Raw genomic sequence first — 113,299 nt, 5'->3', positions numbered from 1 at the left:
CATACAGACAAGACACAGTTCTGCGATCAGTGCCACAATTACGTGGGCATCCAGCCGGAGTGCTGGGATTGTCACTACACCCCAAGCATTGAAAAGCCAAAGTACACAGGTGTGAATGAACTGAGCAAATACTTCTCCTAATTTTTCTTTTTGTAAAGCTCTTTTCTTCTTGCTTCAAGCAGGTCTTCTTTCACCCCCGCCATTTCCGCTGCAGACAAGACTTCTACCCCCACCTGCCTGCCGAATTCAAAAACTTCGACCATTCGTTCCCTCCAGCGAAGGTCCCTTGTCAGGTGATGGTCGAGAACAAGTTTCCTCACACTGCTTCTCTCGATCAGGGTTTTCAGATTCTCCACACTGCTATGAAATGACTTTTGCGAAAAACGGTATCCGAGCATGTAGGTCATGGGACCGTCAACTATGACGGTTTCAGCATTTTTCTCAAGCATGAAATCAAGCTGCTCCTCTCTGTTGGGCCCCTCAACATCGGACGAGAAGAGAAAACTCTCCCTGCCATCATCAACATACACCTCGACAACAAATCCGAGCCTGCTGTCCGCTCCATGAAATACCGGCTTTGAGAACTCCAAAAGAGTTTCACCAACTGAGTAGTTTTTCCCGTCACAAAATTCTACCTCTACATCCAGATTTTTGAGCTGCTCAAGGAAGTATGCCGCCCTTCCCATCTGGCTTCTGTTTATCTTTTCCTTCGGATGTTTGATGAGAAGTTTTTTACCGTTGAGAACCTCAACATCATTCGGATCGTGATGATCGTAGTGGTAGTGTGTGATCACCACCAGGTCGCTTTCTGCCAGAAATCTCCTGATCTCATCCCATTTCTGATTCATTCTCTCAATTTCAACCCTGTGTGGTGGCAGGCTGTACCTTTTTGGAGCGAGACTGACACCCGGATCGATGAGGACTGTCACATCTGATGTTCTGACAAACGTGGCCATGCTCCTGACGCCCATCGAGTCGTAAGCTACAGGCACAACCTCCATAAACCAAGTTTTAGAGAAACAATAAAAAACTTAGCGCCAAATATCTCTGTGATCAGAGCAGAACTGCATGCACATTCAACCATCAGTGACGGGAGAGACAGTGTGAAAAAGTTACTCTCAGTAGCGGTATCGAAGAAAATAGATCTGATCTCAATAACCGACCATGATACCGTTCAGGGATCTCTTGAAGCGATGGATATTGTTGAAGAGGAGCATCTGCCAGTAAAAGTTCTACCAGGATGTGAGGTAACGTCCTCTTCCGGTCACGTTCTCGCCTACGGAATTTTAAACGACATTGATCCAAAGATGAGCATGGAAGAAACATGCAAAGCTGTCAGAGAAGCTGGAGGTGTCTGTTTTCTTGCCCACCCATTTGACTTCATCAGGGGAGGCAGTATCAGAACCGGTGATTTCAGAGTGGTGGATGGCGTGGAGAGCTTCAATGCAAAGAGTTACTTCAACTTTATTGCGAAAAGATACGCAAGAAAGTTCTCAAAACCCGAGATTGCCGGCAGCGATGCACACTCAGCCAGATCCGTTGGTTTGGCCATTACACTGTTACCCCAAAATGTGGATGCGCTGAAAGGATTATTTCTCGCAAAATACGATGGAAAGAGAGTATCTATCAGGGAGAGATTAGCCTTTCTGCTATTTCAACTAAATCGACGACTTTGATTTTACCGCCGAGCTTTTCTGCCGATTTGGAGAGGTGGTATTCGCAAAACGGACAGCACGTTATCAGGTAGTCAGCTCCCGTTTCCATCGCTTCTAAAACTCTCTGTCTTCCGATTTCAAATGATACTTCTCCAAACTGACTTCTCAGACCGCCTCCAGCCCCGCAGCATAGAGACCTTTCCCTGTTTCTCTCCATCTCCACGAAGTCCACACCCAGCTTTCTGATAACATTCCTAGGCTCTTCATACATTCCCATATGCCTTCCCAGATGACACGGATCATGGTACGTGCCCTTGATCCCGATCTTCTTGAAGTTCCCCTCCTTATTCAGAATTGAAACCGTATGAACAACTTCAATATTAAACTCGTAACCCTTCTTTTCAGCTATCTTCGGATAGTCCAGAGAAATTGTCCTGTAACATCCTGGACAGGAGGTTATGATCCTCTCTATCCCATTTTTCTCCCAGTACCGGTAATTTTTTTCAAACAGTTTTTCCACAATATCTCTCTGCCCGGTTCTCAAAAAAGGTGACCCGCAGCAGTATTCGTTTTTTCCAGCAACAGTGAATTCAATTCCAAGCTTGTTAAGGGCATTTGCCGTTGATTTTGCAAGGTTTTGCAGTCTGAAACTCGCTGTGCATCCAGCGAAGTAAAGTGTTTTTGCAGGCCTTACCTCGAATTCAACCCATTCTCCTCTTCTCTCCTGGTCGCCGCTGTATGGGTTGAAGTTCCTGTACGTTATTTCCTTCAGCTTTCGGTGAACGGATAGTGGAGCATATCCCTGCTGGGTAAGGAGATATCTCAGATCCTCCCAGAAGTCGATCAGTGGGAGGTCAACAGGACATACTTCTTCACATAGACCGCAGACCGAACATTTGAAAATATCCTTAACGATTCTCGAATCCAGACTGATGTTCCCGTTCAGAAAATCGAGAGCAACCTGTATCTTGCCTCTCGGCGAAACAGATTCCCATCCCACTATTCTGTAAGTCGGGCAAACACTGCAGTACCCGCATTTACTGCATTTTAATGCGATTTCTCTGATGTTCATAATATCAACTCCGCGACCCTGATCAATCTTGAAAATGAATTGGCCTGTATGGCCTTTCCGGGATTCAGCAGATTATGCGGGTCGATACGTTTCTTGTATTCCCTGACTTCATCATCAGCGAGTCCCTTATGGGGGAAAAGCAGTCCCGATGCATAAGTTCTTCCCCCATACCTTTCTGCAACCTTGATGAACTTCAAGGCTTTTAAAGCAGCGCTGTAATATCCTTCAACGGGAACAATTCCGAGAACAACCGCCTCATTTCTGGTAAATATTACCTTAACAGGGATTCTACCGGCTTGTTCAATAAAGTCAGCAACGGAATCATAGGGAAGAACCGCCTCTGTGAAAATTATCTCGCTCTTCCTTGCAGCCCTGAATAGATCGAACCTGCTCTCCCACATCTTACTGCCAAGGTATCCGTCTCCCTCCTGGATCGGATCTCCCTCGTAGGACAGAAGCAGAACATCATCCTCGCTGCAGCCCAGCATCCTGCCGAGTTCGGAGTTGATGAAGGTCGCATGATAGGCTCCATCCAGAAGTTCCAGAGTTTTTTCAAAATTTGTCTTCACCGCAACGCTTCTTATCTCAAAATTTTTTCTCAGACTCAGACAGGCACGAACTATAAGACCGGTAGATCCGAAAAGACCCACAAAGTTTTTCAGCTCATTTTTCCGAACCTTCCTGATTCCCTCAAAGTCTGCGACTTCAAGCCACTCTAAATTCTCCAGTATACCGCCGTACTTTAAGCTACCAATACCATATCCACCCTGTGCTATCCAGCCACCTATCGTGGAGGATGGAGCACTTGAAGGATAGACTCTCAGCGCCAGACCGACCTTGTTGAGTTCTTTCTCAACATCAAGCCATACTGCTCCGCTTTCGACCACGGCACGATTGTTTTCAATCTCCAGCTTATTCATTCTGGTAAAATCCACCACAATGCACTGTTTTAAGACAGTAGCTCCACCATACGCAGATGTTGCCGCTCCCCTGGGTACAATGGGAATTTTATGCTTCCTGGCGAAATCTAAAACCGATACGACCTCCTTTTCACTTTCCGGCTGAACAACGCATACGGGAATTTTAACTAATCTCTTCAGGACTGGCGGAATCTTCAATAAATCCTGAGAGTAAAGTTTTCTCTGGACAGGATGAAGGTCAAATCTTTTAATAGAATGTGATAATTCCATTTTTAATGAATCCATAATGGGCGTAGGCCTACAACCTAAAAAATTTTGTGAAAATGATTTATAGTTTATAATAAGCTCTGAGGATCCCTTTCGTCTGACCCAAAATTTATATTCCGCCGAGGCAAAGGGAAAACGATGAAGATTAACCTTGAGGATCTAAAATTTGGCACGGAGCTGATAAAGAGGGGTTTCGCCAAAATGCAGAAAGGTGGAGTCATAATGGATGTAACCAACGCTGAACAGGCGATCATTGCTGAAGAGGCAGGAGCAGTAGCAGTTATGGCCCTGCACAAAGTCCCTGCAGATATAAGATCTGCCGGTGGGGTTGCCAGAATGGCCGATCCCAAAAAAATACAGGAGATTATCGATGCTGTAACAATACCCGTTATGGCCAAATGCAGAATAGGTCATGTTGCCGAGGCCAGGGCTCTTGAGGCGCTCGGAGTTGATATGATAGACGAAAGCGAGGTACTCACACCTGCTGATGTTTTCTTCCACATTGACAAAAGAAAATTTGTCGTGCCTTTTGTCTGTGGAGCCAGAAGCCTCGGTGAAGCAGTAAGGAGAATCTGGGAAGGGGCTGCAATGATCAGAACGAAGGGCGAGGCCGGTACTGGAAACGTTGTTGAAGCCGTTAAGCACATGAGATTGATAAACAGGGCTATTGATGAATTGCAGAGAATTCCTGAAGAGAGGATATACGATATTGCAGTTAAATACGCCTCGAGATATGCTGAACTCTCAACAAGAGTTAAGGACGAAATGGGTCTCGGCAATGTTGGAGGCAGGGACGTGGTTTTTGAAGAATACACTCTTGACGAAATTACTGAGGGGATTTATGAAGTACTTATCGACGTCAGGGATCTGGGCAGGCTCCCGGTTGTGAACTTTGCTGCCGGTGGTGTTGCAACACCCGCTGATGCAGCGTTGATGATGCAGCTTGGTGCGGATGGCGTCTTTGTAGGTTCGGGAATTTTCAAATCTTCCAATCCACCAGAATACGCCAGGGCAATTGTTGAAGCCGTTCAGCATTATGACGAGCCAGAGGTGCTGGTAGAAGTCTCGAAAGGATTGGGCGAGGCAATGAGAGGACTTGATGTTTTCAAGCTAAGTGAGGAGGAAAGACTGCAGACTAGAGGTCTATGAGGGTTGCTGTTGTCGGTGTTCAGGGGGACGTTGAGGAGCACGTTCTGATTACCAGAAAAGCCCTGAAAAATCTCGGGATTGAGGGTGAAGTGGTCGCCACGAGAAAAAAGGGTGTTGTGGGGAAGAGCGATGCGGTAATAATCCCCGGTGGAGAGAGCACAACGATCAGCAAGCTTATTTTTTCCGATGGCATAGCTGATGAAATCCTGAAACTGGCCGAGAGCGGTAAGCCGGTGATGGGTACATGTGCTGGCCTAATTCTGCTCTCAAAATACGGTGATGAACAGGTTGAAAAGACAGGAACCAAGCTTCTGGAATTGATGGACGTGGGTGTTAAGAGAAACGCATTCGGAAGACAGAGAGAGAGCTTTCAAGTAACCCTCAGTTTGAAGTACATAGGCGACTTTGAAGCGGTGTTCATCAGGGCTCCTGCCATTACGGAGGTGGGCAAGGACGTTGAAGTTCTTGGAACCTTCCAGAACTACATCGTCGCAGCAAAACAGGAAAATGTACTTGGCCTTGCTTTTCATCCCGAGCTGACAAATGACACCAGAATCCACGAGTATTTCCTGAAACTCAATGAACACTAAGGTTCACGCCCTTCTGGCCCTTACAATGTTCATATGGGCAGGATCCTTTGTTTTCATTAAAATAGGTCTGAGAGAACTGGATCCATACAATCTGGCCTTTTATCGATTTCTCATCGCCTCACCTGTAATTTTTCTATGGGTATGGCTGCGCAGAGGTCTCGCTTCGGTAAACAGGAGAGACCTTGTATTCATCTCAATTCTCGCCCTATCCGGTGTTTCTCTGCTGTATGCCTTTCAGTTCCTGGCATTAAAGTACACCACGGCTACAAATGCCTCCATCCTCATCAACACCTCAGCAATATTCGTTGCCGTGTGGGGATTTGTTAATGAGGGTGCGAATGCCCGCAGAATTCTTGGTGTGACGATATCTTTTGCAGGCGTCGTTCTGCTGGTTTCAAGAGGGACGGCAGACTTTTTCACCTCAAAAACCTTTTTCGGAGATGCACTGATGATTGTCGATGGTCTTCTATGGGCGGTGTACACAGTTCTCGGGGCCAGGATGCTTGTGAGATACAATCACGAAATCCTGACAGCCTATACTTTTGCACTGGGTACCGTATACCTCATTCCCTTTGCACTGTGGAATGGTTTTGCCAACCCCTTTAACTTGCATGCTGAAACGGTGGTTTCAATCCTCTATCTGTCCATCCTCTGCTCCGTTTTCGCCTACGTTGTCTGGTATTACGCCCTCTCAAATTCCGACTCAACGAGCGTTGCAGTTTATGTGTATCTTGTCCCGCTTTTTACGGCAGTTTTTGCCTTTTTTGCCCTTAACGAAACTCCTGATATTTTCACAGCTATAGGCGGTACGATAACGATCGTCGGTGTTTACATAACCGTTTCTGCCAGTTCCTGAGGAAAGGCAATCTGCTGTCTTCTCAGGATCTTCAGTTAAAGCTGTACGTTTTACGGGCCGGCATCAATAGTTTTATAAATCCTCAGCTTTAGGAGTTGTCACATGGAGTTCAGAGTTGTAATTTCGGATCCTAAAACCGGTAAAGCTTATCAGAAGGTCATCGAAGGAGCTAACGCCAACAGACTCCTGGGGAAGCAAATAGGTGATGTGATAAGCGGGACAATTGTCGAACTTCCTCCGGACTACGAACTTAAGATTACGGGTGGTACGGATAAAGACGGATTTCCAATGAGGCCAGATCTGCCCGGAACAGCCAGGAGGAGGCTGCTTTTAAAAGGAGGCGTCGGATACAGGCCCAAAGAAAAAGGCATGAGGAAAAGGAAAGGAGTGAGAGGCAAGGTAATCTCGAAGGACATACTCCAGGTGAATACCGTAGTGGTTAAGCACGGCAAGGTTCCGCTGGAAGAGATCTTCAAGCAGAAAGAAGAGTGAAATGGGAGTTCTGGAGGACAAAAAAAGAGCAAGGATTTTTTATAAATATTTCTCTAAGATCTACGATCTTGTTAACCCCATTTTCTATTCCGATGAGATGAGGAGAAAAGTTGTGGACATGGCCGAGATTTCCAGAGAAGATTTCGTTCTCGAAGTGGGCTGCGGAACGGGATTTACAACCGCAGAAATTGTAGACAGGGTGGGTCAGGAGAATGTTGTTGCGGTCGACCTTACACCGGAACAGATGATGAAGGCTGTTGCAAGGTTCAGTGACGCCAACTTCATTCTGGGGGATGCTGAAAATCTACCCTTTAAAGATGATACCTTTGATGCCGCAATTTCTGCCGGAAGCATAGAGTACTGGCCCAACCCGCAGAAAGGCATAGAGGAAATGGCCAGAGTGACGAAGAGTGGTGGCAGGATCGTGATCCTTGCTCCAAGAAAGCCGGACAACCTGCTGGTTAGAAAATTTGCAGAGAGTATAATGCTCTTTCCCTCGACCCAGCAGTGCGTTTCCTGGTTTATGAGTGCGGGTCTGGATGATGTGCGGTATGTTGAGATGGGGCCTTACAGGTTCTGGAGCAAACTGGTTGTGATAGTAAGCGGCATGGTACCGTGAAGGTTTTTTAACAGGCCTGTGAGTTGAAATCCATGGACCGGGTTCTGTACATTGGACCGGTTGTCCTGGATGAACCGGAAGAGTTCTCACTACCGGAATTTGCCAGACAGGTTGTGGCGCTTGAAGCAGAGAGACTGTACTACTCAAACGGCCGAATTTATTTTGTGGAATACGAAACCGTCCACGGTATAATTGACGAAAAACTTGTTGTCGTTGAGCTGATAAGTTACACGTCCTTTACCACCGTTGATGAGTACAGGAGCTGGATCGTGTATTACGGAAACGATGACAATGCCGAGTATGTGGATAAAATCAGAGATCTCAGGGGAGACATGACGATAATTCCGGTTTTGAGAACAAGAGACCGCTTCATAAGAAAAATTGAGGAAATGATTGAAAGGGGGCAGTTCAGAAGTTTTGTTGAATGAAATCTGCAACAGCCCTGGCCAGAATATCGAACTTTCCGAAATAAAAGTGATCTGTGTCGATTTTCAGAATTTGTTTTGGTGGTGACGCCTCCTCATACAGCCTCACCCCCTCGTTCAGACTCACAAACTGATCTTTGGTGGCAATAACGAACAGTTTGGGACTTCTGGCATCGGAGAAAGTTATTGAATTGATTGACGGAATGGGTGAAATGTACACTGCGGAGTCGCAGTAGTCAGCAACGTTTGAGGCAACAACACTGCCGAATGAGTATCCCACCACTCCTATCAAGTTGTGTCTATCTTTCAGATATGAAATACACTTTTTGGCATCCTCTATTTCCCCGATACCGCTTCTGAAGGGCTGTCCATAATCAAACCTCAGCACAGAAATGCCCCTCCTGATGAGTTCAGAAGCGATTCGATCGAGGCGTATGTCGAACCTGTCACCGCCCATCAACGGATGAGGAGGACATAGAATTGCCGCATTGTCTCCTCTCGGGTTGTAGGTTGCACGGATCGAACCGATTACTATCTCAGCCATTTTTTCTCCCCCTTATACTGTCAATTGCCTCCCCGGCAGAATCACCAACCCTGCCGCCTTCTCCCACCAGCTCTTCAAGATATTTAATATCATCCTCATTACCAATTATTCCGAGCATCATCGCTGCATCTTCTCGCATCCTTTCATCTTCATGGGTAAGCAGTTTGGTAATTTCTTCCTTTGCAGCCTTGGTTATCTCCGGATTTTCCTCATGGAGAGACTCTATTGCAGCCATTGCTCCCAGCCTCACCATGAACTCCCTGTGTCCAACAAGCTCGCCAAGCTCTCTGCCAATGTTCCTGCTCATGGCAAGTCTTTTTACATCCTCGATATCACCGTTCATGAGCTTCTCAACAATGTAGTCTCTGTAATCACCATCGATGGCCGCTTTAATCCATTTCTCCACTTCATTTTTACCCATAGCCCCCACAAACCTCATGCTGTTTATTATGGCGGTCGGAACACTCATTACCTCATATTTTTCGGCCAGCCCGGAGAAGAGGGATGCGTCAATGATGTGATGCTCTATTCCGTACTTGGCTGTGAGACCATTTACAGCATCGACGGTTGCCCTGCAGTTCGGACAGAATTTGGAAACAAAGGTAATGACATGCACCTCCACATCAGGTTTTGTCTCGTTCTCGGACACGAATCTGATTGCGAATAAAAAAGATTGTAACTCTGAATGTTCGGGAATGGCATGAAAGTATATGTTCGACCTGTTGAGCTTTATTGCAGGAAGTCCAAGACACGGCTCAGGTTCCTTGACGAACTCACAGGAGATGTTGAGCTTTCTCACAAACTCAAGCATTTCCTTACTTTGAAATACTTTAACACTCTTTTCCGGCATCATTCACACCACGATGGCGGGTTATAAGGGTTTTTGCAAGACCAAAAGACTTATGCCTCAGTTTGTGAGAGTAAGAATGGATGGGTATAAGCAGTCCTGCACTATGGACGGAGTTCTTTGAAAGGTACTACAGAGAGGAAATCAACAGGCTTGCCTACAAATTAAAATCGGGAGGCGATGGAAGGTCCCTGTATATCAATTTCGTAAAAGATCTCGCCATATTCCAGGAAGGCAAGCTTGGCGAGGAATTAATCGAAAGACCTGACGAGGTTCTGCTTCATGCTGAAAAGGGTTTGGTTAATGTTACGAACATCTACGGTGTCTCTCTGGAAGGGTGCAAACCCAGATTTTATGCCCTCCCAACTGCAAGAAAAATCCTGATTAGAGATCTCAGGGCGGAGCACATTGGGAAGTTTCTCGCAATTGAGGGCATAGTGAGAAAGGTTACAGAAGTCAGACCAAGAATTGTTCAGGCTGCGTTCGCCTGTCTTAACTGCGGAAGCATAAACATAGTTCCTCAGGAAGACTCCCAGCTCAGACAGCCCTTTGAGTGCAGCAAATGCAGCACCAAGAAGCTGATCTTCCTTCCCGACCAGAGTGTTTCTGTGGACAGTCAGAGACTGAAGGTTCAGGAATACCCCGAAAATCTGAGAGGGGGTGAGCAACCGCAGACAATCGACGTAATTCTTGAGGGCGATCTGGCCGGGACGGTAAATCCGGGTGACAGAGTCGTGATTAATGGGATAGTCAGAGCCAAGCCCCGTGGAGTTGGCCAGAGAAAGATGACCCACATGGATCTTTACATAGAGGGTAACTCCGTCGAGATCCTCCACCAGGAGTACGAGGAATTCGAGATTACAGATAAAGACAGGGAGATGATAATGCAACTGGCAATGAGTGAAGACATCTACGAAAGGATAATAAGATCGATTGCTCCATCAATCTACGGCCACGAAGATGTCAAGCTTGCAATTGCCCTTCAGCTTTTTGGTGGGGTTCCGAAAAAGCTTCCCGATGGTACTGAAATCAGGGGTGATATCCACATTCTTCTTGTTGGTGACCCGGGTGTGGCCAAATCGCAGCTTCTGAGATACGTCCACAGAATCGCCCCGAGAAGTGTATACACCACCGGAAAGGGGACGACGACGGCGGGTTTAACTGCAACGGCTGTCAGGGATGAGGTTGATGGAAGATGGACACTTGAGGCAGGGGCCCTTGTTCTGGCAGATAAGGGCGTGGCCCTTGTTGATGAGATCGACAAGATGAGGAAGGAAGATACATCCGCCCTTCACGAAGCTCTTGAGCAGCAGACGATAAGCATAGCAAAGGCCGGGATAAACGCAATTCTAAAAGCCAGATGCGCTCTGCTCGGTGCAGCAAATCCAAAGTACGGAAGATTTGAAAAATACACACCTGTTGCAGAGCAGATTGACATGTCACCAACTTTACTTTCAAGATTTGACCTCATTTTCGTACTGACCGACGAACCAGATGAGGAGAGGGACAGAAGGCTCGTTGATCATATCCTGCACTCCCACCAGCTTGGAGAGATGCTGGAAAGAGTAAAGAACGTCTCCGCTGAGTATGATGAAGACTACATAAAGGCCAGGGCTGTGAGGATTGTCCCCGAAATAGACCCTGAACTGCTGAGAAAGTATATTGCGTATGCCAGAAAAACAGTATATCCCGTTCTAACAGATGAGGCAAAGAAGAAAATAGAGGAGTTTTATCTCTCTCTGCGAGCCAGTGCAAAGGACAATTCACCTGTTCCAATCACAGCGAGGCAGCTTGAAAGCATAGTAAGACTTGCCGAAGCTTCTGCGAGGATAAGACTCAGTGACAGAGTAGAAGAAGAGGATGTTGAGAGGGTTCTGGAAGTGATGAAGAGAAGTCTGATGCAAATAGCTGTTGATCCCGAAACAGGCAAGATTGACATTGATTTTGCCATCAGCGGAACATCGAAAACGCAGAGAGACAGAATCATGGTGATAAAGAAGATAATTGAGAATCTTGAAGAGAGTCATGAAAACGGAGTCCCGGAAGAGGAGATACTCAGAGAAGCGGAAATGGAGGGTATTGAAAGGAGTAAAGCGAAGGAGATACTTTCAAAGTTGAAACAGCATGGAGAAGTGTATACCCCCAGATACGGACATTACAAACTGGTAAGTAGAGTTTAATGAGTTAGGGTTATATAATAAAAGGTCTTTAAGATGGAACGATGAAACTGATGAAAACAGGAATACTCCCCTTCGATACACAGCTTGGTGGTGGAATACCATCCGGAAGTGTTGTGTTAATACTCGAGGAGCCGGGAGCCGGTGCTGATGTGTTCTCCTATCACTTTGCAGTTGAAGGGGCACTTCACGGGGAAAATGTGTTCTATCTGGCAACAGACGATGCGTACGAGGAGATAAAGGAATATGTAAACCTCTACTTTGATCTCGACGAGGCGGTGTGGGAGAACATTACACTTTTCAGTCTCACTTCTGCATACAACAGGGAAAGTGAGAAGGATGCAAAGGACTACCTCAAAAAGACGATGTACGACCCGATCGGCGGGTTAAAAACAATCCTCAGCCATGAGGAATTTGAAAGAGTCATAATAAACAACCTGACCTACTTCCTTGCAAACTATCCGATCGAGGATGTGATATCGCTGATAGAGGTTCTGTCCAAGTACGCAAAGAGAAACGAATCTGTTTTTCTTCTGCTCATGACGAAAGGTATGTTCGACTCAAGAATAGAGACCACGATCAAGCACTATGCGGATGGTGTAATCGAGCTAACCCTCAGGGAGGTAGAAAACGAGGTGCAGAGAAGGCTAAAGGTTATAAAATTCAAGGGAATACTGGTTCCAAAGGCAATTTTGAGATACGAACTGACGGACAAGGGGATAAAGATGGAGTCTGTGATGAGAGTGCTCTGACCATGAGGGTAACATTCGGCGAACTCATCGTTGACGATCTTTCCAGCTTTAATGTTGACTTCGCAGCATTTGTGAACAGCAGATATGTGGTTTCGCTTGAAGTACTTGAATTTGCAGCAAAAAAGGCTATTGGAAACTGGGAAAGAGGAAAAAGAATATCCAGATCGCTGCCGATTGAAATCCTGCTCTACTATGCATCAACGAGACAGATCAAAGATGCTCTGAAGATAGGCATTCATGAGGGGAAAAACAGGGTTGGAGCGGTGATTCTCGATGACAGAAGAGTTGCAGAGTTGAGATTCAGAGAGCTGAAGTTCAATCCAGAGTACGATTTCAAGGCAGTAAAGGAATTTTACGGAATAACTGATGAGGAGATGGAGATAGCTGGGGTGGAAAAATTACCGCTCCTTGTTAGAGAAAGAATCGCCCTGTTCTCGGCTTTTGAGGAAGTGGTTAAATGATCGGGACTGCATACGCCGCCGGAACAGTACTGAACGCTCTGGCAACCGGAAAGGGGTCTGCATTTGGAATTGAGATCAAAACAACCGTAAAACTCAAACCTGAGGAGGACAAAGAAATTTCAATTACCCTTAATGGCAGGAAGATAAAGAGTTTTGTGGCCGAGAGAATTCTGAGAGCCGAAAATATTGGTGGAGAGGTTGTGGTTAAATCTGAAATCCCCGGTGGGAGTGGTCTCGGAAGCAGCAGCGCATTCGTCAACGCCCTTTTGATTGCATTATACAAGTTCAGGGATTTTGAAATCAATGCCCACGAAATACTGAAAACCAATGCCAGAGTATCGCTTGAAACTGGTATAAGCTATACCGGAGCTTTTGATGATGCCGCAGCGTCTCTACTCGGAGGTTTCGTTGTTTCAGACAACATCGGGATGAAGTTATACCGTTGGGACAGGCCAAAGTTTCATGCTGCAGTTCTGATCCCGGAATTCACAAGAGGAAAAGTAAACTGGAGAGAAATCAGGAAAAACTCGGCTGAGGTTCAACCAGCGTTTGAGTATGCTCTGGATGGAAACTACTGCAGAGCAATGAGGAAGAACACTGAGTATTACTGCAGAATGATTGGATATCCCCTTGAAATTGCGGAAGCCGGATGGAAAGTGAATGTTTGCTGTGGCCTCTCCGGAAACGGTCCTGCTTACGTTGCGTTCGGCAGTAAAAGCGAGATGAAGTCGATAGCAGAGGTATGGAGGCCTTACGGGAAAGTTATTGTCAGAAAAGTACCGGATTCACCGTCGGAAGACGTACAGGTGCCAGAGTCCCTGTTTAAAGATCCCTGATCATTCTAATCCATTTTCCCCATTCTCCCGCCTCCCTGAACCCGTGGCTGGAATAAAATCTTCGCGCTCTGTAGTTCGTTCTTCCGGCCCAAAGTTCGGCTATTCTTCTACCTCTGCTCTTCGAGTATTCAATGGCTCTGCCGAGCAGAACGGATCCTATACCCCTGCACCTCCATTCCGGAAGTATGAACAGCTCGTGGATTTCTCCAACCTTCTGCCTCTCAAAAACACTGATCCAATTGGTGTCACAAGCCACAAACCCCACCACCTCACCATCCACCTCAGCAACCATGAACCCATCCCTGTCTCTGGAGAACAACCATTTAAAGTAGTTCCTTATCTCCCTCCTTCTGGTATATGCGTACTCCTCAAGACCCTCGTAGGCTTTTGTGTAAACCTCGACGAAGCTGCTGATGTCATCTCTTTCAACCGTCCTGACGATCACAAAACATATTTTTAAACTGGGCTTTTAAGAACTACGATATGCTGCTCAAGAAGCTCGTCGAAATCGAGTCGCCCACGGGCCATGAAGGAGAACTGAGAAATTTTGTGATGAACTACCTTGAAGAGGTCGGTTATGAAGTTGCTGAAGGCGATTACTTCATTTCCACAAAAACCAAATCTGACCTGATTGTGGCAACTCACCTGGATACAGTTGCCGTAAAGGCCCCGTTCAGTCAGGATGGTGTATACGCATACGGTACCGGAGTTTGCGATGCAAAGGCCAGTATCGCTGCTATTCTTGAAGCTGCGGAGAAAGGAGTCGATTTTACAGTCGCATTTTTCTGCGATGAAGAAGAGGGGGGTAGGGGTTCAAATGAATTTGTCGAAACGTGGAAGCATGGCAGAATGGCAATTGTCATGGAACCAACCGATCTCAAAATAGCTTCAAAACATTACGGCAGCTTCGATTTAAGAGTTAACGTCAGGGGTAAACCATGTCATGCCTCGTATCCGGATCTGGGTTTGAATGCAATTGAGAGAGCTTTTGAGGTAATAAACGAGCTGAAAAAACGTTTTAAGGCCACACCTCTTAAAATAGAGGGAGGAAGTGAGGATTATATCATCCCACACTACTGCAGGATCAAGTTCGACGTTCTGGTAGAACCGGAAATGAGGATTGAAGATGCACTGAAAGGAATTGAATTTCTCGGAAGGTATGGGGAATACGAGGTTACCTATGCTTATGATGGATATATAAGTGGCAACGTTGTCTCACTTCTCGAAGAGGCCATGAAGGCTGCCGGAATTAACCCTGAACACACGGAAATGCCTTCCTGGACTGATGCTTTAAACCTGAAGGACAGATACGACGTTGTTGTATGGGGTCCAGGGGAACTGCAGCGCTGCCACACCGCAATAGAGAGGGTAAGGCTTGAAGACGTTGCGAGGTCCAGGGATGTGCTGTTAAAACTTAACGAAATATTTAAATAAGTTAATCGGTGATTACAAATATGAGCATAGGTCAGGTACTTAGTCCGATTCTACCCTTTTCGCTGATAGCAATTCTCGCTGCATTGCTGTTCATACTCTTTCTGCTGCTGTTCCGATTTGTGCTCGGAGGGTTGAACAGAAGGGAGATCCGAAGAGCCATGGCGATTACAGTGGTGTGTTTCTACTTTGGAAGCATTGCCAGTGCGATTTCAGGAGTTGTAACGTTGACGGATGAGTTTCTATCGCTGATCGACGGGCTGAACAAGGCGTTCATAGTCGTGGTGTCCTTCTACTTTGGATCTAGGACCGTGGAAAAGTACCTGGAAATGAAATACCCTACAGAATCTGCTGGAGAACATCGCCGTAAAGAAGATGAAGGAAAAGAATGATTACCGGATGCTGTATAATGTAAACTTTCAGTGAATTTTTTCCGAGAGTGGAAATTAGAGGAATTTCCGGAAACTTTCCTTCAGGCTTAATGTGGCTGCCTGCAAACATCCCAAGAAGAAATATCCCAAACCACGGGAGGAAGGGATAATAATCAAGTGTGGAGAAACCGTAGGGCATCAAACCCAGCCAGACCAGAACTCCAGTCTGAAGTCTTAGCTGATTGAAATAAATGCCTGCCAGAAAAAGAGAGAGACCGGCAAAAAGCTGCATTCTGGGATACTTTAGAAAAAGATATCCTGCAACTGTGGCTGTTGCGAAAAAGTGGATGATCCCATAGACGACATAGCTGCCGGGAACGCCCACATACGTCACCAGGGTTATGAAAGCGGCAAGAGCTGCAAGTTTCAGGGCCTTTTTTCCAACCCTCTTAAAATCCGGCCGGATGATTGAAAGTGTGTAGCCAGAGATGAAGATGAACATACCACCGATAAACCTGGGGAAGTAGTACCAGAAAATGCCGTTAAGTTCAATTTTGCCGAAGTAGGATGCGTCGAAAAAAAAGTGAAATACGAGCATCAGTACTACTGCAAGACCTCTGGCAAAATCAATTTCACTGTACCTCATCTGAAGTATCTCAAATCTTCGTCGCTCTTCCACTGCTGCACTGCCATTTCCTGCATTTCCTTGATCTGAGCAATTATTTTCTCCATTTCTTTTGCCCTCTCATCCAGCGCCTCTACCGATACCTTCAGGTCAAGCATTTTCGTCAGCACCTCCAGAACAACTTTGGCACTCTTGGGGTCAACCATATAACCGGATGTAACACCCATAAGACATGCGGCCTCGATACCCTCCAGTTGAGAAACACCGAGTAAAAGTCCTGAGGCACCAATTATACCCCCACCTGGTTCACCCGGCTCGAATTTAACTCCAAAGCTTTTAAGTTCTTCCACAATATCCTCAGAGTTTGCAGCACCAATCACATAGGGTTCTTCAACAAGCTTACCGACACCATAACCGCCAAGAGTGTATATTCTTACAGCCCCAAACTTTTTAGCAATGTCAATATATGCATTGACGAGCTCGAAATGCCCCTCACTGCTTATGCTTTGAAAATCTCCAACAAGTATTAGCAGATCTCTGCCATTACCGTTTGACTTCCATGCATAAACCTCGTTCTTGGGCATTCTTATGGTGCCATCCTCCAGCACCATTACTTGCGGTGGAAAGTGGTGAGAGTAGATCTCAACCACTTTTTCTGCCCTGAGTTCGTTTACTAGGTGGTCTGCGACAAGCTTTCCAACATGACCAATACCGGGCAACCCCTCTATAAACACTGGACTTTCAAGCCCGATCTCATCCGGATCTTTCAAGAACCTTACATCAACTTTTTTTAACATGCATTCACCTCCTGAAAACGAAAAAGCCCTTCTCCCTTCTGAGCCTCCTCCGATATTTCCCGTAGGGATCTTCGATTGAGAACCTCGGTGGGATCGGCATGTAAGTCTGAGCCCCGCACTTAGGACAGGTCTCTTTCAGCGTATAACGCCTGCAGTTTGGACATTTTCTCATTGAAACTTTCATGCAGCCTCCCTTATGAAGTTACCCTCTCCACCGAGTTTTTTAATTTCCTTGAGAACGTTATTCATGGCCTTCTTCAATGCATTTTCAGCCGCTTTATACTCATCAGCCTCAACTATGATTCTGTACTTTGGCGCTCCGATGTATTCGATCTTTATACCTATCCCGGACTTTGCCACCTTCATCGCCTGAAGAAGAGCTTTCTTAATCCTCTCAACTCCATCAGGTGCCATGCTTTTCAGCTCAAAGTATCCCCTTACCTTAACTCTCTTTGGTTTAATGTTTTCTCTTGCAATCTCTGCCATTTCTCTGGCAAACTCCTCTCCAACCACAGGAGTTAAGACCTCGTATCCCTCGTAGGCTGCATCCTCAAATGCCGAGTAAACGGAATCATACTCTTTGAGAAGCTTTTTTCCAATCTTTTCAAGTTCGCCAAAATCACGGTTAAGCCTTTCGCCGATTATTTCCAGCCACTTAAAAGCCTTCATCTCGTTTTTCCATTGCTGCAACTTCTCCCTTTTTTGTCTCTCATTCACGTCCTTAATTGAAAGGTCTATATGCCCCCTCTTTGGATTGATGTCGAGAACCTTGCAGATTACTTTCTGCCCCTTCTTAACGTGCTCCCTGATATCCTTTATCCATCCCGAAGCAACCTCGCTGATATGGACCATCCCCTCTCTACCCTCATACTCATCGAGAGATACAAAAGCGCCGAAGTCGAGAACTCTCTTAACAGTGCCGATAACGATCTCACCTTTAGAAGGATAACCGCTTCTCCTAATTATCAACCTCTTTTCTTTCATCCTTCAACCCTTTTCCTTCAGTGAATTTAAATATTATCACCACGGAAGGTTGGTTGCTGAAAAAACAGGTCCGTCACTGCAAACTCTCAAACCACCCTCAACCACACATGAGCCGCAAACTCCTATTGCACATCTCATGAACCTCTCAAGCGAGAACTCCGACTTTTCAAGAACGCTTTTTGCTTTGAGAAGTGTGAAAGCTGCCCTCATCATCTGTTCACTTCCGCAAACATAAATTCTGGAATAACTTGCAAGATCCTCTCTTTTCATAGCATCGATTACGGTTCCTTTAATGCCTGTACTCCCATCTTCAGTTGTTACAACAACATTTTCGAATTCATCAAGCCAGATCAAATCCTCGGCTGTCCTCACACCGTATATCACCTTAACATCCGCCTGACAGTTTTTCAGATAGTTGTAGAGATAGCGAAGTGGTGCTATTCCTATTCCACCTGCAATCAGCAGAGCGTTATCCGAAGGTGTGAAGGTGGTGCCAAATGCCCCCCTTATTCCAACCCTCCTACCCTCCTGAGAGTTGACCAGCTCTCTGGTCGTGTCGCCAACAGCTTTGACGGTAACTGTATTCTGAGAAGACAGGCTAAGCGGTATTTCCTCACATCCCGGTAGGTTGATCATTACAAACTGGCCCGGATAGGAGGGAATATTTATGTCAAGATACAATGTTGCAACACTGGAGCTGTGTCTCTCCACTCTCACAATTCTGCCCGAGTACACACACTTTTATAGCCTTCAAAGCTTTAAAAATTCTATGGGAGTTTTAAATTTTATCACAGAAGTTCATTATACACAAATACAACCCAGTTGCAATTTTTTTACCATTGCATGTAGTTTATGGTGCAGATCTTACTACCCGTATGAAATAATCCGTAAAATTTAAATACAATGTGTTTCAATGTATCATAATGATCTCAGATCTGCCCGAAAATATTCGCAAAACCGCCCTGATCCTTCTAAAACTGGGTGAGGCCACAGCGGAAGACATCGCAAGGATAACAGGGAGAAAAAGGTCCACCGAAAGCTACTATCTCAATCTTATGGCAGACATGAATCTCGTCAAAAAAAAGAAGGTGGGAAGAAAGATTTACTTCATATTTAACGGCAAGGACTGAGTTGACCAGACTCACTTTTTTGGAATTGCACTCTCGATCCAGCGGATTCTGCAAAGCTAAACACCAAAACCCGGATTGCAAAACCTGCTTTTCAATCTTCTACCGCTTCTTATTGTCGCCAATATATGTAAAGTACTAATTTTATTTATAAAATATAAAAAAATAATATAAATAATTAGAACTATTTGAAATTTTAAAAATTAAATTATTTTGAAAAAATATCTTTTAATTTCTTATTAACAACCAAAAATCAAATAATACAGAAGAATATATTAATATATATTCTTAATTAATACAGCAACTAATTTTTCCAAAAATTATGGAACAAATATTTTTAGGAGTGCCGAAAATCAAAGATTTTGGCAATTCGACTGTTACAAAAATTATGTGAATAATGCTCTTTGCATGCATTCAAGGGGGGGTATGTGCGTAAATTAGGGTACATCGTGAATTTGTCATGAATTGTATACTGGTTTGTTACAAAATATGTGGAATAATTGCTTGTACTTAACTTTATTATTTATTAAAAATTAATTTAAATTAAATTTTTTTCTAAAAAAAGAAATTAAAAATAAAGTATACTACAAGATAGACTAACAAACATTTAAAATTTTAATATTAACATACTATAAATTAATACTTAAAATAAATTAAATCAAAAAAATTAAAATAGCTGGTTAATTAAAACAAAGTACTTATTAACAGAGGGGCATAGTGATATTGTGGTAGGAAACGACGTGTTCGAAACCAGCGATTCTGATTATTCAGCCAGAGATATCGAGGTGCTTGACGACCTCGATGCAGTGAGAAAGAGGCCGGGGATGTACATTGGCGGTACAGGAGTTAGGGGACTTCACCACCTGCTGTGGGAGGTTGTCGACAACAGCATCGATGAGGCCCTTGCAGGGTTCTGCGACACAATAAAAGTGACCCTTCACAAAGACGGTTCAGCAAGCGTAGAGGATAACGGACGCGGCATTCCAACTGAAATGCACGAATTAGGTAAATCGGCACTTGAAATTGTTATGACAAAGCTCCATGCGGGAGGAAAGTTCTCAAAAAAAGTTTACAGGGTTTCTGGTGGATTGCACGGTGTAGGTGTGTCGGTGGTAAACGCCCTTTCGGAGTGGCTGGAAGTGACTGTCCGGAGAAACGGGAAAGTATTCTATCAGCGATACGAGAGGGGACGGCCTGCAACTGAGCTGAAGATAATAGGTGAAACAGAAGAGAGTGGCACAACCATTAGATTTAAACCAGATGACGAGATATTCGAGACCACAGAATTCAAATACGAGATCGTATCTCAGAGGCTAAAGGAGCTGGCATATCTCAACAAGGGTCTCAAAATCATACTCGAAGATGAGAGGGTGAGTAAAAGAAAAATCTTTCACTTTGAGGATGGAATTGTCGGCCTGGTGAAATCACTGAACAGGAATTATAAAACCCTCCACGAGCCAATATACATAGAGGATACGAAGAACGGGATATCTCTTGAAGTGGCTATCCAGTTTACGGATTCCGAGATCGAAAATATTCACGCTTTTGCAAACAACATAAACACCTCAGAAGGCGGTTCTCACGTCATCGGATTCAGAGCTGGATTGACAAGAGCTGTTAACGAGTACGGAAGAAAAAACATCAGGAAGTTTGAGCCGGTAACGGGTTCAGACGTCAGGGAGGGGTTAACAGCAGTAATAAGCGTCAAGGTTCCCGAACCTCAGTTTGAAGGACAGACGAAAACCAAACTAACCAACAGCGATGTCAAAACGGCCGTTGAATCGTCCGTGTACACCGGAGTATTGAGATGGCTCGAGGAAAACCCTTCCAGGTCAGAACTTCTGATCAACAAGTTTATTTTGGCCAAAAAGGCGAGAGAAGCTGCAAAGAAGGCTAGAGAGCTTGTTAAGAAAAGAAACGATTTAGCAGCGACACTTCCCGGAAAGCTTGCGGATTGTTCGTCCAAAAACCCGGATGAACGAGAACTATTCATTGTTGAAGGGGAATCGGCAGGTGGGTCAGCAAAACAGGCAAGAGACAGGAGATTTCAGGCAATTCTTCCAATCAAAGGTAAGATAATCAATGTTGAAAAAGCCGGCATGGCAAGGATTTTGAAAAACGAGGAGATAAAGGCGATAATATCGGCCATAGGTGCAGGCATGGGGAAGGATTTCGATATAACCAAAACAAGATACAAACGAATTATTATAATGACTGATGCAGATGTTGATGGAGCACATATAAGAACCCTTCTGCTTACATTCTTCTACCGCTACATGAAGCCTCTGATAGAGAGCGGTTATCTCTACATAGCTCAACCTCCTCTGTATATGATAAAAAAGGGAAAGAAACAGTACTACGCATATTCGGAAGATGAGCTCGGCAGAACGCTGGAACGGCTTGGCAACGCAGAAGTACAGAGATATAAGGGTCTGGGGGAAATGAATCCCAGTCAATTATGGGAAACGACGATGAATCCGGAAAACAGAATTCTGATTCAGGTTACGCTTGAAGATGCGAGAAGAGCTGATGAACTGTTTAGAATTTTGATGGGGGATGATGTTGAGGGAAGAAGGAACTTTATAATGGAGCACTCGAAGGAGGTCAAAAATCTTGATATTTGAGAAATACAAAAGGCAGATTGAAGTTTTCGGGATTGATGGGCAGGAGAGGCTGCAAAATGCCAGAGTTCTTGTAATAGGGGCTGGTGGGCTTGGAAGCCCTGTCATAGCCTATCTTGCCGCCGCAGGTGTTGGCAGGCTCGGAATTGTTGATGGGGATACCGTCGAGCTGTCCAACCTTCAGAGGCAGATAATTCATGCGGGAAATCTGAATGAAAATAAAGCAGAATCTGCAGCAATGTTTGTCGAAAAACTCAATCCTGATGTTGTAGTTGATGTTTACCCATACTGGATACATCCCAGAAACGCTCTCAGGCTAATCAAGTCTTACGACGTGATCGTTGGATGTCCTGACAGCTTCAAAATCAGATACATAATAAACGATGCCTCAATGCTCCTGAAAAAACCCTTCGTGCATTCGGCGGTTTACGGATGGGAGGGGGAGCTCTCAGTTTTCACCGGAAATCCATGCTACAGGTGTTACCTGCCAGAATCTCCAGAAACAGGTGGTACTGCAATAGTTGGAGCAACAGCAGGCGTATTTGGGGCGATGCAGGCGTCTGAGGTGATAAAGCTCATAACACGCAATGGCAGCCTCACCAGTGGGAGAGTCCTGAGAGGTGATCTGAGTACCATGGAGTTCTTTTCCTTTACCATCCCCGCCAACAACAACTGCCCGGTTTGCAGCGGAAAGCTCAATGGTATGTTCGAGGAAAATTACACCGGGAGGTGTGAAATTAAAAGATTTGTGTAAATTATTCCAATTAAAAATGAATTTTATGGGGCGAAACTTATATATTCAAACATAAAGTAGTAATGTGGTATGACCACGATCAAATTCCTTGGTGGATGCAGAGAAGTTGGAAGATCGGCTGTAATGATAGATGGTATTGTACTCGATTACGGTGTAAAGCCGTCCGATCCTCCTGAATTTCCTCTGGACGGTTTATCTCCAAGAGCTGTGGTTATCTCTCACGGCCACCTTGATCATGTTGGGGTGGCACCAAATCTCATGTATTATGATCCCGATGTTATTCTGACTCCTCCGTCTCACGACCTGTCTATGATACTTTTGAAGGACTCAATGAACATCATGCAACCACCACCATTCACCAAGAGGGAGCTGAGGCAGTTCGAGAGCAATTTGAGAGAACTGGAGTACGAAGATCCAATTGAATTTGATAACTACGAAATAGAGTTCTTTAACGCAGGACACATACCGGGCAGTGCAAGCGTCCACATGCGAGGCGATATAGATATTCTGTATTCCGGCGACATAAAACTGGAGGAAACGAGACTTCTTGAGGGGGCAGATACGGAGTATCCCCACACGGATATTTTGATTGTGGAAAGCACGTACTTTGGAACGGAACATCCAGACAGAAGAGAACTTGAGAGGGCGTTTGTCGAGAGTGTTGTGGACACAATTGACAGGGGTGGCCATGCGATAATACCGGCCTTCGCCGTTGGAAGAACCCAGGAAGTGCTCATGATTCTGTCGAAGCACGGAATCACACCATACGTTGACGGAATGGGCAAGGAAGTTGCGCGTATAATCCAGAAGTATCCGGACTTTATCAAAAGTCCCAAGGAACTGAAGAAGGCTATGAAGAACTCCATTCCGGTAGAGTGGAAGCGGAGAGAAATCGTTCTTGAGGAGCCTTCTGCCGTGGTTACGACTGCTGGAATGCTCAACGGTGGACCTGCAATGTTCTACATTTCAAAACTCTACAATGATGAGAAGTCGAAGATAATACTGACTGGCTACCAGGTTGAGGGGACGAATGGAGACATGGCACTGAAACATGGAATGATCAATCTCGGAACACGGACGGTTAAACTGAAGATGGGGATTGAGCAGTACGACTTTTCAGCCCACGCTGATGACAGGCAGCTAAAGGAGTACGTGAGAAGAGTTGTTAAAAAGGGCGCCGATATAGTGTTCACAATTCACGGTGAGGAAACCGAAGCTTTCGCAGAGTGGATCAGAGAAAATCTGGGCGTTGACGCATATGCTCCCAAAAACGGAGATATCTACGTTATATAAATAATTATTTTTCAAAATAGATTTTTCCGGGCGCTGTATTTTTAAACAGATTTTTCCCAACTCCACCTGTGAAGATTCTGGTCCTTTCTGATATACACTCCTCATTCAGCAACTTAAAAAATATCCTTGATGCTGCCAGCTACGATACCGTGTTTATAGCGGGGGACATTACACAGTTCAAAAGAGAGGATGTTTTTCAGGCAGATGCCATAATTTCCAAATTCACCGACGAATGCTATGCTGTCCACGGAAACTGCGATTACGAGGATATTCTCGAATATGATCTGGATGCAATAAGGTTCATTCACGGAAAAAGCGTAAAGGTTGATAACTTTACTCTCCACGGTCTTGGGGGCTCGGGGATCACACCTTTCGGCACACCATCCGAGTACACAGAAGAGGAAATGAGAAGTTTTATACAGAGCTTTCAATTTGGTGATCGCAACATCCTTCTTTCCCACTGTCCACCAAAGGGCATTCTGGACACAACGCGTTCCGGAATTAACGCAGGTTGCAGGGTGATAAGGGAGAACATTGGATTGTTTGATGTTGCATTCTGCGGACACATCCATGAGTGCCACGGAATCATCAACAGCGTGATCACAGCCGTAAACCCGGGACCGGTAATGTGGGGCAGATTTGCTATTTTTAACGCAGAAAGTATGGAAGCTGAGCTCAACAGGATTTGAAATACTTTACCAGACCGTTCTCAACATCTCTCTCAACCAGTCCCTCCTTTTGAAGGTACTCGAGATGAGCAATCGTCTCACCGACAGCAAACCACTTCTGGACAACATGCACCTCTTCCCAGTCTGTGTAAACCAGGTCCCATGTTATGCTGGGTGCGATTTCCCAGGCAGTTTTGGGCCTATCCAGAGCAGCAAGGGTTTCGACAAGTCTTGCTCTGTGATGTCTCCTGATTTCATCGATCCTCTTTCTGAGATCGTACCAGAGCCTTCTGTGACCGGGAAGTACCAGATTTACATCCAGATTGTAAACCTTTTCCAGACTTTCAAGATAACTTCCGAGTGAGTTGTCCAGAAAAGGCCACCACGTGATATTGGGCGTTATGTCAATTAGAACGTGATCACCTGAGAAAAACAGCTTACCCTCTTCATCATAAAGGCACATATGAGCCGGAGAGTGACCAGGAGTTTCTATGCATTTCAGCAAGTAACCACCCACATCTATTTCATCTCCATCAACAACCTCTGAGAACTCAATCTTCTCCATCGACGTGTACCTTATCCCCGGATGAAGCCTCAGCATCTTTTTTGCTTCTCTCTCCGGAAAACCGTTTGCAATGTAGGTTTCCAGAATGGTTTCCCAGTACCCGGACGGATCGTCAAGCATCTTTCTGACTATTTCGGATTCAGTTTTACTGAAGAACACCTCCCCACCAACCTCACCCGCAAGACCGATATGGTCAGCGTGGAGATGTGTGATGAACACGGAAAGTTTAGAAAAATCAATTTGCAGGCTCCTTAATGCCGTATATAACGCCTCACGACACTCCTTTCTATTCATTCCAGTATCCACTAACAGAAATCCATCAAATCTCCCTATCAGATACGAATTTGTATATTTGAGGGGATTTCGCGGCAGTGGAATCTCGATTCTGTAAATCCCATCAGCAATTTTTTCGATCATCAACATTTGTTCTCCCGGTGAATTATAAGGGTGATGGCTGCAATTGAATCAAAGGAAATGGAGAAAGGGCGAAAGTGAACAAAGATTTTATATACTATCTTGCATTGATAATTGAAAAAGTATTGGGGGATGCTCATGAAATCCATCGTGGAAGAAGCTCTTGCGAGAGCTGAGAGGGAGAAGAAAGAGAGAATTGAAGGTAGAGGAGTTGAAGATGTTGAAGATGAAATACTGCAAACACTGCACGAACTGAGAACCATTATCAAAGTAATTGGAGTGGGCGGTGCTGGTTGCAACACCATTACGAGGATGTACGAGGAGGGAATTGAAGGTGCTGAGATGATTGCTTTGAATACAGACGTTCAGCACCTTTACTACACCAAAGCCAACAAGAGGATCCTGATTGGAAAAAGGAGGACGAGGGGTCTTGGGGCAGGGAGTCTTCCTCAGGTTGGTGAGGAGGCTGCGAGAGAGAGCGAGGATGAAATCAAAAAGCTTGTCGAAGGCTCGGATATGGTTTTTGTAACATGCGGTCTCGGTGGCGGGACCGGAACGGGGGCAGCTCCTGTTGTCGCCGAGGCTGCTCAGGAAGCGGGAGCACTGACCATCGCCGTGGTCACATTTCCTTTTTCGGCTGAGGGTGCAATAAGAAGGGCGAATGCTGAGGCAGGACTTGAAAGATTGCGGGAGGTGGCCGATACCGTCATTGTCATACCCAACGACAGATTGCTTGAGGTTGTCCCAAACTATCCAATGCAGCTTGCCTTCAAGGTTGCGGATGAAATCCTCATGAGGGCTGTGAAAGGCATAACTGAGCTGATAACCAAACCGGCACTCATCAATCTCGACTTCGCAGATGTCAGGACAGTTATGGAAAAGGGTGGAGTTGCGATGATCGGTCTTGGTGAAGCCAGCGGAGAGGACAAGGCTGCTGAGTCCGTTAGAAAAGCGCTTAAGAGTCCACTTCTGGATGTCGACATCTCTGGGGCAAAGGCGGCTTTAGTCAACGTTACCGGAGGGCCGGATATGACCATCGAAGAAGCGGAAAGCGTGATTGAAGAGATATACAGCAAGGTCGATCCAGATGCCAGGATAATCTGGGGTGCAATGATAGACCCAGAACTAGAGAATACGATGAGGACGCTGATTATAGTCACAGGAGTTAAAAGTCCGCAGATTCTGGGGCGAAAAGGCTATCCCGTGACGAGGAAATACGGTATTGACTTTGTGAGATAAGCTTAAAAAACCGACCTATAAAGAGTAGATTCATGCAGTCTAGTGAAATTCAGAATAAACTCAGGGAGTACTATAACGTACTGAAAATGGCAAGAAAGCCAGACTGGGAGGAATTCTCAACAACGGCAAAGGTAGCCATAGTAGTGATGATTATAGTTGGATTTATCGGGTTTGCGATATATATTCTTATGGAGATTCTTCCGGGTGCCCTGAAATGAGCAGATATTTCGCGGTTAAAACTACAGCGAATCAGGAAAGGGTGGTCGCAAATTTGATGGAAATAGCGGCAAAAAAGCACAACCTTGCCGTTTACTCAATTCTCGCCCCGAAAGAGCTTAAAGGGTACATTATAGTAGAAGTTGAGAATCCTGACGATCTGCTGAAAGCCATACGGGGTCTGCCACATGTCAAGGGTGTGGTGAAGGGTGAGGTCAAATTTGAGGAAATAGAGCACTTCCTGACACCCAAGAAAGCGGCAGAGCAGATAAGGGAGGGTGACACTGTTGAAGTCATATCAGGTCCATTCAAGGGCGAGCTCGCAATAGTCAAGAGAGTTGATGAGGCAAAAAATGAAATAACGGTTGAACTTCTTGAGGCTGTCGTGCCGATTCCGGTAACGGTCAAGGCAGACCATGTTAGAGTGATAGACAAAAAAGAGGAGGTGTAATAAATGGTGCAGGTGGTTGAGGTTCTGGTACCGGGAGGTCAGGCTTCTCCGGGCCCACCCCTGGGTCCGGCTATTGGTCCTCTCGGACTTAACGTTAAGCAGGTAGTAGACAGGATAAATGAGGCCACGAAAGATTATGAGGGGCTCAACGTTCCAGTGAAAATAATTGTCCACGACGACAGGTCCTTTGACATAGAGGTTGGTATTCCGCCGGTCTCGGCTCTTGTAAAAAGGGAGCTGGGGATCGAGAAGGGGGCCACAAATCCTGGCAGAGAGTTCGTTGGAGACTTAACAATGGAACAGCTTATAAAAATAGCGAGGATCAAGAAGGAAGAATCGCTCTCCTACACACTCAAGGAGGTCGTAAAAGAGGTCCTGGGAACATGCAACTCAATGGGGATAACCGTTGAAGGCAAGACTCCAAAGGAGATAACGAAGGAGATTGAAGAGGGAAAGATCGAGATTCCTGAAGAGTAGCTAGCTGATATCGCCGCAAGAGCAGAACAATTCATTCAGGGCTGAGAAAAGGTCTTCGTATCCTGTTTTTTTAATATTTGAGATTTTAATGGGTCGATAGGGTATGGTTGTGTACTCTACAAACCCAACAACCTTCTCGAGTAGCTCTGCAAGCACACCCTCTTTTGAGTACACATCCTCAATCAGGCCCTCCACGTCAACATCTCTGATATCTACTTTGGTAAAGGCTGTAATCGTTGGCAGTGACAGGCGAAGGGAAACTATTACATTCTGAAGAATTGCAGATATCAGGCTTTCTGCATCTCCAAGAAGCGTTATGTCCATGAGAAATACTGCCGCACTGAATCTTCCAGAAAGTTTCTCAACGAATTCTCTACCCTCGGCAGAATAAAGAAAAAGCTCCATCTGTCCCGGAGTGTCGTAAAGAACATAGTCACCTTTCACCTTAAGGCTGCCGGCAAACCTCACCCCGAGCTCAATGGACTTGAGCAGGGCACCGTTTATGCCAAGACCATATTCTCTCATAACCTCCTCAGTTCTGATGTATTTCCTGATGTCAGCACTTGCGGTATAAATTGCCTCGCTCGCCGGATCAATATTGACACACCTGACATCGTACCCTTTTTCTGTGAGAAAATCAGAAAAGCATCTAACAAACGTGCTCTTTCCACTACCTGCGCTACCTATAACAAAGATCTCCATGCTCACCTCCTGAATATTGCAAACAACGCTCCCACGAGGAATGCAAGCGTTACGGTAAACATGGTTCTGAACAGGTCAGTGTAGGACTCCATAACAGTCAAATTTCGGGTCAGGTTTTTTACCTTTCCCTCAAGCTTTGCATTCTCCTGCTCAAGATGCGCTATTGTTTCGTTCTTTGACTTCATCAGGCTCTCGAGGCTAGTTACAACTCTGGTGCAGTTCTCTGACAGCATCTTGTATTTCGCCAGTTCACTTTCAAGACGCTTATTCTCTCCCACATACCCCTTTATTCTATCATAAAGTTCCATATTGATGCTGTTGAGAGTTTCGACAAGACTTTTATAGTAGCTGAGCTTATTATCCAGACCCGAGATCTCCTTTTTAAGATTCATGATCTCCGCATCCAAGGATTTGAGGGACTCCCTTGGATTTGGATCCTCCTCAACCTTAAGAGCTATCTGCTGTTCCCTCCCACCTTTCTCCTTTACAGAAATATAGTAAGTTCCGAGGCACGAATGTGTTATCTTTATCCCGTAGTCTCCAGCCGACAGATTTTCATGGCTGGTTAGAGTTTCCTCAATATACATGCAATCATCCATTACAACCTCTGCAGGCTGGTCAAGGGTGAGATTGACCACATCACCCTGCACTGCTGTGGTTGCAGAGATTAAAGCCAGCAATATTACGATCAACTTTTCACCCCCTCAAAGGCATTCTGTACGGTCAACCATAGTTTGGAAAAATCCTCAAGAGAGATAAACTTACCGTGGACATATACAAAAGCGTTCCCCCTTTTTACCGCATACCTGTAATCACTACCGGCAATCAGAAGTATTTCGTCACTTCTCGATACCTCAAGAGCTGTTCTCATCTCATCAACCTCATATTCATCAACATCCACAACCTCATGCAAGTCTTCAGTGATCACAGCTACCTTTACCAGGTATCTCTCAGCAAGATGCCTGGCCAGATTTTCCAGGGTTACATGTACACCTCTCTTCTTTACTCTGAATCCCTTCCTCTCGAGAAACTTGTCTGTCACCACAAATCCGGCAATTACACTCACGACCGCAAGAAGTATCTGCCAGCTGATACCGATCACCTATGTATATGTTAGCAGGAGATTATTTTTAGTTTTTGATTGGATCCCGAAGTATCACATTGCTCTATCCCAGTATAATTTTAGTACTATCCCATCCGAGCACTATTCATATCATTTTAAAGAGAGAGGCAGGATAACTGGACTGTACCTCAAAAAGAACGGCACATAAAAAACCCTGAAAACAATATCCTAGTGTTTGAGAAAAGATAAACAAAATTAATAAAAAATTCAGTACATTTCTACGAATGGTTCCTCGACATCCACCATCGCATTCACAATAAGCTCCACAAGCCCACCGTAGTAAATTCCGCACTTCTCCGTGACGTTGTAATGGGTTAAAATATCTCTGATCGCTCCCTTGCAGTTACTGCATGGTGCGCAGACATATTTCTGTACGTCCGGCTCAATGTGATCCTGGAAGGCATCGAGAATCTGCTTTAGTTTCATCCTGCTGGCAACCTTGGCCCTGAACTCCGGGAAGTTCATCGAGTTCATTATGGCAAAACCACTACCACCACCGCAGCAGTAGTTGTACACACCATTGGGGTGCATTTCTCTGAACTGAGGACATATTTCGTTGAGTATTCTGCGCTGAGGTTCTACTATACCCATCAGCCTTACAACGTTGCATGGATCATGCAGCGTGACAGGGAAATTGTTCTTCTCGGGGTCAAGATTGAGTTTCTTCTTCCTCACTATATCCCACAACAATGGCAAACAGCTTTCTCTTGGGATGTTGTACTCATCGACAAAGATCCTGTCTGCTATAACCGTGATAGCCTTATGTGCATGTCCGCACTCTCCAACCACAATCCTGTTGACATCAAGCTTGTGGGCGATCTCTGCATGTTTTAACGCTATTCTGGAAAGCTGCACATCATCGTACCACACACCATAGTTAACCGCATCATACCCAACCATATCACTGCTCAGTGTCCAGTCAAGCCCAGCTTCTTCGAAGATTATTGCAAAGGCGGCCACATTTTCAGGCCAGCTAAGATACTCTCCAGCGTTGTGGATTAACAGTATATCCGCCCCCTTCTCGTCAACAGGTATCTTAATCTTCTTTCCAGTTCTTTCCTCGATGTCCTCCTCAATGAACTCGATTATGTCAGAAAATCCCTCAGGCGTCAGACCTGTGGATGAGCCCTTTTCCAGATGCTGAACTGTACCGGATTTGTGCAGAGCGGTGGGGGCTATGCCCAGCTCCTGACTGAAGAGCTTCCTTATCTCTCTGGTTATCAGTCCGTTATCAACACCTATGGGGCATGTCTGTGTGCACCTTCTGCAGATCGTGCATCTGTATGAGAGCTCTGCCAGTCTGGTTATTGTTTTTGCATTGACTTTCTTTGACCTCTTCTTACCACCCTTCGTCTCCTTAATTATTTTCCTCAGGATCTCCGATCTAAAATTTGGATTGTATATCTCCTTTCTTCCGCTGGCAATGTAAATCGGACATGCCTCACTGCAGGTCTGACAGCGAGCACAGTATTCAAGAGACAGGAGCAATGGCTGCAGAAATGTCCAATTGCTCTCCTTGTCGAGCAGCTTTCTCAAACCCGATAGAAACTTGTTTACCAGTTCTTCCTCTTCCTCTTTCGTCTGTGGTTTCCACGGCACATCTATGGCTATGTAGCCGTCAAGCTCCGTTACGTATTTTTCGCCCCACTCCGGGTTTGGCTCGGTCAGGTCCGGTTCCCCAGAGAAGGGCAGGTGCGATAGCTCGTTCTGTCTTATTCTTACCAATTGTTTGTCAATTTCTGAAAAGTCTTCGAATGAGATAAAATTAAAAATATAGTCGACCATCAGCCTGTACCTCGTTATCTCTTCCTCCTCCTTTCTTCTATAGCCTTTATCTGCAATATAGGCTCGATCGTTGTTGCTTCCTCTGCCCAGGTTAAGTCCTCCCTTATATGTGGAGCTGACCACTTTACCTTATAACTGAGTACCTCTTTTATCTTTTCTCTGAGAGGAGACATTCCTATGTTCGGGTGATCCTCCCACAGAATTTGATGGTACGTGAAGTATTTGGCAACGTAGTGTGACATTTTTGTGGTCGGGATATAGGCAACGAGGACGGACAGAAGAGCAGTATGTAACGTAACCGCAGCAGGCAATTCTGTATTCAGGGGAGTAAACGTGACCAACGATGCTGCAAAAGTTTTTGCAATACTGAAGTTCGGATCCACCCTCCAGGCATAGAACCCTGTAAGGACTACCGAAAGGATAAACAGAAGATTGAAGTAATCCGAAGCTGAACTGTAGGTTCTGAGTTTTCTATCAGAAATTCTCCTGACAAATAACCCCGCACAACCAACCGTCAGCAGAATCATACCAGCAATTCCGACTACTTTTGCCAGACCCATCGCCAGATTTTCAATATTTCCCAGCCCTGCAACATAGCTTATTGCAGATGCGAATATCAGGAAGAACCAGAAAAGCATCAGATAGATTCCCGCATGAAACGGAAACGAGAAGTACCAAAGCGACCTGTTGTGCTCAAACTCCCTTTTGATGAACAGCATCTCCATCAGCATCTCCTTTAGCTCTCCCAGGAAGGTCGTTTCAATGGGCTTTTTCCACCATTCTGGCTCCTCGTAGTAGCTTCCCCCATGTTCCGCCCTGTATTTTTCGTGCGGGACGGGATACAATTCCCATCTCAAGTGAAGTGGCATCGTTGAGTACCTTACGAATTTCAAAAGTGTGACCAATACAAATACGCCTATACCAGCATACGCCAATATCTGCAACCAGATCATACCACCCACCTCCTTATCATCAATTAAACTTTGTCTTATGAATTATTTAAAATTTTCCTGAAACTTTAATAATTATAGAAAAAAATTGGATTTTTATTTTTTATAAAAAAGGTAGTGCACATATCTGAAAATTCAAACCAAAACCAGAATTTAAAAAACTATGTGATATTTCTTTTAAATTAAATTAATAACGCTGTTATAAACAAAAGAATGATGAAATTTCAAAATTAGAATGTGCTTAATAAAATCTTTTTTAATAAATTAATAGTTTTTTCAGTTTTTATCATATTGAAATTTCTTTTATTTGGAAAAGTTTATAAGTGGCCAATCGAAAAAAAATCCGGAGGTGAAAAAAACCATGGCAGGAGATTTAGCATGGTTTATAGCAAACATTTTGCCGTACATAACTCTGGGAGTGATGACACTGGCTCTTGTTTACAATTTCGTCAAATGGGCCGTGATGCCAAGACCAGTGGTATGGGCACTGTTTCCAGCAAAACATAATACTTTTGACATACTATTGGGAATCATAAAGAAAATATTTGCACTCCCCGGACCGAGAAAGGTAGACATATCCATATGGTCTCTTGCAATGCTCTTCCATATTGGATTGATAATCAGCCTTAGCTTCCATGCAAAGTATATCTTTGTGCCATCCCTTGGGCCCGCCGAGTATTATCTGGGAGCAGCAGCGGGTATTGCAGCAGCAATAGGAACTGTCGGCTTCTTTATAAGAAGGATAGATATGGCAAAGAACAAGGTTGACTCAACATTTGCCGACTATTTTGCACTGATTCTGCTGATGGCCACCCTTACCCTCGGTGCCTATCTCAGAATTGCGGGGATAATTGATCACGAGCAGATGTGGGCATGGGTGCAGGGAATCCTCACCCTCAACCCCGTTGAACCCCCATCCCATCCGCTGTTCCTTCTCCACATAACACTGGCCCAGATTTACATGATGTATCTGCCGTTTAAGACGCTGATTCACCCTATTGCAATACTCTTCGGTCAGAAGGTGATTCTGGACGAGAGACACATATATCCGAGGTGATGAACTATGGTTGAGGAGAGAGCAGTTGAGAAGTCAGCCGAAAAGGCCGTTGAAGTAGTCAAATGGAGGAGAGTTTTCGATGATTACAGAGCGCTTTCAGATGAGATTCTAAGACCTGATGAGCCTAAAAAAGAAAAATTCCTGGAAGCTATGAGAAAATCGCTGTCAAAACAGAACTGGCCGTTTTTACTGCCATACAAACTAACACTTGAGGCGTGCACAAAGTGCGGAACCTGTGCCGAGGCCTGCTCAGTATACATAGGAAGTGGAAGGAAGAAGATTTACAGTCCAGTCTATCGCTCGGACATGTTCAGAAAAATTTACAAGAAGCATTTTACCCTTACTGGCAAGCTTTTCGGTCCACTGATAGGGGCAAAAGACCCGACAGAGGATGACATCAACGCCCTGGCTGAAGCAGCCTACAGATGTACTGTATGCAGAAGATGTGCCCTTGCGTGCCCGTTCGGTCTGGATAACGGACTGATAACGAGGGAAATAAGAAAAATTTTTGCTGACATTGGTATCGCACCAGATGAACTCAAAGCAAACGGTGTGGAGAACCAGCTCAAATACGGAAGTGCTCCCAAAATACCCTACGAGGCATTCATGGACATTCTGGAATTTATAAAAGAGGATATCGAAGACGAAAAAGGTGTGGAAGTGGACATACCCGTTGACAAGAAAGGTGTAAAATACCTGGTCATCAACAACGCCGGAGACTACCTGGCATTCACGGAGACCGTTCAGGGAATCGTAGAAATTATGAACTACGTTGGAGAGGATTGGTCACTGAACTCGCAGCACACTGGAGTTTTCGACATCGTAAATTACGGACTGTTTTACAGCGATGAAGACCTTGTAAGAGTTATGAAAGCTCATGTTGAGACCATCAGGAAGCTTGAGCCAGAATACCTTGTGGTTGGAGAATGTGGACACGCATATGATGCCATTGCACATTTTGCAAAGGATCTGATACCACCGGAAGAGAGGCCATTTAAGGTGATAAGCTGGATGGAGCTTCTCGATCAGTTTATAAGAGAGGGTAGACTGAAGCTTGACAAGGAAAAGAATCCTGAGCCCGTAACTTTCCACGACTCATGCAAGTGGGGTAGAACGGGAGGTATTTATGAGGAGCCGAGGAGAATCCTTCAGGCGGCATGTAAGGATTACAGAGAGATGCATCCCAATAGAGAGTGGAATTACTGCTGCGGTGGTGGTAGTGGATTCGCAATCATGACCAAGGACGATTTCCTGAAATTCAGAATGGAAACATACGGCAAGGTAAAGGTTGAGCAGCTCAAACAGACAGGAGCAAAGGTCATTGCAACAATATGCTCAAACTGCAAGGCACAGTTCAGAGAGCTGATAAACTACTGGAAACTTGACATGCGCTTCTCTGGTGTAAGTGAACTTGTGGCAAATGCCCTTGTTTACGAGTAAAATTTTTCTCCTTTTTATTTCGGAAAACTTTATTATTCTCTAGCTGTTTGCTGTTGCATGAAACTCCTGCTCATTCATGCCGATTACATGGAATATGAGGTAAAAAAGAAGACAAAAGTTGCGGAACCTTTCGAAGGAAAGGGCGAAAGGGTTGAAGAGGTTCTTGTAGTCTTTACGTCGGTGGAGAAAGGAGATAACGAGGATGTTGTCAAAAAGGCCGCTGATGCCATTAGAGAGGTTGCTGAAAAAGTCAATGCCGAGAGGATAATGATCTATCCGTACGCCCACCTTTCATCCAATCTGGCGGATGCTGAAACGGCAGTTGATTTGTTGAAAAAACTTGAGATTGAGCTTTCGGATTTTGAGGTTCACCGCTCCCCGTTTGGATGGTACAAATCATTCCGGATTTCATGCAAGGGTCATCCACTGAGTGAATTATCCAGAGAGATTGGCGGTGAGGCTGAAGCGGAGATTACGAAGGCACTTAAAGATGAGGAAGAAAAAGTCGTCAGTTACTGGTACATTCTCACTCCAGACAGGCAGCTTGTTGAGGTAGAAAGATTTGATTTCACAGGATATGAGAAGCTGAAAAAGTTTGTAAATTATGAAATTTCCAAAAGAAGGGCAGTAGATGCAGTCCCACCACATGTGGAGTACATGAAAAGGCTTGAAATTGCCGACTATGAGCCTGCAAGTGATTCGGGGCATATAAGGTACTACCCGAAAGGCAGGCTTATTAAAACGCTTCTTGAGCAGTTCATAACAAGAAAATGCATTGATTACGGAGCAATGGAGGTTGAGACTCCCATAATGTATGACCGCAACCATCCCACTCTCAGAAGGTACCTCGAGAGATTTCCGGCAAGGCAGTATATAATAAAAGGAGACAAAAGGGAGTTTTTCCTGCGGTTCGCAGCATGTTTTGGACAGTTTCTCATGCTCTCAAATTCAACAATAACCTACCGAAATCTTCCACTTAAAATCTATGAGCTGACAAGATATTCCTTCAGGAAAGAGCAGAGGGGTGAGCTTGTCGGACTCAGACGACTGAGAGCCTTCACTATGCCCGATATGCACACCGTTGCGAAGGACATGAAGCAGGCAATGGATGAGTTCTTCAACCAGTACCGCCTTTCCGTAGAAGTCCTGAGAGAGATTGGAATCGATCCCGAGGACTATGAAGTGGCTGTCAGAGTAACAAGAGACTTCTACGAGGAAAACAGGGACTTCGTACACGGTCTTGTTGAGGTTCTCAACAAACCAATTCTAATCGAAATGTGGGACCACCGCTTTTTCTACTTTGTCCTAAAGTTCGAGTTCAACTTTGTCGATGCGCTGGACAAGGCTTCAGCCCTATCAACTGTCCAGATAGATGTTGAGAACGCTGAAAGATATGGAATTACCTACGTTGATGCGGATGGGGGAGAAAAGCATCCCTACATCCTGCACTGCTCCGTCAGCGGAGCGGTGGAGAGAGTTATGTACGCACTTCTCGAGAAGGCAAAGTACATGCTTGACGAAGGTAAGCTTCCCATGCTTCCGGTCTGGCTCAGCCCAACACAGGTGAGAATTGTTCCCGTGAGCGAGAGATTTCTGGAGTATGCGTTGAAAATCGCTGAGGAACTTGAGGGGGCAGAGATCAGAGTAGATGTGGACGATAGAAAAGAGACCTTAAATAAAAAAATCAGAGACGCACAGACTGAATGGATCCCCTATATCGTGGTAATAGGAGACAGGGAGGTTGAAAGCGGAAAGCTTACAGTTACTGTAAGGGAAGAATCAACCCAGAAAGTGCAGAAAAAGGTTGAAATGACTGTCGAAGAACTGGTAGAGAGGATAAAGAAAGAGTGTGAGGGTAGACCATACATGCCGTTGCCGATGCCAAAGCTTTTATCAACTCGCCCCAGTTTCAGGTGATAATGGTGACGGAAAAAGGTGAGCAGGAAGAATATGACATGGCAAGAGAGCTCAAGAAAACACTTTTACCAATAGGTATGGGTGTGATTGCGGGAATACTCTCTTTTCTTGTCACGGGCGAGATGAGGCAGAGAGATGCGTTCGGCATAATAATTCTGGTATTCATGATATACCTCCAGAAATTCATTATGCCAAAAATTGGAGTTGAGCTGGAAGGCAAGGACTGGGCAGGTGTTGCGTTTCTTACTTTCTCGAGCTGGTATATCAGCTGGACCTTTGCCCTCAACCTGTAAGCTTCTCCGCCACCCTCGAGGCTTTCTCAATTATCTTTTCCTCGGCCCCAGCATCACCCCGGAAGTAGCCGTTCTCAACCACTATCGTACCGTCAATTATCACCGTATCGACGCATCCTGACGTTGCAGAGTAAACCAAACTGGCCACGAGATTGTGGTCTGGCTGTAAGTAAGGTTTTTTAAGGTCAACGATGACCAGATCTGCCAGACAGCCCTCCTCAATTCTGCCCGAATTCAGGTTAAAGGCCCTTGCAGCGTTGATAGTAGCAGCCTCAAAAACCTCATCCGAGCCCATCAAAGTTGGATCGCTGTAGTAAAATTTTTGCAGAAGTGCTGCAAACTTCATTTCCTCGAGGATATCCAGATTGTTGTTGCTCGCCGCCCCATCAGTTCCGATGGTGAAGTTGACACCTGCCCTCTTCATTTTACCGTAGTTTATGGCCTTACCGACACACAGCTTCATGTTGCTCGTTGGACAGTGCGATACCGTCACCCCTCTTCTTGAGAGAAGCTCTATCTCTCCATCCTCAAGCCACACACAGTGAGCGGTTATAAGTCTTCTGCTCAAAAAGCCAATTTCGTCCAGAGCCAGAGCTATCGGTTTACCGTGCTGTTTTTTAAAGTCGAGAACCTCTTTCTCGGTTTCGGCCAAGTGAAAATGTACATATATGTCCATCTCATCCGCAATCTCTGCTGCCCTCCTTAGTCCTTCGATGCTGACGGTATAAACGGCATGAGGTCCTATTGATCTCATCACACTGTACCGCTCAATCTTTTTGAGCTCTTTAACCGCTTTTTTTAGATTCTCTTCGAGCAGGTCAGGATTGAAGAAATCAAAAAATGCCGCTGATACACACGCCCTCATCCCGCACTCTTCAGCGGCTCTGGCAATTGCTGATGGGTAGAAGTACATGTCATTGAAAAAGACCGTGCCGCTTTTGAGCATCTCAATGCATGCCAGCTTTGTTCCCCAGTACACCGCTTCATCATCAAGCTTCGCCTCAAGCGGCCATATCTTTTTCTCAAGCCATTCGTGCAGAACCATGTCGTCTGCGTAGCTCCTGAAAAGAGTCATGGCGGCATGTGTATGTGTGTTGAAAAATCCCGGAATTACCGCTTTCCCCTTACCTTCGATGACTACATCTCCCTTTTCAGCAACATCGCCAACAGCAGAAATTCTGTTTTCCTCGATCAGAACATTAGTTTTCTTCACACCTGACGGCGTTAAAACCTTCGCATCTCTTATGAGAATCATCGGTTATCTTCTGTATCTACAAATAAAATTTTTTCCTTTCAGGAATTTGGCAATAGTTATAAATAAGTTCGGAATAGCGCTCAACTCGATGTTGGTCTCAGCAACGAGATTCTCAACAAATTCACCGAGTTCCGAAGGGAGAAGGTTGGGTTCCAGTACTATTCCATTTTTCGAACTGGATGTTATCTTACTGTGATCCTTTATCAAACTGGCAGCTCTGAACTTCTTTTCAAGATACATCGTGAAATGTGCATCCAGATAAACACATCTGCCATCACTCAATATTATCGGGATCTGCGGTACGAGGAAATAGACCATCTATATTCTCTTCACCATCATGAGATAAAAAAGCTTTGAGCACTTTTAAATTTTAATTATATTTTAAGATAGATTCTCTCAAAATAGCCAAAAATGCTCCTGAGGTTTTCATTTATTAGTTAGTAGGTTATTATTTATTAACAAAATGAGCTAAAGATTTGTTTTTTACATATATGTCAAGACCAAAATAGCTTTATCTAAATTAAGACATAAATAGGATAGGTGATAGGATGAAACTGGCAATTGTTCTGGCAAGTGGTGAGTTGGAGAAAGTTCAGGCTGCGAGCATTATCGCAAGCACAGCAGCAACCTTTGGTGAAGTGCTGCTTTTCGCAACAATGGATGGACTGATGGCATTCAAAAAAGATGTGGTGGAGAATAAGGCCTGGAAGGCTGGAGAACTTGGCAAGGGTATGATACAGGCAAATGCACCACTGTTCGTGGATGTTCTGAAGCAGGCGAAGGAAGTGGGCAATCTCAAAATCTACGCCTGCGGGATGATAATGGACATGCTGAAAATGAGTCTAGATGAATTCGTCGATGTATTCGACGACGTGATTGGAGTAACGAAATTTTTAGGCATGGTGGAGGATGCAAAGGTTCTGTTTATCTAAATTTTTTGGGGGTGATCGAGATGGTAGTGGTTGACGCGAGAGGAAGTTACTGTCCTGGCCCGCTGATGGAAATGATCAAAACGTTAAAGCAGGTTGAGGTAGGAGAAATAATTGAGGTGCTTTCCAGCGATGAAAGCAGTGCAAAGGATATACCTGAGTGGGTCAAAAAAGCCGGTCATGAGCTTGTGGAAGTGAAGAAAGAGGACGATTACTGGAGAATCGTCATCAAAAAGTTGAAGTAATATGAAAAGCATTGTAATAGTCGGCGGAGGAGTTGCAGGAACAATTACTGCAAACTACCTCGCAATGAGGTTGAGGGAAGAAATCAGAGAGAAAAGAGTTTCGGTGACAATTGTTTCCGATCGGGAAAAGCAGCTCTACGAGCCCGGACTTCTTTACCTGGCCTTCAACAGAGTTGAGGAGAATGACATTTTAAAAGATATCAGGTATCTCCTTGACCCGCAGCTGGAGCTGAAAATTGCCAGAGCAACCAGAATTGACACGGAGAAAAGCAGGGTTGAGCTTGATACGGGTGAAGCGCTGGATTACGACTATCTTGTTATTGCCACCGGATCAAGAGTCGTTCCAGAAGAAATGCCCGGACTCGTTGAGGGGGGACACTGGTTCTACAACCTAGATGGGGCCAAAAGACTCAGGGATGAGCTTGCGGCTTTCAGAAAAGGAAAGGTCGTTATCAGTGTAATGGGTATCCCACACAAATGTCCGGTAGCACCAATCGAAGTTACCTTCATGCTGGATGAATTTTTCAAAATCCATGGAGTGCGGAAAGAGGTGGAGCTTCTCTACACATATCCGATAAACAGGATTTTCACAATGGAGACCGTATCCGAGCTCGTTCAGCAGATGTTTGAGGAAAGAAACATAGGCTACAAGACATTTTTCAACCCTGTCGAGATTGATCCCGAAAAAAAGGTGATAGTCACACTCGAAGGCGAGGAAGAGCCCTACGATCTGCTGATATCCATCCCCCCTCACAGGGGATCGCAGGTTATCATCGATTCCGGTCTGGGCGATAAAGAGGGGTGGGTTCCAACGGACAGATTTACCCTGAAAGCTGAAGGGTACGAGAATGTCTATGTGGTTGGTGATGCAACAAATCTGCCGGTTAGCAAGGCTGGAAGTGTTGCACACTTCGAAGCAGAGGTTGTTGCAGAGAACATAGCTGCTGAGATAAAGGGGCTTCCCCCAACAGCAAGATATTTCGGTAAGGCTATGTGCTTTATAGAGACGGGCTTTGGAGAGGCAACGTACATCTGGTTCGACTACGAAACCCCACCAAGGCTCGTTAAACCGAACAAGTTTATACACTGGATGAAACTGGCCTACAACAGAATGTTCTGGCTTACTGCCAGAGGTATGCTCTGAGGTGAGAACATGGCGGATGAAGACATCATGAAGGAACTCGAACCACTGATCAGGAAAATTGCCGAAAACATAGAGCATATTTCCGAGGCGATCGACAAGCTCGTTTGGCTCGAAAAAAGTGGTAACCTTGATGCACTGCTGGGATTTTCAGCACTTATAAAGCTTGTTCAGGATTCGATAAGCGATGCCGTTGTTGACAGAAATATGGAGATGCTCACCAACATAGGTCTTCTCTCGACGAAGTTCACAAGTGACAGGGCGCTTATGCTTCTAAACGCCCTTGGAGATGCCATCTGCAGATGTGAGAGGGAACCAGAACCCGTGGGCGTCGTCGGATTGATGAAAGCCCTCAGAGAGCCAGAAGTTCAGAAGGCTCTTGGAATGCTGCTGAACATCGCCAGAGAACTTGGAAAAAACGTTTAATTTTTAAATTTAATCGATTTTTTCGAGAGATGCACCCATAAGGCCAGTATATCTTTTCAGCGGTTCTCCAATCCTGATCCCTTCACCCTCCTTTATTTCGAGAACCCTCAGCGTACGCTCATGATCTCCAAATCTGTTCTTCATAACTGCAATGACCTTTTGAATCTCTCCGTGAAGTTCCATGTATCTCCCAACGACCATATAGTCGGCGAAGTAACTTATTCCAGCACCGGTTAGGTAGAAATCACCAACAGCCTCACCGACTTCAATAATGCTTATGCTTATCGTTTTCTTTGAAGAGATGTACGATTCTAGTAGATCCATTGCTCTTCTGAGCTCTTCGAAGGATATGCTCATTCGTACAAGAGCGTTGAGTGGGTCTATCACCACAACTGCCGGAGCGTAATTTTCAACATCTTCCACGACCATCCGGTAGAACCGTCCCAAATTCATTCCGTACGGGGACAGGGGCTTTATGATCAGTCTCGAAGGTTTGTAATTAAATATGTTTTCAATTCTTTCCCGGATTTCTTCTTCACTCTCCTCGAAGGTGTAGAGAATGCCTGTTTTTCCTCTCCTGTCGTTGGCAACGAGTATCTGAAGGGACATGTTCGTCTTCCCTACTCCGCTTTTACCCGTGATTAGTACACTTGACCCCTCATATATCCCTCCACCGAGCATGGAGTCAAACTCTTTGTTTCCGGTTGAAATCAGACTCCTTTCACCATCAGAAATGCCCGTTACCGGGATGATCGGATAAACAATGATTCCATTATCGGTTATGTCCAGATAATGCCTGCCAAGCCACGCTTTTCCACCGCGATATTTAAGAACGTTTATCGCTCTGAGGACTTCCCCATCACCCCTCACGACCCTCTCAAGCAAAAACTCACCACTTGTCAGATAGCTGATTATCTCTTTTCCTATATCACCCGTATATTCTTCCGCTATAATGCTCGTGATTCCCATGCTGTTGAGAAACCGTATTATGGACGCCATTATACGCCTGTAAATCGCCGGATCTCGCGAAGCGTCTCGCAGTATTCCTATCCCATCGATGAAAACTCTGCTCGCATTTTCAAGCTCCCTGACTGAAACTACAGACTCTATGATGTCGTGAATTTCACTGATTGAATCAAAATCAACGAACATGAGGTCAGACGTTAGGATGTCCATCTTCTCAACCTTGTCGACAAAGTAAAAGTTCGGTTCGTTTATGTTCCAACCAAACAATTCTGCCTGCATCTGCACTTCTTCTTTAGACTCATCAAAAGAAATGTAAACAACTTTCTCTCCATTTCTTACACCCTCTCTCAGAAACTGCAAACCAAATACTGTTTTGCCGCTTCCTGGCGCACCTTTAAGCAGATAAGACCATCCTTTGACAAGACCTCCTCCCAGAATCTCATCAAACCCCGGAATTCCTGAAGAAATGAGGATACGGGTGGATTCCTCCATGCGAAAATATGTCTCTAAAGATATATATCTCTTTTTACCGAGATGCAGAAATTTCCAGAAAATCTGAAATGATCTAAATGAAAATGGAGAAAGGCCATTTGCTGTAGATTTGAAACCAGAAACTACCAATCTCCTAAAAATTTAAATAAATTTGATGCAATAAATGCAATTGCATGATCTGAACGAAGGTTGTATGAACGAGGGCAAAATTTGTTGTGTTATTGATTATTTTTGCTGTACTTGCAGCTGGATGCGTTCAAAGCAATCAACAGATGGCAAAAATACCGGTTAGCATGGAGTGGTAAGTGTTGATACCATCAGCCAACTCGTTTACCAGATACCGGCCAGAAATCTGAATGACAAGGTATACTGTATATGAGAGAGGAAGAGAAGCTCGCAAGGGATGTCTATCAAACCCTGTACGAGAAGTGGGGATTACATCAATCTTATGAAAGGCTCATCACCTACGAGCCTCAGCGTCCTAGCGAGGAGGAGTACAACAGAGTAGTAAGTACTCCGATGGAAAAAGGCTCCATTTAACTTTTGGTAACACCATATCTCCCACTTCGTCCTACTAAATAAGAGATATCAGACAGTGAATTTCGAATGGGGCCGCCGAGATTTGAACTCGGGTCACCGGCTCCCAAAGCCGAGAGGATCACCAGGCTACCCTACGGCCCCCTCCATCTAACCTAAAGCTAGATTGTTTTTAAGCTTATTGCATCGAAACAGACAATTATTTAATCCCCGAGTACTTTGGTCAAAAGGTAACAAAGTATCAAAGAATGAAAGGTGATCGGGATGCCCTACAGTGATGTATACTGGCAAAAGGAAGAGATAATGCCGAAAAAGGAACTTGAGGAATTGCAGCTAAAGCGTTTAAAATGGGTTGTAAAGCATGCTTATGATAATGTTGAATTTTTCCGTCGAAGACTTAAGGGTGCAGGAGTGAGGCCTGACGACATAAAAAGGTTGGAAGATATAACCAGAATTCCATTCACGACAAAGGACCATTTCAGGGAAAACTATCCCTTTGGACTTTTCGCAGTTCCTAAGGATGAACTTGTGCGACTGCATACCTCCAGTGGGACTTCAGGTAAACCCAAGGTTGTGGGCTACACCAGTAATGATCTTGAAAATTGGATCAACATCGTTGCGAGATGTCTGTATATGGTAGGCGTTAGGAAATCCGATGTCTTTCAGAACATGGCAAATTACGCCTTTTTCACAGGCGGTTTGGGTATTCACGACGGTGCTGAAAGAATTGGAGCGATGGTGATACCCTCAGGTGTTGGAAACACTAAAAGACAGGTCGAATCCATGGTCGATTTCGGAACTACTGTCATTCACTCCACCCCCAGCTACGCCCTACACGTTAAGGAGGTCGCTGAAGAACTCGGTTTGGCAGATAAACTCAGCCTCAGAATCGGGTGTTTTGGTGCAGAGCCATGGAGCCAGAACACAAGGAAAAGGCTGGAAAACGCCTTCAACATCAAGGCTTATGACAGTTATGGTCTTAGTGAGATGAACGGCCCGGGTGTGGCTTTCGAGTGTACCGAGCAGAACGGGCTTCATATCTGGGCCGATCACTACCTCACCGAAATCATCGATCCAGAGACAGGTGAGCAGGTAAACGAGGGTGAAAAGGGCGAACTGGTTATCACGCCTCTGACAAAAGAGGCGTTGCCCCTGCTGAGATACAGAACAGGGGATATAACCTACATACTGGACGACGAGTGCTCATGCGGAAGGACACATCCCAAGATACACCGCATTATCGGCAGAAGCGATGACATGATTGTTGTCAGGGGCATCAACGTATTTCCCAGCCAGATTGAACACGTTTTGATGCGGATACCGGAAGTGGGAGACCATTTCCTTGTAGTCATCACCAGAACTGGATCGCTTGACGAGATCACGGTTAAAGTGGAGATGAGAGATGAGGTGTTTACCGGTGAACTTTCAGACCTGCAGAGAATCCAGCAAAAGGTGCAATCCGCACTGCACAAAGAGCTCGGATTGAGAACAAACGTAGAACTTGTGGAGAAGGGGACGCTTGAGAGATCAAAGGGTAAGGCAAGGAGAGTTCTTGATCTGAGAAAAGAATTATAATGATCAGAAAATTCAAAGAGACAACATTTGCGATGGAGAAAGGGCCGCAATGTGGGATACGTTCAAAACACCGATCAGTCTATTTTGCCATCACTGACCGGTTTCATCAACAAAAGCACCATCCTCAACCCTCTTGATTTTGCCCCTGCATGCGACGTCAACAACACTACCAGGAGGATGGCACATTACTGAGAGCCGAACCAGTATCGTCACGGGGGGTAACTTCAGGCTTCTCGTTCACACCATCACGGGCTCGCCTGACCTGACTTCAACATCTGCAACGAGAGGTAGCCACTCTGCTTTGTGTCTTCTCCTGTACCTGTATTTCCTTATTTTGACCTTCTTCCTCTCAGGACACACAAGATTGCATTCCATTTCCTCCAGCACAACCTCAATCTCTGCAGGTTTGATTCCGGTCATTTCTTCAAGTTTCACAGTTCCAGCAAGATGCTTTTACAGTGTAATTGATTCCAAAATCACAGTGTTTGCTTGCAAGGGTTACATCGTATTCCATCATCAGCTTTTTTTCCCATAACTATGTATACTGCCGATGAAAGTGTGCTGACCAAGAGGACCATAATTCCGAAAATGTTTCCGGATGATGGTTCAGAGAGCAGAGTGAGTCCCAGAAAAGCTACGATCGTGCCACCATGCATTAATCATTTCATTCAAACATAAGAGCATCAGGACAAAATTTTAACATTAAGCAAACATTTATATATGGGGTTAGTGTAGAGAACCATGAAAATTTTGAAGTACCTGCTGGCTCTTGTACTCCTGCTCGTGTTTGTTAAAATGGCAGCATTGTTCCTGTTTATGGATTCCGAGTTATTTTTTGCAGATGATAACAACATAGATGGTTTCAAAACGGTTAACGAGTTACGGGAGCTTGGTGTTAATGTTTTCTACATGGAGATGGAGAGTAACGGAGCAAGAAAAATCGTTGTTTACTACGAACCGGATTTTAAAGGTGGAGACAACCAGCTTGCTATGGATTACGGAATAATAGCGGGATACCTCTTTGCTACAGAAAATTTCGATGCTATTGTTATTAAAAACTATTTCGAAGAAAACGAGGTGTTTTCAGTTTATATCACCTACGAGTCAATTTACAACTACCTGAATCACAAAATTTCCATTGAAGAGTTCAAGAATTCGTGGGAGGTGTACTCATGAAAATCCTTGTTTTTCTCACTTTTATTCTACTAATTTACCCCGTTTCTGCAATTTGCGAAGATGAGAAAGCAGAATACGAGAGGGCGTACAGCAACTATCAGGCAAATCCAAGTATTGAGACTAACAATGCTCTCAGTTCGGCATACAAAAACTACGTAAACTGTATTTCGGGCTCTACATCGAATTCCGGTGATACCGCTGGTTCCGATAGCTCGGATAGCTCAATGAGGGGAGAAATATGCAAAAAAGAGGAGGAAGAGTATCTCAGAGCGTTTGGAGAGTACCAGTCCACGTACGACCCTGCCGAAGCTGAAAAGAAGTACGTTGCATATCAGGAAGCTTATCAGAGATATATAAACTGCATTTCAAACACTCAATCAACAACTACAGGCTCAGATACTGTTGCGACACCCTCCAAAACAGCATCAGACGTCAACACTCCACAGAGGATTCGAGAAACCCTCAGGATTTACGATAGCGAAAATTTGGTTGTGATTTCCAGACCGACGGATGAAATAGCCGACGAGAAAATTATGGAAATCATCAACGAACTTGAAAAGCAGTTTGAGTCTTATGATTCCGAGAAGCAGAATTCCGAAGAAAAAGATGACACGATGGACAGAATTTTGGTCGCTGTTGACAGGATGATCGAGAGAGACAGAAAAGTGAGGGAACTGATGCAGAACAGAGATGATGAAACTCGGAAAATTGTCGAAGACGTTATAAAAAATACTCCTGAAAAGGAGAAAGGTCTCGTCGAGGAGCTTATGTACCTCGCATTGGAGAAGGGAAAGGAGAATGCGATGGAGAACACAAAGCAGTATCTGAAAAATGAGCTGACAAAAAGGGGGTATGGAAATCTGGTTTCGAAAATTGAAAAATTTGAAAGTTTGAACAGCAAGGCAAATGATTATCTTTCAAAAGCCGTTGAGCTGAAAGAAATAAAGGACGAGATTGACGGGACAAGTAAGCTTCATAAAGATGGGAAAATAACGGAAGACGATTCCAGAATACTTAAGGCTGCAGTGGGACTTAAAAAGGCGGTTTCGTGGATTACGTCAAAGATACCGATTTTAGGGGGCACGATGTCGGACATTTATGCAAAATCCCTTGATGCGGGAATTAAAACCGGAGTAATGCTTGGAGAGCATAAAAAGGATGTTAACGACCTCATCAACTGTCTTGAAACGAACACATGTTAAAAAATAGAAGTTTAACCGGATGGGGAGGGAATTTCGCCAACAACGTTGTCAACGAAGAGATCGTGGAGTTGTTTTTGCCTGTTTCTCCTATACCTATGCACAGCCTGCGATAGACCCTGCGACAAGAATTGCCATTCTATAATGAATTTTGTCTTCAACCGATTAACAAACCTTACACTGCTATTGCAAAAAGGCAAAAATTTTTGACGATTAATCGAAATGCCTCGAGTCGACCGTTATCTCATCCTCGCCAATACCGGTGTAACCGAGTCTTTCTGTGATGATTATGTATGCCATCTCAGGCGGTATGGCACCAATCTCGGTGATTATTACGTCTATATACTCTCGCGGTGTTACGTCAAAGGCAGGGTTTCTCACAGTTACACCCAAATCAAGAAGCTCCTTCGGCGCAACCTCGCTTGCATCTCTTTCCTCAATGACTACGAGTTCGCCAAAGAGTGTTTTCGGACTGAATTTGTAGGTCTCGGCAGCAACCATAAAAGGAACTCTTGCTTCCTTTGCCGCCAGGGCGATTTGAGACGTTCCAATTTTGTTTATCAGCGCACCATTTGCTGCAATTGTATCGGCCCCAACGATTACGCAGTCAACATCGTTAATGAAATATCTCACAGCGGAGTCAACAATCAGGGTTACTTTAATTCCACTTTCCCTGAGCTGCCTCGCCGTCAGATGTCCCTGCCATCTGGGCCGCGATTCTGTTGCTATAACTTCTATTTCCTTTCCGTTTTTATGAGCTTTCTTTATAACCGAAAGTGCTGCCGAGGAATTGCAGTGTGTCATTACAGTATATCCATCCTTTATCCTCTTTTCACCAATCTCACCGATCCTCTTCTGAGCATTCTCGACCCAGTTTATGAATTCCTCAGCCCTTTTTATCAAATTCTCCCTCTTCTCCTCAACGCTTTCTCCAGAATAGCTCATTACATAGTTTATGGCATTATAAAGGCTAACAGCCGTTGGACGGGTGTTCAGCAAAATTTCTGCAGCCTTTCTCATACAATCATCAAAATTATCCCATCTTATCCTCAATGCATAATCTCTCAGCGTTTCTGCGGCAAATCTGGCTATTCTCGCTGCCCCTCTCACCTCCATACTTTTTATTTTTTCTGCAGCTCTCAGAACGATATCCATGAAGCTTGTCATCTTAAAGAATTTTAAGCTTACCAGCATAGACCAGATGTGAAACAGCTCAGCTCGTTTGACATCAAAGCATGTGTTAATGAGCTCAGGGAACTGGTTGGAGGTAAAGTGGAGAAGGTGTACCATCACCCACCCAGTGAGATCAGAATTAGAATATATGCTGGCAGAAAGGTTGATCTCGTTATCGAGGCAGGAAGGAGGATCCACCTGACAAAATTTCCGAAGCAGGCTCCTCGCTTCCCATCAGCTTTCGCAATGCTACTGAGAAAACATCTTGAAGGTGCAAGGATTGTCAGTATTGAGCAGTATGACTTTGACAGGGTTGTGATAATCGAGTTCGAAAGAGTGGATGTAAGGAAAAAGCTCGTTGCGGAAATTTTCTCAAAAGGAAACATCATCCTCCTTGATGCCGACAACAGGGTGATTATGCCTTTGAAGCACACTGTTAAGGTTGGTGAGCCCTACAGGTTTCCACAGCCGATAGAGAGGAGGGATGAGAACAGAGAGGTGGTGAAATTTCTGGCAACCTCAGGTCTTGGCGGGCTGTATGCAGAGGAGGTCTGCCTGAGAGCCGGAATCGACAAAAGGAGAAAATACTCGGAATTAAGCGTTGATGAAAGGGAGAAAATCAAAAGAGAGGTTGAAGCTCTCATGAACTTTACCCCAAAACCACAGATAATTTTGAAAAACGGTGATTACATGGATGTTGTACCAATGGAGCTTCTGTACTATTCACAGTACGACAAAAAATACTTTGAAACTTTCAATGATGCACTTGACGATTACTATTCCAAAAAGCTGACCGAAATTGATGAACTTGAAAGTGCAAAAAGCGAGAAGCTGGAAAAGCTGAAAAAAAGACTTGAAATACAAAAAGAAAGCTTGAGAAAGTTTGAAAGCGATGCTGAGACCTTTAAAAGAATTGGAGACCTCATCTATGAGAACTACCGGATTGTTGACAGGATAATCGAAGCTTTCAGAAGTGCCAGACAGAAGAAAAGCTGGAAAGAAATCACGGAGATTGTGAGAAGGGATGAAAGGCTGAAAAGGCTTGTTGTGGACATTAAGCCGGAAAAAAGCAGCATAACCATAAAACTGGACGGATTCAACGTCGAACTTGATATCAGAAACAGCATACACGAAAACGCAGATGTGTATTATGAAAAGTCAAAAAAAGCAAGAGAGAAGGCAGATGGAGTAAAGAAAGCGATTGAGAAAACTATACGAGAAATGGAAAGAATTGACGAGGAACTTGAAAGAAGGTACATTTCAAGCATAAAAGTAAGAAGAAAAAGGGAGTGGTTTGAGAATTACCGATGGTTCATTACAAGCGAGGGTTTCCTGGCGATAGGAGGTAGATCCGCCGATATGAATGAGGAAATAGTCTCAAAGTATCTAGAAACAGGAGATCTATTTTTCCACACACAAACACCGGGAGCTCCTGTGGTTATTCTCAAAAGAGGTCAGGATGCAGGAGAGACAAGCATAAGGGAAGCGGCAGAATTTGCCGCAACATACTCCGCCCTGTGGAAGGAAGGAAAACACGCCGGTGAAGTTTACTACGTTCTACCCGATCAGGTGTCAAAATCTGCAAAATCTGGTGAATATTTGCCTAAAGGAAGTTTTTACATTACCGGAAAAAGAAACTACCTTACTGTCGAATTAAACTGTGGAATCGGAATTGAAATTGAAAAGCTGAGAGTAATTGGAGGCCCTGTGAGTTCGGTGAGAAAGTACGCTAACTATTACGTTGAACTTGAAATAGGGGAGATGGATGCAAACAGGCTGGGTGTGGAAATAGCAAAAAGACTTTCAGACATGGCCGGAGATGAGAGGCATATTGTGAGAGCAATAGCAACCCCTGACGAGATAATGAAGTTTATACCACCGGGAAAATCGAGGATAAGAGAATGAAAATTCTTGATTTCCCTTCGACAACGAGAACCAGAGTCCTTGCAGAAAAATACGGTTATGACGAATTTATTGTAAGAAGGTGGTTCAAATTTTTTGGCGAGGACACCATAAAAATCATGGAAACATTTGAAGAAGGGTTGCCGAAGTACATAAGGGTAAACACAATAAAGATACCGGAAAAAGAGCTGATTAAAAGGCTGGAAGTGAGAGGATTCAGAGTTGATCCAACCGACATACCGTACTGTTACATGGTCTCAAACGAGCCCTATTCCATCGGAGCTACGCCGGAATACCTGATGGGCTACTACTACATAATGGATAAGAGCTCATGTGTGCCTCCTCTCGTCTTGGCTCCCAAACCCGGAGATCTGGTGGTCGATCTTGCTGCATCTCCCGGAGGAAAAACAACATTTCTCTCAATGCTTATGCAGAATAAAGGAACTGTTCTGGCTGTCGAACCACAAAAGGAGAGGCTTCAGCCACTGATAGATAACGTTCACCGCATGGGTGCAATGAATGTGGCGGTTCTTAACATGGACGGGAGGAGTATTGGCAAAATACGGGAAAAAGTGGTGGGAGGGGTGGACAAGGTGCTACTTGACGCTCCATGCACCGGGGAGGGGATAATCCACAAGGACCCATCACGAAAAACAGATAGAGATGCGAAGGATCTGTCCTTTTGTTCGTATCTGCAGAAAGAACTGATTTTGGCGGCCTACGATATTTTGAAAGATGGGGGAGAACTCGTCTACTCCACCTGCTCAATGGCTCCAGAAGAAAATGAGATTGTTGTCGATTTTTTGCTTGAAATGAGAGAAAATGTAGAGGTCGTGGAAGTTGAATATGGCGTTGAGGGTTTAACAATTCCCGAGCTAGATCTGAAATGGCCAGAGGAGATAAAAAAGACCAGAAGACTCTTCCCCCACATTCACAGATGTTCTGGATTTTTTATTGCCAGGATAAGAAAGGTCTAGCTGAGATAAAAAAGCAGAACAGGTATGATCAGGCTGCCCATGCAGTTCACTCTCCTGATCTCCAGAAAGGTAGCTGCAAGACCGATGGGGACGACTGAGAAGAAAACTACAATGCCAAAAGTCCCCGTAAAGGTATATACGACGTATATTAGAAAACCGAAAACTGAAACTGAAAGAAACTGCATGTTTACACGGGAAACCAACGGCATAGCGATGTATGCAATCACCAGAGAGGCTACCAGAGAAATTAGACCGGCCACCACAACAAGAAGTGCGATTTCATAAAAATCAGGGATGTAACCCAGTCTCTTTAAGGAAGTCGCTGCACCACTCCTGGTTTTCCCCAGAGCCATATAGATATAAAAGCTCAGCACAGCATTTGATGTGTTGGCCGCACTCATGGCTGCGATATATCCCTCTCTATCCCTTTCACCTGCAGAAGCGATTAAGGTTGCGATACCACTGCTGACGCCGGGAAACATTGAAACGAGAAAACCAGCAAGAGACCCGCGTGCTACTGGATTTACATCAGGAAAAGAGAATTTTCTGATTTGATCAGGAAAGGAGGAACTGGAAGATTGTAGCAGAACTGGGACACCAAAAAGTCCTGTAAGTAGTGGAAGAAGAACAGAACCGGCCGGATTTGCATCTGCAAGGTGCATGTTCCTGAATGCAACGTATCCAGCAAAACCCGAAACCGCAAAAACGAGCGTTGCATAGAATCTCTTCCTCCATGAAGCGAGACTTCCCTCAAATTCATCCGATTTCTCGCTGAGAATCATAAAAACAGAGGTGAAAACAAGCACAGCGGGAGTAACGAGCTTTAGAATTCGTTGTTCGGAGGCTATTACTGAAACGGTAAAGTACATAGGCACGACCATCAGGATAGAAAGAAAGGATGAAATCACAGACGACGTCACAGCCTCCATGGCCCTCCCCTCCATCACCATCTGATGGACTGGAAAAGTTGCAATGACCGTTTCTTCATCCGGAACGCCGAGAATGGTTGTAGGAATGATGTCCGCAATTGTATATGCTATCGAAGAGCATACTATCACAATTCCCGGGTTCTCAAAGTATTCTGAGTTGATGGCCACAAGAATGGCAAACGTGTTGCTGTGTATACCCGGAATTATCCCTGCCACGATCCCCAGTAAGGTGCCTACCAGTACATCGTATAGCACACTTTGAGTCAGAATGTGACATATTAAGCTTGCGGTACTTCGAAACTTTTATTTGCTTAACCAGCTCAGAACAAAATGTGCGGTCGTAGTCTAGTGGTAGGACAACGGCCTCCCGAGCCGTTAGCCCGGGTTCGAATCCCGGCGGCCGCATCTTATATTTTAAATTTCTTAAAAACAATATTTAGCGACCTCTGAGCATCTTAATCATGTTGGATCGTGAAATAATTTTGAGATATTTGAGATAAGACGAAAATGTTAACCGGGCCCATTCTGACAAGTAACTGTTTAGTAAGGTAAAATTTATATTTGTTGTATGCTAATAAAAACTGGGGATTCGAATGTCAAATTTCCCATACACCACGGTTCCTGGGAAGTTGAAAAAGTTCTTTAAAATAATTCAGGAAACTAATGTACCTGAAAAAGTTACGCAAAGGTGGTTAGCAGCTTTAGGATTTAAAAGTAGCAATGATCGAACTATAGTAGGCCTCTTAAAAGATCTGGGATTTATAGATGCATCGGGAATTCCGACCGAGACATGGAATAACTACCGTAACAGAGAACTTGCACCAAAGATAATGGCATCAGCTATAAAGAGAGCTTATCAACAACTTTTTGATACATATCCTGATGCACACAGAAAAGATAAAGAAGCGCTGAAAAACTTTTTTGCCGCACAGACGAATCTTGCAAGCAATACGATCGACAGAATAATTTTAACTTTCAAAGCCTTATGCGAATTAGCAGATTTTGAGGAAACCGAATCAGTCACTCAAAATGCAAAAATGGATAAATCGTTAACTCGACCACCAACGATAAAGCTTCCAACACACGGTCTGGCGATTAACATAAACATACAGCTTCAATTGCCAGCCACCAATGATGAGGAGGTATACGACAAATTGTTTCGTTCACTTAAAAGAAATCTGCTTTCAGAATGAAATAAGCACAATTGAGGAATTTGTTAAAAATTCGAAGAAATTTGAAATAATTGCCCATAAGATACTCGGCATATACGAAAGTGCTGAAAAATCACGAGTTGTAAAATTAAATGAAAGTTATAGTGAATTAAACGGTCTATCGCTCGAACAAGATGAGCTATTTAGAGAAGCTCTGAGATGTGTCGAAAACGGGCTTTTCAGAGCAGCACACGTGCTCGCATGGGCAGGTTTTATAGACTTCATTCACGAGCTACTTCTGAAGAATTTCCAAAAACTCAAAGAAAAAAGGCCAAATTGGAAAGTATCAAGCAAAGAAGAATTAAGAGAGAAGTATCCAGATTACCAGATAATAGAGGCAGTAAAAGATATTGAAATTTTGAGAAAAAGTGAAATGAAAGTTTTACATGGGTTGCTAAGCAAAAGGAATGAGTGCGCACACCCGAGTGACTATTTCCCAGACATTAATGAAACACTTGGGTATATATCAGAACTTTTGAATCGTATTAAAATGATTTTGAATCGAATCGCAAAACAGTGAAATCTGTGATGTCTTTAGTACATTTAAGAACAAAAGGAAAGCTTTGAAGAACAAGAAGCTGGTTGAGTTCCTGCAGGCTTACGGTTTTGAAAATGAGAGGTTCAAGCTGCCGAAAGAGAGCGTTACGCTGTTTCCTTTGTTTCTGGTTGGGGTTATTGCGGTGATAATGGTCCTGGCTTTGAGGAGCGGATACCAGCACGCTCTCATGTTAAGCTTGCTGATGGTTGTTTACTTCATGCAGCTGTTCAGGGAGCTGAGGGAGTTATAGGCGGTCGTAAACTCTTTCCCGTTTGTCAACCTTGGCAATCCATACAATCTGGTTTTCGAAATCGATTTATATGATGATTCTGAAATTACCGACTCTGACCCTTAAATATGGTCCTCAATCTTTTTGATGTCGAGAGAAAAGGGATCTTCAAGCTTTCTGATCGTTTTGTATATCCTGACCCTCGTGATCTTGTCAAGCTTCTTGATGTCCTTAGCCGCTATATCGGATATTCTGACTTCAAACTTCATCCTCGATTCCAAGCTCCTTTTTCAGTTCTTCCAGCGAATACGTCTTCATCTTTCCTGTTTTACAGGCTTCAAGGATTTCCTTAACCTCTTTTAATTCCTCCTCACTCAGCTCATCAAAAAGCTCTTCCTCAATTCTTCTCAGCCTTCTGTCAATTTCTTCGAGCTTGTTCTCGATTCTGCGGAGAAGTTCAATTGCTTCACCCATCATGCTATCTTTGTTGGGAAAGATAAAAAGGTTATCCATGATTTGAGGGTTAGCAGGATTTAACAACAAGATTGAGTTAAAATTCTGATGACGTAATCTACAATCCTTGCATTGCCGGCTTCGGGGTTTCATAGTCTCGCGATGATGTATCCGTCGGTGTGTTGTTTCTGGTTGTACTGGTTTGTTGTTATTGGGAGTTCTCTTTGTGTGTGCCTGGGCCATCGGATGGCTATTTTGGGTTTTTCTGGTAGTGGCCCGCTGGGGTATCCTCCTACTTGTTTTGCTTTTTCCCAGTCTTTTCTGGCCGCGCTCTTGGAGAGGAAGGGCCCGACCAGGTTGGCTGGTCCTATCGCGAGGTCGTCCCCATATTTTTGTTTGAGAAGGCTGGCGGCTTTGTCGCTTATTGTCACGGCCGTCTCGGATCTGAACACGCCCGTGTACTCGTAGGTCCATGGTAGTCCTGTCGCGGCGGCTATTGCTGGGTTGAGCCCTTCATAGATTTCTCTCTCGCTGTATGGTTTTTTGGGTCATCCTACCTTGTGGGTGTACATGTCCGCGTATGCTGCCACGCTTTACGAGCTTGTTGCCTCTCCATTCTTTCGAGTTTTTGGATAGTATGTTGGTGGGCGCGTCGGGGTATTTTTGGTAGTATTCTTTTTCCATGTCGGGGCTCTTGCGGTTGCTGTTTATGAGTTTTAAAATTGGATGTTGCCCGTAGTCTTCTTTGGTGTCTATGTCGTCCATTCCCAGTAGAAATGCTATACTGTGTAGTTCTCCGTGTCCTGCAGCGTCTCCGAGCATTATGTAATAGCTCCAGAGCATGTTTTTCTTGTTGTTCCACATTGGCCATGTTTCTAGTGCTAGGTCGGCTACTCGTCTTGCTAGTGGTACGTGGTGGTTCCAGAATGCTCGTGCTGCATGGAAGCCGTAGAGGAAGTCTTTGTAGTTGGTGGTCCATGTCTTGAGGGGTGTCTCGGCGAGTAGTTGTAGTGCGGGGGCCCTGTCTTCTGGTTTAGAGAATTTTTGTTGTAGGGTGTGGTCGTCGACCGGGAAGAATGTTTTTCCCTGTTTGGTTAGGGTTATGTACCAGTCGGCGCTCTTGGTTGCGAGCTCGGTATAGTCTGGGCTTGTGATTCTTATTTCTGGTTTTTGGGGGTGTGTAGACTTCGAGGATTGTAACTATGTTTCCTTATGTCTTGTCTATAGTTTGGGTTATTTTGGTGTCTATGTTGTATGGTGTGTTTTTGGGTGTTTGTGGCGTGTGCGGTGTTGGTGTAACACGCATCGATTCACACGGTTCTGAGCAACCTTCAAAATGTAAGCCAAGAAAAAAGGCTGTTGTGAGAAGAGACCTTCTAAGAAAGTTTCTTCTCGTTACCTTATCCATGAAAGTGAACTACATTTCAACCGTCATGATGTCGAGAATCTTAACAACTTTCTCATCTTCATAGATTCTGCAAAAAGCTGTGTAGCTTCTTGCAATATGCATTCTGTATAACTCGTAGCTTGGAAGCTTTAGCTTCTTTTTATCTCCCCTTTTCCCGGGGTATGGGCTGTTAACAAGACTGCTAAGTTTGTCTTTTATTATCCCCTGACTCTTTTCAGGTAGGGAGTCGATAAACTCAAGTGCTTTTTTGCTGATTAGTACTTTATATCTCAAAATTTCAGCTCCACAAACTCCTCTTCTTCCTCTATTCTCATCATATCTTCGATGAGGTTCTTTTTCTTTTCGCTCTCGATGACCTCTATTAGATAATCGATCTTCTTCTTGAGGTCTTCAACATCTCTTGCAATCTTTTCAAGTGGAGTAATAAAGCAAAGTACATCATGCTACATGAAAGAATAAAAAAGTAGCTGAGTTTGCGGTAGCTCTGTTATGATATTTCCGGACTGTGGATCCACATCCAGCAGCTCTCAGCCAGGTTTATAGTTTGTTATGGATGTGTCAGTGTGCAAGAGTATCCTTCTGGAGCCCGGGCTGCAAAAAGATGTCAGCCGGGCTAGAAGTACGTTCCCGAAGGTTCCGGTTAATCCGGTCTGACATTCCCAATTTCATAACGAAAAATTTTTATAGAAATTATTATGCAGATTAACAACATTAATTAGGAGGTGCTGAACCGTGGAGGGACGAAAGCTTTTACTTGCCGGAGTCCTGTTTGTGATTTTTCTGACACCCGTGTCGGCTTTCTGGATTGGTGACAGCGGAAACAATCTGGATTTGAGTAAACTGCAGCCGGGTGATTTAATTCTGGAGTACAATCCGAAATTCGCCTTGCTAATCCCGGGACACTGGACACATGTAGCAATTTACATCGGAGATGGAAAAATCGTGGAGGCCACAGAAGATGGGGTTGTAGTGAATCCGGTAACAAACGTCCACAAAGCCTACGAAGCAGCTATCTACCGGGTTAAAACAACAGACAGCGTAAGACGGGCTGCAATAGAGTTTGCCCTAAAACAGGTTGGCAAACCATACGATTACAAATGGCTAACCTACGTTGGAGGCAAGGAGGTCTATGGAGACAGCTACTACTGCAGTGAGCTGGCCTGGGCGGCTTACCTGGCAGCCGGTGGACCGGACATCGACGCTAATCCGGGCTGGAGCTGGAAGTACGGATACAATGTTGCACCGCAGGAGGTAGCAGACGACGGCGATACAGTCCTCATAGCCTATTCAGAATGATGCTTTTTTAAAAATTTTTTAATAAGCTGTTGCGGTTCTCACTCTGCTCAGGTGTTCACCACCCTTCAGGAATACTGCTATTATGACTGCAGTTATCAGCGGAAACAGCACCATGATTGTGAAGACGTGCTGCATGCTGTCAATGAAGCCCTCGACCATGGCAATTAGCGGTGCCGGATATCCGTATCTTGCATAGTTCAGCAGTATTCTCATGGTACCGGGATCCGGAACCTGATTTGCATAACCCGGAATCCACTCTTTCATTCTGGCAGTGAGAAGAACACCGCCAACAGCCACACCCATGGCCTGCGCCAGAGTGTTCATTGACCTGATAGTTCCATTGGCCATACCCACCTTCTCAATGGGGACTGAAGAGATCATCACGTTGAATGAGGGGGACATGAGCAATCCCATTCCAAGACCCATTGGCGCTATGAGGGCAAAGAATTCCCAGTAGCCAATATCGAGGTAGATGTGGGTCAGATTATACAGACCGACAGCAAAAAGAATTGGACCGAGTGTCATTAGATACTTCGGATTTATCCTATCGCTCAGTCTCCCCGAAATCGGTGCAACGAGTGTATTCATGATAGGTATGGCGACCATCCAGTATCCCGAATCCTCAGCACTGAGAAATTTCAGACCCTGTAAAAAGTAGGGGATGACGAACAGAGATGCAGACATGCCAAAAAATAAAATGGGTGTGGCCGCCATGCATACGCTGAAATTTCTGATTTTAAAAAGACTTAAATCCAGCATAGGATACTCATAGGTTATTTCCCTCATAATAAAGGCGATTAGGTATGGGATAGCCACAATAAAGCATGATATGGTCTTCTGATTCGTCCATCCCCAGTCCTGACCCTTGATAATTCCAAGAGTTAGAGCCCCCAATCCGATCGATAGCAGAGCCGCCCCAAGCAGATCCACAGGTACCTTTTCCTTACCACCCAGTGGGGGAAGAAGGAACCACGCTCCGATTATGGAAATGATCCCAATTGGAACGTTGATGTAGAACACCCAGTGCCAGCTAAAGTTCGTTGTCAGCCATCCACCAATAATCGGACCGAGTGTAAAGCTCGACGCTATTAAAATGGCATTGAGTCCCATGACTTCTCCCCTTTTACCGGGAGGAAACAGCTCTGCTGCGATGGCAAGAGTATTTCCGCTGAGTATTGTTCCGCCAACAGCCTGCAGGGCTCTGAAGGCGATAATCGACTGAGTATTCCACGATTGTGCGCACAGAAAACTGCCCAGTGTGAATATTGCCATCCCAAAGATGAAAAACCGATCTCTCCTTACCATATCTCCTATTCTGCCGGTGATGACCAGAAGAACAACCATGGTAAGGGTGTATGCATTCATTATCCATTGGAGATCCGACATTGTAGCCCTGAAGTCCTCTGCAATTCTCGGGAGGGCAACGTTCAGAACGCTCACATCCAGCAGAACCATAAACAGTCCGGCACTTACAGGAAGGAAGGCTATCCAGCTCTTGAGGATATTATCGGACATCGAAGTTCCTACATCCGGGGAATTAAAACCTTATCGGAAAATGTGTCTTTTATCACCATCCATCCTGATAAGCGGCCTAGAAAGGTGTCTTCTTGCAGAAGGTGGAACTTCATAAAATCCTGTTTCGATCTCTCTACTTAGTAGCTCCTTAACCTTTCGCGACGCCCTTGTTTTGCATTTTCTGCATCTGAATCCCTGTCCTTTTCCTGCAGACTCCATCCTTTTTCCGCAGATGGCGCAGATTGGGTTTCTCTCAACATACACCTTGGCCAGTTTCACGATCCTGATCTTCTCAAGATTGATGGTATCCTTTTTCATCGATCCGTAAACCTCAACCTCATCTCCGGGTCTGAGCTGTCTGATTATGTTTCTGAACTGCTTGGTTGGCTCAAAGGCTGCACATTTAATCTCACCAAACCTGGTGTCAATTTCGAAGAATACATGACCCCCCTCGATGTCATAGGGTTCTCCCGTAACTCTACCCGTCACCTTATATGAGCGATAGTTCTCAAGCCCTGTTATGCTGATCCTGTCCGTATCTATAATGTGCATGTCTGTTGCATGATTTGTTATAAAGATCATTTTTCTGTCATAGGGTTCGGTTCTGATCATGTCGAGTGCATCGTAGAGAGCCTCTACGCTCTCCCCTCTCAATCCGTAAAGCACAGGACACGGTGTGTTTGGAATGCAGACAACCTTTTCATTACACCAGTCAACATTGTCGAAGGTCAGGGGATACAGCTCAAAATCCATATCGAAGAAACTTTCTTCATCGTACTCTCTCTCAGTTCCGAACTTTTCTGGATACCGGTACGCTATTAGCTCAAGCGTATGGTCATTCAACTCTGCACCCACTGCAGCAAGCGCTCCAATCAATCCCCTTCCTTTTTTGTACTTAAGATGCGGGATGAAATACTTTCCGATCAGGAAAAGAGCTTCATCAAGCATTACGACGTCTTTCATGGCCCTGTCTGCAAAGCTCTTCAGCTTAAGTGCCAGATCATCGTCGACAAAAACCACACCGGGATCTGTGTTCTCGTCCTCAATCATTGCATGTTCAAGAACCACCTCATTTACGACCTCCATAAGATCTTCCCTGTCCTCAACGTCCACAAGAAAGCTTACCGCACCATTCCCTCTCGTTTTGTACGGAATTGTGGGGTTAAGTCTTATAAGCCTTGGGAACCCCTCAACTCTCCCCAGCTCACTCTCAACTCTCTCCATGATGAGAGTTGCGAGATACGTTGTGCACATCCCCCTGCTGCTGTCCGTATCATCAATTCCTACCCAGACCCTCATTCAATCTCGCTACCTTTGCTGCGATATAATCAGATTTCGTTCTCTCGATACCTGCTCTTGCAACATCAAGTTTCCTTCTCAACCCGGGAACGAGCTTTTCCGGCAGAAACGTGAAAGATACTAGCTCATCATATATTTTCTCCATCAGCACCATCATCCTTTCTGCATCTTCGAAATTCCCCTCAACCAGCCTGTTCAATGCGTACCTTCTAAGTTCTCCGATCAAATCTGCCAGTCCCGTAACCATTGCCGATGGCTCTATATCAAGATCAATTGAAAAGCTGAATTCCCCCTTTACTGCTTTGTGGAAAGCAAATGCTTCTACAAGCTCCTGCATGGCATCGTGTGTGAGGGAGTAGTAAATTTCGGGAAATTTTCTGAACCTCACGACCTTTTCAAGTACTTTCAAAGCTCTCTGGATTTTTTCTTCCGCCCCTTCGATGTCTCCAGCGTGAAGTAGGGCAGTTGCCTTTGTGGAATTCGTCCTCAAATCTCTGACAAGTGTGAGAAGCTCCTCTCTGGCCCTCTCAAGTGAAATCAATTTGTTTCTGCATTCCTCAATTTCCATACTACCCCTCTAAAAGCACAACCCTGCTCGGCTCGGACTCCTTCACAATTTCGTATCCGCTCACTTCCGACAGTTTTCTGGAAAATTCAATGATATCGGTAAACTCAGGCATGTTCTCATATTTCAGCCTCAATCTGGAATAGCCCAAGAACATGTAGGCTTTTGCCTCCACGTAATCCGGTTCTGCTCTCTCGATAAGCCTTGCATAGTTCTCTATAGCATTTTCACCCATGTTCATGCCCTTTATGAGTGTCAGCCTTATAACAGTCCTGCACTCCTTTTCTCTCATTACATCAAGACTCTCCAGAATTCTGGTCCAGTTGCTTTTTGGCGGTCTGTTGAGGGTCAAATGACTTTCCTCGTCAAATGCTGTCAGGCTTACGTATAGCTGAGTTGGATTGACCTTCTCTAACATTTCCGGCATTGTTCCGTTTGTGACAAGAAATGTCGTAAAACCATTCCTTTTATACTCCTCAATCATCTCGGGAAGATACGGATAAAGGGTGGGCTCCCCTATGAGGCTTATGGCAACCTGATTGGGATTGTATGCCTCATCCAGTTTTTTTCTGTTTACACCCGGCGTGCCGTGAAAGCCGCTCAGTAGACGATGCTGGGCTTTTATACTTTCCCTCACTATAAATCCAGGATCGTCCCAACCCCTGAAACCCTTCAGCAGTTCGAGAGGTCTCCAGCAGTAAACACACGACTGGTTGCACATCAATGAAGGGGTCATCTGAAGACAGCGATGGCTGTGTATGCCGTAAAACTTCTGCTTGTAGCACACACCCTCATCTTTGAGAGATTTTTTGAGCCACAGGCAGGTTTTCACGGCTGAATGCCTGCCAACTATCTGATAACCTTTGAGTTCGCTGAGCAGTTTATCGTTCATCATAGAAAGTTTGTTCCCGGTTATTTAAAATCATCCACGCATGAAGTAATAGTAAAGCGAAACGGCTCCGATAAGACCCACGCTTGCCTCTCCGATATTCTGAGATAGAACGCTGCCAGCAAGGTAGAGTGGCGCAAACAGAAATACGGGTATGAAAGAAACAGCTTCCAGAAGGAGGATCGGCAGAATCAGCGGTATCAAGATCCCAATCATTGGAAATTCCTGAGATTTATCAATATTTAATTTTTTCTAACCACCTCATAGTCATAATTAGCTGAAACATTAACTAGTGTCCTCGCTGCCCCCTCCACATCCTTTCCACCGGCTATTGCCGATACAACAGCAATCCCTGCCACACCGGTTCTGAGAACCTCGACTGCATTGCTCTCATCAATCCCCCCTACAGCGATTACAGGAACCTTCGTGGCGTCCACGATTCTTTTAAGACCTTCAATTCCAATAGGCTCTCTTGCATCCCTTTTGGTTCTTGTCATGAAAACGGGGCCGACGCCGAGGTAGTCTGCGCACATCTCTGCCCTTAAGGCCTCCTCAACTGTATGGGCTGAAACTCCTATAATGCCATCAAAAACGTCCCTGACTGACTCTGGCGGCAGGTCTTCCTGCCCAATGTGGACTCCATCCGCATTTACTGCCAGAGCTATGTCGACCCTGTCGTTAATTATCAGCAATGCATCGTAATCATGGGTTATCGCCCTCATCCTTTTAGCAGTTTCGTAAATCTCTCTCGCAGACCTCTTTTTCTCTCTTAGCTGTACTGTTCTGACACCGCCCTCCAGTGCTTTTATGGCAAGTTCTTCATGTTTACCGAACCTTGAGTCGGTTATGAAGTACACGCGCATTTTTTCAATCATCGCAACAATTTTAGCATGAAGGGTTAAATAAGCTATGTGTCCATTAAGGATTTGCTCAAAGGAAAGTTGAGCGACGAGGAAATCAGGATGGTAAGAAGAAGTTTCGAGATAATCGGTGATGTCGTGATCATCGACATCCCTGATGAGATACTGCATCGCAGGAAGGAGATCGTGGCTGCCATTTTGGCGAGACACAAGCACGTCAAAACAATTCTGAGGAAGGTGGGAGAGGTTGATGGCGTATACAGGGTGGCCAAATACGAGCCAGTATATGGTGGAGAGACCGAAACAATTGTGAAAGAGCACGGATGCCGATTTGCAGTTGACCCGACAAAGGCCTATTACTCGGTTAAACTTTCGGGGGAGAGAGAAAGGATTGCCAGGCAGGTGAGGAAAGGAGAGAGGGTTCTTGTGATGTTTGCAGGGGTTGGGCCCTACCCGATTGTTATTGCAAAGCTTGCAAGACCGAAGGAAGTTATTGGAATAGAATTGAACCCCGCAGCGGTCGATTACTTCCGCAAAAATATCAGGCTGAACAAGGTCGAGGAGGTTGTCAGTGTTATTGAAGGGGATGTGGAGGATGTTGTTCCGGGTCTTCCAGGAAAATTTGACAGGGTGGTTATGCCCGCCCCATATTCGGCAGAAAATTTCATCCATCTGCTTAAGGGAAAGGTGACGGATGGCAGCATCATCCACTACTACACTTTCGAAAGCGAAAATATCGAAAACAGGCTTTCTGAAATTGTTGCCAGGAAATTCAGGGAACACGGCATCAATGTAGATGTAATAAAAATAAAGAAGTGTGGAAACTTTGCACCTTATGTAAACAGATACGTGGCGGACGTTGAAGTAAAGTTTTAATTCCCTTCGTCCCTAGCCAGTTCATGAAAAAAGTCATCATCCTTTTAACGCTGTTTGTTTTGCTGGCATACCCTGTCCACGGTCAGTTCGAAAACGCAAAAAGGGCCGATATTAAGGCAGTTGCAGTTACAAGTGGAGAAAACCCGGTGGGTGTGGTCATAAACATCAGTGTTATTGTAACACCAGGAGATGGCAAGGTATTCGTCTCAACAACACCGTACACTGAAATAGACATGCAGGGTAGTGCTCAACTTGCTGCCTTGACTGCCTGCGACCTGCTTGGTCTGGACTTTACGAAATACGATTTCTTCTACATAATTGAGGCAGAAGCGCCGATTGTGGGTGGCCCATCAGCAGGAGGGGTGATGACAGTTGCCACCGTCGCTGCACTCAAAGGACTGCAGATTAGAAACGATGTCTTCATGACCGGGATGATATATCCCGACGGCTTTATAGGCCCGGTAGGTGGTTTGAAATACAAGCTGGAAGCAGCAGCCGCCAACGGGGGGAAGATATTTCTTATACCTCATGGACAGAGGATCACGTACGTTGAGGAGCAGAAGGTCAGGCGAGTCGGAATAATCAATGTGGTAACCACAGAGTACAAGAAAATAGACCTGGTGGAGTATGGAAAAACTCTCGGTGTGAAAGTTTACGAGGTAAACACTCTGAACGATGCGCTGAAGTTTTTTACAGGTTATGAAATAAAAAAGCCAAAGGGAAAATTCAGCCCTGGCGAGTATTCGGACATCCTAAAAATGCTGGCAGAGGAAATGAAAAGCTCAATCGAGCCTCTGAGAAAACAGGTTAGCAGCGAGGAGGCAGACAAGTTAATCAAAAAAGCTGAGGAATATTACAGAGAGGGTAAATACTATGCTGCGACAAGCACGTATTTTCAGGCAAAAATACTATTGAGATATGAGATTTACAAGAAAAATATTGTTACCGCACAGCAGTATGACAACGAAGCTGATAGCATAAAGAGAGAAATACAGTCTCTGAAAAGTTACCTCGGATCGGAGAAAATAGGGGTGAACTCTCTTCAGGTAATAGCGGCTGCACAGGAAAGGGTCGCTGAGGCTGAAAACCTGCTTGAAAAGTCCAAGACAGCCAGCTCAGATGATGAAGCGCTGCATTATCTCGCATACGCAAAGGAAAGGGTTGAAAGCGCAAAAGTCTGGCTGTCCATTTTGCCATATCTCAAAAACGACTACGAGATATCAAACGAAGCACTCAAAAAAAGAGCTGAATTTTACATCACCCAGGCGAGTTCGATAATGATTTACGCCTCATCGTTACATGGTAATGAAGATCTGCTCAATGACGGCTACGAATCTCTTGAAACTGCCAAAAGGATGCTTTCTGAAGGATTTTATGCCGGTGCGGCTGTGATGGCAATCAATTCAATTACCGATTCAAGTCTCGCAATTGAGGTCAACTACGGTTCGATAGACGACAAAGTGCAGGGCGCTAAGGAGGCCGCAAACACGGCAATTTACGAGGCTGAACAGGTACTTTTCCCCGTTCTTCCCGCTGCCTATTATGAGTATGCAGAGAGTCTGGATAACAAGTACGCAAAACTGATGTACTTTAAACTCTCGGAAAGGCTGGCAAAGCTTCTGACAAACATGGCAAATGCAGGAAGCGAGAGGGAACTTCAGCATGCTGAATTTAACCCGTACAACTACTACACCCCCGAAAAGAAATCCAGAATCGAACAGATAATTGAGGCTCCCGGATTTGAGGGTGTACTGTCCATTGCTGCAATTGCATTTGTGGCACTGACGGTCAGAAAAAGAAAAGGCTGATAATACCCGCAAAGAGCGTCGCAAGAAAGTTCACGGTTGAATTTGTCAGATATCCCTTTTTTTCGAGAGTTGCCCCGAGAATGCTGTCAATGTGCATTCCGGTGAATGCTGCAACGGCAGAAATAACTGCGGAATACATGTCCAGTATTCCGAGTGAAACTGCAAGGGCTGAGGTTACAACCGCCCCTACCAGTCCGGCCAGCTCGCCGTTGAGTGATATCCCTCCGCTGACACCCGGTTTAACTTTCTCAAAAGTAGTTATGAGGTACGCTCTCTCTCCCGCCTTTCCAATCTCGCTGGCCATTGTGTCGGAAAGAGCTGCGCCAACAGAAGCAACAAATGCGGCGGCAAAGGCTGGATTTCCTGTAACGCTGTACTGTATGGCAAAAAATAATCCTGCAAGGCTGTTACCAAAAACATTTGTATAACCCCTTGCCCCTCCCGCCTGCTCCTCAATACCCCTGCGTTGCTTGACTTCGTATCTGTATTTCGTTACCGCTGAGCCCAGGGCGTAGAACAGGAGGATAACGGCAAAAAATCTGATGTCTGTGAAAAGTATTAAAGTTGTCCCCACCAGGGTTGCACTCATCAACCCGGACTCGTCTGCCACTCCAGCTTTAAGGGCGAGAAGGCTCATCAGAAAAGAAACCAGAAATGCAATCCCCAAATCCGTAACTGATGCTGAGGGTATGTAGATTTTAAAAATTGTAAAGACTGTCGAGAGCGTGATGAGGAGGGTCAGCCTCTTGTCCGTGTCAGTCTCGACACTTTCAACAAGGGATGCTGACAGTCCTCCCGCCAGACAGACAAAAAAAAGATGAGTTGTACTGTACTGAATCCCTGTGAGCAATTCAAAAGCGAGAAAGTAGAAAATTGCTGCCGAGCTGTATGCGGCTATGTTGAGAATGGAATTTTTTCTGAACTCGTGTACGAAGAGCAGAAACATTGAGGCAAACACGACATCTTTTGGCAGAGCAAAACAGGAAAGCAGGGCCAAAAAAGTTGAAAAAAGGAGCATGTTGAAGTATGAATCTTCCTTATCAGGATTTCTGAGAGTCAGTTTTAGATTCTTCCTGTCAGCATAAATCAAAGTCGTTATTGCGAGAATGGCAAATACCAGTCTCGAATCAAGCTTTATGGCGAGTAGTGATATTGCTGACAGGATTATTACCGGGAGCATTGGGAAAAGTTAAGTATTGGTTGCATTTAAATGTTGGTAGAATGCTGACCAAAATTTACGAAAAGATACTGGAAAGGGAAATAAAAAAGGTTCCTAGACACGTGGTCGTAGTATGCAAGCAGCTTGGTGAGAGTTTTTTGAAATTTGCTGAGTGGTGTGGAAAATTCGGCATCAGCGAGGTTACAGTCTGCTCATACGATAAAGTCAGGGAATCTCTTCTACGGGGCTACAGGGTTAGAATTATCGGAAACGGAATTGTCAGGGAGCTGAGTGGTAGAGAGCCCGTGATAAATATCATAAACCATACCGGACATGAGGAAATTCTAACGGTTATAAGAAAATTGGCCCAGATGATTGCGGAAAACAGACTTAACCCGGAAGATGTAGACGAGAGGACTTTTGAGAAATTTCTCACTGTGAAAACTCAGCCCGACATAATAATAAAGGCTGGAAACGAGGTGCCCGAGTTTTTGATATGGCAGGGGATATACAGCGAGCTGTACTTTGCTGACATCGACTGGGACAATCTCAGATACATTGACTTTTTGAGGATTTTGAGAGAGTACCAGAGGAGGGAGAGGCGATATGGAAGGTGATGTAAACCTCAGGACTGTGAGGATGATCGCAGACTATCAGTTCGGAAAGGGGGCAGGAAAAGCCCTGTTCCCGGATTCGGTTAAGTTTATCCTGTCAACCACAGGAAGAGTAAGGCAAATCACAGACAACGGACTGAGAATTGCCACACTGAAAGCGGATTCAGGATGGTTCACTCTCAGCATCGAGGGGGCAAGAAGGCTGCACAGATCTCTCCCATATCCCCGAATGAGGGTTGTGGTCCTGGATGAGGTTTCGGATTTCATTGCAAAGGGGAAGAGCGTGTTTGCCAAGCATGTTGTGGAGGTTGATGAGGACATAAGGGCAAATGATGAAGTCATAGTCGTTAACACAAAGGACGAACTTCTCGCAACAGGTAGAGCTGTGTTATCTGCATTTGAAATGCTTGAGATGGAGAGAGGAATGGCTGTGAAGGTTAGGCAGGGTGTGAAGAAATGATAAGGATTGACAGGAAAAACATGGTTCTGAGCATTAAGTCCGGGAGTGTAATAACCAGAAATATAAGATTTGAGGGAACGGTTGTTGCTGGGATAAACTGCAGCTTTCTGGGAAGCATAGAGGCCAGAGAGGTAAATCTTGGCAGGGGATGTGTTGTTGGTGGGGTTATCCGGGCTGAGGAGGTTACTGTTGGAGCCTACTCGGAGTTCAATGAAATCAGGGCTGAAGATGTTGTACTGCTCTCTCGCTGCAGGGGCAATCGGATTGTAGCAGAGTCAGATGTGAGAATTTCAAGGGGGTGTGAAGTGGGAGAGGTGGTGGCCGGGAACAGGTTGTTAATAGAGGGCAACTCAAAAATTGGAAAAATGGAGGCTAGAAAGATTATTGCCTACGGTTAAAGCTTTCTCAGCTTTTCCAGGATTATCTTCTTTTCAATCCTTGCGACGACCTCTCTTATCTTCTGCACGGCATCAGGATTGGCTGATACACTGTCAATGCCTATCTTCACAAGCTTCTCCACAACGTGCGGATAGCTTCCTGCCTGACCGCAGATTGAGGTCTTCACACCATTTTCTTTGCAGATCCGTATTGTTCTCTCTATTAGTTTCATTACTGCCGGATGTGTTTCGTCGTAGAGGTATGCGACGTTCTCGTTGTTCCTGTCAACTGCAAGGGTGTACTGTGTAAGGTCATTTGTACCGAGGCTGATAAAATCAATTCCCTCCTTAATGAGGTCCTCAATTATCATAGCCGCTGCAGGGGTTTCCACCATTATCCCGAACTCGATTTTATCAAGAGGTAATCCTTCGCTTATCGCTATCTCCTTCGCCCTTCTGACCTCCCATGGGGATGTTACGAGCGGAAGCATTATTCCGACGTTTGTGTACCCTTCATCTATCAGTTTCTTTATGGCCCTCATCTCCGCTCTGAAATGCTCATCATTTGCCAGATCTCGCCTTATCCCCCTGAAACCCAGCATGGGGTTTGACTCTATTGGCTCATCCTCTCCACCCTCCATGGATCTGAACTCGTCTGTAGGAGCATCAATCGTCCTTATCCATACTGGTTTGGGGTAGAAGGCCTTAACGACCTTCTTCATCTCCTCGTAAAGAAGATCGACGTATCTGTCTATCTCCCCGTCACTGATGAACTTCATCGGATGCTTCTCCAATCCGAGAATCATGTGCTCTATTCTGAAGAGCCCGACACCATCAGCATTTGTCTCTCTGGCAACCCTTTCAGCCACATCCGGAATTGAAATGTTTACCTTAACTTCAGTCGCTGTTATTACGGGCACTGATGCAACAGCCGGCTTTGGCTTCTCTTTCTTTTCTATCCTTCCCTCGTAAACAATGCCCTTCTCACCATCAACCGTCACTATCATTCCGTCTTTCAAAATCTTCGTACCCTCCTTTGTCCCCACAATTGCCGGAACTCCGAGCTCTCTGGAAACTATCGCAGCGTGACAGGTCATACCTCCTTCATCGGTGATAATGGCCGCTGCTCTTTGCATTGCAGGAACCATATCGGGAGTTGTCATTGTGGTAACAAGAATATCCCCATCCTCCACCTTTGATATCTCCTCCTCACTGAAGATTACCTTGACCTTCCCGGTTGCGATTCCAGGAGATGCGCCAAGGCCTTTGAGCAGGATCTTACCCTCCTCAGACACCTCTTCTATCTCTGCATCGCTGTCTCTGATTGTTGTTACAGGTCTGGACTGAACGATGTATATCTTGCCCTTCTCAATCGCCCACTCGACATCCTGAGGTTTTCCATAGTGATCCTCTATTAACTCACCAAGTACAATGAGCCGGTCTATCTCATCATCACTCAATACTCTTTCTTTAGCCTTTTCAGGATCGAGTTTTATCTTAACGGTCTTACCATCCTGCTTTGTTATCATGAACTCTTTTTCTCCTATTTTCACTTCAACGAGCTTCCTGCTTCTTCTATCGTAAACGTAGGTGTCCGGCGTAACGAGACCACTCACAATGGCCTCTCCAAGACCAAAAACAGCCTCAATTATACACAGTTTCTCTCCGGTTACAGGATGCGATGTAAACATCACCCCGCTCTTCTCACTGTTGATCATTTTCTGCACAACAACAGCGATGCTGACATCCTCATGTCTGAAACCCTTCTGGACTCTGTAGTAAATGGCTCGTGGCGTGAATAAACTTCCCCAGCATTCCTTAACCTTCTTCACCACGTTATCCTCGCCAACAACATTCAGATATGTATCCTGCTGACCAGCAAAACTTGCATCTGGCAGATCTTCTGCCGTTGCCGAGCTTCTTACTGCCACATAAACTTCTTCTCCTTCTTCCTCACACAGCTTCCTGTATGCCTCTCTGATTTCTTTCTCTATTTCTTCAGGCATTTTTGCGTTTTCTATTATCTCCCTTATCTCTTTTGAAACGGCATCAAGCTTTTCAGTGTCTTCCACGTCGAGATTTTCAAGAAGCGAATAAATCTTCTCACTAATCCCGGTTTTCTCTATAAACTCCCTAAAAGTTCTTGCATCGACAACGAAGCCATCAGGAACGGGAATTTCAGCCCTGAGCAGTTCACCCAGATTAGCGCCTTTTCCACCCACCAATGGAATATCATTTTTATCGACATCCGCTAACCACAGTACCGGCATTCACTCACCTCGTTCAGAGTTGGCCAAAGTCTTAAAAATTTTTAGGGTATTTAACGCGGTAAATTTAATCCTCCTCATTACACCTTTAACCCGTTCCTTACACCCACCCCCACAGAAAAAGGAATATGCTCCGGCCGGGATTTGAACCCGGGTCACGGGATCGAGAGTCCCGTATGATTGGCCGGGCTACACCACCGGAGCCTAGCCATCACTACGCTGAAGTGGGTATATATTACTTTCGCAGGGTTAAAAATAGGGTCCCAAAACGCCAGACAAATGCTTTCAACATGGCCTTACTTCAACTTCAACGATATCCCCGACCCTCAGCTCGTTCATGCTGTAATATTCATAACTAACAGTGATAAACGCATCGAACTGCATGAGCTCTTCAAATCTCTTTGCCAGATCCATTCCCACCTGCAAACCAAACTCAATGATCTTTGCGGGATCGCTTATATCAGCCTGTGTCACAAAACCGGGCTTTCTATCGACTTTTTTTAGATAAAGCAGAACTGAATCCTCGTCCCTGAGTTCAATTCGTACGATTCTGTACCTCATCGGAGAGAAAGTATCCCCACTACTTTAAAAACATTTGGAAAGGCTTCAAATTTATCAATGTTCAGTAACGTCAACTGCCGTTGTTGCCGGAAGATACCGGATGAAATGTTATGGGTTAGCTGTCAGTCACGCTTGCCAAATCATCTTTAATCCGAAAATAAGAGCTGCTATGGTCAAATTTCAGTATTTTCTTAAGTGTATGGCCGTCGTAAATCAAATTATTTTTAATTTTTAATAGCATAAACTTTTAATTTTTACTTCCTTCGTTTTTAAAACCTGCTGGCGAAAATTTTATTTAATGGTATAATCACGCCGATTCACCTTTAATTTCCTTAAAATGTGATCTGGTTCGTCCAATTTGAAATAAATCTCCAGAATAAAAGTCGCATATCTTTATAAATGGTCTGCAACTCTGGGGATTTACGACAGTATATAAACTAAAGAAGGGTTGAGAAAGCTTTAAATTAGAAATGAAAGAAATATTACCAGAGGTTGAAATCAGACCAAGGTGGGATTGAAAGAAGGCATTCACAAAGGATGGAAAGATAAAGATGAGCTAGTTGAAATCAGACCAAGGTGGGATTGAAAGTAACTCGTTCCACCAGAACTGCCGAAGCAGTGCAGCAGGTTGAAATCAGACCAAGGTGGGATTGAAAGTTTTATCTGTATTATGAAATTTATTCTGCGACGAATGTTGAAATCAGACCAAGGTGGGATTGAAAGGAGGGATATGATTCCCACAATAACAACAAATGTAAACGGTTGAAATCAGACCAAGGTGGGATTGAAAGAAGAGTTCAGAAATGACTTTGCGAGGCTGCGTAATCTTTTGTTGAAATCAGACCAAGGTGGGATTGAAAGCACGCCCCCTAACAACATCAGCAATCCACATCACGAAGCTCATGTGTTGAAATCAGACCAAGGTGGGATTGAAAGGATTTGCAATGTTAAACACCGCAAGAGCTGATAGGATAGTTGAAATCAGACCAAGGTGGGATTGAAAGAATGATACCTTTAATGTTCCGTTATCTTTCTGATATACGTTGAAATCAGACCAAGGTGGGATTGAAAGGGAGATGGTGAACACAATGATAGGCCAGCTCGTCAGGGTTGAAATCAGACCAAGGTGGGATTGAAAGTTGTCGAGATACAGCGAATACACTGCAGAGTCTAAGAAAGTTGAAATCAGACCAAGGTGGGATTGAAAGCATTTAGCATACAAATCATTAGAACTTATACTAATCTGTTGAAATCAGACCAAGGTGGGATTGAAAGGATTATAGCCTCTACAGGCGCTGCGGCGAGGAGCCACCGTTGAAATCAGACCAAGGTGGGATTGAAAGGAAGAATGCAACGGACTACAACATAGATTACTGGTACTGTTGAAATCAGACCAAGGTGGGATTGAAAGCAATGACCGGAGAGATGGTAGATAGAGGCGGTAACGCCTGTTGAAATCAGACCAAGGTGGGATTGAAAGCCCACTCTTTTGCGAACCATGAGACCGCATGACTGACGAGTTGAAATCAGACCAAGGTGGGATTGAAAGTGTATAGCCGCATTTTTGACATTTAACGTTAATACCGGTTGAAATCAGACCAAGGTGGGATTGAAAGTTTTTATTGAGAGATACAGATACTAGTCTATTTGGAGTTGAAATCAGACCAAGGTGGGATTGAAAGCTTAGCATTCTCATATTGACTTCTTTGATATATCTGTTGAAATCAGACCAAGGTGGGATTGAAAGATTTTGAGGGAGTTTGACATATACAATCAGTGGCTGTTGAAATCAGACCAAGGTGGGATTGAAAGAGTTGCTTAGGACCTTCCACATGAACTTTCTTAACGACAATGCCTTTTCCGTTGAAATCAGACCAAGGTGGGATTGAAAGCTGGCAGCCTTGCAAAGCTCTTCCCCGTTGCGAGGCCGAAGCTCGTGTTGAAATCAGACCAAGGTGGGATTGAAAGGAGATACAGAGCTTTGAAGAGGGAAGCAATAGAGGTAAGTTGAAATCAGACCAAGGTGGGATTGAAAGTTTTCTTACCTGAGACTCTTCTTTGTTCTTCATTTTCGTTGAAATCAGACCAAGGTGGGATTGAAAGGACCATCAGCGAAAGTTTCTTCGTCCGAGCTCCCAGTTGAAATCAGACCAAGGTGGGATTGAAAGAAGGCCCTCCCGATGCTGTTCGAAGTCAATACAAGTTGAAATCAGACCAAGGTGGGATTGAAAGGTGAACCAACATTTATATAACATATGTCTGTTCATTCTGTTGAAATCAGACCAAGGTGGGATTGAAAGATCAACTGCGATTCATAGCAGCCCATCACGCATCAGCCGTTGAAATCAGACCAAGGTGGGATTGAAAGGTATTGTCGTCAACAGCAACGTCACGAACGTTATCGGGGTTGAAATCAGACCAAGGTGGGATTGAAAGGAGGATATATCGTTCTCCGACTATCAGGACGCATTTTATGATGTTGAAATCAGACCAAGGTGGGATTGAAAGATACGCAGTCCCTGACCCGCAACTGCCTTCCCCATATGTACGTTGAAATCAGACCAAGGTGGGATTGAAAGCTCTGTCACCATACTCTCCTGAAGTCGTCAAGGGTCACAAGTTGAAATCAGACCAAGGTGGGATTGAAAGGATCACATTCAAAACTGCAGACGACAGCGGAAACGGCAGTTGAAATCAGACCAAGGTGGGATTGAAAGAGAGCTAAAACAGAAAAGAGAAGAAGCCATCAGGAATGCCGAACTTGTTGAAATCAGACCAAGGTGGGATTGAAAGAAGTGTGGTAGTGGATATCTGTACAAATATAAAAGCAGTTGAAATCAGACCAAGGTGGGATTGAAAGGTTTTCAGCAATAACCATATCTCCGTCTTTGTACAGTTGAAATCAGACCAAGGTGGGATTGAAAGCAATTGATGCAAATCTCAGCTTTAACTCTGCAAGGTTGAAATCAGACCAAGGTGGGATTGAAAGAAGGCCCTCCCGATGCTGTTCGAAGTCAATACAAGGTTGAAATCAGACCAAGGTGGGATTGAAAGTAAGTCTAATTGTTCGTTAGAATCACATATTCCGTGAAATTTGTTGAAATCAGACCAAGGTGGGATTGAAAGTAGGAAGTATCTCAAGAAACATGAAAATGCGCCGATTAAAGTTGAAATCAGACCAAGGTGGGATTGAAAGCTTTTCAAGATATTTCAACCACATTTTTTCTAAAGTAGTTGAAATCAGACCAAAGTGGGATTGAAAGGTTTACGTCGGGCTGATGCTGAATACAGTGTTCGCAGGTTGAAATCAGACCAAAGTGGGATTGAAAGACGCCAGCGAGGCCGATCAAGATTATCTTCAGATACTTCTGTTGAAATCAGACCAAAGTGGGATTGAAAGAGATACTGAACAGCTAATTCCGTCGTTGAGCACGTTATGTTGAAATCAGACCAAAGTGGGATTGAAAGTTGAGTAAAAGAATACTATGAGCAGCACTGCTCCTGCCAGAGTTGAAATCAGACCAAAATGGGATTGAAAGGATTCTAATTTTCAAAAAATCTTTCAACAAACCGCCCTTCCTTCCTCAATATCTCAACCTTCTTCATGAAGTCCATGCTACCTATCCCCAAGTCGTCGAGTTCCACAGTAATTGTGCCATCGTATCCCAAATCGGAAATGAGTCTTAACGATTCTGCAACCTCCTCACCTTTGCTTGGCTGAATGTGCCTCCCCCTCTCATCGTAGTAGCTCACATGAATGTTGCAGATTCTGCTGAATAGGGCATCTAAAAACTCCTCGACACCACCATTCATCAGAGCGTGCTTTATATCCAGCGTAAATTCCAGTTCATGAGCTTCAATAAATCCCTTCGTTTCACTTGCCCTTTTGCACAGATGATTTATCCCGTTCTCTGAATTTTCCAGAGCGATCTTCACACCTTTTATCTTTCCATAACCGCTCAAAATTCTGAGATATCTGTCGAGAGAGAGATAATCCGCCCATACTGGTTCTCTTGCTGCACTTCTCTTTCCTGCATGGACTGTTACAGGCCAAGCTCCCAGCTTTGAGGCGAGAGATATGGAGTACAGGCTTTCCTTCAGAGTTATATCGCAGAGGTCTTTGTTCACCGAGACCGGATTCAAATCCAAAACGGGTACGTGAATGGCCATCTCATGGTCAAAAAAAGGTTCAAGCTTCTCTATTTTTCTGTCAACCCAGAAATAGGGCGTTTCAGGCCAGAATTCAATGCCGTCATATCCGGAAAGTTCAACGGCTCTTGCAATCATGTCAGTCGAGTACTCGTAAAGGAACATTGACGAAAAAAGCAGTCTCACTAAACCACCCTTCTTTTTCTGTAATCCTCCACCAGTTTTTCAAGATTCTCCAGCTTCTTTCTTTTTAGCTCTTCAACCTTCTCAGAATAAACCCTTTCGAACCTGTCTGCATTCACCACAGCGATATCTTCACCAACAAGAATTTCGACCTCATCCATCGATATTCTAGGGATCCCGTAACTGTCAAAAGCCTCATAGGCCAGATGGGACATTCCACTGCTGCAGATCACAGCTCTAATGCCTTTTTTACAGAGCATCTCTGCGATAGCTGCACTTCCACCGCTCGAGTCGAGAATGCATACTATATCCCCTTCAGAAATTCCGAGCTCCTTTTCCGCCCTTTCCACCTCATCTTTTGTGAACTTCCTCAGTACCTTTACCTCTTTCCACCCCTGAAACTCAAGCATCTTCATTCTTCTTAACAAAGCAATCTTCTCTTTCAAATCCTCTATTTCCCTGTCTTTCTCCCTTAACCTTTTTCTGAGTTCGTAGACCTCTCTTTCAAGGTTTCTCACATAGTTGTCCCTCCGGATTCTCTCATGCTCCTCCCTTGAAATAGCAGCCATCCTCTCTCTAAGCTTTTCAATTTCACTTCTAAGCTCAGATATCTTTCTGGAAAGAATCCTGTTGTCTTCTTTAAGCTCTTCTATAATACGATCTCTTTTCAAAATTTCTTCCCTGCTAACAGTCTCACTATGAGCCTTTTTGACTGCCTTCTCCTCCCTGAGCTGATTTGCAAAAATTTCATGGAGAGGTGTTCCCTTTATGATCTCAGCCTTAACCCTGTCCGAGTCCATACCTGCTGGAATCCTTTTCTCTACATTGCTCAGCTTGTTTTTGTAACTGTTAAAGGCATCAATCGCTGCAGCAAGTGCATCTCTTTCATGATCATTCACAGTACGAAACCTGGATGCAAGAGTTTTCTTTTTATCCACACTCAGGTCCTCCCTGGGGGTGTAAAGAACGGAATTAAACGATGCTCTTACCTTCGATACCAATTCAGGTGGGTTGCTTTTGTCGGTTGCAACAACGACAGGCTTTCCCAGCGACGAGATGTACTCGACAACCTCTGCAGAACCCCACCCCTTCTTGCTCCTGACTCCGACAAGATTTCCTCTCAAATCGAGAGCGGCCACAGCAGTTGTTGCACCCGGATCTATCCCAACGATGATGTATCTCAGTGTTTTCTGGAGAGGGATGAACTCGATCTTCTCCTTCTCAACTGCCTCAACCCTGACCTGCACATCTTTCGTTTTAAATGAGTTTATTGGAATCTCCGATCTCGGAGCACTTACAAGTAATATTCCCCTGGATATCCCCCCATATCCGGATTTAACGTCTTCCACAAAGTCAAACCCCATATCTGACAGTCTGTTTTTTATTTCCCTGTAAACAGTTCTGACAGCATCATGAATCTTTCTCCCGTACTTTTTCTGCCTCCATCCTCCTTTTCCAAGACTCCTGTTCCTTGATACGGTTATCTTTGTCTTATCAATGAAAACAGATATTTCACTGCCTATTCCAAAACTTGCAAGATACGCACACGCCCTCGCCTCATCAACCGGATTTCTGATGTTTATATTCAATCCGAACCTTTTCGAGAGACTTGGTAGAGACTGCCCCCTTCCCGTTACCTGAACCAGTCTGGTTTCGGCTGGGGCGTTCTTCAGGAAGTAGATCAATTCCTCTCTGCTCCTGAAAACCTCATAAATATTGTCAACAGCTATAATGTCCGGTTTCTTTTCTCTGACCATTCTGAAAAGTTTGCTTCTTGAAACTATCTTCTCCACCTCACTGCCATTCTCAAGAACAACAACGGCATATTTTGGCTTTATTTTTCCGTGAACCGAACCACCAACGATATCAACTCCGAATACCACACTCATTCTTGCAGTATTCTATTTATTGCAGAATTAATATCCTTTTCCATGCGGTAGGCTCGATTGAAGTAGGTGACAATGTTCCTCACATCCCTCTTGAGAATTTCCTCCCAGCCCTCCTCACCAACATCGATACTCTGGGGAAAATCAATAATCCACACTCCATCACTGCTAACCAGAACATTGTACTGGCTCAGATCGCCGTGAACCACTCCCCGACGATAAAACCTGCCAACCTCATCCAGTATCATATTCAGAACCTCATCCGGATTCTCAACTCTAACTCTGAAAAGCTCTTTCGCATCTATCAGTTCCATCAAAACAGCATTGCCTTCCCAGGCGTAAACGACCGGTACGGCCAGCCCCTGAAGCTTTTTAAGGGCCCGATATTCCCTTTTTGCAGACCTTATTGCAAGGACAGAAAAGTGCAGATCTCCATAATCCCTCTTTTCTTTGACCTTCTTAAAACTCGTGTGCCCAACTTTATGGAATTTTACCACGCACTCCCCATACTTTTCTGAAAAGCAGTTGAAAACTGCACTCTCTTTTCCCTCACCCATAATCTTCCCTATTGCCTCGATATGTCCCTTCTTTACCAATCTGTAAAGAGAATACAGACTCAAACCCAGAAATGTAAAGGTTGAACCTTCATATTCGGTTCGTTTGTTCTGCACTACCCTTAAATCCGAGAGATGTCTCAGAATGTTTTTTACCTTTTCCTCACCGATATTGGAGTGGAAGGAGATCAGTTTTACGGGGACGTACTCATAATCCCACAGATTCCTGAAAATGGCATCCAGAATCTTCCAGGAATGCTTTCCCATACCCCCGTACAGCTCTGCCAGGTTCACAAGGATTGATAACGAACCCGTTATTTATTTGTCTTTTCCTTTCCTGATAGTTCTGAGGAGATAACATTAAACATAAATAAGTGATGCATGCTACTGCAGATATGGAATCCTGCAGGGAAATTGTTGAATCTGTATGCGATGTTTACGTTGGAAACAGAGAGCTTGTTGAAAAGATGCTTGCTGCCGCCCTGACCAATGGAAATATCCTTTTTGAAGATTATCCCGGACTCGGAAAAACACTTCTCGCTAAAGTTTTCGCAAGGGTTATTGGAGCTGACTACAGCAGGATACAGTTCACACCTGATCTGCTTCCTTCCGACATAATCGGAATCAAAATCTGGAGAGGAAACGGGTTTGAGTTTATCAGAGGGCCTATCTTTACCAATGTCCTCTTGGCCGATGAAATTAACAGAAGTCCTCCAAAAACCCAGGCTGCATTGCTTGAGGCCATGGAAGAGAAACAGGTCACTGTTGAGGGCGAAACATACAGACTGAACCTGCCTTTTTTTGTGATAGCAACCCAAAATCCAATAGAACAGGAGGGTACGTACCCACTACCGGAGGCCCAGATGGACAGATTTATGCTGAGAATGCGTCCCGGTTATCCTGAGACCATAGAAGAGGAAATGGAGATACTCAGAAGGAGAATGGAGTGGCAAAAGGATGACCCGACCGACGATATATCACCGGTAATCACGCTCAGGGAGTTTATGGAGCTGCAGGCCAAGGTTGAAAGGGTATATGTTGACGAATCCATACTGAGATACATTTCGGAACTTGTCAGAGAAACCAGAAATCACGAGCTTGTTGAACTCGGTTCCAGTCCGAGAGGCGGTTTGGCTTTGCTGAAGCTTTCAAGAGCTTTTGCAGTGATGGAAGGGAGGGACTTCGTTATTCCCGATGATGTCAAGAGGGTTGCTGTCGAGGCATTGAGTCACAGGATCATTCTGAAGTTCGAGTACGCTGTTGAGGGTGTCAGGGCTGAGGAGGTTGTCGAAGACGTCCTGAACAGTGTAAGGGTACCAAAGTATGAGAGTCAGAAGAGTCAGTAGATCTCTGATTATTACCTCCATTTTCCTCCTTGAGCTTGCAGTAATTCTTGTCTCCGGCGATATTCTCAAAATAATCCTACTTCCACTCCTAGTTCTGGTGTTTCCAAACATCCCGTTCAGATTTGAAGTTTCGTCCGTAAACCTTGAGGGTGGAAAGAGGGTCGGTGAGCCACTCAGAGTTAAAATTGAACTTAAAATTCTTGGCTTCGGGATAATAAAAGTCATGCATGTACTTCCCGACTCTTTTGAGCTCATTGAGAGCTCAAATGCTGTGGGAAAATTCATCACCGGGAGGGGTAAAATCAGCCTCACATATACCTGTGTTCCTATGAAAAGAGGAGAATACGATGTCGGCAGGCTTATATTCGAGGCTGAAAATGTCTTTGCCACCAGAAGAATAATAAAAAAATTTGATTTTGACAGGAAAATAGAAGTTAAAAGCAGAATATATAGAATAAAGAGAGTGGAGGCCAGAAGGGGTATTGCAGTAAGACCGATGCCGGAAATAGACATCTCAAGAGTCGGGACGCCGGGTACAGACTTCAGAGAGATAAGAAAATACAGCTTCGGTGACCCGGTAAAGTTCATCAACTGGAAGGCTTCGGCAAAAATCGGAGAACTCATGGTAAATGAGTTTGAGAGAGAGGGTAAAAAGGCAATCTGGATATTCCTTGATGCAAATCCATACATGCTCCATGGAGATATCAGAAAGAACTGTTTTGAAACGGCCATAGAAACGGCTGCTTCTCTCACCTACTTTTTCGCTGTGAGGGGGCACAAAGTTGGGATCTACATCGTCGGGCACGGGATTGTGATTTATCCAGAATCGGGCCGAAGGCAATTCAGCAAAATCTTCTCAACACTGATGAAACTTGATGTATCTGATAGAGAAGAGAGTTTTGGAATCGCTCTCGACCGGGCTAAAAAGTACATCGAAGCGGTAAAGCCGGCATCAATTTTCGTCACAAGAGCTGAATACAGCAACCCCGTCAGAGAAGCGTTAAGGGCCATGGGTCGGCGAAATCTCCCTGTTTCCGTGATAACGATTAGAGCAGCGGAAAAGGGCGGAGGACTGGCATACACACTGGTGAACGCAATGGAGGAAAAAGTCGTGCGAAAGTTGAGGGGAGCGGGGGTCAACGTTATCGAGGTTGAGGCGGGTAAGCCGGTTGAGAAAATGATGATGGGGCTGGGAAGATGATACAAATCCTGAACCTTCTGATCGCAGAAATTGCCGCATATTACACCTATGAACAGTTCGTTTCCTCACCGCTCAGATTTTTCATACCCTACCCAGCAGAGATTCTCCTTTTCGCAATTCCGCTGATAGGCATGCTTTTCAGACGCCCCTTCAGCTTTTACTACTACATCTTCCTCGTTTTCTTCAACATCTCACCATTCCTCCCAGCATCGGAGACCTTTGAAGGTGTTATAGACACGCTGTATGCACTTGGATTTTCCGGTATAGCGGAAAGCATTTATGGTGCATTTTCCAACTTTAGCGGTACTGCAGAGAGTTTGCTGATCATTACATGGCTCTACATCACTTCTGAAGTTATTCAGGGAAATTACGAATCAATAAAAGCGGCAAAGGAGAATGGAGTTACCATTGAAGGAGAACTGCTCACATATGCCCCCGCAATAGCTTTCTCCCTTCTAATACTCCTCATATATCCTGCAATTGCCAGCATTGGATTCGAAGTGAAAATTGACAGGATAATTGCCGGTCTGATAGGAATCGCAGCCTTTTTTGCAGGTGCTTACATTCTGGCCAAAAGCGTAGAAGAGGAAAACATAAATTCTGCAAAATAAAGACAGGAACATGAAACTGGATAAGGTCGAAATCCTGAATCCGGATCTGAAGTATCAGATTATAGTGGGACAGGCGAACTTCTCAGTTTTTACGGTAGATGACCTTTTCCGAGCCTTGCTTACAGCAGTTCCGGGCATAAAGGTTGCTGTTGCAATGAACGAGGCTGCTCCAAAGCTTGTGAGAGTTACGGGCAACGACGAGGAACTAAAGAATATTGCAGCAGAAAACGCCCTGAAAATTGCTGCGAGCCACGTTTTTGTAATCGTGACCTCCAATGCATTCCCCCTGAACATCCTCAACACGGTAAAGCTGCATCCTGCCGTCTGCAACGTTTTCGTGGCATCCGCAAACCCGATTGAAATAATTGTGGCAGAAACGGAGCTTGGTAGAGCCGTTCTCGGAGCTGTGGATGGATCTTCTGTAACCAGAGTAGAAAACGAGGGGGAAAAGGTACAAAGAAGAGAGCTTTGCGAGAAGCTCGGATACAAGCTGGACTAACAAATTTTTTAATCCCACCAACAAAACAAACCGCATGGTGGATTTCAGGGCAATTGAGAAAAAGTGGCAGAATGAGTGGGAGAAGAGCAGAATTTTTGAGTCCGATCCCGATAACCGCAAAAAATTTTTCCTGACAATACCCTATCCTTACCTTAATGGAAATTTGCATGCAGGCCATACCAGGACATTTACAATTGGAGATGCCTTTGCCAGATACATGAGAATGAAGGGATACAACGTTCTCTTTCCTCTTGGCTTCCACGTTACCGGCACCCCGATAATAGGGCTTGCCGAACTGATACAGAAAAGGGATGAAAAGACGATTGAGGTTTACACGAAGTACCACGACGTTCCGCTGAAAGATCTGCTTCAGCTTACAACTCCAGAAAAGATAGTGGAATATTTCTCAAGAGAGGCGCTTCAGGCATTAAAGAATATAGGATACTCAATAGACTGGAGAAGAGTTTTCACAACAACTGACGAGGAATATCAGAAGTTCATAGAGTGGCAGTACTGGAAGCTCAGGGAAATGGGCCTGATAGTCAAGGGAACACACCCGGTCAGATACTGCCCTAATGACCAGAATCCGGTTGAGGATCATGATTTGCTGATGGGCGAGGAGGCAACGATAGTTGAGTTCACTGTAATCAAATTCAGGCTTGAAGATGGCGATATAATCTTTCCGTGTGCAACTCTGCGCCCTGAAACTGTGTTTGGGGTTACAAACATCTGGCTCAAACCGACTGGATACGTGATAGTGGAGGTGGATGGCGAAAAGTGGTTGGTAAGCAGGGAGGCATACGAAAAGCTGACATACACGGAAAAGAAGGTCAGGTTAATTCGCGAGGTCGATGCCAGAGAGTATCTGGGAAAATACGTTATTGTTCCACTGGTAAATCGAAAGGTACCGATCCTACCTGCTGATTTTGTCGATACGGACAACGCTACCGGGGTTGTCATGAGCGTACCCGCTCATGCCCCATTCGATCTTGCAGCCATTGAGGATCTAAAAAAGAATGAAGAGTGGCTGAAGGAGTTTGGAATTGACAAAAGCATAATCGAGAACATCGATCCAATCACGCTGATAGCCACTCCAGAGATGAAGGGCATTCCGGCAAAGCATCTGATAGAAGAATTCGGAGTTAAAAGTCAGAAAGACGTGGACCTGCTGGAAAAAGCCACGAAAACGCTTTACAAGAAAGAATACCACACGGGAGTTATGCTCAACAACACAATGAATTACGCTGGAATGAAAGTTTCTGAAGCCAAGGAACGGGTTCACGAGGATCTGATAAGATCCGGTCTTGGAGATGTCTTCTATGAATTCAGTGAAAAACCGGTGATCTGCAGGTGTGGAACCAAATGTGTTGTCAAGATAGTAAGGGACCAGTGGTTCCTGAACTATTCAAACAGGGAGTGGAAGAACAGAGTTCTCCAGCATCTGGATAGGATGGAGATAATTCCCGAATACTACAAGGAGGAATTCAGGAACAAGATCGACTGGTTGAAGGACAAGGCCTGTGCAAGAAGAAAGGGACTGGGGACAAGAATACCGTGGGACAGGGAATGGCTGATTGAGAGTCTTTCAGACTCAACAATTTACATGGCCTACTACATTCTGGCAAAGTACATCAACCAGGGTGTTTTGAGGGCCGAGAACATGGTTCCAGAGCTGCTTGATTACGTCATGCTGGGCAGAGGTAACCCTGAAGACGTGGCAAAAGCCTCAAATGTTGCCATAGACACAATCAGCAAGATCAGAGAGGAGTTTGAGTACTGGTATCCTGTTGACCTGAGGAGCAGTGGTAAGGATCTCGTGGCAAATCACCTGCTCTTTTACCTCTTCCATCATATCGCCATTTTCCCGCCCGAAAAGTGGCCGAGAGCGATAGCGGTTAACGGCTACGTAAGCCTTGAGGGCAAGAAGATGAGCAAGAGCAAGGGTCCCCTGCTGACAATGAAACGGGCAGTTCAGCAGTACGGAGCGGATGTGACCAGGCTGTATATCCTCCATGCTGCAGAATATGACAGCGACGCCGACTGGAAAAGCAGAGAGGTGGAGGGGCTTGCGAATCATTTGAAAAGATTCTACAACCTGGTTGTGGAATACTACCCTGAGGGGCAGGAAGAAACAACAATGCTCGATCGCTGGCTGATGAGCAGATTTCAGAGAGCTGTAAAAGAGGTCAGAGATGCCATGGACAAGTTGCAGACCAGACGGGCCGTAAATGCTGCATTTTTCGAGCTGATGAACGATGTGAGGTGGTACCTGAGAAGAGGCGGGAAAAATCTTTCACTCATTCTGGATGACTGGATAAAGCTCCTCTCTCCGTTCGCTCCCCACATATGCGAGGAGCTCTGGCACATGAAACACAAAAGCTTTGTCAGTCTGGAGTCATATCCGGAATTCGACGAATCAAAAATTGACGAGGAAGCTGAGGCGGCCGAAGAGTACCTGAAAGCATTAATAGACGATATTCTCGAGGTAAAGAAGTTTGTGGATGGCCCGAGGGAGGTTTGCATATACCCCGCAGACGAGTGGAAGGTCAAGGCTGCAAGAGTTGTTATCAACAGCAATGATGTGGGAGAAGCCATGAAGGAGCTAATGCAGGACACAGAGCTGAGAAAAATTGGAAAAGATGTAACGAACTTCGTAAAACGAATATTCAGGGACAGAAAGAAGATTGCAATCCTCGACGAGCTGAGAATCATAAAAGAGAATTCCGGGTTCATAGAGGCAGAAACCGGGCTGAAGGTATCACTGGATCCCTCAAAAGTTCCGGAAGCAAAGAAGAAGGGGGCTGTACCTGGCAAACCTGCAATATATGTGATATGAAGTAAAATTTTATATAATATTATTACAAATTCCCACTCAATGGATATAAAAATTGATGCACTCCCTGACCCCGTGATAGTCACAGACTACAGGGGCAGGATACTGGCTCTGAATACTTATGCCCGTGACCTGGGCTTCTCCACCGGCTCAATTATTTCGATTGAAGAGGGTGAGTGCGAAATCAACGGAAAGATTTACCACGTGAAGGTCTCCAGGCTTAATTCACATATAATCTACGTCCTTAGAGATGTTACTCACAGCAAGGAGCGTGAGAGGGAACTCAAGGAGAAGGAGAAAACTTATCGAACCCTCGTCGATCTGAGTCCATACGGTATTATTGTTCACGATGGTCAGAGGCTGCTTTTCGCAAATAAAAAAGCTGCGGAGGTTGCGGGATTTGCAAGCCCAGAGGAAATGATCGGATATCCTGTACTGAAATTCATCCACCCGGATTACCTAGACTTCGTCAGAAGCAGAATTTCAAAAATGATGAGTGAGGGCACTGCAGCTCCGACCGCAGTGGAAAAGTTCATTCTTCCCGATGGAAGGGTAATAGACGTTGAGGTGGCGGCGAGCTACATTACTTTCAATGGGAGACCTGCAATACTGCTGGTTATCAACGATATCAGCGAGAGGAAAAAGATGGAAAGGGATCTTGTGGAAAGTGAGAGCAGGTATAGGGATTTCTTTGAGAACTCTCTCGACATGATTGTGGTCACAGACCTGAAAGGAAACTTCATGGAGGTAAACAAGGAATTTGAGAACCGTAGCGGGTACAGCAGAGAAGAAGTTCTGGGCAGAAATTTCAGCGAATTTTTTTCGTCAGTGGATGCAAAACAGATTTTTGAAGTCTATAACAGGGCATTCAGAAATCGAAAGAACGTTTACGGTCTGGAATTCAGCTTTAAAACGAAATACGGAGAAACAAAGATTGTGGAAGCGAGTGTCAGACCGCTGACAAAGGGTTCCAAAGTTGTGGGATTCGTGTCCAACTTCAGAGACATCACAGACAGAAAGAGGCTTGAAGAAGAGCTAAAAAGAACCAACAGACTTTTGAAAATCATAAACAGGATAAACGAGCTGATAGTCAGAGAAAAAGACGTGAAAAATTTGATGAACCGCATTGCAGAGGAGATTGCCAAGTACAACAGATATTCGTGGATTGGTCTCACCAGAGAAGGAAAAATCGAAATCGAAGGTATCAGTGGTATCAAGAAAGAAGAGGTTGAAAAAGAGCTTGAGGAGGGAATGATGTGTGTACAAGAGGCCTTGAAAAGTAAAAAACCGGTAATCATGCATTGCGGTGAGCATCCTGAGAACTGTCCCAATTTCGAGCGGCATTTTAACCTGAACTGCTACATTTTCCCGGTAAAGCATGAAAACAGAATTTCAGGAGTTGTGGCGATATGCTCGGAGGAAAGGATGGGTGATGAGGAAGTCCAGCTTATCCAAACTCTCTCTGATGACATTGCATTTGCAATAAATACAGCAGAGCTCGAAAAAATCAGAGAGAAGTCTCTCAAACAAATAGAAAAAAATATTGAGCAGTTTGCGATTCTGGTTGATAAAATAAGAAATCCCCTTGCAATTATATCCGGAGCTGCTGAATTGTGGGATGTTAAAGAGAAAGACAAAATTTTAGCTGCTGTGAAAAAAATTGAAGAGATTATCGAAATGCTCGAAAAAGGCTGGTTGGAGTCAGAAGATGTTAAAAACCTTCTTAGGAGGTTGGAGAATGAAAAAAATCCTGCTGGTAGAAGATGAACCGGATTTACTGGAGATTTTTGAGCACATGCTTTCGGGGTACGAAGTTATAAAGGCCAGTAACGGCCATGAGGCGCTCGAACTGTTTGAAAGACACCTTCCCGATCTCGTACTTATGGACATAGAGCTTCCCGGGATAGACGGTGTCGAGGCAACAAGAAGAATTACCAAAACCAGACCTGAAACAAAGGTTATCGCCATAACAGCCTTTGCATCAAGGAGGGGAAGAGAAATTCTTGATGCTGGAGCCGTAGACGTTTTGAAGAAGCCATTCAGAATGCGGGAGCTGCTTGAAACTGTCAGGAAGTATCTATGATCTACGTTGACAGCCGGGAACCCGAAAGAATCGTTGCGAAGCTTAAAAGGCTTGGAACCGACGTTGTGGTTAAGGTCCTTGATGCTGGAGATTACCTGATAAAGCATACCCACTATGAGGTGGCTATAGAGAGAAAAGACGTGAACGACTTTCTCAACTCAATTGCTGACGGAAGAATATTCAGACAGTGCCACTCACTCTCCGCAAGATACCCCCTCTCGTTCCTCATAATCGTTGGAGATCTTGATGAAGCTCTTGAAGACAGAATGTTCAGCAGAAGTGCCGTGATCTCGGCCATCGTATCAATTGCGGTTAAAAACGATCCGGGACAGCTCATACCGCTTATTTTCAGCAACGAGGACGATTTCTGTCTCGCCCTCAGGTCCATTGACAGGAGGCTGAGGGAGGGTGATCTGAGAATTCTCCCGAGACTGCAGAGAGTAGAGAGACCCGAAGTTGCCATGCTAACGGCAATACCGGGTATCGGAGAGAAGAAGGCCGAACGACTTCTCAGGTATTTTGGAAGCGTGTACAGAATAGCCAATGCCAGTGTAAGCGAGCTGATGAGGGTTAGTGGAATTGGAGAAAAGCAGGCGAGACTGATCTACAGGATATTCAGAAAAAATATGGATCACTCTGAGGGAACAAATTTGGTACCGTAGTGTATGATTCCCTCCTCCCCATCTTCCCCGTACCTTCTGAAAACCTTTCTGACCCTCATTCCGGTCCTGACTTCTTCCGGGCTGCAGGCAAGCTGTGAAACCAGTTTAGATCCGTTTTTGAGCTCTATGAGCGCCACCACACACGGTTCTCCGTCCCTTATAACGGTGTAGCTCAACACCGTACCCTCGTCAGGAAGCTCCGTCTCCCTTACAGCACCCCTTCTCCTGCATACCGGACAGAAATTTCTTGGCGGGTAGAAATGGTTGCCGCAGTTCTCGCAGTAACTTCCAACAAGATCGTACCTGTATTTTATTTTCCTCCAGAATCTCGGAACCAAAGACATCACCTCCCAAGGATTGAAACCACTGCTGTGGCACCTGTACCCCCAACATTCAGCGCCAGACCTTTCTCAGCATCTACCTGTCTCTTCCCTGCATCCCCTCTTAGCTGAAGGGTTAGCTCGACAATCTGTCTGACTCCCGTTGCACCCACAGCATGTCCACATGACTTGAGCCCGCCCGAGGGATTCACCGGCAGATCGCCATCCAGCTCAGTAACACCCTCTCTGATCAGCTCTGCTCCCCTGCCCTTCTCAGCGAAGCCCAGATCCTCGTAGGCAAGTATTTCCGCTATGGTGAATGAATCATGCACCTCCACAACATCTATGTCTCTGGGAAGAATTCCGGCAAACCTGTACGCCTCCCTCCCGGCCTTCACAACCGCCTTCATCGTCAGGATATCCTTCCTGTTTTGCAGAGCAAGATAATCACTCGCCTGCGTGCATGCTTCAATGTACACTGGAGTGTCGGTTATCTTTCTCGCAATTTCCCCACTGGCCAGAATCACGGCTGCTGCACCATCGCTTATGGACGCACAGTCGAGGAGCTTTAGGGGGTCAGCTACGTAAGGTGAGTTGAGAACACTGTCAATGCTTATTTCCGTCCTGTACTGGGCTTTCGGATTTTTGGCCCCATTTCTGTGATTCTTGACGCTTACCATTGCAAGATCCTCCTCAGTCGTGCCGAAAGTTTCCATGTGCATTCTCGCCATTATTGCGTAAAGTGCCGGTAAACTGCCCCCCACGAATCTCTCCCACTCAATATCCACCGATGCAGAGAGTATTTCCATTGGATCGCCGACATCCGTTACCTTCTCTGCTCCGGCTGCAATTACAATATCATGCAGTCCTGCAGCAACCGCCATGTATGCCTGTCTGACTGCCAGACCTCCGCTCGCATCTGCAGCCTCAACTCTGGTTGCAGGAATACCAAACTCCGCCAGACCGGCATAATCTGCGATCAATGCTGCTACGTGCTCCTGACCGATGTATCTGCCTGCACTCATGTTGCCAACATAAATCGCCTCAATTTCCCTTCCCTCAAGGTCCGCATCGGTAAGGGCCTCAGCCCCGGCTTCCAGCACAATATCTCTGAAACCCTTTTCCCAAAGCTCTCCGAACCGGCTCTGACCAACACCAACAACTGCAACACGCCTCATGCCTTTATCTTCCTCCTGTGTTTAAGATAGATAGCATAATCCACATACACCTTCCTCTCAATTTTCTCCCATACTGTTGGACTTCTCGGGAAATCCGTTATCCTATCAGTAACCCTGATAGCAAAGGCATCGCTTCCAGCACCGGAGCCGAAGGATACCAGAAGAATTCTCTCATCCGGTTCCGCCACATCTAGTGTTGCACACAGGCCAAGCAGCGAAGACCCGGAATACGTGTTCCCTATGGCCCTGACCACCAGTCCCTGACTGATCTTCTCAGTGCTGAATCCCAGCATCCTTGCAGCCCTCACCGGGAACTTTGCGTTGGGCATGTGAAATACCGCATAATCAAAATCATCGGCATTGTAGCCGTATTTGTCCATCAATCCCTTAGCGGCTGACGTGACGTGTCTGAAGTAAGCAGGCAGGCCGGTAAATCTGCCACCATGACTTGGATAGGGCTGCAGATCTCTTCTCCAGAAGTCGGGGGTATCTGATGTGAATGAATACGTGGCCTCAATCTCCGCAATGGGATTCTTCCCAATCACAAACGCTGCTCCACCCGCAGCCGCAGCATATTCAAGGGCATCTCCCGGCCTCGCCTGACTTGTATCTGAGCCGATGGCGAGCCCATACTTGATCATATCCGACTTCACCATTGCGTAGCAAATCTGCATTCCCGCAGTACCAGCCTTGCAGGCAAATTCAAGATCTGCTGAGAAATATTCATTCCCCAACCCCACAGCCTCCCCTACAATTGTTGCCGTGGGCTTAACAGCATACGGATGACTTTCAGAGCCAACGAAAACGGCCCCCACGTCTCTAGGATCAATTTTTGCCCTCGCTATTGCCTCTCTTGCAGCTTCTACCGCTATCGTGGCTGCATCTTCGTCCACATCTGGAACGGATTTTTCATGCACCCCCAGACCTCCCCTTATCTTCTTTGCATCCTCTCCCCACACTCTTGCGATTTCCTCGACCCTAATCCTGTACTTTGGAATGTAGCTGCCATACGAAACTATCCCTATCATGCAAACCTCCTCCTCAACTCATCAATCATCTCACCAACCCCCATATCAGAAACTATCAGAGGAATTCGCTCAACCTCAGCAATTTTCATCGCTATCCTGTCCACCGAATCGGCCTCAATTCCATGAAGGACAACTGCCGATGGCTTTAGATTGGAAACTCTCACCGCAACCATCGGCGATCTTCCACTCGATACCTGTGTAAAAACTATCGCCCTCTCGCTTGTAAGCCCATACAGTTTGTAAAAATCAAATGCATTGAAGGTCATTATCGCAACGATGCTGTCAACAAATGTATGTCCGTGGATGAGCTTTTCAAAATCATTCAGAAGAACCCCCTCAACCGCATCACAGAATTCTCCGATACCAACAGTCCTGGAGTATTCAACCATATCCAGAATCGCCTTGCTGTCCTCAATTATATACCTGTATTTGGAAAGAGTTGGATACCCCCTCTCCCTGTCCAGATCAATCAAAGCCAGAACAAACTTTCTAACGAAGTTTATTCCCGGAGATCTCCTTCCAGACTCGTAATCACTGATTACCGAAGCCCTTACCCCTATCTTTTTTGCCAGATCGCTCTGTGTGATGCTGAATATTCCCCTCCACTTTCTCATCGCCTCTCCGGAACTCTCTGCAAGAACAATATTTCCACATATTCTTTCAGCCACGTTTGAATACTCCTTTTCAATGTCCACAAAATAAGTTAGCTTCACATTTATAAAGTTAACGGATAGTCGAAAAGAGATTCGTCAATTGTGGAATTAACCCCGCAGGATTTTGGGAGTATAGATGCAGCACGGCTCCTCTGCAAGATAATTGCCATGAATGGCGTAGGCTCTCGCCCTGCTCCCTCCGCATATTGCCCTGTATTCACATACGCCGCATTTTCCTTCGAGCCTATCCGGATCTCTTAAATTTACAAAAATTTCTGATTTCTGGTAGATTTCGGAAATTTTTCTTTCCCTGACGTTGCCAGCAACGATGGGCAGAAAACCACTTGGATAGACATCACCAGTATGGCTTATGAAAAACATTCCTCTACCATCTGTAACGCTCACAGCCCTCCTTATTCCGTCGGTGCTCAAACTCCTCCCATGGCCGCCCGCAACAATTTTTCTCCCTTCACCTGTCGGGAAGTTCTCGAGTTTTGAGACGAGGTACCGGTACAGCTCCCCCACTTCCGGCATCTCACCCCTATCCCTCATCAGCTCGATTCTTCTCAAATGTGTGGCTGCAGAACTTTTGACGTTTAAGCCTGCTACTTTGCTCAGATCATACAGCCAGCACAGAATATCCTCGAACTGCTGAGGTGTAGGCATCATCTCAACCCTCGCTCTTCCCGTCGGCACAATGAAAAATACATCCCACATCACCGCCCCAAGGTTGATGCAAAGTCTCGCAATTTCCGGAAGATCTCCAATATTTTCCCTTGTTACCGTAGTATTGATTTGAAATGGTATGCCGGCATTTCTGGCGTTTTCGATGACCCTCATGCTCATTTCGAATGTTCCCTCCACCCCTCTAAATGAGTCGTGTTTCTCCACACTGCTGCCGTCAATACTGACAGCGATTCTTGATATGCCCGCCCTCTTAAGCTCGATTAACCTGTCAAGTGTGGCTTTTTCAGTGCCACTGAAGGCTATCGCCGTTCTGAATCCTTCGTGTGTTGCTCTGGATATTATATCCACAACATCATCCCGCATGAGTGGATCTCCACCTGTGATGACGAGAAGAGGTCTGGGTTTGAATTTCGAGAGCTGCTCAATGACTTCGAAGCACTCCTCAGTAGACAGCTCGTCGGGATGCCTCTTTCTCATAGCCTTTGCTCTGCAATGCTTACATGCCAGCATGCATGCTCTCGTCAGCTCCCAGAAAACAATGAACGGTGAATCCATCAAGGGGGATTGGATTTCAGGTTAATAACATCTTCGATTAACTTTTGAGTTTCTTTATTTCCTCAATAAAATCGTTTATGTCCCTTGCAATACCCTCAGCCTCTCCTGCAGAATGCCATATACACCTGACCCTCTCAGGCTCTATACCAACCTCATTCAACGCTTCTCTCAGAGCTTCGAACCTGCTCTTTGCCTTGTAGTTCCCATACTTGAAGTGGCACTCGCCCAGTCTGCAACCGGCAATTATAACCCCATCTACCCCCTTCTTCAGAGCTCTCAGAACCCACTCCGGGTCTACCCTCCCACTGCAAAGTACCCTCACTATTCTCACGTTCGGTTCGTACTGAACCTTCGTCGTTCCTGCAAGATCCACAGCACCGTAGCTGCAGTACCAGCAGGCGAATACAAGAATTAACGGATCAGCATTTCTTTCCTCAACGAGTGCATCTATCATTGCCTTTATCCCCTCATCACTGAAGAACCCCATATCTATCGCATCAGCCGGACATGCGGCTACACAGACCCCGCACATGGAGCAGGCATTCGGGTCAATTCTTGCTTTTTTATCAACCGTTACGGCGTTGAATTCGCAGACCTTCTCACAAATTCTGCACCCAATGCATTTCTCCTCATCCACAAAGGCGTTGTACGGGTCGAATTCGGTTTCTCCCGTTAAAACAAGCTGAGCAGCCTTCATCGCTGCCAGTCCCGCAGAGGCCACACTGTCCTGAATATCCCTCGGACCGCTTGCACACCCGGCGAGAAATATCCCCTTTACGTTCGTCTCGGCGGGCCGCAGCTTCGGATGAGCTACTTCGAAAAAACCATCCTCCCCTACCCCCAAGCCGAGCTTGGTTGCAAGGTCTCTGTTACCTTCTATACCGATGGAGAGAACCACCAGATCAAATTCCTCTTCTCTTATCTCTCCTTCAAGGGTGCTCTCATAGCTCAAAACGAGATTTCCATTTTCCGCTTCATATATTTCCCCAACCTTTCCACGAATGAACCGTATCCCGCTCTCCTGAACCCTCCTGTAGAACTCCTCGTACATCCTCCCAAAGGCTCTGATGTCAATGTAAAAAATTGTGATTTCAGCATCATGGTATCTCTCCTTTATTGCGTATGCGTTCTTGAGACTCACCATGCAGCAAACTCTGCTGCAGTATCTGTTTGACCGTTCATCCCTGCTCCCCACACACTGGATGAAAGCTATTTTTTTCGGAACTGTTGAATCTGATGGTCTAAGCAATTTCCCCATTGTGGGTCCGCTGGCTGAGAGCAGTCTTTCAAGCTCGATTGTGGTTATAACGTTTTCGAACCTGCCATATCCGTATTCTGTTTTCCTTCTTGCGTCAAAAACCCTGTAGCCAGTGGCAACGATTATCGCACCCACCTTCAGCTCCAGCACCTCGGGTTGCTGGTTGAAATCTATGGCCTCTGGCTGACAGGCCTTTTCACACAATCTACATCCTATACAGTGATCCCAGTCAATTGCAGCATAGAGAGGTGTGGACTGAGGAATTGGTATATAAATGGCCTTCCTCACACCTACCCCGTAATCGAACTCGTTCGGCACCTCAACAGGACAGACGCTGCTGCAGTCATCAATGCAACCCTTACATTTGGATTCGTCAACGTATCTGGGATGTTTCAGCACCTTTAATCTGAAATTTCCTACCGTGCCGTTCAGCTCCTCAATTTCAGCGTTGGTTATAACCTCTATATTCTCATGATTCCAGACGTCACTCATCTTCGGAGCCAGAATGCAGATCGAACAATCATTGGTGGGAAAGACTTCATTGAGAGTTGCCATGTGTCCTCCAATTGTCGGATTCTTCTCTATGAGATAAACTTTTATTCCCGAATCCGCAAGTGTCAATGCCGCCTCGATCCCTGCAACTCCACCACCGATAACAGCCACACTTTTCTCAATCTCAGCCTTTCTCCTCTCAAGAGGTTTATTAACTCTCGCTTTGGCCACTGCCATCCTGATGAGATCCTTGGCCTTTGCTAGGGCAGCCTTTGGTTTCGCCTGATGCACCCATGAGCACTGCTCCCTGATATTTGCAATTTCAACCATGTAGGGGTTCAGACCTGCTCTTATCGCAACCCTCCTGAATGTTGGCTCGTGTAGTTTTGGACTGCAAGCTGCAACAACAAAGGCATCCAGAGACTTCTCCCTTACAATATTTGCAATTTCTTCCTGACCTGAATCCGAACAGGCATAATCAAGATCCTCTGCATGAACAACTCCTTCGAGAGTTTGAGCGTAATCCACCAGTTCCTTTACATCAATGACTCTTGCAATGTTTAGCCCACAATGGCAGACAAATACTCCGATTTTCATTCCCATGCTTTCTTATTTCATTTAATTTTAAATTTTTTCATTTAATCGTACTCTCTCCATGTCTTTCCACATTTCGTGCATCGGAAAAATCTGACTTCGCTTTCATCTGCTGCTCTAAGCTGTCTGAGCCACCAAAATGCTTCATTGTGCCCGCATGCGGGACAGATTGCCCTTGTGGTTGGCAGCGTTTTAAGATTCTCCCCCTCTATGATTGGAACCTCCTCCTTGTTCCTTTCAACCTTAATCACCATCTCCTCCTCGTTTTCAGCCTTCTTCTCGAAACCACACTTTCTGCAGACGACCTTTTCACCCTGATATATCATAATGCTTTTACATTTCGGACAGAATTCCACGCAGCATCCCCTCCGCATCTTTTATCATTTTTCCATGATCAAAAGCCAGCCTGGGGAGGTTATCGAGACTGAAGAGCTCAACTTCCTTCGCATCACTACCGGCCCTAAGCTCACCTCCCTCCGGGACTACAATAAAGCAGACAGAAACGAAATGTCCTCTGGGATCCCTCATCGGATCTGAGTACACACCTACCAGTGAATGTATTTTACCCTCCAGTCCGGTCTCCTCCTCAACTTCCCTGAGTACTGCGTCCTCCACCCTCTCCCCATACTCGACTATACCCCCTGGCAGAGCATAGTATCCCTTAAACGGATCGTTCATCCTTTTTATAAGCACGATCTTCCCACCATAAGGAATGATGGCGTCTACAGTTAATGTGATGCACTTCATGGATTGAAGAGTTTGGCTCCCGTCATATATTTTTTAGCCTTCTCAAAACTCCAGCCCACATCACCAATTTTCGCAAGAGTGTGAGCATCGCTTCCAACAGAATACAGGATTTTTCTACCCCTGCAGAGTTCGAGAAAGTGATCGGGAGGCGACTTATGAGAAGAATTTACCTCGATAGCGATCCCAAGCTGCTCGGCGACATCAAGAACTTTCTCGTCAAGCTCTGCCATTCTACCATCAAATCCAAACAGCTTTGAAAATGGATGTCCGATCACATCCACCTCTTCATATCTCTCCATACATCCTAACAACCTTCTGTAATAATCTTCTCCATAAACAGGCTCATGAACTGATGCTATAACAAAATCGAAGTCAAAATCGGGAAGTGAAATTTCTCCGATCGCATTTATTCCACACTCTATTCCGCTGTAGATCTTCAATCCATAGAGGGATGAGGCATTATCAATATCGATCTGCCTCAGCTTTGCCTTGGATTCCGTCAGCCCGAAGTGCAGCTCGATGGAATGGTCAACAATTGCAATGGCCTTAAGCCTCATTTCCCTTGCTTTTCTGGCTATCTCCTCGACTCCCGCCGTTCCATCAGAGTACGAAGAGTGGACATGAAGGTCAATCACAAGTACCGGTTGTGAATGAGACAAAAAACTATTTCGAGTTGAGCTTCATAAACTCAATCACGGGTTCGATAACCATCCTGGAAAACTCGATTAGAGCCGAGCTTTCACTCACTATTGCAATCTGCGTTCCGTTAAGAAATATCGACATCGTCCTCTGGTTGTCAAATATGAACAGACCGTGACAGAACTTCTTGAACCCCTTCGCAACCTCTTCTTTTTTCCTGAATTCGTATGTTTCTGCGTTTTTGATTTTACTTGCGTTGGATGAGATCAATATGAGTCTGCATTTTGCATTCTTAAGAATTTCCGCAACACTTTCAGGGATATATGACAGCACTCCCACAATTTCCTCCCTCGCACTGTTAACAAGCTCCTTAAATTTTTCCAGTACAACCTCTCCTCTGTATACCCTTATAACATCAATCTCTTCAGTTTCAAGCTTGGGCAACTCTTTCTGAAGGATATTTATGTTCTCATTAACTCTCCTCGAGAGAATGGAGATTATCTCCCCTGCACTTAATGCTTTAAACTTTCTGGGCTTGCCAAATGACTCCACAAGCCCCTTTGAAACAAGCGAGTCCATTACATCATATACTGAAGTTCTCGGTATCCTGCTCATCTCGGAAACTTCCTTCGCTGTCAGAGTGCCTTTTGAGATCAGTGCAATCAGAGCCCTGGCCTCATATTCGCTTAAACCAAAACTTTTCAGCACCTCTATCAGAGCCATCGATATAAGTTATCGTAAGGTATAAATAATCGTTTCGTCATTGCTACTACGACAGGTGATTGAGATGAGGAGGGTATTGCTTGTCCTGACGATACTGATTCTGCTTTCCGGAGTTGCGTCAGCACTTGATTACGAAAAAAAACCCGAAATAAAGGTTTCTTATTACGGGTCAAAATACGGCAGCAACTATTTCCAGAGGGGAGCTGAGAACCTCCTTACAGTTGTGATCTTCAACGATGCAAAAAACGAAAAAATTGAATATGCAAACAGTGGTGAAGCAAAGTTCTTCTCCGGACGGGAGAACATGCTTTTTACAGCCTACGATGTTGATATTGCACTGGAGGGGTGTGAGGGGATAACGGTCAAAACACCTGAACAGAATCTGCCAGCTCTCCCGCCCATGCAACCACAAACACTGAACTTCGTGATCGAAATTGGTGATGCTGTCAGTCCGGGAGACTACAAACTCAATCTGAAGGTTGAGTATTACATAATCGATCGTCTTGACTCACTTGTACCGTTCCCCATTACAACTGTCCCGGAGCAGGAAAATATAGAGCTCAACAGCGGAACGCCGACCGGCAACGGAACCATAGTTTACGTCTACCAGTACCAGACACAGTACTACGAGCTGACGTATACCAGAAAGACTGATACAATCCCCTTAACGATCCATGTTGAGCAAAAGCCCGTTACTCTTCAGGTTGTGGAGGTGAAATCATATAACCTCTACGGAGAAAGCAAGGGCAAGATTACTGTAACAGTGAAAAACGTTGGAGATAAGACCGCCAGGAGCGCCTATCTTGTTCTCGACACCCCTTCCGGCATTGAGGCAAGTGGGTTGAGTTTTGCAGCAAGTGCGGAACCTCAGGGTGCGGCAGGGGTGATTGGGATGCAAAATCTGCCAGTCATGCCGGAAGCAGGTGGCATGGGGCTGACAGGAATGCCCGGTATGGCTACATTACCCGGTGGGACGGCATCAGCAAAAGGAGGGCTTGCCACCTACTATATCGGAGACCTCAAACCCGGCGAAACTGCCGAGGCAACGTTCTATCTAAAGATTAACATGAAAGAGGGGGGAGTGTATCCGCTCCACATAAAGGCTGTATATCTCGATGACTACGGAAAGCTGACGGAGAGTGACAGCACAACCTTTGGCATAAAGGTTAAGGATGCTCCCGAAATCAAGGTTAAAAACGTCGAAAGCAGAGTCTACGTAAACGCCAGAGGAGATGTGACCGTAATCCTCACCAGCAACACGGACCTTAAGGACGTGAGTGTAAAAATTACCGCCCAGCCACCGCTTTCTGTTCTAAGCTCGGAATATTACGTTGGGGATGTGAAGGCAGGAGAGGACTTTACTGCTGTGTTCAAACTCAAAGCTTCCAGTGAAGCCAATCCCGTCACATACCCGGCGGACATCACTGTTGTTTTCAAGTCCATGGACGAGTACATAGAGCTTGACCCGATAAGAATAGGGGTTAAGGTAAATCCAAAAATGGAATTCAAGGTAATCGGGAAACCCAGGATAGCTGCGGGAGAAAGCAAGATAATCACATTTACTGTCAGGAATGCGGGGCAGTTTGAGGTCAAGGATGCAACAGCCAGACTGACCATTGTCGATCCTTTCTCCTCATCGGATGACACGGCTTATCTCGGAAATCTGAAGCCCGGAGAATCCGCCAATGCCAGTTTCAAAATCTCTGTAGACAGCGATGCAACGCCAAAGGTTTACGCCCTCAACCTCGAAGTTAAATACAAAGATCCGGAGGGTGAATGGGCTTTCAGCGAACCAACAAAGGCAATAATCGAAGTCACCCCTGCCAGACCGCCTTACGTGCTTTACGGAATTGTCGTGCTGATAGTGGTTGTATCGGTGATCGTATATCTGAGGAAAAGGTAAATGTTCGCCGAAACACTTGACAAAATAGCCAGATTCGTTGCCAGAAGACCGGGATTCGTGGTATCAGTTATTTCCATAATCATCATACTCTCCGCCATCTCGGCCCAAAATGTCACCCTGACCTCTGGCACGGAATCAATGTTCAGCAAGGATAATGTCATCTACAAACAGTACCAGCTCTACCAGAAGGATTTCGGAGTTGGAGCGGATCAGCTTTTTGTACTAATCAAAGGAGATGAAGTTGTAACTCTCGAAACATACCGATACCTGCTCGATCTACAGCACAGAATCGAGAAAATAGATGGAGTTAGCAGTGTCGTGTCTCCAGCTTCAATAGTTTCTGAAATTTACGGCTATCTGCCTTCGGATGAGTCCGTGATAAGTGAGCTGACAGATCGTTATGCCTCCGATCTGGTTCCAAAACCAACTCTTGCAATGATGATTATACAGCTTGGTACTGCTGACAAAAACAAGCAGGAAGAGGTTGCAGTTGAGGTTGAAAAGGCAATAGACTTCAGCAATCCACCAACAGGACTTACACTGGAGCTTACCGGGAGACCCGCTCTTAACTACCAGATTGAGAAGGAGATCGGAAGGAGTTTTGGCATAACAATGGTGATCTCGATAGTCCTGATGATCGCCATATTGTTCGTCACCTTCAGCGGAGCGGTGAGGAAAAAATACACAGCCTTTATGCCCCTGTTAATCTCGGTACTTTCGGTGCAGATTGTTTACGGAATAATGCCTCTGCTTGGCATTCCACTCTCCGAGCATACCAACGGAGCTTTGCCAATGCTCATAGGCCTCGCAATCGAGTATGGGGCACAGTTGCAGAACAGATACGAGGAGGAGAGAAAAGAAGGGAGAAACGTTGACGATTCCATCGTAATTTCTGTAACCAGAACCGGGCTGGCAATTATCATGGCCCTTGTTACAACTGTTATCGGCTTCATGTCAATGCTGGCTCCCGGTATCCCATCAATGGCGCAGTTCGGGATAATTGCATCCCTCGGACTCATCTTCGCCTATCTGCTCACCCTGACTTTCCTTCCTGCCGTGTTGAAGCTTATAGATCACTGGAACTCACGTGGAAAGGTCGAGATAAGAGAAAGTCCTGAAAGGGTCGGGCTTCTTGAACGCTCACTCTCTGCGATCTCAACACTGACTGCATCCCGCCCGACGGGGATTCTTATCGCCGCCTTCCTGATAGTCCTATTCGGTGCGTACTCCGCTCCCCAAATCGGACTCGAAACCAACTATAACAAGTATGTGCCACAGGATCTGCCGGCAATTCAGAGATTCAACGAGATTGAAAGAATAGTGGGTGGGCAGTCAACGTATACAATCGTTTTCGTGACCGATGAAATAAACGCCGATACTCTGAACAGAATAGACAAGTTGTCCAGATACATCGTCTCGAAGGAAGAGCTTGTTTACGATTACAGCTCGATTACCAAGCTCATTTCAGATGTCAGAAAAGCCTATGGATTGAGTGGGCTGCCTGAAAGCGATGCAGAGCTTACGCACATCCTCAACTCTCTTCCTGAATCGGAAGTAAGCCGGTACATAAGCGGAAACCTTGTGGCTGTTCACTTTTATTCCAATGCAGACACTCAGGAGGAGTACATTTCTCTCTATAACGCCCTTAAAAAGGATGTCGAGTATTTTGGATGGCACGGTGGATTCTACGTGACCGGGGGGCCGGTGATCTACGGAGAAATGGGCAGGTTGATGACTTCCGGACAGACGACTATGACAGCCACTGCCTATATCCTGATAATTCTGCTACTGCTTTTCGTTTACAGGTCTTTAAGAAAGGCAATAGTTCCGCTGATAGCCATTACCTCGGTGATAGGCGTGCTGAACACAGTTATGTTCATCACCGGGACGAAGCAGACCATGATGTCAATCGCTCTGAACTCCATCACGCTCGGTCTCGGCATAGATTTCTCGATCCATGTCCTCGAAAGATACTTTGAGGAGAGGGAGAAGTTTTCACCGGTAGATGCGGTAAGGAGGACAATAGAGAGGACAGGAAAGGCTATAACAACCTCCGCTTTAACCATGGCTGGAGGTTTTGGCTCACTGATGTTCTCATCATTCCCCATCATCCAGAATTTTGGTTTCATCGCACTTATCGCAATACTGTTCAGTCTGTTTGCTGCCCTAACCGTCGTTCCGGCTTTTCTTATGCTCACTGAAGGACTGGATGCAAGACTCTCCTCCATCCTAAACAACCACAGGTCGAGAACATGATACTCACATGAGAATGAGGAAAATTTAATAAATAACTAAAGGCATATTTTTCGGTAATGTTGAAAAAAATTTACTCCGCCACAGGTCACGGTGCATGTATTATCAAAGACGGAAAAATAGCTGACGTCTACCTGCTAAGTGACGAAGAGGTAGAACTGATGGAGAAGTTTTGCAATATTACCTCCATTCTCCCCGAAAAGTTCAGGATGGGAGTATTCACATACGACGATACCAAAGTCGTGATTTTGAGAAACGGATCTGAGTTTATCTGCTTCCCAACAAAAAAGGAAAACATTATGGAGATAATCAGAGATGTAGAGGTGAACATCTATGATAAAATCTTATCTCCTGAAAATCGGTGATGAATTCAGAAAACATGGAGAGGGTGCGGATAAATTCAGAGAAATTCTCAGTGAGCTTGATAAACTGGGTATCAGGAATGCCGTAATTCTGCTAAACAGCAATGCCCTGTACTTTGAGAAAAACAATGTTGCAGCTATTGTTGAGGTGAGCAGAGGAAATCTCGGAGCAGCCAAGATTTTTATAAAAAAGATAGCCAGAGAATCAAAGAAGATCAATCTCAGCACAATTGAAGACGCATTCAAGTTTGCAGAAGAACTTGAAAAAGCTGACCTTAACGGTATTGCAAAGTTTTTAAGGTGATATGATGTACGAGATACTCGCCACAGTGGTTGGTGGAGTTCTGGGGTTTGGTATTACGTGGAAGTTCATATCCGCAGCTCTAAGAGAAGAGAAAGAAAAAGAAGAGGAGGTCAGAAGGGCAAAAATTTCTTCAATTTCCACGACAATTGAAAAACAGGTGTCAGAAACACAGGTGTTGACTCCGCCTTCGGATTTGAGCGAGTTCGTAGACTATTTGAGCGATAAATACATTCTGGGCGAGATTACAATTCTCACCCCTGATGGGCTGCCGATAGTTTCCAACAGCTCAACGGCTGAGGAGGATGCGGCAATTGCACCTGAACTACTGAAGGTTGCCAGAGGACTGCTCAACTCAAACAAAATTGTGCTGGCGGGAGAAGACAGAAGAATCTTTGTTGCCCAGGCAAATCCAGATGTCATCCTTCACGCCAAAATTGCCAGAGACATCTCAAGGAAAGAGATGGACAGAATAGTTAACGAAATAAATATGGTTATGGAGGGATTGGTGTGAATCCGGCAATATTCATCCTGCTCAGTTTAGCAGCAATGCAGGCCACCCTGCAGGCAAATCCGGGTGATGTTGTAAATCTTAACATTACCGAGCCTGCAATGCTGAATGTGAGTGACGCATGCATGTACTTCGTGGAGAACCTGAACAGCACACTCATGGCAACACCAGGAGTTCACGAGCTGAAAATCGGAATAAACTGCACGGAGGGAATAAAGAAAGTTTACGCTGACGGAAAAGAGCTGGTGGAAATAGAAGTTTCAGGGTTATCCTGCAGTAACATAACAGGCTACGCTGCTGCTATAGAAAGGGAAAACATGGCCCTCGAGAAAAAAGTTGAAAATCTGAATTTAAAAACAAATGCCCTCCAGAAGGAAATCAAAGAGTTGAAATCCAAGCTTGGAGATGCCGAGATTAACATGAGAATGCTTGAGCTGGAGAATGGAGTTCTTAAAAACGAGCTGAAAAAAATCAAGCTAAACCTGAACAAAACCAGTCAAGAACTGGAGAAAAAAAAGGATGAACTGGCTCAGCAGGAGGAGAGAATCATGGAACTCAACAGACAGAGCAGCATTTACAGAATAGCAACCTTCTTCCTGGTCTCCCTATTCGCCGGTTCCTATGTTGCCCTGATATACCTCTCCAGAAAGGAGTGATTTTCAAAAATTTTTATGGCGAAAATCTTTCGCCCGAATTTGTCGTGAAGTTTTTGCCGAATGAAGCGTGCATGACAAACCTATAGCTGATATCAGGCCTCCCGTCCCTGAAGGCATCCCCGTGAGTAACGCTGACAATCTCCCCAACAAAGAGCGTGTGATCACCCACATCCACCTCCTTAACAACCCTGCATTCGATGTTCGCCTGACACTCTCTGATAGACGGCACCTTCACGCTTTTCGATTCTACCAGCGTCAATCCAAGCTTCTCCATCTTATCACTCTTCCCACCGCTCATGGTGCCTGCGATCCACACTTCCCTGAGCAACTCGATTGTCGGAACGGCAACAACAAACTCCCCGCACTCCTTGATTAGTCCGTGGGTGTACCTTGTATGGCCAATGGCAACCCCAAGCATAGGAGGTGTGAACGAGAGAGGTACAACCCAGTCCGCTGTCATCACGTTGGGCCTCTCAACTCCCGAAACTATCAGATAGGTTCTTAACGGATACAGATACTCCAGCATATACCATCACCTCAGTTTTCAGAGCTTTTTTCCTTCAAAAGGGAAATAAAATCTTTCGGAGTGCTGACAGAGTAAAGCTCCTCTTTAAGCACAAAAACAACCGAATCAACCTTTTTCTTGCAGTCTTTATCGGTGATATACGCAGCCTTTGTCTCAAGAGCCTCTGAAATTCTTCCAAGGAGTCTCGCTCTTTTTTCTATTTCCCTCACCTGTCTGACCCCTGTTAGAATCTGTTCCTGATCCAACTTTTCAACCCTTGACACGGCATCGAAAGGAGCCTGCCTGACCGGGTAAACTGATAGTCCGATTACCCTGAGCTGATCGAGAATTTCTCCCTCCCGACCCTCAAATTCGGCCTCACATTCCTCCTCAAAATTTACCTTGGTAAAATTCAGAAGATCTATCTGCTTTATTGCAAATGTACCAAGAACCTCCTCAATTTTAGCTGCTATTGACAGAGAGGTATCAGTTCCCTCCTCATATTTCTTGATAGTTCTCCTCGAAACACCGAGAAGTTTTGCCATCTCTCCAATACTTATTCCAAGCTTCTCTCTCGCCTCCCTTATTTTCTCACTGTCCAGCTTTACATAATAACCTCCTGGGGCAGAGAATATGTACGGCGGAATGCCCTCAAGAATGAAATCGTAAAATGTTGCAAGGTTGATGACAGGCAAGCTATAACGGGTGTACACAACCCCCCTTTCAAGAAAATCAAATTTGAACCTTTCTCCCACAACCAGGGGGCTTGCCTCGAGAATCTTTGCCAGCTTCTTCATTTCATCGGCAGCCTCGGGCTTGAGGGAATCGACATTGTACAGAACCTTGATAATCAAAACTGTGTTGTCTTTCCTCGCCACAACGTCAAAGCAGCGAGGCTTAGTCTCAGCTAAGTCAGCAACATTAAAATCAGCCTTTATCAGTATCTTGACCACCGACTCTATCAGTGCAGCATGCATTTTTATTAGTGTAGTTGTATTACTATATAAGGCTTATGTCTTTAGGAATTTTTCATGCCAGATTCTTTTCACCGCCTCACTTACGATTTTCAAACATTCTTCAGCGTTCTCTCTGGCCCTCATCACGATTTCTCTGTAATCTACAACCTCATTTTTAATCCCGTGAGCATAGTTGTCCATCGTACAGATTACCGCATAGCTCATCCCCAGCTCTCTAGCCACAGTCGCCTCACTCCCTGCAGTCATTCCGACGCAGTCTGCAAAGTTCTTTATCATTGCAATCTCTGCACGGGTCTCGAGTCTCGGCCCTTTTGTCTGGAAATACACCCCTTTCTCTATTACAGGAAAGCTCGAAATATCTTTTGCCGTATCCAGCAAAACCCCTCTGAGATATTCGTCAAATCCTGGTGTTACATGCACAAGTGAGTCGTTAAAAACGGTTATTCCGCTGAAAAAATCTATATAGTCGTCCGGAATTATCAGAGAGGGCAATTCGTACTCTTCCCTCAGACATCCCACAGAGCCCATACCTATCGTGTACCTCACACCAAGAGTTTTCAGAGCAAAGAAATTTGCTGCGTGGTTGATTCTGTGTGGAGGTTTATCTTTCCTCTTTCCGTGCCTCTGTATGATAGCAACATCGATTCCGTCAATCCTGCCGATATCTACTTCAGCACGGCCATAGGGGGTTTCAATCTGTACCTCCTTTACATCGGACAGTACCTCAATTTCAAGAATGTGGGTACCACCGACGATCCCTATCATTTCAGTATCCTCCAGTAAATTCTCCCCTCTTCAACTCTCCTCTCAACGAGTCCCCTCAGTTCAAGTACCCTCAATACTTCCTCAAATCTGCCAGGAATAGCAGTTTCAAGACTGAACGGATTCAATCCTCTCTCTGAAAGCAGTCTCTTGAGTTTCGGCTGGCTGACCTCCACTTCCATTTCAAGAATTTCCAGAATGAGTCTGGAGATATCATCAACAAAATTCCACGGGAATATAATCCAGGCGTAGTCAGTCATGTAGTCCCCGAGGTAGTCGGGTATGAACTCTGATCGCTCGAGCATGAGGAGCGATGCGGTCTTAACCTCCTCCGCCTCAACCAGCTCAAGTGCCCTCCTCATGGTTCTGCCGGTGTTTATGAAATCGTCAACCACCAGAACCCTTTTCCCAGCAATACGATCACCTTTATCGATATCGAGGCAGAAAAACTCGTCCACATCAAGATAATCACACAAAAGATTTCCAGCAAAAACTCCGCCTCTCGCCAGAGCAACTACCGAGTCAGGACAAAATCCATCCTCAAAGATATCAAAAGCGATTCTTCTGCAGAGTTTGTCAGCGTAATTCCAGCTTAGAACCAGATAACTCATCTTACTCACCATAGAATCTCAGTCTGACGACCTCTCCTCCGGGACGATAGACCGCAACGTTTCCGGGCATGGGATTGAGATTTACTTTTTTCTGAAATTCAGTCTGAGCCTGCCAGGTAGATGAGTTGACCATGAAAACCCCCCTGTAAAACCCGGTACCGTATGTATGGATATGTCCCGAGTGCAGAATGTCAGGTATTTCCTCTATAACCAGATAGTCCTCCCTCTCGGGAGCCATTGGACTTCGTCCTCCATACATCGGGCTGAGGTGTCTTCTTTTCAGGAGTTCCTCCATGATCTTCTGCGGTTCATCATAGCTCAGCCTGGGTATTTTGGCAACAATGTCGTCGAAGCTTCTCCCGTGATATACCAGAACTTTAACGCCTTCGATCTCGATAAAAGCCGGATTGCCAACATGATACACGTTGCCCGAAAAAAGATCCCGTATCTCCTTTGGCAGTGAAGGCTGGGGTTCCGCCTGTCTCACAGCATCGTGATTGCCAGGGGCGAGGATTATCTTTATTCTCCTCGGAATTCTATCTATGTGCTCTGCTGCACTTTCGTATTGCCCATAGATATCCATTATTTCGAGATCGTTCTCCTGACCCGGATATACTCCTATACCATCCACAACGTCTCCTGCGATTACGATATACTTCACACTTTCAGCCAGTTCTTCACCTTTTCTATCCCCCAGTTCGCCGTTCAGCCATCTGATAAAAAGGTCCCACTCTCTTTCCAGAAACTCCTTACTTCCAAAGTGCGTGTCCGAAAGAAAGATAATTGTAAAATCCCTTTTCTTCCCGCCGTTTCCATTTACGGGCACGTCAGGGAAAATTATTCTATCTGCAATGATGGTTTTTCCCCTCAGCTTACCCGTCACACCGATGACCTCATCACCCAAAAGTTCTGAAGCAATTTCAGCATTTTTCCCCGTCGCAAGGCAGTTTATGCTGCCCGTAGAGTCTTCAAGCTGGATAATGTACTTCTCTCCTCTCTCCCAGACATTGGTGACCATTCCCACCACGTTCACCGTTTCTATCCTCCTCTTTCCAACATGGGCGATTGGTGTCGGGTAGATTCTGCTCTTTAAAATTCTGGACAGTTTCTCGAGTCTTGAGTTGAAGTACACAACAAAATCATCAATCTTGCCCTCACACACAGAGTTACCAGTTACGTCCATCAGTATCCTCAAACTCTCTCTATCCTCTCTTTTTTCTTTTAATCCCGAATCTACAGCAGTCTGTTTGATATCTTTCTTGGATGAGCTGAATTTTCTTATAGCAGCCCTGACGTCTTCCTCGCAAATAATAAACTTGCCTCTCGCAATTTTACATATCTCGGATACAAGTTCATCATTAAAACTGCCAAAACTGCAAACAAGCTCTGCCGCTCTTGGGTCTATGTTGTATCCCTTCACCAGAAATTTTTTCGCCACCGTGGCCACATCGATATTTTTAATTACCATCCCCTCTCCTCCTTTAAGCATGAGTAATGAATCGAAGTCTGTTCAGTTCATAAAAGATGTGGTCTCAACATTAATTATCGTTGCGGTCATAATCGGTGGTGGAATTGCCCTAACAGGCACATGGCCCTTTATGGTTGCGGTTGAGTCTGGCAGCATGGAGCCACACATGTATAAAGGTGATGTGATTATTTTAGTTGGAGTGGATAGAAACGGTGGAGTGGTTACATGGGAAGAAGGTGTGAAAACAGGTTACATGAGCTTCGGTAATTATGGTGACGTTATCGTCTACAAACCCAACGGTTACGGCAAGCCAATCATACACCGTGCAATTGCGTACGTGCATAAGGGAGAGCACATTCCTGCTCTAGTTAATGGAAAACTCGTTTACACAAATCAGATTGCAGAAAACGACGGGTATATCACTCAGGGTGATAACGTAAGAACCAATCAGCTTCCTGATCAGGCAGTTCCAGGTGCTTTTTCACCCATCGGAGAAAAAATAAAGCCCGTAAAGAAGGAATGGATCATAGGTGTCGCAAAGTTCAGAATCCCCTACATTGGCTATCTGAGACTCCTCATCCCGATCTAACCAATATCGGCCTTAACCGTTACAAACATGGGTCCTCTGACATCAATTTTACCTCTCCTGGAGATAACATATCTCCTGAGATTTTCGTGAATGTACATGTTAACATCCGAGAGATTTTCAACCACCCTGACCCGCACGACAACATCATCCCTGCCAAACATTGCTGCTTCCTCTATTCTCTCCGCTGCAAGATATGCAAAGGAGTCTATATATCTCACTCCCGTGCTCACACCCTCGTCAAAGTAGCTTTTCCACTTTTTGGTTCTAGGAATTCCGTATATATCCCCGTGATGTACGACTATTTCATTTGCATAGGCCGGACCACAGAGTTTCGTGTTCTCTTCCTCCTCAACAACGTAAACTTTTACCTCCCTGTCAAATAGCTCCCCCTCAAAAGCGAGAAAGCTGCACGGGCTCGGTGCTGATGCATTCTTTTCGGCTGTCTCGACTATTTTTTGTGCTATTTTCAACCCAACCTGCGTTTGCGGTACTGCCCTTATCTTTATCCCCCTTGCTATATCCAGATCGCTGATTTTGACTTCGCCAAAGATGTACGGATACACCATTTTTCTGACATCATCATAGCCATGCAGAATCATCGCCAGCCTTTCGACCCCCAGTCCCAAATTCATCACCGGATACTCTATGTCGTACTCAGCCAGAGCTGTTGGAGAGTAAATTCCGAAAGTTGCGATTTCAATCCAGCCATCGCTGTACTTGGTGTGAGAGCCAACCAGCATCGGATGAAAGGCAAAAACCTCGGTCTGTGTATCCGGTATGTAATACTTGCTTCTCTTTTCATCCTTCCTGAATTTGAACTTTTCAAAACCAAACTGTCTGAGTAGTGCCTCTGCAACTGCCTTTCCATCATCAACTCCAACCTCTTCGTCCAAAACAACACAGCTCGCAGAAAAGTAGCTGTACAGTCTCGTTGCGTCCTCACCTTGTTCCTTTCTGAAACATCTGTCAATGCTGAAGAGTTTGATTGGCAGGGGGAGCTTATCTGCAATGTGACTGAGAGTTATGAACCATCCTGTGGTCATGTGGCTCCGGAGAGTTAGGGTGCCCGCCTGAGGTTTCAGATCCTTGAACTCGGGGAAAACCTCGTCAAGAACCCTGACGGCTGTTATGTCATCGACATCCAGGACATCAGCAACCAGATAGCTCAGATCATCCCCATCTATCTCCCCCTTTTTGTATCTATGAAAAACTTCCTGAAGTTTTTTGCTGTCAAATTCTTTTCCAGTAATGTTCACAATCTTTCGAATTTTGTCTGCCGACATTCCAACATTTGGTTTTGGCAGGGATGCCAGGTAGAAACATCTATCCAGCACTGCCAGAGCCTCTCTGCCAAACTGCTTTCTCACATGTACATCCTCCACTATAAGCGGGTTTATGACCTCGGTAAATCCAATGGAGATATACGCCCTTCTCAGCTTCTCGATTGTGCTAAAGACCGGATGTTCTCTCCCGAATTCATAACCGATTCTGGGGTAGACGTCATTCGGATTTCTGATGCCCAGCACTTCACCACCCATTCGCCATGCTTCCTCAAAGTCTTTCCTGGAGAGTTCTCTGTATTTCTGGGGGTCAAATTTCATAATGGCTGAAAGAACAAAAGACTATTTATCTTTGTTGTTTACCACTACCCGTGCTGAGAAGGGATAAAAAGAGAGAGAACAGAATGGCAAGAGAGAGAGTTGTTTTCCTTATCGAGAGAGCGCAGGAGTGGAAAAATAAGGATTACGAACTCTCAAGAAGATACATAGAGCTTGCAAGAAAAATTGCAATGAAATACAGGGTGAGAATACCAAAAGAGTTGAAAATGGCTTACTGCAAAAAATGTCTCTATCCATACAGGGCCGAAAAATTTAGGGTGAGGGTGAGGAAGAGCAGGGTGATAATCAAATGCCTGAACTGCGGCTACGAGAGACGGGTTCCGATAAGACCTAAAAAGCCTTAGGTAACCTTATCGAAAAAATCGCTCCACATGGCTTATTGTCGTAAAGAGAGATCGCACCTCCATATCTTTCAACGAGCATTTTAACTATGTAAAGCCCAAAACCGTATCCCGATGACGTCGAAAAACCCTCCTCGAAAACCCTGCCTTTCAGCTCATCTGGAATTCCCTTTCCATTGTCCTTTACCAGTATCTCAACAACCTCTCCATAATCAAGAACTTCAAATTCTATTTTCGTGGCATTCCCGTGGACAATTGCATTTTGAACAAGATTCTCAAATACAGTATACAGACCTTCGTCAGCCATAACTCTGGCATTGCCTTTCATATCCCACTCCACATTGTAGTTCCTCATAACATCCTCCACAACAGAGCCAATGTCAATTGCCTTTGGTTCATAACTGAGAAACGATCTCTCAAGCACCCTCAACCTGTCTATCAGTCTGGAAGTGTCCAGTGCGATGTCACGAGACCTCTCAAAGTACTTTACATCCATGCTCTCCATACCCACCTCCAGAAACCCTACAATGGAGGTTAGCCTGTTCTTTATTTCATGTCTTAACATCCTGTTCATGAACTTCAGAGTGTCGGTAAGGAGAGCAATTCTTTTGAACGACAGCTCAATTCTGTCCAGCATCTGGTTTATCTGCTTCCCCAGCTCAGATATCTCATCACTACCGCTTACAGACAGCCTATCTTCAAAATTACCCCCAACTCTGCTCACAAATTTTTGAATTTCTAGGATTCTTCTGAGGTCTCTGTAGAGTACGACCCCCACTGCAATACCAAAGAGAACTGTCGACAGCATTATAAATGCAATGAGTCCCGTAACATACGTGTAGAAAACTTCATGCCAGAATGGATGAATCTTGAAAACGAAGTTTCCAGCAACCCCACCTTTGAAATCCCTTATCGGTACATAAACCACCAGGTTATCACCGCTGTACTGGTAGGTTACATTTCCAAACCTGGCATCAACAATGCTCACAGGAAAGCCGGATATCTGCGAGATTTTCTCCGGGTACAGATACCTTCCGAATATCAGATATCCCCTTGCCTCCCCGCTTTCATTGCTGGGCAGTATACTTTTTACCGAAACCAGCAGAATTCTGTCAAGCTTAACCACTCCCGTGAACTCTCCATCCACCTGCCTCACAAAATCAAGAAACCTGCTCGAAAAATTCATCGGGGTATCGTTTTTCCAGTCGTATGCTCCGGCGTAAACAATACCTCCGCTTTTGTTTACGAAAACGATGTAGTTCATCTGGATGTCGGCAAAGGTCTCGTTTACCAGGTTGGATCGGATGTACTCCTCATTGGGATCAGCGATAAACCGGTAGGTATCATCCCAGTAAGCCCAATCGCTGCAGAGCCTATCAATTTCTTCGAGCTCCCTGTAGAGGGCATCCTCCACAATCGTGGAATGTTCCAAAACTTCCTCCATCCCAACAGCTTCAAAGGCCTTGGATGTGGCAAAGTAGGCATACACTGAAATGACCAGGATTATTGCAAGAAATACTGACGCCAGCACAAGCAAATATTTCCGCTTTATTGACGTCATTTGGACTCCAGCACCTCAAAATAATTAATAAAATTTTCTTTCCACTCTGAAACTTATTTTTTGAACGCTCTATCAAAATAAGGGCTTTTTCCTGTCGCTGAAATCGGAATGCCCATCACAACATCGGCATCCACCATACCGAGTTTCTTCGCTGCTATCCCGATTCTGTACATTATCCTCGTATCAACACCGATCACAGCGGAAAGTTTAACTGCCGAGCCAAGGGCAATTCCAAGATCGATCATTCTAAAGGCGCAATTAGGCCCGATGAAATTCTCCCCTCCCCGCTGAGCCTTCTTAAATTCGGCACAACTCTCGAAGCCGCATGCTCCGCAGTTCACCCCAACAGTTTTCTCACCCTTCGCCCCTAAAAGTAACACAGCCTGTGATTTTCTCAGACTCTCGGCATCTCTTAAAAAGTCCCTGTCACCACCGGATGCCAGTTCTTCCATCTTTAACGCCAGTTTCTCCAGTTCATTACCATCAGCATAAACGATTTCGATTACGTCCTCACCTTTGGACTTCGGAGCCGTTCTCGCACTTTCTGCCATTAGAAATGCCGCTAATCTGATACCCTCCTTTTTAAAATCCTCCTCATTCAGAATCATGAGTTCTAACAGAGAATTTTAAAATAAAAATTTTTGCTCGGCTCTGAAAGTTTATTAATCGGCAAATGAAATAAAAGTCTGCTGGCTGGAACAAATCTTACAGGACACCAATTGAAAGAATCTGACAAAATGCATTTTTTATGAATGTTTCAAAAATAATTTTCGTAGAAAACGAAAAATTTTAAAAATAAAGAAGGATAGTTCACGATAGATGGTAAAAATTTCGGATTTCGGAGAGGACAGATTCTGGCTGAAAAACCCGAAGACACGTATCCCGGGATTGTTAGGAGTGGAGGATAAGTAGGAGGTGATTTCGTGGAGGAAGTATATATTGCGGAATATGCAAGAACTGCATTTTCCAGAAGCAGACCGAAAAAGCCCGAGAGAGATGTCTTTCACCAGAATAGGGGAGACGAATTGATGGCGGTGGTTCTCGAAAAGCTACCCGAAATGGCAGGAATTGAAAAAAAGGAAGTCGAAAGAATCCTGGTCGGTTGCGCCTTTCCCGTATGGGAGAACTGGGCATATGGAGGAAAGGGCCCGGCACTGCTTGCGAAATATCCTGTAGAAACTTCCACGACCCATATGGACATGCAGTGCGCCTCATCACTCATAACAACTGCCTATGCCTACCTCGAAATAGCGACGGGCAATGTTGATGTGGCAATAGCGGGTGGATACGAGCACATGACAAGGGTTCCCATGGGCACGGACAACCCGCATATCAGCCCCAATCTGAAACTTGCAGGAGAGGAATACAGAGAATATGACATGGCCACAGGTTTTGTGATGGGTTTAACTGCTGAAAGACTGTTTGAGGAGGCCGGATATCTCACCAAGGAAGATCTCGATAGATGGAGTCTGAGAAGCCATCAGATGGCTGCAAAAGCACTCAAAGAGGGATACTTTAAAGGCGAGATCATTCCCGTTGAAGCAAGGCAGGCAGATGGTTCGACTATCGTTGTTGACTCAGACCAGTCGATAAGGCCAGATACAACCCTCGAGCAAATAGCCTCTCTTCCACCGGCATTCAAGCCAGGAGGTGTAATTACAGCCGGCAATTCCTCGCCCTTAAATGCGGGAGCTACCGGACTGCTTCTGGCTTCTAAAAAGAAAATCGCGGAGTTGGGCCTTGACCCTCTCGCAAAAATTGTTTCCTATGGCACTGCAGGAGTTCCACCATACGTGATGGGTAAGGGTCCGGTACCTGCAAGCAAAAAGGCACTGCAGAAGGCTGATTTGAAAGTTACGGACATAGATTTCTGGGAAATAAACGAGGCTTTTGCCGTGGTTACTCTCTATGCCATACACGAACTGGGGATAGAACCGGAAAGAGTTAACGTAAAGGGTGGTGCAATTGCTATAGGGCATCCGCTCGCTGCAAGTGGAGCACGGCTCATCGGGACTCTCGCCAGAATTTTGCAGGAAGAGGGTGGAGACTATGGCGTTGCAACGGCCTGCGTTGGAGGCGGGCAGGGTGCGGCAGTGGTGATAGAGAGAGTCTAGCAGGAGAGATAATTTTAAAATCTAAGTGATGAGGTAAGAAAATGCGAACTTCGGAAGAATACAAGGAAGATTTGTATAAAATGAAGCCGAATGTGTACGTTAGAGGAAAGAAAGTCGGTAGAAACTCGCCAGAACTTGGAGGAGGCATATACACTCTTTCCCATACCTTCGACCTCGTCGATCATCCGAATTTTAAGGACCTTCTGACTGCCAGATCTCACATCAGCGGTAAGAAAATTAACAGATTTACCCACGTAAATCAAACTGCAGAAGACCTGATGAAAAAGCAGGAGATGACCAGAAAAATCTGCAGACTTGTTGGGGGATGTATACAGCGCTGTATGGGATGTGATGCAATCAACGGCCTGTCGATCGCAACCTATGCTGCCGATATTGCTCACGGTACCGATTACCACAAAAGATTTCTGGAATACCTGAAGGAATTTCAGGAAAGGGATCTTGTCGCTGCATGCGCTCAGACCGATGTTAAGGGCGACAGAAGCAGGAGACCTCACCAGCAGGATGATCCGGACATGTACGTACGGGTTGTTGAAAAGAGAAGTGATGGAATAGTGGTCAGAGGAGCGAAGAACTGCATAACGATGGCTGCTGTTGCGGACGAAATAATAGTGGTTCCAACAAGAGCGATGACGGAAAACGATAGAGATTACAGTGTTGCATTCGCAATTCCTGCAGATACTGAAGGAGTTAAAATTATTGCCAGAACAACAAGACTTAGGGCCCCAGAAGAACTTAAAATGCCCCAGAGCGGGGTGGGTGATGACGAAAATATGATTATATTCGACGATGTCTTCGTTCCGTGGGACAGGGTTTTTCTGTGCGGTGAGAACAGAGAGGCCACACTCGCAGCACATCTTTTCGCTCTCTTCCATCGTCACAGCTACACCGGATGCAAACCAGCAACAACAGACGTCATAACAGGATTCGGAGCCCTAATTGCAGACTATAATGGGGTTTACGAAAAGCACAACGTAAGAGAGAAGCTTGTCGAACTGGCAGCAACTGCAGAGCTCGTTTACGCTGCCGGAATAGCCTCGGCAATTCACGGAACAAAAACGCCTGCCGGAACTTACATGCCCAATGAGGTGTATGCGAATATAGGCAGAAGGCATGCAGGCCTTAACTTCTACAAGGAGCTTGAGATTCTTGCCGAACTTGCTGGTGGACTGCCTGCAGCACTGCCTTTCGCTGAAGACTTTTTGAGTCCCGAAACAGGACCACTGATAAGAAAGTACATCAAGAGAAGAAGCGACATTCCTGCGGAGGATGTGTATCGCTGTCTTTACGGAATTTCCAACATTCTCTGTTCATCTTTTGGAGGAGTGTATGCAGTCGCAGGCGTGCACGGAGGAGGTTCACCGGTGATGGAGGACATTGCGATATGGAGAAGCTATGATTTTGAGAAGAAAAAAGATATCGCAAAATATCTCGTGGGGATCTCAAGAGATCTTCCAGGAGACTAACCTATTTTTTACATCAATGGATGCTTCCTCACCGTACCCAGCCTTGAGGGTATCTTGCCGAGCAGTGATCTGCCAATGACCTCAAGCTCGATCTCCCTCGTACCCTCGTAGATCTCAAGAATTCTTGCATCC

Annotated in this window: 120 protein-coding genes, 3 tRNA genes, 2 pseudogenes and 1 CRISPR repeat array (1 of these 126 cut by a window edge); of the genes and pseudogenes, 65 read left to right on the top strand and 60 right to left on the bottom strand. The window is 45.2% G+C overall.

Annotated elements, in window-relative coordinates:
• A protein-coding gene (gene dsrJ, locus JFQ59_RS00635; protein WP_202318457.1) for a sulfate reduction electron transfer complex DsrMKJOP subunit DsrJ crosses the window boundary here: on the top strand, window positions 1-141 show its 3' end. Its footprint begins 288 nt before the window's first position; 141 of the gene's 429 nt are visible here — the last part of the coding sequence; the start codon falls outside the window, past its left edge; it ends in the stop codon at window positions 139-141.
• On the opposite strand, the gene JFQ59_RS00630 is transcribed toward dsrJ, so the two are convergent.
• Window positions 138-1,001 carry an MBL fold metallo-hydrolase gene (locus tag JFQ59_RS00630; protein ID WP_202318456.1) on the bottom strand — a complete coding sequence of 288 codons (864 nt, stop codon included), beginning with the start codon at window positions 999-1,001 and terminating at the stop codon, window positions 138-140. The two genes, dsrJ and JFQ59_RS00630, sit on opposite strands and share 4 nt — an antisense overlap.
• 48 nt (window positions 1,002-1,049) lie before the next feature.
• On the opposite strand from JFQ59_RS00630, the gene JFQ59_RS00625 reads away from it, so the two are divergent.
• Entirely contained in the window at window positions 1,050-1,676 is a 627-nt protein-coding gene (locus JFQ59_RS00625) for a PHP domain-containing protein (RefSeq protein WP_202318455.1), read from the top strand.
• On the opposite strand, the gene JFQ59_RS00620 is transcribed toward JFQ59_RS00625, so the two are convergent.
• Both JFQ59_RS00620 and JFQ59_RS00615 read right to left on the bottom strand, forming a co-directional pair.
• Window positions 1,627-2,727 carry a (Fe-S)-binding protein gene (locus tag JFQ59_RS00620; RefSeq protein WP_202318454.1) on the bottom strand — a complete coding sequence of 367 codons (1,101 nt, stop codon included), beginning with the start codon at window positions 2,725-2,727 and terminating at the stop codon, window positions 1,627-1,629. The two genes, JFQ59_RS00625 and JFQ59_RS00620, sit on opposite strands and share 50 nt — an antisense overlap.
• Window positions 2,724-3,932, bottom strand: coding sequence for an FAD-binding oxidoreductase (locus JFQ59_RS00615; protein ID WP_202318453.1), 1,209 nt, complete (start codon window positions 3,930-3,932; stop codon window positions 2,724-2,726). The genes JFQ59_RS00620 and JFQ59_RS00615 overlap by 4 nt, the downstream gene beginning before the upstream one ends.
• Window positions 3,933-4,052: 120 nt before the next feature.
• Between JFQ59_RS00615 and pdxS the strand changes: the two genes are divergently transcribed.
• The 6 genes from pdxS to JFQ59_RS00585 all read left to right on the top strand — a co-directional run bounded on the left by pdxS (window position 4,053) and on the right by JFQ59_RS00585 (window position 8,048).
• Window positions 4,053-5,063, top strand: coding sequence for a pyridoxal 5'-phosphate synthase lyase subunit PdxS (gene pdxS, locus JFQ59_RS00610; protein WP_202318452.1), 1,011 nt, complete (start codon window positions 4,053-4,055; stop codon window positions 5,061-5,063).
• Window positions 5,060-5,653, top strand: a complete 594-nt coding sequence (gene pdxT / locus JFQ59_RS00605; protein ID WP_202318451.1) for a pyridoxal 5'-phosphate synthase glutaminase subunit PdxT — start codon at window positions 5,060-5,062, stop codon at window positions 5,651-5,653. Before pdxS ends, pdxT begins: the two co-directional genes overlap by 4 nt.
• Entirely contained in the window at window positions 5,643-6,509 is an 867-nt protein-coding gene (locus JFQ59_RS00600; RefSeq protein ID WP_202318450.1) for a DMT family transporter, read from the top strand. The genes pdxT and JFQ59_RS00600 overlap by 11 nt, the downstream gene beginning before the upstream one ends.
• Window positions 6,510-6,611: 102 nt before the next feature.
• Window positions 6,612-7,001, top strand: a complete 390-nt coding sequence (locus JFQ59_RS00595; RefSeq protein WP_202318449.1) for a 30S ribosomal protein S6e — start codon at window positions 6,612-6,614, stop codon at window positions 6,999-7,001.
• Between the two features lies 1 nt (window position 7,002).
• Complete coding sequence (locus JFQ59_RS00590; RefSeq protein ID WP_202318448.1) at window positions 7,003-7,620, top strand: methyltransferase domain-containing protein; 618 nt, start codon at window positions 7,003-7,005, stop codon at window positions 7,618-7,620.
• A gap of 32 nt (window positions 7,621-7,652) precedes the next feature.
• A complete protein-coding gene (locus JFQ59_RS00585) occupies window positions 7,653-8,048 on the top strand; it encodes a hypothetical protein (RefSeq protein WP_202318447.1) in 396 nt (131 codons plus the stop codon).
• On the opposite strand, the gene JFQ59_RS00580 is transcribed toward JFQ59_RS00585, so the two are convergent.
• Entirely contained in the window at window positions 8,029-8,589 is a 561-nt protein-coding gene (locus JFQ59_RS00580; RefSeq protein WP_202318446.1) for an alpha/beta hydrolase, read from the bottom strand. The genes JFQ59_RS00585 and JFQ59_RS00580 overlap by 20 nt on opposite strands.
• The gene (locus tag JFQ59_RS00575; RefSeq protein WP_202318445.1) at window positions 8,582-9,439 is read right to left on the bottom strand and encodes a thioredoxin family protein; all 858 of its coding nucleotides are present in this window, start codon (window positions 9,437-9,439) and stop codon (window positions 8,582-8,584) included. The genes JFQ59_RS00580 and JFQ59_RS00575 overlap by 8 nt, the downstream gene beginning before the upstream one ends.
• Before the next feature lie 80 nt (window positions 9,440-9,519).
• Between JFQ59_RS00575 and JFQ59_RS00570 the strand changes: the two genes are divergently transcribed.
• The 4 genes from JFQ59_RS00570 to JFQ59_RS00555 are packed head-to-tail and all read left to right on the top strand — an operon-like array spanning window position 9,520 to window position 13,662.
• On the top strand, window positions 9,520-11,616 hold the full coding sequence (locus JFQ59_RS00570) for a minichromosome maintenance protein MCM (protein ID WP_230972170.1): 2,097 nt from the start codon (window positions 9,520-9,522) through the stop codon (window positions 11,614-11,616).
• Window positions 11,617-11,657: 41 nt separating this feature from the next.
• Complete coding sequence (locus JFQ59_RS00565; protein ID WP_202318444.1) at window positions 11,658-12,365, top strand: RAD55 family ATPase; 708 nt, start codon at window positions 11,658-11,660, stop codon at window positions 12,363-12,365.
• Between the two features lie 2 nt (window positions 12,366-12,367).
• Window positions 12,368-12,826, top strand: a complete 459-nt coding sequence (gene cgi121 / locus JFQ59_RS00560) for a KEOPS complex subunit Cgi121 (RefSeq protein ID WP_202318443.1) — start codon at window positions 12,368-12,370, stop codon at window positions 12,824-12,826.
• Window positions 12,823-13,662, top strand: coding sequence for a shikimate kinase (locus tag JFQ59_RS00555; RefSeq protein ID WP_202318442.1), 840 nt, complete (start codon window positions 12,823-12,825; stop codon window positions 13,660-13,662). Before cgi121 ends, JFQ59_RS00555 begins: the two co-directional genes overlap by 4 nt.
• On the opposite strand, the gene JFQ59_RS00550 is transcribed toward JFQ59_RS00555, so the two are convergent.
• Window positions 13,649-14,107: a GNAT family N-acetyltransferase gene (locus tag JFQ59_RS00550; protein WP_202318441.1), complete on the bottom strand. Its 459-nt coding sequence runs from the start codon at window positions 14,105-14,107 to the stop codon at window positions 13,649-13,651. The genes JFQ59_RS00555 and JFQ59_RS00550 overlap by 14 nt on opposite strands.
• Before the next feature lie 38 nt (window positions 14,108-14,145).
• Here JFQ59_RS00550 and JFQ59_RS00545 point away from each other — a divergent pair, with 38 nt between their 5' ends.
• Both JFQ59_RS00545 and JFQ59_RS00540 read left to right on the top strand, forming a co-directional pair.
• Window positions 14,146-15,096: a M20/M25/M40 family metallo-hydrolase gene (locus tag JFQ59_RS00545; RefSeq protein ID WP_202318440.1), complete on the top strand. Its 951-nt coding sequence runs from the start codon at window positions 14,146-14,148 to the stop codon at window positions 15,094-15,096.
• 20 nt (window positions 15,097-15,116) lie between these two features.
• On the top strand, window positions 15,117-15,485 hold the full coding sequence (locus tag JFQ59_RS00540; RefSeq protein ID WP_202318439.1) for a hypothetical protein: 369 nt from the start codon (window positions 15,117-15,119) through the stop codon (window positions 15,483-15,485).
• Here JFQ59_RS00540 and JFQ59_RS00535 read toward each other — a convergent pair.
• Genes JFQ59_RS00535 through JFQ59_RS00515 form a run of 5 tightly spaced genes read right to left on the bottom strand, consistent with a single transcriptional unit; the run spans window position 15,433 to window position 18,605 of the window.
• On the bottom strand, window positions 15,433-16,110 hold the full coding sequence (locus JFQ59_RS00535) for a heparan-alpha-glucosaminide N-acetyltransferase (RefSeq protein WP_202318438.1): 678 nt from the start codon (window positions 16,108-16,110) through the stop codon (window positions 15,433-15,435). The two genes, JFQ59_RS00540 and JFQ59_RS00535, sit on opposite strands and share 53 nt — an antisense overlap.
• On the bottom strand, window positions 16,107-16,886 hold the full coding sequence (locus JFQ59_RS00530; protein WP_202318437.1) for a proteasome assembly chaperone family protein: 780 nt from the start codon (window positions 16,884-16,886) through the stop codon (window positions 16,107-16,109). The genes JFQ59_RS00535 and JFQ59_RS00530 overlap by 4 nt, the downstream gene beginning before the upstream one ends.
• A 4-nt stretch (window positions 16,887-16,890) precedes the next feature.
• Window positions 16,891-17,070, bottom strand: coding sequence for an RNA-protein complex protein Nop10 (locus JFQ59_RS00525; RefSeq protein WP_202318436.1), 180 nt, complete (start codon window positions 17,068-17,070; stop codon window positions 16,891-16,893).
• Window positions 17,067-17,870 carry a translation initiation factor IF-2 subunit alpha gene (locus JFQ59_RS00520; protein ID WP_202318435.1) on the bottom strand — a complete coding sequence of 268 codons (804 nt, stop codon included), beginning with the start codon at window positions 17,868-17,870 and terminating at the stop codon, window positions 17,067-17,069. The genes JFQ59_RS00525 and JFQ59_RS00520 overlap by 4 nt, the downstream gene beginning before the upstream one ends.
• 36 nt (window positions 17,871-17,906) lie before the next feature.
• Window positions 17,907-18,605 carry a dihydroorotate dehydrogenase electron transfer subunit gene (locus JFQ59_RS00515; protein ID WP_202318434.1) on the bottom strand — a complete coding sequence of 233 codons (699 nt, stop codon included), beginning with the start codon at window positions 18,603-18,605 and terminating at the stop codon, window positions 17,907-17,909.
• A gap of 188 nt (window positions 18,606-18,793) precedes the next feature.
• Here JFQ59_RS00515 and JFQ59_RS00510 point away from each other — a divergent pair, with 188 nt between their 5' ends.
• The 5 genes from JFQ59_RS00510 to JFQ59_RS00490 all read left to right on the top strand — a co-directional run bounded on the left by JFQ59_RS00510 (window position 18,794) and on the right by JFQ59_RS00490 (window position 24,354).
• Window positions 18,794-19,000, top strand: a complete 207-nt coding sequence (locus tag JFQ59_RS00510) for a helix-turn-helix domain-containing protein (protein WP_202318433.1) — start codon at window positions 18,794-18,796, stop codon at window positions 18,998-19,000.
• Window positions 19,001-19,722: 722 nt separating this feature from the next.
• The gene (gyrB, locus tag JFQ59_RS00505; protein WP_330999814.1) at window positions 19,723-21,621 is read left to right on the top strand and encodes a DNA topoisomerase (ATP-hydrolyzing) subunit B; all 1,899 of its coding nucleotides are present in this window, start codon (window positions 19,723-19,725) and stop codon (window positions 21,619-21,621) included.
• Complete coding sequence (locus tag JFQ59_RS00500) at window positions 21,611-22,372, top strand: HesA/MoeB/ThiF family protein (protein ID WP_230972169.1); 762 nt, start codon at window positions 21,611-21,613, stop codon at window positions 22,370-22,372. Before gyrB ends, JFQ59_RS00500 begins: the two co-directional genes overlap by 11 nt.
• Window positions 22,373-22,441: 69 nt before the next feature.
• Complete coding sequence (locus JFQ59_RS00495; protein ID WP_202318432.1) at window positions 22,442-23,665, top strand: MBL fold metallo-hydrolase; 1,224 nt, start codon at window positions 22,442-22,444, stop codon at window positions 23,663-23,665.
• A gap of 68 nt (window positions 23,666-23,733) precedes the next feature.
• The gene (locus JFQ59_RS00490; protein WP_202318431.1) at window positions 23,734-24,354 is read left to right on the top strand and encodes a metallophosphoesterase; all 621 of its coding nucleotides are present in this window, start codon (window positions 23,734-23,736) and stop codon (window positions 24,352-24,354) included.
• Here JFQ59_RS00490 and JFQ59_RS00485 read toward each other — a convergent pair.
• Window positions 24,341-25,315, bottom strand: coding sequence for an MBL fold metallo-hydrolase (locus JFQ59_RS00485; protein ID WP_202318430.1), 975 nt, complete (start codon window positions 25,313-25,315; stop codon window positions 24,341-24,343). The genes JFQ59_RS00490 and JFQ59_RS00485 overlap by 14 nt on opposite strands.
• A gap of 135 nt (window positions 25,316-25,450) precedes the next feature.
• Here JFQ59_RS00485 and ftsZ point away from each other — a divergent pair, with 135 nt between their 5' ends.
• Genes ftsZ through JFQ59_RS00465 form a run of 4 tightly spaced genes read left to right on the top strand, consistent with a single transcriptional unit; the run spans window position 25,451 to window position 27,695 of the window.
• Entirely contained in the window at window positions 25,451-26,551 is a 1,101-nt protein-coding gene (gene ftsZ, locus JFQ59_RS00480) for a cell division protein FtsZ (protein ID WP_202318429.1), read from the top strand.
• A 32-nt stretch (window positions 26,552-26,583) separates the two neighbouring features.
• Window positions 26,584-26,769 carry a protein translocase SEC61 complex subunit gamma gene (locus tag JFQ59_RS00475; RefSeq protein WP_202318428.1) on the top strand — a complete coding sequence of 62 codons (186 nt, stop codon included), beginning with the start codon at window positions 26,584-26,586 and terminating at the stop codon, window positions 26,767-26,769.
• Window positions 26,766-27,218 (top strand): transcription elongation factor Spt5, encoded by a 453-nt coding sequence (locus tag JFQ59_RS00470; RefSeq protein ID WP_202318427.1) that lies wholly within the window; start codon window positions 26,766-26,768, stop codon window positions 27,216-27,218. The genes JFQ59_RS00475 and JFQ59_RS00470 overlap by 4 nt, the downstream gene beginning before the upstream one ends.
• A gap of 3 nt (window positions 27,219-27,221) precedes the next feature.
• Window positions 27,222-27,695, top strand: a complete 474-nt coding sequence (locus JFQ59_RS00465; protein ID WP_202318426.1) for a 50S ribosomal protein L11 — start codon at window positions 27,222-27,224, stop codon at window positions 27,693-27,695.
• Here JFQ59_RS00465 and JFQ59_RS00460 read toward each other — a convergent pair whose 3' ends face one another.
• The 5 genes from JFQ59_RS00460 to JFQ59_RS00440 form a co-directional block, all read right to left on the bottom strand.
• Window positions 27,696-28,397 (bottom strand): ATP/GTP-binding protein, encoded by a 702-nt coding sequence (locus JFQ59_RS00460; RefSeq protein WP_202318425.1) that lies wholly within the window; start codon window positions 28,395-28,397, stop codon window positions 27,696-27,698. It lies immediately after the preceding gene.
• 2 nt (window positions 28,398-28,399) lie between these two features.
• On the bottom strand, window positions 28,400-29,089 hold the full coding sequence (locus tag JFQ59_RS00455; RefSeq protein ID WP_202318424.1) for a hypothetical protein: 690 nt from the start codon (window positions 29,087-29,089) through the stop codon (window positions 28,400-28,402).
• A complete protein-coding gene (locus tag JFQ59_RS00450) occupies window positions 29,086-29,499 on the bottom strand; it encodes a hypothetical protein (RefSeq protein WP_202318423.1) in 414 nt (137 codons plus the stop codon). Before JFQ59_RS00450 ends, JFQ59_RS00455 begins: the two co-directional genes overlap by 4 nt.
• A gap of 228 nt (window positions 29,500-29,727) precedes the next feature.
• Window positions 29,728-31,305 carry a (Fe-S)-binding protein gene (locus JFQ59_RS00445; protein WP_202318565.1) on the bottom strand — a complete coding sequence of 526 codons (1,578 nt, stop codon included), beginning with the start codon at window positions 31,303-31,305 and terminating at the stop codon, window positions 29,728-29,730.
• Window positions 31,306-31,319: 14 nt separating this feature from the next.
• Window positions 31,320-32,258: a respiratory nitrate reductase subunit gamma gene (locus JFQ59_RS00440; RefSeq protein WP_202318422.1), complete on the bottom strand. Its 939-nt coding sequence runs from the start codon at window positions 32,256-32,258 to the stop codon at window positions 31,320-31,322.
• A 346-nt stretch (window positions 32,259-32,604) separates the two neighbouring features.
• Between JFQ59_RS00440 and JFQ59_RS00435 the strand changes: the two genes are divergently transcribed.
• Genes JFQ59_RS00435 through JFQ59_RS00420 form a run of 4 tightly spaced genes read left to right on the top strand, consistent with a single transcriptional unit; the run spans window position 32,605 to window position 36,962 of the window.
• Window positions 32,605-33,312: a respiratory nitrate reductase subunit gamma gene (locus JFQ59_RS00435; RefSeq protein ID WP_202318421.1), complete on the top strand. Its 708-nt coding sequence runs from the start codon at window positions 32,605-32,607 to the stop codon at window positions 33,310-33,312.
• A 6-nt stretch (window positions 33,313-33,318) separates the two neighbouring features.
• Window positions 33,319-34,752: a (Fe-S)-binding protein gene (locus JFQ59_RS00430; protein ID WP_202318420.1), complete on the top strand. Its 1,434-nt coding sequence runs from the start codon at window positions 33,319-33,321 to the stop codon at window positions 34,750-34,752.
• A 57-nt stretch (window positions 34,753-34,809) separates the two neighbouring features.
• On the top strand, window positions 34,810-36,669 hold the full coding sequence (locus JFQ59_RS00425; protein ID WP_202318419.1) for a threonine--tRNA ligase: 1,860 nt from the start codon (window positions 34,810-34,812) through the stop codon (window positions 36,667-36,669).
• A 2-nt stretch (window positions 36,670-36,671) separates the two neighbouring features.
• Window positions 36,672-36,962: an EMC6-like membrane protein gene (locus JFQ59_RS00420; protein ID WP_202318418.1), complete on the top strand. Its 291-nt coding sequence runs from the start codon at window positions 36,672-36,674 to the stop codon at window positions 36,960-36,962.
• Here JFQ59_RS00420 and JFQ59_RS00415 read toward each other — a convergent pair.
• Both JFQ59_RS00415 and JFQ59_RS00410 read right to left on the bottom strand, forming a co-directional pair.
• On the bottom strand, window positions 36,952-38,217 hold the full coding sequence (locus JFQ59_RS00415) for an amidohydrolase (RefSeq protein ID WP_202318417.1): 1,266 nt from the start codon (window positions 38,215-38,217) through the stop codon (window positions 36,952-36,954). The two genes, JFQ59_RS00420 and JFQ59_RS00415, sit on opposite strands and share 11 nt — an antisense overlap.
• Before the next feature lie 3 nt (window positions 38,218-38,220).
• A complete protein-coding gene (locus JFQ59_RS00410; RefSeq protein WP_202318416.1) occupies window positions 38,221-38,535 on the bottom strand; it encodes a hypothetical protein in 315 nt (104 codons plus the stop codon).
• A gap of 230 nt (window positions 38,536-38,765) precedes the next feature.
• Between JFQ59_RS00410 and JFQ59_RS00405 the strand changes: the two genes are divergently transcribed.
• From JFQ59_RS00405 to JFQ59_RS00390, 4 genes are read left to right on the top strand one after another with little or no spacing between them, the layout of a single operon-like run.
• Complete coding sequence (locus JFQ59_RS00405) at window positions 38,766-39,149, top strand: DsrE/DsrF/DrsH-like family protein (protein ID WP_202318415.1); 384 nt, start codon at window positions 38,766-38,768, stop codon at window positions 39,147-39,149.
• 20 nt (window positions 39,150-39,169) lie between these two features.
• Window positions 39,170-39,391, top strand: a complete 222-nt coding sequence (locus JFQ59_RS00400) for a sulfurtransferase TusA family protein (RefSeq protein WP_202318414.1) — start codon at window positions 39,170-39,172, stop codon at window positions 39,389-39,391.
• A 1-nt stretch (window position 39,392) separates the two neighbouring features.
• Window positions 39,393-40,535, top strand: coding sequence for an NAD(P)/FAD-dependent oxidoreductase (locus JFQ59_RS00395; protein WP_202318413.1), 1,143 nt, complete (start codon window positions 39,393-39,395; stop codon window positions 40,533-40,535).
• A gap of 9 nt (window positions 40,536-40,544) precedes the next feature.
• Window positions 40,545-40,958, top strand: a complete 414-nt coding sequence (locus JFQ59_RS00390; protein ID WP_202318412.1) for a DUF1641 domain-containing protein — start codon at window positions 40,545-40,547, stop codon at window positions 40,956-40,958.
• Window positions 40,959-40,967: 9 nt separating this feature from the next.
• Here JFQ59_RS00390 and JFQ59_RS00385 read toward each other — a convergent pair whose 3' ends face one another.
• A complete protein-coding gene (locus JFQ59_RS00385; RefSeq protein WP_202318411.1) occupies window positions 40,968-42,416 on the bottom strand; it encodes an ATPase domain-containing protein in 1,449 nt (482 codons plus the stop codon).
• A gap of 363 nt (window positions 42,417-42,779) precedes the next feature.
• Between JFQ59_RS00385 and JFQ59_RS12715 the strand changes: the two are divergent.
• Window positions 42,780-42,854, top strand: a pseudogene (locus tag JFQ59_RS12715) (DUF2202 domain-containing protein); the annotation flags it as partial.
• Between the two features lie 169 nt (window positions 42,855-43,023).
• Here JFQ59_RS12715 and JFQ59_RS00375 read toward each other — a convergent pair.
• Window positions 43,024-43,097, bottom strand: a tRNA-Pro gene (locus tag JFQ59_RS00375).
• Window positions 43,098-43,217: 120 nt separating this feature from the next.
• On the opposite strand from JFQ59_RS00375, the gene JFQ59_RS00370 reads away from it, so the two are divergent.
• Window positions 43,218-44,528, top strand: coding sequence for a phenylacetate--CoA ligase family protein (locus JFQ59_RS00370; protein WP_202318409.1), 1,311 nt, complete (start codon window positions 43,218-43,220; stop codon window positions 44,526-44,528).
• A gap of 90 nt (window positions 44,529-44,618) precedes the next feature.
• Here JFQ59_RS00370 and JFQ59_RS12360 read toward each other — a convergent pair.
• A pseudogene (locus tag JFQ59_RS12360) lies at window positions 44,619-44,903 on the bottom strand (DUF22 domain-containing protein).
• Between the two features lie 366 nt (window positions 44,904-45,269).
• On the opposite strand from JFQ59_RS12360, the gene JFQ59_RS00355 reads away from it, so the two are divergent.
• Entirely contained in the window at window positions 45,270-45,704 is a 435-nt protein-coding gene (locus JFQ59_RS00355) for a hypothetical protein (RefSeq protein WP_202318406.1), read from the top strand.
• The gene (locus JFQ59_RS00350) at window positions 45,701-46,906 is read left to right on the top strand and encodes a hypothetical protein (RefSeq protein WP_202318405.1); all 1,206 of its coding nucleotides are present in this window, start codon (window positions 45,701-45,703) and stop codon (window positions 46,904-46,906) included. Before JFQ59_RS00355 ends, JFQ59_RS00350 begins: the two co-directional genes overlap by 4 nt.
• A gap of 210 nt (window positions 46,907-47,116) precedes the next feature.
• Here the strand turns inward: JFQ59_RS00350 and JFQ59_RS00345 are convergent, their stop codons facing one another.
• Complete coding sequence (locus JFQ59_RS00345) at window positions 47,117-48,058, bottom strand: ribose 1,5-bisphosphate isomerase (RefSeq protein WP_202318404.1); 942 nt, start codon at window positions 48,056-48,058, stop codon at window positions 47,117-47,119.
• Window positions 48,059-48,106: 48 nt separating this feature from the next.
• Between JFQ59_RS00345 and rqcH the strand changes: the two genes are divergently transcribed.
• Window positions 48,107-49,981: a ribosome rescue protein RqcH gene (gene rqcH, locus JFQ59_RS00340; RefSeq protein ID WP_202318403.1), complete on the top strand. Its 1,875-nt coding sequence runs from the start codon at window positions 48,107-48,109 to the stop codon at window positions 49,979-49,981.
• On the top strand, window positions 49,978-50,955 hold the full coding sequence (locus tag JFQ59_RS00335) for an NOL1/NOP2/sun family putative RNA methylase (RefSeq protein WP_202318402.1): 978 nt from the start codon (window positions 49,978-49,980) through the stop codon (window positions 50,953-50,955). Before rqcH ends, JFQ59_RS00335 begins: the two co-directional genes overlap by 4 nt.
• On the opposite strand, the gene JFQ59_RS00330 is transcribed toward JFQ59_RS00335, so the two are convergent.
• Window positions 50,952-52,139, bottom strand: coding sequence for a tripartite tricarboxylate transporter permease (locus tag JFQ59_RS00330; RefSeq protein ID WP_202318401.1), 1,188 nt, complete (start codon window positions 52,137-52,139; stop codon window positions 50,952-50,954). The genes JFQ59_RS00335 and JFQ59_RS00330 overlap by 4 nt on opposite strands.
• Window positions 52,140-52,218: 79 nt before the next feature.
• On the opposite strand from JFQ59_RS00330, the gene JFQ59_RS00325 reads away from it, so the two are divergent.
• The 4 genes from JFQ59_RS00325 (at window position 52,219) to JFQ59_RS00310 (ending at window position 53,883) form a co-directional block, all read left to right on the top strand.
• Window positions 52,219-52,289, top strand: a tRNA-Gly gene (locus tag JFQ59_RS00325).
• Window positions 52,290-52,477: 188 nt separating this feature from the next.
• Window positions 52,478-53,077, top strand: coding sequence for a DUF5343 domain-containing protein (locus JFQ59_RS00320; protein ID WP_230972168.1), 600 nt, complete (start codon window positions 52,478-52,480; stop codon window positions 53,075-53,077).
• A complete protein-coding gene (locus JFQ59_RS00315; protein WP_202318399.1) occupies window positions 53,016-53,615 on the top strand; it encodes a hypothetical protein in 600 nt (199 codons plus the stop codon). The genes JFQ59_RS00320 and JFQ59_RS00315 overlap by 62 nt, the downstream gene beginning before the upstream one ends.
• 43 nt (window positions 53,616-53,658) lie before the next feature.
• A complete protein-coding gene (locus tag JFQ59_RS00310) occupies window positions 53,659-53,883 on the top strand; it encodes a hypothetical protein (RefSeq protein ID WP_202318398.1) in 225 nt (74 codons plus the stop codon).
• 101 nt (window positions 53,884-53,984) lie between these two features.
• On the opposite strand, the gene JFQ59_RS00305 is transcribed toward JFQ59_RS00310, so the two are convergent.
• From JFQ59_RS00305 to JFQ59_RS00285, 5 genes are all read right to left on the bottom strand, one after another.
• The gene (locus JFQ59_RS00305; protein WP_202318397.1) at window positions 53,985-54,131 is read right to left on the bottom strand and encodes a type II toxin-antitoxin system RelE family toxin; all 147 of its coding nucleotides are present in this window, start codon (window positions 54,129-54,131) and stop codon (window positions 53,985-53,987) included.
• Entirely contained in the window at window positions 54,121-54,336 is a 216-nt protein-coding gene (locus JFQ59_RS00300; protein WP_202318396.1) for a hypothetical protein, read from the bottom strand. The genes JFQ59_RS00305 and JFQ59_RS00300 overlap by 11 nt, the downstream gene beginning before the upstream one ends.
• 128 nt (window positions 54,337-54,464) lie before the next feature.
• Entirely contained in the window at window positions 54,465-54,767 is a 303-nt protein-coding gene (locus JFQ59_RS00295; protein WP_202318395.1) for a hypothetical protein, read from the bottom strand.
• Window positions 54,768-54,828: 61 nt separating this feature from the next.
• Complete coding sequence (locus JFQ59_RS00290; protein WP_230972167.1) at window positions 54,829-55,137, bottom strand: hypothetical protein; 309 nt, start codon at window positions 55,135-55,137, stop codon at window positions 54,829-54,831.
• Between the two features lie 595 nt (window positions 55,138-55,732).
• The gene (locus JFQ59_RS00285; protein ID WP_202318393.1) at window positions 55,733-55,996 is read right to left on the bottom strand and encodes a type II toxin-antitoxin system RelE family toxin; all 264 of its coding nucleotides are present in this window, start codon (window positions 55,994-55,996) and stop codon (window positions 55,733-55,735) included.
• A gap of 459 nt (window positions 55,997-56,455) precedes the next feature.
• Here JFQ59_RS00285 and JFQ59_RS00280 point away from each other — a divergent pair, with 459 nt between their 5' ends.
• On the top strand, window positions 56,456-57,019 hold the full coding sequence (locus JFQ59_RS00280; protein ID WP_202318392.1) for a YiiX/YebB-like N1pC/P60 family cysteine hydrolase: 564 nt from the start codon (window positions 56,456-56,458) through the stop codon (window positions 57,017-57,019).
• A gap of 18 nt (window positions 57,020-57,037) precedes the next feature.
• Here JFQ59_RS00280 and JFQ59_RS00275 read toward each other — a convergent pair whose 3' ends face one another.
• The 6 genes from JFQ59_RS00275 to thiE are packed head-to-tail and all read right to left on the bottom strand — an operon-like array spanning window position 57,038 to window position 62,162.
• Entirely contained in the window at window positions 57,038-58,534 is a 1,497-nt protein-coding gene (locus JFQ59_RS00275; RefSeq protein ID WP_202318391.1) for a DHA2 family efflux MFS transporter permease subunit, read from the bottom strand.
• 30 nt (window positions 58,535-58,564) lie between these two features.
• A complete protein-coding gene (locus JFQ59_RS00270; RefSeq protein WP_202318390.1) occupies window positions 58,565-59,833 on the bottom strand; it encodes a tRNA(Ile)(2)-agmatinylcytidine synthase in 1,269 nt (422 codons plus the stop codon).
• Window positions 59,811-60,401, bottom strand: a complete 591-nt coding sequence (locus JFQ59_RS00265; RefSeq protein WP_202318389.1) for a translin — start codon at window positions 60,399-60,401, stop codon at window positions 59,811-59,813. Before JFQ59_RS00265 ends, JFQ59_RS00270 begins: the two co-directional genes overlap by 23 nt.
• A 1-nt stretch (window position 60,402) precedes the next feature.
• The gene (gene twy1, locus JFQ59_RS00260) at window positions 60,403-61,293 is read right to left on the bottom strand and encodes a 4-demethylwyosine synthase TYW1 (protein ID WP_202318388.1); all 891 of its coding nucleotides are present in this window, start codon (window positions 61,291-61,293) and stop codon (window positions 60,403-60,405) included.
• Window positions 61,294-61,320: 27 nt separating this feature from the next.
• Entirely contained in the window at window positions 61,321-61,503 is a 183-nt protein-coding gene (locus tag JFQ59_RS00255) for a hypothetical protein (RefSeq protein WP_202318387.1), read from the bottom strand.
• A gap of 26 nt (window positions 61,504-61,529) precedes the next feature.
• The gene (thiE, locus tag JFQ59_RS00250; protein ID WP_202318386.1) at window positions 61,530-62,162 is read right to left on the bottom strand and encodes a thiamine phosphate synthase; all 633 of its coding nucleotides are present in this window, start codon (window positions 62,160-62,162) and stop codon (window positions 61,530-61,532) included.
• Between the two features lie 51 nt (window positions 62,163-62,213).
• Here thiE and JFQ59_RS00245 point away from each other — a divergent pair, with 51 nt between their 5' ends.
• Window positions 62,214-63,023, top strand: a complete 810-nt coding sequence (locus JFQ59_RS00245; RefSeq protein ID WP_230972166.1) for a class I SAM-dependent methyltransferase — start codon at window positions 62,214-62,216, stop codon at window positions 63,021-63,023.
• Window positions 63,024-63,046: 23 nt separating this feature from the next.
• Window positions 63,047-64,831: a S16 family serine protease gene (locus JFQ59_RS00240; RefSeq protein ID WP_202318384.1), complete on the top strand. Its 1,785-nt coding sequence runs from the start codon at window positions 63,047-63,049 to the stop codon at window positions 64,829-64,831.
• Here JFQ59_RS00240 and JFQ59_RS00235 read toward each other — a convergent pair.
• Window positions 64,812-66,011 carry a TIGR00297 family protein gene (locus JFQ59_RS00235; protein WP_202318383.1) on the bottom strand — a complete coding sequence of 400 codons (1,200 nt, stop codon included), beginning with the start codon at window positions 66,009-66,011 and terminating at the stop codon, window positions 64,812-64,814. The two genes, JFQ59_RS00240 and JFQ59_RS00235, sit on opposite strands and share 20 nt — an antisense overlap.
• Before the next feature lie 41 nt (window positions 66,012-66,052).
• Here JFQ59_RS00235 and JFQ59_RS00230 point away from each other — a divergent pair, with 41 nt between their 5' ends.
• The 3 genes from JFQ59_RS00230 to JFQ59_RS00220 are packed head-to-tail and all read left to right on the top strand — an operon-like array spanning window position 66,053 to window position 67,462.
• On the top strand, window positions 66,053-66,607 hold the full coding sequence (locus tag JFQ59_RS00230) for an undecaprenyl diphosphate synthase family protein (RefSeq protein WP_202318382.1): 555 nt from the start codon (window positions 66,053-66,055) through the stop codon (window positions 66,605-66,607).
• A complete protein-coding gene (locus tag JFQ59_RS00225) occupies window positions 66,597-67,064 on the top strand; it encodes a PUA domain-containing protein (RefSeq protein ID WP_202318381.1) in 468 nt (155 codons plus the stop codon). The genes JFQ59_RS00230 and JFQ59_RS00225 overlap by 11 nt, the downstream gene beginning before the upstream one ends.
• The gene (locus JFQ59_RS00220; protein ID WP_202318380.1) at window positions 67,061-67,462 is read left to right on the top strand and encodes a hypothetical protein; all 402 of its coding nucleotides are present in this window, start codon (window positions 67,061-67,063) and stop codon (window positions 67,460-67,462) included. The genes JFQ59_RS00225 and JFQ59_RS00220 overlap by 4 nt, the downstream gene beginning before the upstream one ends.
• Here JFQ59_RS00220 and ppsA read toward each other — a convergent pair.
• The 6 genes from ppsA to JFQ59_RS00190 all read right to left on the bottom strand — a co-directional run bounded on the left by ppsA (window position 67,459) and on the right by JFQ59_RS00190 (window position 77,335).
• Window positions 67,459-69,711 carry a pyruvate, water dikinase gene (gene ppsA, locus JFQ59_RS00215; protein ID WP_202318379.1) on the bottom strand — a complete coding sequence of 751 codons (2,253 nt, stop codon included), beginning with the start codon at window positions 69,709-69,711 and terminating at the stop codon, window positions 67,459-67,461. The genes JFQ59_RS00220 and ppsA overlap by 4 nt on opposite strands.
• A 126-nt stretch (window positions 69,712-69,837) precedes the next feature.
• A tRNA-Glu gene (locus JFQ59_RS00210) sits at window positions 69,838-69,912 on the bottom strand.
• 81 nt (window positions 69,913-69,993) lie between these two features.
• Complete coding sequence (locus JFQ59_RS00205; RefSeq protein WP_202318378.1) at window positions 69,994-70,269, bottom strand: hypothetical protein; 276 nt, start codon at window positions 70,267-70,269, stop codon at window positions 69,994-69,996.
• Window positions 70,270-70,760: 491 nt separating this feature from the next.
• A CRISPR array of direct repeats spans window positions 70,761-73,808; the repeat unit is 30 nt; unit sequence GTTGAAATCAGACCAAGGTGGGATTGAAAG.
• 4 nt (window positions 73,809-73,812) lie between these two features.
• Complete coding sequence (locus tag JFQ59_RS00200) at window positions 73,813-74,604, bottom strand: sugar phosphate isomerase/epimerase family protein (protein ID WP_202318377.1); 792 nt, start codon at window positions 74,602-74,604, stop codon at window positions 73,813-73,815.
• The gene (locus JFQ59_RS00195; protein WP_202318376.1) at window positions 74,604-76,490 is read right to left on the bottom strand and encodes a DUF460 domain-containing protein; all 1,887 of its coding nucleotides are present in this window, start codon (window positions 76,488-76,490) and stop codon (window positions 74,604-74,606) included. Before JFQ59_RS00195 ends, JFQ59_RS00200 begins: the two co-directional genes overlap by 1 nt.
• On the bottom strand, window positions 76,487-77,335 hold the full coding sequence (locus tag JFQ59_RS00190; protein WP_202318375.1) for an RIO1 family regulatory kinase/ATPase domain-containing protein: 849 nt from the start codon (window positions 77,333-77,335) through the stop codon (window positions 76,487-76,489). Before JFQ59_RS00190 ends, JFQ59_RS00195 begins: the two co-directional genes overlap by 4 nt.
• A 101-nt stretch (window positions 77,336-77,436) precedes the next feature.
• Here JFQ59_RS00190 and JFQ59_RS00185 point away from each other — a divergent pair, with 101 nt between their 5' ends.
• From JFQ59_RS00185 to JFQ59_RS00150, 8 genes are read left to right on the top strand one after another with little or no spacing between them, the layout of a single operon-like run.
• A complete protein-coding gene (locus JFQ59_RS00185; RefSeq protein WP_230972165.1) occupies window positions 77,437-78,387 on the top strand; it encodes an AAA family ATPase in 951 nt (316 codons plus the stop codon).
• Entirely contained in the window at window positions 78,365-79,588 is a 1,224-nt protein-coding gene (locus JFQ59_RS00180; RefSeq protein WP_202318373.1) for a DUF58 domain-containing protein, read from the top strand. Before JFQ59_RS00185 ends, JFQ59_RS00180 begins: the two co-directional genes overlap by 23 nt.
• Window positions 79,585-80,199 carry a hypothetical protein gene (locus tag JFQ59_RS00175; protein WP_202318372.1) on the top strand — a complete coding sequence of 205 codons (615 nt, stop codon included), beginning with the start codon at window positions 79,585-79,587 and terminating at the stop codon, window positions 80,197-80,199. The genes JFQ59_RS00180 and JFQ59_RS00175 overlap by 4 nt, the downstream gene beginning before the upstream one ends.
• A gap of 10 nt (window positions 80,200-80,209) precedes the next feature.
• Complete coding sequence (locus JFQ59_RS00170) at window positions 80,210-80,698, top strand: adenosine-specific kinase (protein ID WP_202318371.1); 489 nt, start codon at window positions 80,210-80,212, stop codon at window positions 80,696-80,698.
• Between the two features lie 34 nt (window positions 80,699-80,732).
• Window positions 80,733-83,534, top strand: a complete 2,802-nt coding sequence (gene leuS / locus JFQ59_RS00165; RefSeq protein WP_202318370.1) for a leucine--tRNA ligase — start codon at window positions 80,733-80,735, stop codon at window positions 83,532-83,534.
• A 39-nt stretch (window positions 83,535-83,573) separates the two neighbouring features.
• The gene (locus tag JFQ59_RS00160) at window positions 83,574-85,298 is read left to right on the top strand and encodes a PAS domain S-box protein (protein WP_202318369.1); all 1,725 of its coding nucleotides are present in this window, start codon (window positions 83,574-83,576) and stop codon (window positions 85,296-85,298) included.
• Entirely contained in the window at window positions 85,270-85,614 is a 345-nt protein-coding gene (locus JFQ59_RS00155) for a response regulator (RefSeq protein ID WP_202318368.1), read from the top strand. Before JFQ59_RS00160 ends, JFQ59_RS00155 begins: the two co-directional genes overlap by 29 nt.
• Complete coding sequence (locus JFQ59_RS00150; protein ID WP_202318367.1) at window positions 85,611-86,276, top strand: ERCC4 domain-containing protein; 666 nt, start codon at window positions 85,611-85,613, stop codon at window positions 86,274-86,276. Before JFQ59_RS00155 ends, JFQ59_RS00150 begins: the two co-directional genes overlap by 4 nt.
• Here JFQ59_RS00150 and JFQ59_RS00145 read toward each other — a convergent pair.
• From JFQ59_RS00145 to JFQ59_RS00100, 10 genes are all read right to left on the bottom strand, one after another.
• Window positions 86,246-86,614, bottom strand: a complete 369-nt coding sequence (locus JFQ59_RS00145) for a Zn-ribbon domain-containing OB-fold protein (protein ID WP_202318564.1) — start codon at window positions 86,612-86,614, stop codon at window positions 86,246-86,248. The two genes, JFQ59_RS00150 and JFQ59_RS00145, sit on opposite strands and share 31 nt — an antisense overlap.
• 5 nt (window positions 86,615-86,619) lie before the next feature.
• On the bottom strand, window positions 86,620-87,774 hold the full coding sequence (locus JFQ59_RS00140) for a thiolase domain-containing protein (RefSeq protein ID WP_202318366.1): 1,155 nt from the start codon (window positions 87,772-87,774) through the stop codon (window positions 86,620-86,622).
• Window positions 87,771-88,802 carry a hydroxymethylglutaryl-CoA synthase gene (locus JFQ59_RS00135; RefSeq protein ID WP_202318365.1) on the bottom strand — a complete coding sequence of 344 codons (1,032 nt, stop codon included), beginning with the start codon at window positions 88,800-88,802 and terminating at the stop codon, window positions 87,771-87,773. Before JFQ59_RS00135 ends, JFQ59_RS00140 begins: the two co-directional genes overlap by 4 nt.
• Complete coding sequence (locus JFQ59_RS00130; RefSeq protein ID WP_330999812.1) at window positions 88,799-89,497, bottom strand: helix-turn-helix domain-containing protein; 699 nt, start codon at window positions 89,495-89,497, stop codon at window positions 88,799-88,801. Before JFQ59_RS00130 ends, JFQ59_RS00135 begins: the two co-directional genes overlap by 4 nt.
• Window positions 89,498-89,563: 66 nt before the next feature.
• Complete coding sequence (locus JFQ59_RS00125) at window positions 89,564-90,697, bottom strand: TIGR04053 family radical SAM/SPASM domain-containing protein (protein ID WP_202318364.1); 1,134 nt, start codon at window positions 90,695-90,697, stop codon at window positions 89,564-89,566.
• Between the two features lie 37 nt (window positions 90,698-90,734).
• Window positions 90,735-93,044, bottom strand: coding sequence for a CoB-CoM heterodisulfide reductase HdrA2 (gene hdrA2 / locus JFQ59_RS00120; RefSeq protein WP_202318363.1), 2,310 nt, complete (start codon window positions 93,042-93,044; stop codon window positions 90,735-90,737).
• Window positions 93,045-93,085: 41 nt separating this feature from the next.
• Window positions 93,086-93,397 (bottom strand): transcription factor S, encoded by a 312-nt coding sequence (locus JFQ59_RS00115; protein ID WP_202318362.1) that lies wholly within the window; start codon window positions 93,395-93,397, stop codon window positions 93,086-93,088.
• On the bottom strand, window positions 93,375-93,788 hold the full coding sequence (locus tag JFQ59_RS00110) for an NUDIX domain-containing protein (protein WP_202318361.1): 414 nt from the start codon (window positions 93,786-93,788) through the stop codon (window positions 93,375-93,377). The genes JFQ59_RS00115 and JFQ59_RS00110 overlap by 23 nt, the downstream gene beginning before the upstream one ends.
• The gene (locus JFQ59_RS00105) at window positions 93,785-94,423 is read right to left on the bottom strand and encodes a PHP domain-containing protein (RefSeq protein ID WP_202318360.1); all 639 of its coding nucleotides are present in this window, start codon (window positions 94,421-94,423) and stop codon (window positions 93,785-93,787) included. Before JFQ59_RS00105 ends, JFQ59_RS00110 begins: the two co-directional genes overlap by 4 nt.
• Before the next feature lie 28 nt (window positions 94,424-94,451).
• Window positions 94,452-95,150 (bottom strand): TrmB family transcriptional regulator, encoded by a 699-nt coding sequence (locus JFQ59_RS00100; protein ID WP_202318359.1) that lies wholly within the window; start codon window positions 95,148-95,150, stop codon window positions 94,452-94,454.
• 64 nt (window positions 95,151-95,214) lie between these two features.
• On the opposite strand from JFQ59_RS00100, the gene JFQ59_RS00095 reads away from it, so the two are divergent.
• From JFQ59_RS00095 to JFQ59_RS00070, 6 genes are read left to right on the top strand one after another with little or no spacing between them, the layout of a single operon-like run.
• Window positions 95,215-97,053, top strand: a complete 1,839-nt coding sequence (locus JFQ59_RS00095; protein WP_230972162.1) for a COG1361 S-layer family protein — start codon at window positions 95,215-95,217, stop codon at window positions 97,051-97,053.
• Window positions 97,054-99,309 carry a hydrophobe/amphiphile efflux-3 (HAE3) family transporter gene (locus tag JFQ59_RS00090; RefSeq protein ID WP_202318358.1) on the top strand — a complete coding sequence of 752 codons (2,256 nt, stop codon included), beginning with the start codon at window positions 97,054-97,056 and terminating at the stop codon, window positions 99,307-99,309.
• A 56-nt stretch (window positions 99,310-99,365) separates the two neighbouring features.
• Complete coding sequence (locus JFQ59_RS00085) at window positions 99,366-99,671, top strand: hypothetical protein (protein ID WP_202318357.1); 306 nt, start codon at window positions 99,366-99,368, stop codon at window positions 99,669-99,671.
• Window positions 99,640-99,972, top strand: a complete 333-nt coding sequence (locus JFQ59_RS00080; RefSeq protein WP_202318356.1) for a hypothetical protein — start codon at window positions 99,640-99,642, stop codon at window positions 99,970-99,972. The genes JFQ59_RS00085 and JFQ59_RS00080 overlap by 32 nt, the downstream gene beginning before the upstream one ends.
• A 1-nt stretch (window position 99,973) precedes the next feature.
• Complete coding sequence (locus tag JFQ59_RS00075; protein WP_202318355.1) at window positions 99,974-100,483, top strand: hypothetical protein; 510 nt, start codon at window positions 99,974-99,976, stop codon at window positions 100,481-100,483.
• Complete coding sequence (locus tag JFQ59_RS00070) at window positions 100,480-101,136, top strand: coiled-coil domain-containing protein (RefSeq protein WP_202318354.1); 657 nt, start codon at window positions 100,480-100,482, stop codon at window positions 101,134-101,136. Before JFQ59_RS00075 ends, JFQ59_RS00070 begins: the two co-directional genes overlap by 4 nt.
• A 13-nt stretch (window positions 101,137-101,149) precedes the next feature.
• Here the strand turns inward: JFQ59_RS00070 and JFQ59_RS00065 are convergent, their stop codons facing one another.
• Genes JFQ59_RS00065 through JFQ59_RS00045 form a run of 5 tightly spaced genes read right to left on the bottom strand, consistent with a single transcriptional unit; the run spans window position 101,150 to window position 105,459 of the window.
• Window positions 101,150-101,662 (bottom strand): flavin reductase family protein, encoded by a 513-nt coding sequence (locus JFQ59_RS00065; RefSeq protein ID WP_202318353.1) that lies wholly within the window; start codon window positions 101,660-101,662, stop codon window positions 101,150-101,152.
• An 11-nt stretch (window positions 101,663-101,673) separates the two neighbouring features.
• Window positions 101,674-102,618: a transcriptional regulator gene (locus JFQ59_RS00060; RefSeq protein WP_202318352.1), complete on the bottom strand. Its 945-nt coding sequence runs from the start codon at window positions 102,616-102,618 to the stop codon at window positions 101,674-101,676.
• Window positions 102,619-102,651: 33 nt separating this feature from the next.
• Window positions 102,652-103,383 carry a phosphorylase family protein gene (locus JFQ59_RS00055; protein WP_202318351.1) on the bottom strand — a complete coding sequence of 244 codons (732 nt, stop codon included), beginning with the start codon at window positions 103,381-103,383 and terminating at the stop codon, window positions 102,652-102,654.
• Window positions 103,380-103,991, bottom strand: a complete 612-nt coding sequence (locus JFQ59_RS00050; RefSeq protein WP_202318350.1) for a phosphoribosyltransferase — start codon at window positions 103,989-103,991, stop codon at window positions 103,380-103,382. The genes JFQ59_RS00055 and JFQ59_RS00050 overlap by 4 nt, the downstream gene beginning before the upstream one ends.
• Window position 103,992: 1 nt before the next feature.
• Window positions 103,993-105,459, bottom strand: a complete 1,467-nt coding sequence (locus JFQ59_RS00045; RefSeq protein ID WP_202318349.1) for a DNA-directed DNA polymerase II small subunit — start codon at window positions 105,457-105,459, stop codon at window positions 103,993-103,995.
• 19 nt (window positions 105,460-105,478) lie between these two features.
• Here JFQ59_RS00045 and JFQ59_RS00040 point away from each other — a divergent pair, with 19 nt between their 5' ends.
• On the top strand, window positions 105,479-106,048 hold the full coding sequence (locus tag JFQ59_RS00040; protein ID WP_202318348.1) for a S26 family signal peptidase: 570 nt from the start codon (window positions 105,479-105,481) through the stop codon (window positions 106,046-106,048).
• On the opposite strand, the gene sepS is transcribed toward JFQ59_RS00040, so the two are convergent.
• On the bottom strand, window positions 106,045-107,649 hold the full coding sequence (gene sepS / locus JFQ59_RS00035; RefSeq protein ID WP_202318347.1) for an O-phosphoserine--tRNA ligase: 1,605 nt from the start codon (window positions 107,647-107,649) through the stop codon (window positions 106,045-106,047). The two genes, JFQ59_RS00040 and sepS, sit on opposite strands and share 4 nt — an antisense overlap.
• A 50-nt stretch (window positions 107,650-107,699) precedes the next feature.
• Between sepS and JFQ59_RS00030 the strand changes: the two genes are divergently transcribed.
• On the top strand, window positions 107,700-108,011 hold the full coding sequence (locus tag JFQ59_RS00030; protein ID WP_202318346.1) for a ribonuclease P protein component 4: 312 nt from the start codon (window positions 107,700-107,702) through the stop codon (window positions 108,009-108,011).
• On the opposite strand, the gene JFQ59_RS00025 is transcribed toward JFQ59_RS00030, so the two are convergent.
• Window positions 107,998-109,569, bottom strand: coding sequence for a sensor histidine kinase (locus JFQ59_RS00025; protein WP_202318345.1), 1,572 nt, complete (start codon window positions 109,567-109,569; stop codon window positions 107,998-108,000). The two genes, JFQ59_RS00030 and JFQ59_RS00025, sit on opposite strands and share 14 nt — an antisense overlap.
• Window positions 109,570-109,622: 53 nt before the next feature.
• Entirely contained in the window at window positions 109,623-110,177 is a 555-nt protein-coding gene (locus JFQ59_RS00020; RefSeq protein ID WP_202318344.1) for a ferredoxin domain-containing protein, read from the bottom strand.
• Between the two features lie 315 nt (window positions 110,178-110,492).
• Here JFQ59_RS00020 and JFQ59_RS00015 point away from each other — a divergent pair, with 315 nt between their 5' ends.
• Together JFQ59_RS00015 and JFQ59_RS00010 are read left to right on the top strand one after the other, a co-directional pair.
• A complete protein-coding gene (locus JFQ59_RS00015) occupies window positions 110,493-111,683 on the top strand; it encodes an acetyl-CoA C-acetyltransferase (RefSeq protein WP_202318343.1) in 1,191 nt (396 codons plus the stop codon).
• A gap of 41 nt (window positions 111,684-111,724) precedes the next feature.
• Window positions 111,725-113,167, top strand: a complete 1,443-nt coding sequence (locus JFQ59_RS00010; RefSeq protein WP_202318342.1) for a 4-hydroxyphenylacetate 3-hydroxylase family protein — start codon at window positions 111,725-111,727, stop codon at window positions 113,165-113,167.
• Window positions 113,168-113,299 lie beyond the last annotated feature (132 nt).

Origin of the sequence: Archaeoglobus neptunius, from assembly GCF_016757965.1 — an archaeon.
In the GTDB taxonomy this organism is placed as follows: domain Archaea; phylum Halobacteriota; class Archaeoglobi; order Archaeoglobales; family Archaeoglobaceae; genus Archaeoglobus; species Archaeoglobus neptunius.
Note: the sequence above shows the minus strand (reverse complement) of the source record. Positions and strands in the feature narration are given on the sequence as shown.

Bases quoted from the DNA above. Each gene is read 5' to 3' on its own strand.
- JFQ59_RS00630 (WP_202318456.1), bottom strand. From the start codon at position 1,001: ATGGAGGTTGTGCCTGTAGCTTACGACTCGATGGGCGTCAGGAGCATG.
- JFQ59_RS00620 (WP_202318454.1), bottom strand. From the start codon at position 2,727: ATGAACATCAGAGAAATCGCATTAAAATGCAGTAAATGCGGGTACTGC.
- JFQ59_RS00615 (WP_202318453.1), bottom strand. From the start codon at position 3,932: ATGGATTCATTAAAAATGGAATTATCACATTCTATTAAAAGATTTGAC.
- pdxS (WP_202318452.1), top strand. From the start codon at position 4,053: ATGAAGATTAACCTTGAGGATCTAAAATTTGGCACGGAGCTGATAAAG.
- pdxT (WP_202318451.1), top strand. From the start codon at position 5,060: ATGAGGGTTGCTGTTGTCGGTGTTCAGGGGGACGTTGAGGAGCACGTT.
- JFQ59_RS00600 (WP_202318450.1), top strand. From the start codon at position 5,643: ATGAACACTAAGGTTCACGCCCTTCTGGCCCTTACAATGTTCATATGG.
- JFQ59_RS00595 (WP_202318449.1), top strand. From the start codon at position 6,612: ATGGAGTTCAGAGTTGTAATTTCGGATCCTAAAACCGGTAAAGCTTAT.
- JFQ59_RS00590 (WP_202318448.1), top strand. From the start codon at position 7,003: ATGGGAGTTCTGGAGGACAAAAAAAGAGCAAGGATTTTTTATAAATAT.
- JFQ59_RS00585 (WP_202318447.1), top strand. From the start codon at position 7,653: ATGGACCGGGTTCTGTACATTGGACCGGTTGTCCTGGATGAACCGGAA.
- JFQ59_RS00580 (WP_202318446.1), bottom strand. From the start codon at position 8,589: ATGGCTGAGATAGTAATCGGTTCGATCCGTGCAACCTACAACCCGAGA.
- JFQ59_RS00575 (WP_202318445.1), bottom strand. From the start codon at position 9,439: ATGCCGGAAAAGAGTGTTAAAGTATTTCAAAGTAAGGAAATGCTTGAG.
- JFQ59_RS00570 (WP_230972170.1), top strand. From the start codon at position 9,520: ATGGGTATAAGCAGTCCTGCACTATGGACGGAGTTCTTTGAAAGGTAC.
- JFQ59_RS00565 (WP_202318444.1), top strand. From the start codon at position 11,658: ATGAAACTGATGAAAACAGGAATACTCCCCTTCGATACACAGCTTGGT.
- cgi121 (WP_202318443.1), top strand. From the start codon at position 12,368: ATGAGGGTAACATTCGGCGAACTCATCGTTGACGATCTTTCCAGCTTT.
- JFQ59_RS00555 (WP_202318442.1), top strand. From the start codon at position 12,823: ATGATCGGGACTGCATACGCCGCCGGAACAGTACTGAACGCTCTGGCA.
- JFQ59_RS00545 (WP_202318440.1), top strand. From the start codon at position 14,146: ATGCTGCTCAAGAAGCTCGTCGAAATCGAGTCGCCCACGGGCCATGAA.
- JFQ59_RS00540 (WP_202318439.1), top strand. From the start codon at position 15,117: ATGAGCATAGGTCAGGTACTTAGTCCGATTCTACCCTTTTCGCTGATA.
- JFQ59_RS00535 (WP_202318438.1), bottom strand. From the start codon at position 16,110: ATGAGGTACAGTGAAATTGATTTTGCCAGAGGTCTTGCAGTAGTACTG.
- JFQ59_RS00530 (WP_202318437.1), bottom strand. From the start codon at position 16,886: ATGTTAAAAAAAGTTGATGTAAGGTTCTTGAAAGATCCGGATGAGATC.
- JFQ59_RS00525 (WP_202318436.1), bottom strand. From the start codon at position 17,070: ATGAAAGTTTCAATGAGAAAATGTCCAAACTGCAGGCGTTATACGCTG.
- JFQ59_RS00520 (WP_202318435.1), bottom strand. From the start codon at position 17,870: ATGAAAGAAAAGAGGTTGATAATTAGGAGAAGCGGTTATCCTTCTAAA.
- JFQ59_RS00510 (WP_202318433.1), top strand. From the start codon at position 18,794: ATGATCTCAGATCTGCCCGAAAATATTCGCAAAACCGCCCTGATCCTT.
- JFQ59_RS00495 (WP_202318432.1), top strand. From the start codon at position 22,442: ATGACCACGATCAAATTCCTTGGTGGATGCAGAGAAGTTGGAAGATCG.
- JFQ59_RS00485 (WP_202318430.1), bottom strand. From the start codon at position 25,315: ATGATCGAAAAAATTGCTGATGGGATTTACAGAATCGAGATTCCACTG.
- ftsZ (WP_202318429.1), top strand. From the start codon at position 25,451: ATGAAATCCATCGTGGAAGAAGCTCTTGCGAGAGCTGAGAGGGAGAAG.
- JFQ59_RS00475 (WP_202318428.1), top strand. From the start codon at position 26,584: ATGCAGTCTAGTGAAATTCAGAATAAACTCAGGGAGTACTATAACGTA.
- JFQ59_RS00470 (WP_202318427.1), top strand. From the start codon at position 26,766: ATGAGCAGATATTTCGCGGTTAAAACTACAGCGAATCAGGAAAGGGTG.
- JFQ59_RS00465 (WP_202318426.1), top strand. From the start codon at position 27,222: ATGGTGCAGGTGGTTGAGGTTCTGGTACCGGGAGGTCAGGCTTCTCCG.
- JFQ59_RS00460 (WP_202318425.1), bottom strand. From the start codon at position 28,397: ATGGAGATCTTTGTTATAGGTAGCGCAGGTAGTGGAAAGAGCACGTTT.
- JFQ59_RS00445 (WP_202318565.1), bottom strand. From the start codon at position 31,305: ATGGTCGACTATATTTTTAATTTTATCTCATTCGAAGACTTTTCAGAA.
- JFQ59_RS00440 (WP_202318422.1), bottom strand. From the start codon at position 32,258: ATGATCTGGTTGCAGATATTGGCGTATGCTGGTATAGGCGTATTTGTA.
- JFQ59_RS00430 (WP_202318420.1), top strand. From the start codon at position 33,319: ATGGTTGAGGAGAGAGCAGTTGAGAAGTCAGCCGAAAAGGCCGTTGAA.
- JFQ59_RS00425 (WP_202318419.1), top strand. From the start codon at position 34,810: ATGAAACTCCTGCTCATTCATGCCGATTACATGGAATATGAGGTAAAA.
- JFQ59_RS00420 (WP_202318418.1), top strand. From the start codon at position 36,672: ATGGTGACGGAAAAAGGTGAGCAGGAAGAATATGACATGGCAAGAGAG.
- JFQ59_RS00415 (WP_202318417.1), bottom strand. From the start codon at position 38,217: ATGATTCTCATAAGAGATGCGAAGGTTTTAACGCCGTCAGGTGTGAAG.
- JFQ59_RS00410 (WP_202318416.1), bottom strand. From the start codon at position 38,535: ATGGTCTATTTCCTCGTACCGCAGATCCCGATAATATTGAGTGATGGC.
- JFQ59_RS00405 (WP_202318415.1), top strand. From the start codon at position 38,766: ATGAAACTGGCAATTGTTCTGGCAAGTGGTGAGTTGGAGAAAGTTCAG.
- JFQ59_RS00400 (WP_202318414.1), top strand. From the start codon at position 39,170: ATGGTAGTGGTTGACGCGAGAGGAAGTTACTGTCCTGGCCCGCTGATG.
- JFQ59_RS00395 (WP_202318413.1), top strand. From the start codon at position 39,393: ATGAAAAGCATTGTAATAGTCGGCGGAGGAGTTGCAGGAACAATTACT.
- JFQ59_RS00390 (WP_202318412.1), top strand. From the start codon at position 40,545: ATGGCGGATGAAGACATCATGAAGGAACTCGAACCACTGATCAGGAAA.
- JFQ59_RS00385 (WP_202318411.1), bottom strand. From the start codon at position 42,416: ATGGAGGAATCCACCCGTATCCTCATTTCTTCAGGAATTCCGGGGTTT.
- JFQ59_RS00370 (WP_202318409.1), top strand. From the start codon at position 43,218: ATGCCCTACAGTGATGTATACTGGCAAAAGGAAGAGATAATGCCGAAA.
- JFQ59_RS00355 (WP_202318406.1), top strand. From the start codon at position 45,270: ATGAAAATTTTGAAGTACCTGCTGGCTCTTGTACTCCTGCTCGTGTTT.
- JFQ59_RS00350 (WP_202318405.1), top strand. From the start codon at position 45,701: ATGAAAATCCTTGTTTTTCTCACTTTTATTCTACTAATTTACCCCGTT.
- JFQ59_RS00345 (WP_202318404.1), bottom strand. From the start codon at position 48,058: ATGGATATCGTTCTGAGAGCTGCAGAAAAAATAAAAAGTATGGAGGTG.
- JFQ59_RS00335 (WP_202318402.1), top strand. From the start codon at position 49,978: ATGAAAATTCTTGATTTCCCTTCGACAACGAGAACCAGAGTCCTTGCA.
- JFQ59_RS00320 (WP_230972168.1), top strand. From the start codon at position 52,478: ATGTCAAATTTCCCATACACCACGGTTCCTGGGAAGTTGAAAAAGTTC.
- JFQ59_RS00315 (WP_202318399.1), top strand. From the start codon at position 53,016: ATGATGAGGAGGTATACGACAAATTGTTTCGTTCACTTAAAAGAAATC.
- JFQ59_RS00305 (WP_202318397.1), bottom strand. From the start codon at position 54,131: ATGAAGTTTGAAGTCAGAATATCCGATATAGCGGCTAAGGACATCAAG.
- JFQ59_RS00300 (WP_202318396.1), bottom strand. From the start codon at position 54,336: ATGGGTGAAGCAATTGAACTTCTCCGCAGAATCGAGAACAAGCTCGAA.
- JFQ59_RS00290 (WP_230972167.1), bottom strand. From the start codon at position 55,137: ATGCTCGGAGACGCTGCAGGACACGGAGAACTACACAGTATAGCATTT.
- JFQ59_RS00275 (WP_202318391.1), bottom strand. From the start codon at position 58,534: ATGTCCGATAATATCCTCAAGAGCTGGATAGCCTTCCTTCCTGTAAGT.
- JFQ59_RS00270 (WP_202318390.1), bottom strand. From the start codon at position 59,833: ATGAGGGTCTGGGTAGGAATTGATGATACGGACAGCAGCAGGGGGATG.
- JFQ59_RS00265 (WP_202318389.1), bottom strand. From the start codon at position 60,401: ATGGAAATTGAGGAATGCAGAAACAAATTGATTTCACTTGAGAGGGCC.
- twy1 (WP_202318388.1), bottom strand. From the start codon at position 61,293: ATGATGAACGATAAACTGCTCAGCGAACTCAAAGGTTATCAGATAGTT.
- JFQ59_RS00255 (WP_202318387.1), bottom strand. From the start codon at position 61,503: ATGATTGGGATCTTGATACCGCTGATTCTGCCGATCCTCCTTCTGGAA.
- thiE (WP_202318386.1), bottom strand. From the start codon at position 62,162: ATGATTGAAAAAATGCGCGTGTACTTCATAACCGACTCAAGGTTCGGT.
- JFQ59_RS00240 (WP_202318384.1), top strand. From the start codon at position 63,047: ATGAAAAAAGTCATCATCCTTTTAACGCTGTTTGTTTTGCTGGCATAC.
- JFQ59_RS00235 (WP_202318383.1), bottom strand. From the start codon at position 66,011: ATGCTCCCGGTAATAATCCTGTCAGCAATATCACTACTCGCCATAAAG.
- JFQ59_RS00230 (WP_202318382.1), top strand. From the start codon at position 66,053: ATGCTGACCAAAATTTACGAAAAGATACTGGAAAGGGAAATAAAAAAG.
- JFQ59_RS00225 (WP_202318381.1), top strand. From the start codon at position 66,597: ATGGAAGGTGATGTAAACCTCAGGACTGTGAGGATGATCGCAGACTAT.
- JFQ59_RS00220 (WP_202318380.1), top strand. From the start codon at position 67,061: ATGATAAGGATTGACAGGAAAAACATGGTTCTGAGCATTAAGTCCGGG.
- ppsA (WP_202318379.1), bottom strand. From the start codon at position 69,711: ATGCCGGTACTGTGGTTAGCGGATGTCGATAAAAATGATATTCCATTG.
- JFQ59_RS00205 (WP_202318378.1), bottom strand. From the start codon at position 70,269: ATGAGGTACAGAATCGTACGAATTGAACTCAGGGACGAGGATTCAGTT.
- JFQ59_RS00195 (WP_202318376.1), bottom strand. From the start codon at position 76,490: ATGAGTGTGGTATTCGGAGTTGATATCGTTGGTGGTTCGGTTCACGGA.
- JFQ59_RS00185 (WP_230972165.1), top strand. From the start codon at position 77,437: ATGGAATCCTGCAGGGAAATTGTTGAATCTGTATGCGATGTTTACGTT.
- JFQ59_RS00180 (WP_202318373.1), top strand. From the start codon at position 78,365: ATGAGAGTCAGAAGAGTCAGTAGATCTCTGATTATTACCTCCATTTTC.
- JFQ59_RS00175 (WP_202318372.1), top strand. From the start codon at position 79,585: ATGATACAAATCCTGAACCTTCTGATCGCAGAAATTGCCGCATATTAC.
- JFQ59_RS00170 (WP_202318371.1), top strand. From the start codon at position 80,210: ATGAAACTGGATAAGGTCGAAATCCTGAATCCGGATCTGAAGTATCAG.
- leuS (WP_202318370.1), top strand. From the start codon at position 80,733: ATGGTGGATTTCAGGGCAATTGAGAAAAAGTGGCAGAATGAGTGGGAG.
- JFQ59_RS00160 (WP_202318369.1), top strand. From the start codon at position 83,574: ATGGATATAAAAATTGATGCACTCCCTGACCCCGTGATAGTCACAGAC.
- JFQ59_RS00155 (WP_202318368.1), top strand. From the start codon at position 85,270: ATGAAAAAAATCCTGCTGGTAGAAGATGAACCGGATTTACTGGAGATT.
- JFQ59_RS00150 (WP_202318367.1), top strand. From the start codon at position 85,611: ATGATCTACGTTGACAGCCGGGAACCCGAAAGAATCGTTGCGAAGCTT.
- JFQ59_RS00140 (WP_202318366.1), bottom strand. From the start codon at position 87,774: ATGAGGCGTGTTGCAGTTGTTGGTGTTGGTCAGAGCCGGTTCGGAGAG.
- JFQ59_RS00135 (WP_202318365.1), bottom strand. From the start codon at position 88,802: ATGATAGGGATAGTTTCGTATGGCAGCTACATTCCAAAGTACAGGATT.
- JFQ59_RS00125 (WP_202318364.1), bottom strand. From the start codon at position 90,697: ATGGATTCACCGTTCATTGTTTTCTGGGAGCTGACGAGAGCATGCATG.
- hdrA2 (WP_202318363.1), bottom strand. From the start codon at position 93,044: ATGAAAATCGGAGTATTTGTCTGCCATTGTGGGCTAAACATTGCAAGA.
- JFQ59_RS00110 (WP_202318361.1), bottom strand. From the start codon at position 93,788: ATGAAGTGCATCACATTAACTGTAGACGCCATCATTCCTTATGGTGGG.
- JFQ59_RS00100 (WP_202318359.1), bottom strand. From the start codon at position 95,150: ATGGCTCTGATAGAGGTGCTGAAAAGTTTTGGTTTAAGCGAATATGAG.
- JFQ59_RS00095 (WP_230972162.1), top strand. From the start codon at position 95,215: ATGAGGAGGGTATTGCTTGTCCTGACGATACTGATTCTGCTTTCCGGA.
- JFQ59_RS00090 (WP_202318358.1), top strand. From the start codon at position 97,054: ATGTTCGCCGAAACACTTGACAAAATAGCCAGATTCGTTGCCAGAAGA.
- JFQ59_RS00085 (WP_202318357.1), top strand. From the start codon at position 99,366: ATGTTGAAAAAAATTTACTCCGCCACAGGTCACGGTGCATGTATTATC.
- JFQ59_RS00080 (WP_202318356.1), top strand. From the start codon at position 99,640: ATGATAAAATCTTATCTCCTGAAAATCGGTGATGAATTCAGAAAACAT.
- JFQ59_RS00075 (WP_202318355.1), top strand. From the start codon at position 99,974: ATGATGTACGAGATACTCGCCACAGTGGTTGGTGGAGTTCTGGGGTTT.
- JFQ59_RS00065 (WP_202318353.1), bottom strand. From the start codon at position 101,662: ATGCTGGAGTATCTGTATCCGTTAAGAACCTATCTGATAGTTTCGGGA.
- JFQ59_RS00060 (WP_202318352.1), bottom strand. From the start codon at position 102,618: ATGCATGCTGCACTGATAGAGTCGGTGGTCAAGATACTGATAAAGGCT.
- JFQ59_RS00055 (WP_202318351.1), bottom strand. From the start codon at position 103,383: ATGATAGGGATCGTCGGTGGTACCCACATTCTTGAAATTGAGGTACTG.
- JFQ59_RS00050 (WP_202318350.1), bottom strand. From the start codon at position 103,991: ATGAGTTATCTGGTTCTAAGCTGGAATTACGCTGACAAACTCTGCAGA.
- JFQ59_RS00045 (WP_202318349.1), bottom strand. From the start codon at position 105,459: ATGGTAATTAAAAATATCGATGTGGCCACGGTGGCGAAAAAATTTCTG.
- JFQ59_RS00040 (WP_202318348.1), top strand. From the start codon at position 105,479: ATGAGTAATGAATCGAAGTCTGTTCAGTTCATAAAAGATGTGGTCTCA.
- sepS (WP_202318347.1), bottom strand. From the start codon at position 107,649: ATGAAATTTGACCCCCAGAAATACAGAGAACTCTCCAGGAAAGACTTT.
- JFQ59_RS00025 (WP_202318345.1), bottom strand. From the start codon at position 109,569: ATGACGTCAATAAAGCGGAAATATTTGCTTGTGCTGGCGTCAGTATTT.
- JFQ59_RS00020 (WP_202318344.1), bottom strand. From the start codon at position 110,177: ATGATTCTGAATGAGGAGGATTTTAAAAAGGAGGGTATCAGATTAGCG.
- JFQ59_RS00010 (WP_202318342.1), top strand. From the start codon at position 111,725: ATGCGAACTTCGGAAGAATACAAGGAAGATTTGTATAAAATGAAGCCG.